The 115343-nt window shown below is 51.2% G+C and carries 97 protein-coding genes and 1 pseudogene (1 of these 98 cut by a window edge); 77 read left to right on the forward strand and 21 right to left on the reverse strand.

Translation table 11 applies throughout. The annotated features are described in order from the left end of the window. From PAEVO_RS24365 to PAEVO_RS34715, 16 genes are all read left to right on the forward strand, one after another. A protein-coding gene (locus PAEVO_RS24365) for an ABC transporter ATP-binding protein (protein ID WP_100540087.1) crosses the window boundary here: on the forward strand, nucleotides 1-804 show its 3' portion. Its footprint begins 99 nt before the window's first position; only the last 804 of its 903 coding nucleotides appear in the window; its start codon lies beyond the left edge, outside the window; its stop codon occupies nucleotides 802-804. A 22-nt stretch (nucleotides 805-826) separates the two neighbouring features. Next, nucleotides 827-1729 (forward strand): ABC transporter ATP-binding protein, encoded by a 903-nt coding sequence (locus tag PAEVO_RS24370; protein ID WP_100540088.1) that lies wholly within the window; start codon nucleotides 827-829, stop codon nucleotides 1727-1729. Next, nucleotides 1722-3026 (forward strand): ABC transporter permease, encoded by a 1305-nt coding sequence (locus PAEVO_RS24375; RefSeq protein WP_100540089.1) that lies wholly within the window; start codon nucleotides 1722-1724, stop codon nucleotides 3024-3026. The genes PAEVO_RS24370 and PAEVO_RS24375 overlap by 8 nt, the downstream gene beginning before the upstream one ends. Before the next feature lie 188 nt (nucleotides 3027-3214). Continuing rightward, complete coding sequence (locus PAEVO_RS24380; protein ID WP_100540090.1) at nucleotides 3215-4429, forward strand: TraB/GumN family protein; 1215 nt, start codon at nucleotides 3215-3217, stop codon at nucleotides 4427-4429. A 364-nt stretch (nucleotides 4430-4793) separates the two neighbouring features. Continuing rightward, entirely contained in the window at nucleotides 4794-5651 is an 858-nt protein-coding gene (locus PAEVO_RS24385; RefSeq protein WP_100540091.1) for a carbohydrate ABC transporter permease, read from the forward strand. Then, nucleotides 5648-6532, forward strand: coding sequence for a carbohydrate ABC transporter permease (locus PAEVO_RS24390; protein ID WP_100540092.1), 885 nt, complete (start codon nucleotides 5648-5650; stop codon nucleotides 6530-6532). Before PAEVO_RS24385 ends, PAEVO_RS24390 begins: the two co-directional genes overlap by 4 nt. Nucleotides 6533-6586: 54 nt before the next feature. Continuing rightward, nucleotides 6587-7972, forward strand: a complete 1386-nt coding sequence (locus PAEVO_RS24395; protein WP_100540093.1) for an ABC transporter substrate-binding protein — start codon at nucleotides 6587-6589, stop codon at nucleotides 7970-7972. A gap of 133 nt (nucleotides 7973-8105) precedes the next feature. Beyond that, complete coding sequence (locus tag PAEVO_RS24400; protein WP_100540094.1) at nucleotides 8106-9113, forward strand: LacI family DNA-binding transcriptional regulator; 1008 nt, start codon at nucleotides 8106-8108, stop codon at nucleotides 9111-9113. 329 nt (nucleotides 9114-9442) lie between these two features. Continuing rightward, entirely contained in the window at nucleotides 9443-10807 is a 1365-nt protein-coding gene (locus tag PAEVO_RS24405) for a cytochrome ubiquinol oxidase subunit I (protein ID WP_100540095.1), read from the forward strand. Beyond that, complete coding sequence (locus PAEVO_RS24410) at nucleotides 10804-11820, forward strand: cytochrome d ubiquinol oxidase subunit II (RefSeq protein ID WP_100540096.1); 1017 nt, start codon at nucleotides 10804-10806, stop codon at nucleotides 11818-11820. Before PAEVO_RS24405 ends, PAEVO_RS24410 begins: the two co-directional genes overlap by 4 nt. 69 nt (nucleotides 11821-11889) lie before the next feature. Beyond that, on the forward strand, nucleotides 11890-13710 hold the full coding sequence (gene cydD / locus PAEVO_RS24415) for a thiol reductant ABC exporter subunit CydD (RefSeq protein WP_100540097.1): 1821 nt from the start codon (nucleotides 11890-11892) through the stop codon (nucleotides 13708-13710). Beyond that, complete coding sequence (cydC, locus tag PAEVO_RS24420) at nucleotides 13707-15434, forward strand: thiol reductant ABC exporter subunit CydC (RefSeq protein ID WP_100540098.1); 1728 nt, start codon at nucleotides 13707-13709, stop codon at nucleotides 15432-15434. Before cydD ends, cydC begins: the two co-directional genes overlap by 4 nt. 83 nt (nucleotides 15435-15517) lie before the next feature. Continuing rightward, nucleotides 15518-16396 (forward strand): AraC family transcriptional regulator, encoded by an 879-nt coding sequence (locus PAEVO_RS24425; protein ID WP_100540099.1) that lies wholly within the window; start codon nucleotides 15518-15520, stop codon nucleotides 16394-16396. Nucleotides 16397-16474: 78 nt separating this feature from the next. Then, nucleotides 16475-17221 carry a phytanoyl-CoA dioxygenase family protein gene (locus PAEVO_RS24430; protein WP_100540100.1) on the forward strand — a complete coding sequence of 249 codons (747 nt, stop codon included), beginning with the start codon at nucleotides 16475-16477 and terminating at the stop codon, nucleotides 17219-17221. A 28-nt stretch (nucleotides 17222-17249) separates the two neighbouring features. Then, nucleotides 17250-17720, forward strand: coding sequence for a sugar phosphate isomerase/epimerase family protein (locus PAEVO_RS24435; RefSeq protein WP_243390918.1), 471 nt, complete (start codon nucleotides 17250-17252; stop codon nucleotides 17718-17720). Continuing rightward, the gene (locus PAEVO_RS34715; RefSeq protein WP_279300477.1) at nucleotides 17717-17848 is read left to right on the forward strand and encodes a hypothetical protein; all 132 of its coding nucleotides are present in this window, start codon (nucleotides 17717-17719) and stop codon (nucleotides 17846-17848) included. Before PAEVO_RS24435 ends, PAEVO_RS34715 begins: the two co-directional genes overlap by 4 nt. Before the next feature lie 219 nt (nucleotides 17849-18067). Here the strand turns inward: PAEVO_RS34715 and PAEVO_RS24440 are convergent, their stop codons facing one another. Genes PAEVO_RS24440 through PAEVO_RS24450 form a run of 3 tightly spaced genes read right to left on the reverse strand, consistent with a single transcriptional unit; the run spans nucleotide 18068 to nucleotide 20810 of the window. Then, on the reverse strand, nucleotides 18068-18598 hold the full coding sequence (locus PAEVO_RS24440) for a chromate transporter (protein WP_100540101.1): 531 nt from the start codon (nucleotides 18596-18598) through the stop codon (nucleotides 18068-18070). A 26-nt stretch (nucleotides 18599-18624) separates the two neighbouring features. Then, entirely contained in the window at nucleotides 18625-19272 is a 648-nt protein-coding gene (locus tag PAEVO_RS24445) for a chromate transporter (protein ID WP_100540102.1), read from the reverse strand. Then, complete coding sequence (locus PAEVO_RS24450; protein WP_100540103.1) at nucleotides 19272-20810, reverse strand: sulfatase family protein; 1539 nt, start codon at nucleotides 20808-20810, stop codon at nucleotides 19272-19274. The genes PAEVO_RS24445 and PAEVO_RS24450 overlap by 1 nt, the downstream gene beginning before the upstream one ends. Before the next feature lie 125 nt (nucleotides 20811-20935). Here PAEVO_RS24450 and PAEVO_RS24455 point away from each other — a divergent pair, with 125 nt between their 5' ends. From PAEVO_RS24455 to PAEVO_RS24500, 10 genes and pseudogenes are all read left to right on the forward strand, one after another. Further along, nucleotides 20936-21790: an AraC family transcriptional regulator gene (locus tag PAEVO_RS24455; RefSeq protein WP_100540255.1), complete on the forward strand. Its 855-nt coding sequence runs from the start codon at nucleotides 20936-20938 to the stop codon at nucleotides 21788-21790. 75 nt (nucleotides 21791-21865) lie between these two features. Continuing rightward, nucleotides 21866-23665 carry a sensor histidine kinase gene (locus PAEVO_RS24460; RefSeq protein WP_100540104.1) on the forward strand — a complete coding sequence of 600 codons (1800 nt, stop codon included), beginning with the start codon at nucleotides 21866-21868 and terminating at the stop codon, nucleotides 23663-23665. 4 nt (nucleotides 23666-23669) lie between these two features. Next, complete coding sequence (locus PAEVO_RS24465; RefSeq protein ID WP_100540105.1) at nucleotides 23670-25310, forward strand: response regulator; 1641 nt, start codon at nucleotides 23670-23672, stop codon at nucleotides 25308-25310. 196 nt (nucleotides 25311-25506) lie between these two features. Beyond that, nucleotides 25507-27078 (forward strand): extracellular solute-binding protein, encoded by a 1572-nt coding sequence (locus PAEVO_RS24470; protein ID WP_100540106.1) that lies wholly within the window; start codon nucleotides 25507-25509, stop codon nucleotides 27076-27078. A gap of 33 nt (nucleotides 27079-27111) precedes the next feature. After that, nucleotides 27112-28074, forward strand: coding sequence for an ABC transporter permease (locus tag PAEVO_RS24475; protein WP_100540107.1), 963 nt, complete (start codon nucleotides 27112-27114; stop codon nucleotides 28072-28074). Between the two features lie 14 nt (nucleotides 28075-28088). Beyond that, entirely contained in the window at nucleotides 28089-28982 is an 894-nt protein-coding gene (locus PAEVO_RS24480; RefSeq protein WP_100540108.1) for a carbohydrate ABC transporter permease, read from the forward strand. Nucleotides 28983-29033: 51 nt separating this feature from the next. Beyond that, nucleotides 29034-31049: an alpha-L-arabinofuranosidase C-terminal domain-containing protein gene (locus PAEVO_RS24485; RefSeq protein WP_100540109.1), complete on the forward strand. Its 2016-nt coding sequence runs from the start codon at nucleotides 29034-29036 to the stop codon at nucleotides 31047-31049. Nucleotides 31050-31281: 232 nt separating this feature from the next. Further along, nucleotides 31282-31779: pseudogene (locus tag PAEVO_RS24490) on the forward strand (pyridoxamine 5'-phosphate oxidase family protein). A 506-nt stretch (nucleotides 31780-32285) separates the two neighbouring features. Then, nucleotides 32286-33584, forward strand: a complete 1299-nt coding sequence (locus PAEVO_RS24495) for a hemolysin family protein (RefSeq protein WP_100540110.1) — start codon at nucleotides 32286-32288, stop codon at nucleotides 33582-33584. A 77-nt stretch (nucleotides 33585-33661) separates the two neighbouring features. After that, entirely contained in the window at nucleotides 33662-34729 is a 1068-nt protein-coding gene (locus tag PAEVO_RS24500) for a hemolysin family protein (RefSeq protein ID WP_100540111.1), read from the forward strand. 150 nt (nucleotides 34730-34879) lie between these two features. On the opposite strand, the gene lacZ is transcribed toward PAEVO_RS24500, so the two are convergent. Then, nucleotides 34880-37999 carry a beta-galactosidase, LacZ type gene (lacZ, locus tag PAEVO_RS24505; protein WP_100540112.1) on the reverse strand — a complete coding sequence of 1040 codons (3120 nt, stop codon included), beginning with the start codon at nucleotides 37997-37999 and terminating at the stop codon, nucleotides 34880-34882. Nucleotides 38000-38277: 278 nt separating this feature from the next. Between lacZ and PAEVO_RS24510 the strand changes: the two genes are divergently transcribed. The 9 genes from PAEVO_RS24510 (at nucleotide 38278) to PAEVO_RS24550 (ending at nucleotide 47735) form a co-directional block, all read left to right on the forward strand. Further along, entirely contained in the window at nucleotides 38278-38871 is a 594-nt protein-coding gene (locus PAEVO_RS24510) for a TetR/AcrR family transcriptional regulator (protein ID WP_100540113.1), read from the forward strand. Between the two features lie 26 nt (nucleotides 38872-38897). Next, nucleotides 38898-39677, forward strand: a complete 780-nt coding sequence (locus tag PAEVO_RS24515; protein WP_100540114.1) for an alpha/beta fold hydrolase — start codon at nucleotides 38898-38900, stop codon at nucleotides 39675-39677. A 519-nt stretch (nucleotides 39678-40196) separates the two neighbouring features. After that, nucleotides 40197-40700, forward strand: coding sequence for a GNAT family N-acetyltransferase (locus tag PAEVO_RS24520; RefSeq protein WP_207797532.1), 504 nt, complete (start codon nucleotides 40197-40199; stop codon nucleotides 40698-40700). A gap of 117 nt (nucleotides 40701-40817) precedes the next feature. Then, nucleotides 40818-42002, forward strand: coding sequence for an acyl-CoA dehydrogenase family protein (locus tag PAEVO_RS24525; RefSeq protein WP_207797523.1), 1185 nt, complete (start codon nucleotides 40818-40820; stop codon nucleotides 42000-42002). Nucleotides 42003-42294: 292 nt separating this feature from the next. Beyond that, entirely contained in the window at nucleotides 42295-42963 is a 669-nt protein-coding gene (locus PAEVO_RS24530; RefSeq protein ID WP_100540116.1) for a hypothetical protein, read from the forward strand. A gap of 229 nt (nucleotides 42964-43192) precedes the next feature. After that, nucleotides 43193-43966, forward strand: a complete 774-nt coding sequence (locus tag PAEVO_RS24535; RefSeq protein ID WP_100540117.1) for a hypothetical protein — start codon at nucleotides 43193-43195, stop codon at nucleotides 43964-43966. 158 nt (nucleotides 43967-44124) lie between these two features. Beyond that, nucleotides 44125-44895, forward strand: a complete 771-nt coding sequence (locus PAEVO_RS24540; protein ID WP_100540118.1) for a MerR family transcriptional regulator — start codon at nucleotides 44125-44127, stop codon at nucleotides 44893-44895. A gap of 309 nt (nucleotides 44896-45204) precedes the next feature. Beyond that, the gene (locus tag PAEVO_RS24545; RefSeq protein WP_100540119.1) at nucleotides 45205-46629 is read left to right on the forward strand and encodes an alanine/glycine:cation symporter family protein; all 1425 of its coding nucleotides are present in this window, start codon (nucleotides 45205-45207) and stop codon (nucleotides 46627-46629) included. A gap of 179 nt (nucleotides 46630-46808) precedes the next feature. Continuing rightward, a complete protein-coding gene (locus PAEVO_RS24550; protein WP_243390919.1) occupies nucleotides 46809-47735 on the forward strand; it encodes an anti sigma factor C-terminal domain-containing protein in 927 nt (308 codons plus the stop codon). Nucleotides 47736-47974: 239 nt separating this feature from the next. Here the strand turns inward: PAEVO_RS24550 and PAEVO_RS24555 are convergent, their stop codons facing one another. The 3 genes from PAEVO_RS24555 to PAEVO_RS24565 form a co-directional block, all read right to left on the reverse strand. Further along, the gene (locus PAEVO_RS24555; protein WP_100540121.1) at nucleotides 47975-48490 is read right to left on the reverse strand and encodes a DinB family protein; all 516 of its coding nucleotides are present in this window, start codon (nucleotides 48488-48490) and stop codon (nucleotides 47975-47977) included. 72 nt (nucleotides 48491-48562) lie between these two features. Continuing rightward, on the reverse strand, nucleotides 48563-49168 hold the full coding sequence (locus PAEVO_RS24560) for a class I SAM-dependent methyltransferase (protein WP_100540122.1): 606 nt from the start codon (nucleotides 49166-49168) through the stop codon (nucleotides 48563-48565). After that, nucleotides 49161-50576 carry an NAD-dependent malic enzyme gene (locus PAEVO_RS24565; protein ID WP_100540123.1) on the reverse strand — a complete coding sequence of 472 codons (1416 nt, stop codon included), beginning with the start codon at nucleotides 50574-50576 and terminating at the stop codon, nucleotides 49161-49163. The genes PAEVO_RS24560 and PAEVO_RS24565 overlap by 8 nt, the downstream gene beginning before the upstream one ends. Before the next feature lie 204 nt (nucleotides 50577-50780). Between PAEVO_RS24565 and PAEVO_RS24570 the strand changes: the two genes are divergently transcribed. Together PAEVO_RS24570 and PAEVO_RS24575 are read left to right on the forward strand one after the other, a co-directional pair. Next, entirely contained in the window at nucleotides 50781-51080 is a 300-nt protein-coding gene (locus PAEVO_RS24570) for a hypothetical protein (RefSeq protein WP_036638865.1), read from the forward strand. Between the two features lie 381 nt (nucleotides 51081-51461). After that, nucleotides 51462-52496, forward strand: a complete 1035-nt coding sequence (locus PAEVO_RS24575) for a lytic polysaccharide monooxygenase (protein WP_100540124.1) — start codon at nucleotides 51462-51464, stop codon at nucleotides 52494-52496. A gap of 781 nt (nucleotides 52497-53277) precedes the next feature. On the opposite strand, the gene PAEVO_RS24580 is transcribed toward PAEVO_RS24575, so the two are convergent. Beyond that, nucleotides 53278-54039: a DeoR/GlpR family DNA-binding transcription regulator gene (locus PAEVO_RS24580; protein WP_071221931.1), complete on the reverse strand. Its 762-nt coding sequence runs from the start codon at nucleotides 54037-54039 to the stop codon at nucleotides 53278-53280. A gap of 362 nt (nucleotides 54040-54401) precedes the next feature. Between PAEVO_RS24580 and PAEVO_RS24585 the strand changes: the two genes are divergently transcribed. The 11 genes from PAEVO_RS24585 to PAEVO_RS24635 all read left to right on the forward strand — a co-directional run bounded on the left by PAEVO_RS24585 (nucleotide 54402) and on the right by PAEVO_RS24635 (nucleotide 67359). Then, nucleotides 54402-55457 (forward strand): ABC transporter ATP-binding protein, encoded by a 1056-nt coding sequence (locus tag PAEVO_RS24585; RefSeq protein WP_100540125.1) that lies wholly within the window; start codon nucleotides 54402-54404, stop codon nucleotides 55455-55457. Beyond that, entirely contained in the window at nucleotides 55450-56328 is an 879-nt protein-coding gene (locus PAEVO_RS24590; RefSeq protein ID WP_100540126.1) for a carbohydrate ABC transporter permease, read from the forward strand. The genes PAEVO_RS24585 and PAEVO_RS24590 overlap by 8 nt, the downstream gene beginning before the upstream one ends. Before the next feature lie 30 nt (nucleotides 56329-56358). Beyond that, on the forward strand, nucleotides 56359-57192 hold the full coding sequence (locus PAEVO_RS24595) for a carbohydrate ABC transporter permease (RefSeq protein ID WP_100540127.1): 834 nt from the start codon (nucleotides 56359-56361) through the stop codon (nucleotides 57190-57192). 61 nt (nucleotides 57193-57253) lie between these two features. Further along, complete coding sequence (locus PAEVO_RS24600) at nucleotides 57254-58570, forward strand: ABC transporter substrate-binding protein (RefSeq protein ID WP_100540128.1); 1317 nt, start codon at nucleotides 57254-57256, stop codon at nucleotides 58568-58570. A gap of 26 nt (nucleotides 58571-58596) precedes the next feature. Next, nucleotides 58597-59364 carry a glycerophosphodiester phosphodiesterase family protein gene (locus PAEVO_RS24605; protein ID WP_100540129.1) on the forward strand — a complete coding sequence of 256 codons (768 nt, stop codon included), beginning with the start codon at nucleotides 58597-58599 and terminating at the stop codon, nucleotides 59362-59364. After that, complete coding sequence (locus PAEVO_RS24610; RefSeq protein ID WP_100540130.1) at nucleotides 59361-60581, forward strand: sn-glycerol-1-phosphate dehydrogenase; 1221 nt, start codon at nucleotides 59361-59363, stop codon at nucleotides 60579-60581. Before PAEVO_RS24605 ends, PAEVO_RS24610 begins: the two co-directional genes overlap by 4 nt. Before the next feature lie 457 nt (nucleotides 60582-61038). Next, entirely contained in the window at nucleotides 61039-63006 is a 1968-nt protein-coding gene (locus tag PAEVO_RS24615) for a methyl-accepting chemotaxis protein (RefSeq protein ID WP_100540131.1), read from the forward strand. 209 nt (nucleotides 63007-63215) lie between these two features. Then, entirely contained in the window at nucleotides 63216-64076 is an 861-nt protein-coding gene (locus PAEVO_RS24620) for a transporter substrate-binding domain-containing protein (protein WP_100540257.1), read from the forward strand. A 318-nt stretch (nucleotides 64077-64394) separates the two neighbouring features. Continuing rightward, the gene (locus PAEVO_RS24625) at nucleotides 64395-65615 is read left to right on the forward strand and encodes an ABC transporter substrate-binding protein (protein ID WP_100540132.1); all 1221 of its coding nucleotides are present in this window, start codon (nucleotides 64395-64397) and stop codon (nucleotides 65613-65615) included. A gap of 59 nt (nucleotides 65616-65674) precedes the next feature. Beyond that, nucleotides 65675-66541: a carbohydrate ABC transporter permease gene (locus PAEVO_RS24630; RefSeq protein WP_100540133.1), complete on the forward strand. Its 867-nt coding sequence runs from the start codon at nucleotides 65675-65677 to the stop codon at nucleotides 66539-66541. Beyond that, nucleotides 66541-67359 (forward strand): carbohydrate ABC transporter permease, encoded by an 819-nt coding sequence (locus PAEVO_RS24635; protein ID WP_071221920.1) that lies wholly within the window; start codon nucleotides 66541-66543, stop codon nucleotides 67357-67359. Before PAEVO_RS24630 ends, PAEVO_RS24635 begins: the two co-directional genes overlap by 1 nt. Before the next feature lie 236 nt (nucleotides 67360-67595). On the opposite strand, the gene PAEVO_RS24640 is transcribed toward PAEVO_RS24635, so the two are convergent. Further along, complete coding sequence (locus PAEVO_RS24640) at nucleotides 67596-69059, reverse strand: carboxylesterase/lipase family protein (RefSeq protein ID WP_100540134.1); 1464 nt, start codon at nucleotides 69057-69059, stop codon at nucleotides 67596-67598. A gap of 204 nt (nucleotides 69060-69263) precedes the next feature. On the opposite strand from PAEVO_RS24640, the gene PAEVO_RS24645 reads away from it, so the two are divergent. The 7 genes from PAEVO_RS24645 to PAEVO_RS24675 all read left to right on the forward strand — a co-directional run bounded on the left by PAEVO_RS24645 (nucleotide 69264) and on the right by PAEVO_RS24675 (nucleotide 76612). After that, complete coding sequence (locus tag PAEVO_RS24645; protein WP_100540135.1) at nucleotides 69264-70262, forward strand: Gfo/Idh/MocA family protein; 999 nt, start codon at nucleotides 69264-69266, stop codon at nucleotides 70260-70262. Then, nucleotides 70259-71254, forward strand: a complete 996-nt coding sequence (locus tag PAEVO_RS24650; RefSeq protein WP_100540136.1) for a Gfo/Idh/MocA family protein — start codon at nucleotides 70259-70261, stop codon at nucleotides 71252-71254. The genes PAEVO_RS24645 and PAEVO_RS24650 overlap by 4 nt, the downstream gene beginning before the upstream one ends. A 437-nt stretch (nucleotides 71255-71691) precedes the next feature. Then, entirely contained in the window at nucleotides 71692-72591 is a 900-nt protein-coding gene (locus PAEVO_RS24655) for a helix-turn-helix domain-containing protein (RefSeq protein WP_100540137.1), read from the forward strand. Nucleotides 72592-72885: 294 nt separating this feature from the next. Further along, entirely contained in the window at nucleotides 72886-73191 is a 306-nt protein-coding gene (locus tag PAEVO_RS24660; protein WP_100540138.1) for a hypothetical protein, read from the forward strand. A gap of 222 nt (nucleotides 73192-73413) precedes the next feature. Continuing rightward, nucleotides 73414-74226 (forward strand): MurR/RpiR family transcriptional regulator, encoded by an 813-nt coding sequence (locus tag PAEVO_RS24665; RefSeq protein WP_243390920.1) that lies wholly within the window; start codon nucleotides 73414-73416, stop codon nucleotides 74224-74226. 221 nt (nucleotides 74227-74447) lie between these two features. After that, nucleotides 74448-75938 carry a PTS transporter subunit EIIC gene (locus PAEVO_RS24670; RefSeq protein ID WP_100540140.1) on the forward strand — a complete coding sequence of 497 codons (1491 nt, stop codon included), beginning with the start codon at nucleotides 74448-74450 and terminating at the stop codon, nucleotides 75936-75938. Nucleotides 75939-75967: 29 nt separating this feature from the next. Continuing rightward, the gene (locus tag PAEVO_RS24675) at nucleotides 75968-76612 is read left to right on the forward strand and encodes an N-acetylmannosamine-6-phosphate 2-epimerase (RefSeq protein WP_243390921.1); all 645 of its coding nucleotides are present in this window, start codon (nucleotides 75968-75970) and stop codon (nucleotides 76610-76612) included. 141 nt (nucleotides 76613-76753) lie between these two features. On the opposite strand, the gene PAEVO_RS24680 is transcribed toward PAEVO_RS24675, so the two are convergent. The 8 genes from PAEVO_RS24680 to PAEVO_RS24715 form a co-directional block, all read right to left on the reverse strand. Further along, complete coding sequence (locus PAEVO_RS24680; RefSeq protein ID WP_012818974.1) at nucleotides 76754-77596, reverse strand: undecaprenyl-diphosphate phosphatase; 843 nt, start codon at nucleotides 77594-77596, stop codon at nucleotides 76754-76756. 86 nt (nucleotides 77597-77682) lie between these two features. Continuing rightward, nucleotides 77683-78294, reverse strand: coding sequence for a DedA family protein (locus PAEVO_RS24685; RefSeq protein ID WP_100540142.1), 612 nt, complete (start codon nucleotides 78292-78294; stop codon nucleotides 77683-77685). A gap of 43 nt (nucleotides 78295-78337) precedes the next feature. Then, entirely contained in the window at nucleotides 78338-80287 is a 1950-nt protein-coding gene (locus PAEVO_RS24690) for an ABC transporter permease (RefSeq protein ID WP_100540143.1), read from the reverse strand. Continuing rightward, nucleotides 80262-81032 carry an ABC transporter ATP-binding protein gene (locus PAEVO_RS24695; protein ID WP_100540144.1) on the reverse strand — a complete coding sequence of 257 codons (771 nt, stop codon included), beginning with the start codon at nucleotides 81030-81032 and terminating at the stop codon, nucleotides 80262-80264. Before PAEVO_RS24695 ends, PAEVO_RS24690 begins: the two co-directional genes overlap by 26 nt. A gap of 185 nt (nucleotides 81033-81217) precedes the next feature. Further along, on the reverse strand, nucleotides 81218-82225 hold the full coding sequence (locus PAEVO_RS24700; protein ID WP_100540145.1) for a HAMP domain-containing histidine kinase: 1008 nt from the start codon (nucleotides 82223-82225) through the stop codon (nucleotides 81218-81220). Further along, nucleotides 82222-82923, reverse strand: coding sequence for a response regulator transcription factor (locus PAEVO_RS24705; RefSeq protein ID WP_100540258.1), 702 nt, complete (start codon nucleotides 82921-82923; stop codon nucleotides 82222-82224). The genes PAEVO_RS24700 and PAEVO_RS24705 overlap by 4 nt, the downstream gene beginning before the upstream one ends. 217 nt (nucleotides 82924-83140) lie before the next feature. Continuing rightward, nucleotides 83141-84649 carry a sensor histidine kinase gene (locus tag PAEVO_RS24710; RefSeq protein ID WP_100540146.1) on the reverse strand — a complete coding sequence of 503 codons (1509 nt, stop codon included), beginning with the start codon at nucleotides 84647-84649 and terminating at the stop codon, nucleotides 83141-83143. After that, on the reverse strand, nucleotides 84646-85332 hold the full coding sequence (locus PAEVO_RS24715) for a response regulator transcription factor (protein ID WP_100540147.1): 687 nt from the start codon (nucleotides 85330-85332) through the stop codon (nucleotides 84646-84648). The genes PAEVO_RS24710 and PAEVO_RS24715 overlap by 4 nt, the downstream gene beginning before the upstream one ends. Nucleotides 85333-85581: 249 nt before the next feature. Here PAEVO_RS24715 and PAEVO_RS24720 point away from each other — a divergent pair, with 249 nt between their 5' ends. The 5 genes from PAEVO_RS24720 to PAEVO_RS34120 all read left to right on the forward strand — a co-directional run bounded on the left by PAEVO_RS24720 (nucleotide 85582) and on the right by PAEVO_RS34120 (nucleotide 89206). Further along, nucleotides 85582-86346 (forward strand): pirin family protein, encoded by a 765-nt coding sequence (locus PAEVO_RS24720; RefSeq protein WP_100540148.1) that lies wholly within the window; start codon nucleotides 85582-85584, stop codon nucleotides 86344-86346. Nucleotides 86347-86770: 424 nt separating this feature from the next. Then, nucleotides 86771-87589, forward strand: a complete 819-nt coding sequence (locus tag PAEVO_RS24725; protein WP_100540259.1) for a C40 family peptidase — start codon at nucleotides 86771-86773, stop codon at nucleotides 87587-87589. Between the two features lie 188 nt (nucleotides 87590-87777). Continuing rightward, nucleotides 87778-87975 (forward strand): YwbE family protein, encoded by a 198-nt coding sequence (locus PAEVO_RS24730; protein WP_100540149.1) that lies wholly within the window; start codon nucleotides 87778-87780, stop codon nucleotides 87973-87975. A gap of 193 nt (nucleotides 87976-88168) precedes the next feature. Continuing rightward, the gene (locus tag PAEVO_RS24735) at nucleotides 88169-88759 is read left to right on the forward strand and encodes a hypothetical protein (RefSeq protein ID WP_100540260.1); all 591 of its coding nucleotides are present in this window, start codon (nucleotides 88169-88171) and stop codon (nucleotides 88757-88759) included. A gap of 108 nt (nucleotides 88760-88867) precedes the next feature. Next, on the forward strand, nucleotides 88868-89206 hold the full coding sequence (locus PAEVO_RS34120; RefSeq protein WP_207797524.1) for a hypothetical protein: 339 nt from the start codon (nucleotides 88868-88870) through the stop codon (nucleotides 89204-89206). 57 nt (nucleotides 89207-89263) lie between these two features. Here the strand turns inward: PAEVO_RS34120 and PAEVO_RS24745 are convergent, their stop codons facing one another. Beyond that, entirely contained in the window at nucleotides 89264-89749 is a 486-nt protein-coding gene (locus PAEVO_RS24745; protein WP_100540151.1) for a GAF domain-containing protein, read from the reverse strand. Nucleotides 89750-89936: 187 nt separating this feature from the next. Here PAEVO_RS24745 and PAEVO_RS24750 point away from each other — a divergent pair, with 187 nt between their 5' ends. Next, entirely contained in the window at nucleotides 89937-90242 is a 306-nt protein-coding gene (locus PAEVO_RS24750) for a hypothetical protein (protein ID WP_071221900.1), read from the forward strand. Between the two features lie 83 nt (nucleotides 90243-90325). Here PAEVO_RS24750 and PAEVO_RS24755 read toward each other — a convergent pair whose 3' ends face one another. Continuing rightward, nucleotides 90326-91402, reverse strand: a complete 1077-nt coding sequence (locus PAEVO_RS24755) for an alpha/beta hydrolase (RefSeq protein WP_100540152.1) — start codon at nucleotides 91400-91402, stop codon at nucleotides 90326-90328. Between the two features lie 168 nt (nucleotides 91403-91570). Between PAEVO_RS24755 and PAEVO_RS24760 the strand changes: the two genes are divergently transcribed. The 12 genes from PAEVO_RS24760 to PAEVO_RS24815 all read left to right on the forward strand — a co-directional run bounded on the left by PAEVO_RS24760 (nucleotide 91571) and on the right by PAEVO_RS24815 (nucleotide 107735). Next, nucleotides 91571-92152 (forward strand): GNAT family N-acetyltransferase, encoded by a 582-nt coding sequence (locus PAEVO_RS24760; protein WP_100540153.1) that lies wholly within the window; start codon nucleotides 91571-91573, stop codon nucleotides 92150-92152. Nucleotide 92153: 1 nt separating this feature from the next. Further along, the gene (locus tag PAEVO_RS24765; RefSeq protein WP_100540154.1) at nucleotides 92154-92912 is read left to right on the forward strand and encodes an energy-coupling factor transporter transmembrane component T family protein; all 759 of its coding nucleotides are present in this window, start codon (nucleotides 92154-92156) and stop codon (nucleotides 92910-92912) included. A gap of 121 nt (nucleotides 92913-93033) precedes the next feature. Next, complete coding sequence (locus PAEVO_RS24770) at nucleotides 93034-93621, forward strand: ECF transporter S component (RefSeq protein WP_100540155.1); 588 nt, start codon at nucleotides 93034-93036, stop codon at nucleotides 93619-93621. Between the two features lie 4 nt (nucleotides 93622-93625). Then, complete coding sequence (locus PAEVO_RS24775; protein ID WP_100540156.1) at nucleotides 93626-95209, forward strand: ABC transporter ATP-binding protein; 1584 nt, start codon at nucleotides 93626-93628, stop codon at nucleotides 95207-95209. 172 nt (nucleotides 95210-95381) lie between these two features. Continuing rightward, nucleotides 95382-96902 carry an MDR family MFS transporter gene (locus tag PAEVO_RS24780; RefSeq protein ID WP_100540157.1) on the forward strand — a complete coding sequence of 507 codons (1521 nt, stop codon included), beginning with the start codon at nucleotides 95382-95384 and terminating at the stop codon, nucleotides 96900-96902. 260 nt (nucleotides 96903-97162) lie between these two features. Continuing rightward, a complete protein-coding gene (locus tag PAEVO_RS24785) occupies nucleotides 97163-98953 on the forward strand; it encodes a sensor histidine kinase (protein ID WP_100540158.1) in 1791 nt (596 codons plus the stop codon). Next, on the forward strand, nucleotides 98934-100571 hold the full coding sequence (locus PAEVO_RS24790) for a response regulator (RefSeq protein ID WP_100540159.1): 1638 nt from the start codon (nucleotides 98934-98936) through the stop codon (nucleotides 100569-100571). The genes PAEVO_RS24785 and PAEVO_RS24790 overlap by 20 nt, the downstream gene beginning before the upstream one ends. A gap of 97 nt (nucleotides 100572-100668) precedes the next feature. Continuing rightward, entirely contained in the window at nucleotides 100669-102354 is a 1686-nt protein-coding gene (locus tag PAEVO_RS24795; protein WP_100540160.1) for a type 2 periplasmic-binding domain-containing protein, read from the forward strand. A gap of 169 nt (nucleotides 102355-102523) precedes the next feature. Next, nucleotides 102524-103414 (forward strand): ABC transporter permease, encoded by an 891-nt coding sequence (locus PAEVO_RS24800; protein WP_100540161.1) that lies wholly within the window; start codon nucleotides 102524-102526, stop codon nucleotides 103412-103414. Nucleotides 103415-103435: 21 nt separating this feature from the next. Next, nucleotides 103436-104314, forward strand: a complete 879-nt coding sequence (locus PAEVO_RS24805; protein WP_100540162.1) for a carbohydrate ABC transporter permease — start codon at nucleotides 103436-103438, stop codon at nucleotides 104312-104314. Nucleotides 104315-104354: 40 nt separating this feature from the next. Continuing rightward, nucleotides 104355-106427, forward strand: coding sequence for a beta-galactosidase (locus PAEVO_RS24810; protein WP_100540163.1), 2073 nt, complete (start codon nucleotides 104355-104357; stop codon nucleotides 106425-106427). Between the two features lie 288 nt (nucleotides 106428-106715). Then, complete coding sequence (locus PAEVO_RS24815; RefSeq protein ID WP_481856505.1) at nucleotides 106716-107735, forward strand: glycoside hydrolase family 53 protein; 1020 nt, start codon at nucleotides 106716-106718, stop codon at nucleotides 107733-107735. A gap of 74 nt (nucleotides 107736-107809) precedes the next feature. On the opposite strand, the gene PAEVO_RS24820 is transcribed toward PAEVO_RS24815, so the two are convergent. Beyond that, the gene (locus tag PAEVO_RS24820) at nucleotides 107810-108280 is read right to left on the reverse strand and encodes a MarR family winged helix-turn-helix transcriptional regulator (protein WP_100540165.1); all 471 of its coding nucleotides are present in this window, start codon (nucleotides 108278-108280) and stop codon (nucleotides 107810-107812) included. Nucleotides 108281-108494: 214 nt separating this feature from the next. On the opposite strand from PAEVO_RS24820, the gene PAEVO_RS24825 reads away from it, so the two are divergent. The 3 genes from PAEVO_RS24825 to PAEVO_RS24835 all read left to right on the forward strand — a co-directional run bounded on the left by PAEVO_RS24825 (nucleotide 108495) and on the right by PAEVO_RS24835 (nucleotide 111926). Then, entirely contained in the window at nucleotides 108495-109835 is a 1341-nt protein-coding gene (locus PAEVO_RS24825) for an MFS transporter (RefSeq protein ID WP_100540166.1), read from the forward strand. Nucleotides 109836-109917: 82 nt separating this feature from the next. Then, complete coding sequence (locus PAEVO_RS24830) at nucleotides 109918-110649, forward strand: ABC transporter ATP-binding protein (RefSeq protein WP_100540167.1); 732 nt, start codon at nucleotides 109918-109920, stop codon at nucleotides 110647-110649. A gap of 14 nt (nucleotides 110650-110663) precedes the next feature. Beyond that, entirely contained in the window at nucleotides 110664-111926 is a 1263-nt protein-coding gene (locus PAEVO_RS24835; RefSeq protein ID WP_100540168.1) for an ABC transporter permease, read from the forward strand. 97 nt (nucleotides 111927-112023) lie between these two features. On the opposite strand, the gene PAEVO_RS24840 is transcribed toward PAEVO_RS24835, so the two are convergent. Then, a complete protein-coding gene (locus PAEVO_RS24840) occupies nucleotides 112024-113301 on the reverse strand; it encodes a BaiN/RdsA family NAD(P)/FAD-dependent oxidoreductase (RefSeq protein WP_100540169.1) in 1278 nt (425 codons plus the stop codon). Nucleotides 113302-113512: 211 nt separating this feature from the next. On the opposite strand from PAEVO_RS24840, the gene PAEVO_RS24845 reads away from it, so the two are divergent. Beyond that, complete coding sequence (locus tag PAEVO_RS24845) at nucleotides 113513-115237, forward strand: two-component system sensor histidine kinase NtrB (RefSeq protein WP_100540170.1); 1725 nt, start codon at nucleotides 113513-113515, stop codon at nucleotides 115235-115237. Nucleotides 115238-115343: the final 106 nt, after the last annotated feature.

Consider the following 115343-nt stretch of genomic DNA (forward strand, 5'->3'; position numbering starts at 1 on the left):
GCCCTGGTGGGACCTAATGGTTCGGGAAAAAGCACGCTGCTGAACATGATGATGCAGACCGTGTTTCCGGACGAAGGGGAGATTACCTGGTTCGGTGAATCTCACCCGAGAGAGCTTCCGATCTCCATTCGAAAACAAATGGGATTCGTACCCGAACAGCTGAGCGTAGAGGAACAGCATATGACGGCGGACGAAGCGGCCAGCTTTCGTGCATCCTGGTATGACACTTGGGACGGTTATTTTTTCGATGAGCTGCTATCCCGGTTCGATGTCCCGCGGGGCGTAAAACTTCGCAAGATGTCCAAAGGGGAACGGCGCAAGTTTGAGATCGCCGCTGCACTTGCCCCTAGGCCCAAGTTTTTGCTCCTGGATGAACCTTCTTCGGGCCTCGATCCTTTCGCTTGGAAGCTGATGATCGATCAGCTGCAGAAAGTGATGAAGTCCATGGATACAACGATTGTGCTCTCCACCCATGTGGTGGATGAAATCCGGCGTCTGGCGGACTACGTCATTCTCATCCATCATGGGAAGCTGCTGGGCATGGTGGAGAAGGATTCGCTCCTGGATAACTGGAAGGAGTGCTGGATCCAAGGGGATACCTCCATTGCCGAGGAGCTGCCGGGTATTCTGAGCTGCAAACAAGAGACAGCGACTACGATTTCTTTTATAACAACGGAATGCTTGGAAGTGGAGAAGATCCTGCAGTCTGCAGGCATCCCGTTCATTCAGACCCGTTCCCTGGAGCTGGATGAAGTGCTTCGATTATGGATTGACGGAAACATTCCTGCCAACGTGCAGAACTAGGATAGAGAGGGGTTTTTACGATATGCAACGCTTGCAATTAGACAATGTAGTTAAGATTTATGCAGACAAAACGGCGGTAAACCGGATTTCGCTTCAGGTTGAGGAAGGTGAAATCTACGGACTGCTCGGGGCGAACGGCGCCGGCAAAACAACCACCATGCGGATGGTGCTTGGGCTGATCTACCCGGATGACGGAACGATTCTGTATAACGGCAAGCCGTATAACAAAGAGCTGCGTCACATTATGGGTTATTTGCCGGAGGAGCGCGGGTTATACCCGAAAGTGAAAGTCAGCGAGCAGATTTCCTACTTGGCACAGCTGCGGGGCATGTCCGCGAAAGACGCGGATAAGAGTCTGAAATACTGGTTGGAACGGTTTGAAGTACCTGACTATTACGATAAGAAGATTGAAGAGCTCTCCAAGGGTAACCAGCAAAAAATGGGCTTTATCGCAGCGGTTGTCCATGATCCGCAAATTCTGATTCTGGACGAAGCCTTCAGCGGACTGGATCCAGTGAACGTCGAACTTCTGAAATCAACGGTAAAAGAACTTCGCGACAAGGGCACGAGCATTCTGTTCTCCACCCACCGGATGGAACATGTCGAGGAGTTGTGTAAGAACATTACTATACTGCATCGCTCCAATACGGTAGTGAAGGGGAATCTCAAGGATATCAAATCCAAGTACCCTCGTGAAGAAGTGGTGCTCGGTACGTCGGGTGAAGTCCGAGGCCTTGAAGCCCTGCCTGGCGTAACGGCTGTGGAGCGAACAGAGGACGGCTACTCCATCCGGATCAGCCAGGTTGAGGCAGCGCAAAACATTTTGAATAAAGCCATGTCGCAAAGCACGATCCATCGGTTTGAAGTGAAGGAGCCGACACTCAATCAAATCTTCATAAAGGCGGTAGGTGAATCCAATGAATAATATGTGGACCGTTATCCGATTTACATTCATGAATAAAGTAAGAACGAAGTCCTTTCTCGTTTCAACGTTGATTTTTGCACTCATTATTACGATCGGGATCAATCTTCCTTTTCTGATCCAAATGTTTACGGGAGATAAGGCAGGATCCGAAGAAACCACCCGCATCGGTCTGGTTTATGGACAGGAGCAGACGCTCGCCGAACAACTGGAGACTACTTGGAGTAACCTGCCGTCAACCTCCTATGAATTCGTCAAATACGAAGCGGCAGATGAGGCAGCTCTGAATAAGGATATTAAGGATGGCGTAATCGAAGGTTATTTGAAGTTTGAAGCACAAGAAGGCAATGCGTTCCCGACCGTGGTCTACAGTTCTGAAGACGAGGCCATGAGCCCGGAACTGCAATCCAATCTGCAAGCAGCGCTGCAAGTGGCGAAGACGCGCAGCATTGTAGAAGGATTGGATTTGTCCGAAACGCAGATCAATGAGCTGAATACGCCGGTTCAAATCGACACTCGGGGTATCGACCCTACAGAAACAGGTAACGCAGGCGGAGCTTCCGGTGAGAATGAAGGGGCTTCGGAGGTAATTAACTACATCGTCGTGTATGCACTGATTATTCTCTTCTTCTTCACTTTGATGGGAACAGGTAACATGATCGCTTCAGAAGTAACGACAGAGAAGAGCTCCCGCATTATGGAGATTTTGATTACAAGCGTATCTCCGCTGAGCCAAATGTTTGGTAAGGTTATCGGCATGTTCCTGCTGGGACTGTCACAGATCGCGGCATTTGGAGTTGTGGCCGCCGTGAACTTGATGCTGCCGCACAATATGGATACATTGAAGGACATGAATCTCGATCTGACAGCGATAGACCCGATGCTGCTGGTGTTCGGTTTGGTCTTCTACATCCTTGGCTATTTCTTGTATGCGATGCTCTACGCGGCCATTGGTTCGATTGTCAGCCGGACCGAGGATTTGGGGCAGGCGGTCATGCCGATCACGATGCTGTCGCTGGTGGCGTTCTATATCGCGATCTTTAGCCTAAGCGCTCCGAACTCGATGCTGATGAAGGTGTCTACTTACATCCCGTTCATCTCGCCGACCACGATCCTGGTACGGATCGGACTTGGTAACATTCCATTATGGGAGATCCTGCTCTCGCTGGCGATCCTGGTCGTAGCCATTCTCGTCTTCGGCTGGCTGGCTGCGAAAATCTATCGCACCGGTGTCCTGATGTACGGCAAGCGCCCTACATTCAAGGAGCTTAGAAAAGCGATGAAGGCTTATAAGATGTAAGCATAGACAGTACAAGAAGTTATGGTTGCTGAAAGCAAGAAAGTAGAAGATAAGGGTTCGCCATAACGACAATATCGGTATGGCGAACTCTCATCAATCTATGATCATAAATGAAGCCCCATGGCGGTTATTCTTTGTCACAAACTAAGTAGTTTCAAAACTACACGAGAATAAAGGAGATTACATAAATGAAAAATTGGAAAAAAATGCTCTTGTCCCTCGCGATTTCGGTTGGTTTGCTCGCTTCGGCAGTGCCTGCCATGGCAGCGCCACAGCAGCCGGCAGTAAAAGTCGATAACCAAGTTGTTCACTATTCGCTTGGTACACCGATGATAGATAAGGGCACAACGCTTGTTCCGCTCAGAACAACGCTCCAGGCTCTGGACGTGCAACTGACGGGTGCTGCAGATGACACCATTACTGCGGTGGTGGATGGTAAAACCATTACCCTGAAAGGCAAACTGAAACGAATCCATGGTGTAACCTATGCGCCCATTCGGGTTGTTGGGGACGCTGCGGGTTATAAGGTTAGCTGGGATGCGAAAACTCGCTCCGTTCTGCTGGTTTCCAAAGAAACGGAAACCGTGCAAGCGGGTGGCCGCGGCTTCATGTGGGAAGTGGAGAGCAACGGGAATACGGTGTACCTGGTAGGCTCCATGCATATCGCGGATGACAGCTTCTACCCGCTGCGTCCGGAGTTTGAAGAAGCATTTGCCGAGGCGGACTATTTGGGTGTCGAGATTGATATCAGCAAAGCGGCTGATGAGGAGCAGCAGAAACTGATCATGGATCTGGGCATGTATCAGGATGGGACAACCTTGAAGGACCATGTATCCAGTGAGACCTATGCCAAGCTGGGCGAAATTCTGAAGCAAAGCGGCATGCAGCCGAATGCACTCGATGCATTCAAGCCTTGGGTTGCCGAAACCACAATTAGTAGTCTGAAATCCGTGAAAGCCGGGTACGACGCATCAGCTGGAATCGACCTGTATTTCATCCAGAAGGCCATCGAACGCAAAGTGCCGATTCTGGAACTGGAAACTTATGAATCCCAGCTGGGCATGTTTGATAACTTCTCCAAAGAGCTGCAGGAGAAAAACCTCAATACCGCCCTCGATAACTTCGACGTGCTGGATGAGAGCGTGAACCAGATGGCCGAAATGTGGAAAACGGGCAATGATGAGCAGCTGCTCGAGTTCACAAACAGCATATCGGGTGACGAGGAATATAATAAAGCGATGCTGATCGACCGCAACATCGGCATGGCAGACAAAATCGACGGGTATTTGAAAAACGGCAAAAACGAAGAGTATTTCATTGTGGTAGGGTCAGCCCACTATCTGGGTGAGCACGGCATCGTGAAGCTGCTTAAGGATAAAGGCTATACTGTCGTTCGCAAATAAATAGCGGCAGGGTTGTAGTCTACGGGAACCAAAACCTTCCAATGATCGTCATTCGATCACTGGAAGGTTTTTTAATGGTAAGAAAGGGGCATGCCGAATCTGTATCTAAATGATTAGCAAAGCAATGCAGCGCTTTCATTTCTCCAAAAAAAGAGTTGATAATTGGGAAATCATCCTCTATGATATTGTCATCAGACCGATATGGAAAATTAAAGCACTTTAACTTTTATGTTTACATCATCCTATGAATGCCTTGAAACAGGGCAAACTTTATATTGAAAGTTAAAGCGTTATAATTTTCATAATAAAAAGAAAGGTTGGTGTTTACGTGACCCATCGCGAAAGCCGGCGGCAGACGTTATACATGTACCTCTTCATTGCTCCATGGCTTATCGGTTTCCTTGTGTTTGCCTTGTATCCGATTCTGTCATCCCTTTATTACAGCTTCACGGACTATGACATTATCCATCCGCCGAAATATGTCGGCCTGGCGAATTACATCGAAATGTTTCACAATGATCTGTTTTGGAAATCCGTTGTGGTAACGGTGCGGTATACGTTTATAAGCGTACCGATCCAACTGCTGCTGGCACTCGGATTTGCGCTCCTGCTCAATACGAAAATACCGTTCCGCGGATTTTTCCGCACCGCCATGTACTTTCCGAGCATGGTATCCGGCGTGGCGATGTCACTGCTGTGGTACTGGATCTTTAATCCATCGATCGGCCTGTTCAACTACGTTCTGTCCTGGTTCGGCATCCGTGGCCCATCTTGGCTCATGAGTCCGGATTATGCACTTTACGCTCTGATGATTATGTCCTTCTGGACAGTAGGCTCAGGCATGATTCTGTTCCTCGCGGGGCTCATGAGTGTACCTGCAAGTCTCGTGGAAGCCGCCAAGCTTGACGGTGCGGGACGCTTCCGGATTTTTCTGAATGTGACGCTTCCCATGATCTCACCGGTGCTATTGTTCCAGCTGATTATGGGGGTCATTGACTCCTTCCAGGTATTTACGCAAGCGTATGTCATGACCCAAGGCGGTCCGAACTACTCAACATGGTTCTATGTTTACAACCTGTACACCAGCGCCTTCAAAGAATACCGGGCTGGATACTCCTCCGCTCTCGCGTGGGTTCTGCTGATCGTTGTCATGCTGTTTACGGCACTTATTATGAAATTCTCGAACCGTTATGTTCATTATGAAGGAGGCGGACGCAGATGAGTAACATTCCGGCAGCCAGTCCTTCGACTTCACCTTCTACGAATAAACGCCGGCGCAAAATCGATGCAATAAGCATTGCCAGCTTTATTGCCTTAGTGGTCACTACCTTTCTCATGCTCCTGCCTTTGTTTTTCATGGTCTCGACCTCATTGAAATCGAAGAAGGAACTGCTGAAGTTTCCTCCGACCTTTTTGCCGGATTCCTGGCAGTGGAGCAACTACAAGGAAATTTTCGAAACGCTGAACTTCGGCCAAATGTACATGAACAGTCTCATTATCGGCATTCTCACCGTGGTCGGCACCCTGTTGTCGTCGTCGCTGGCAGGCTACGGCTTCGCCAGATACCGGGGCAAGGGCAGCAACCTGTGGTTCATGCTGATGCTCAGCACCATGATGCTTCCTTATCCGGCGATTATGATCCCGCAGTTCATTCTTTTTTCCAAGCTGAACTGGATCGATACGTTCTTGCCGCTGATCGTACCTGCATTTTTCGGCTCGGCATACAACATCTTTTTGCTGCGCCAGTTCTTTTCCACCCTGCCGGATGAGCTGTTTGACGCCGGACGCATGGACGGTTGCGGCGAGCTGCGGATGTGGTGGCGGATTGCCTTGCCTCTGTCTGGCCCGGCACTTGCAACCGTTGCGATTTTTGCCTTCATTTACAGCTGGAACGACTTGCTGACACCCGTGCTCTACCTAAGCTCATCGGATAAATTTACGCTTCCGGTCGGTATGTCTTCCTTCACCTCGTCGCGGTTTCGCATTCCGCCGTGGCATCTGCTCATGGTTGCCTCCGTGCTGGCCATGCTGCCAATCGTCACTTTATTTGCGATAGCCCAGAAACGATTCGTTGAAGGAATTGTACTTACAGGCATCAAGTAAAGACCCCGCCGCAGCGGCGGCAAAAAAACTTGAGTATATGGGGGACTGTAGATCATGAACAAAAGAAGGATTAAAAAGACCTATGCACTTCTGCTTGCGTTCAGCTTGCTCGTCGTATTGGCATTGTCCGGCTGCAGCGGCGGCAAATCAGCGGGAGAAGTGGCTCCCGCAGGCAAAGGCGATAGCGCTGGCTCTTCAGGCGAGCAAGTAACGATAACGCACTACACCATGGATTCGGAAGACCGCACGTTTATTGAAAAGCTGGTTCCGGACTTTGAAGCCAAGCACCCGAACATCAGGGTCAGAATAGAAAAGGCACCTTACGAGCAGTTCGACAGCAAGCTGCAGACGCTGATCGCCGGCGGTAAATCGCCTGATGTGACAAGCCACTATGGCTACGGTGGCTTTGCGGAATATTTCAACAAAGATATGCTGCTTGATATGAGCGACATGATAAAAGAAGACGGATTTAAAGCATCCGATTACAGCATCCCGGATGACCTCATGGAAATTTATACCGTCAAAGACCATGTATACGGCATTCCGGTCAATATGTATGTGACTCTCATGCTCTATAACAAAGACATGTTCGATGCTGCCAATGTTCCTTATCCTCCAAGCGATTACGAGGACAAGAGCTGGACGTTTGACAAAATGGTCGAAGATGCAAAGAAAATGACTCATGTATCCGACGATATCGCTAAAACACAGTATGGCGTCGACTTCACATGGTCCGAACGCGATATGCGCCCGCTGTATTTCGGCGTTGAGCCCTACTCCCAAGATACCTGGACCAACGGTGGCGTGCCTTCAGAGACTCATTTCGATTCTCCTGAAGTGATCGCAACCTATAACAAACTGTTTGACCTGATTTTAAAAGATAAGGTTTCCCCGACGACGGAATGGAGTAAGAGCGTAGCCGGGCAAAATGGCGATGCATTCGTAACCGGCAAGATTGGCATGACCGTCAGCGGTTCCTGGAGCCTGGCCGGCTCCAATGACTTCCCGTTCAAGGTCGGCGTGGCTGCAGTTCCTGCCGGCGGCAACGAGAAGATCCGCAGCGTGCTGTTCGTCGATCCCCTCTTTATTCTGAAAGATTCCAAGCATCCGAAGGAAGCTTTTGAATGGATCAAATATCTGGTCAGCGATGAAGTTCAGGAAAAATCCATTGACCTGAGCGGCGGCAACCCTCCTGTCAATACGAAGGCAGCCGAGGCTTATTACAAGCATTTTGAGGGCATCGATCCGGAAGATGTGAAAAAGGTTTACGAAGGCGCTGTCAAATACGGCTTTGAATCCTACAATCACCTGATCACCAACTATTCGCAGATCAACGACATGTTCATCAACGAAATGCAGCCGATCGATACCGGACATAAGACCGTTGAAGAAGTGATGCCGACGATCCAGAAAAAAGTCATGGAAATTATCAAACGTTAAAACAAACTTATCGCACCGTCCCGAAAGGGGCGGTGCTTTTGTTAAATTAGCTTCGCGGCCAGGCCTCCGTGCATGTATACTAGTGTTAAGTCAATGTAAACGTACGGAAAATCTGCCGCAAGGAGTATAAACCATGAAGGTTAGTATATTTGACGTAGCCAAAAAATCGGGACTCTCCGTCGTGACGGTTTCACGTGTCTTAAACGGTGCCGAATCGGTTCGAGAGAAAAACAGACTTAAGGTTCTGGAGGCCATCAAGGAGCTTGATTACCGTCCCAATGCGGCTGCCCGGAGTTTAGCACGCGGTAAGACAGGGATCGTCGGCTTGATTGTGACCACCCTTCAGGACTCTTTCTTCGACGCTGTGGTCAAGGAGCTGAATGAGGTGCTGGCACTTCACGGTTATTTCCTCGCCATTTCGGTCTCTACGGGCATAGGCTCCGACGAAGCCCATTATCTGATTCAGGAAGACCGCGTGGACGGACTGATTCTGCTCTCACCAATGGAAGAAGACAACTATATCGTGGAATTGAAACGGCGGAATATCCCTTATGTCCTGATAGACAACCAGAAGCCGGATAATGACGCTTATTCCGTCACTATAGACAACTACAAAGGCGGTTATGCCGCAACGAAGCACCTGCTTGATCTCGGCCATACCTCCATTGCGCATATCAGCGGGCAGGATATGTTCCGCAGCACGAGAGAACGCCGCAGCGGCTTTCTGCAGGCGCTTGAGGAAAGGAGCCTGGCGCCGTTCGAAATGATTACGGGCGATTTCGAAATCGACTTTGGCTATGATGTCTGCCGCAAATGGCTGCGGGAAGGACGACTTCCTACCGCCGTATTCGCAGGCGATGACAATATCGCGCTCGGGGTTATGAACGCTCTTCTGGAAGAAGGCATCCGGGTTCCAGAACAGGTAGCCATTGTGGGTTATGACGATCAGTATATTTCATCCAAGCTGCGCCCCCATTTGACAACGGTCCGGCAGCCTACTGACCGGATTGGGCTTGCCGCAGCGGATATGCTGCTAAAGCGCATGGATGGTACGATGAAACGAGGGGGCAATGTTCGGATTGACCCTGAGCTTATCGTAAGAGAATCTACGTTCAGACCTGCAGAAAGTGCGTCCGAATAAATAGAAAAACATAGAGTCCGTTGTTTCATTCAAAGAAGAGTGCCTGGTCCCCGTATTTACGGGGACTTTTTCTTTTTTATCGAATGTACGAGTAGATGAGTATGCAGCTTCAAATACCATACATCGGTTAATAGATCAATGACTCGATGGAGTGATTTTTTTGTTTTTCACCGAGTTGTCGGAAAGATACGATTGTTTTTTGAACGAGAGGCTTTCGTGATTCATTTGAGACATGGCTTCGTTATAATAACGTTTAAATATCGGGTATGTACTTATTAGGGTCAATTCCGATCAACGAATGAACAGGGCTTGAAAGGAGGCAGTATCTCGTGGTTATAGATACGGTGCTGTGGAGCAAATGGCTGACGGGGCTAACCTTGGCGTTTCATGTCATTTTTGCCACGGTTGGCGTGGGTGTTCCGTTAATGATTGCCATTGCCGAATTTGTCGGTATACGTAAGAAGGATCCCCATTACACGCTCATGGCCAAAAGATGGACGCGCGGGTTCGTTATTTCGGTGGCGGTTGGCGTGGTGACTGGAACGGCGATCTCCTTGCTGCTTGCGCTTGTATGGCCGAACTTTATGCAAGTGGCGGGGAATGTTATCGCGCTCCCGTTATTTATGGAGGTTTTTGCGTTCTTTTTTGAAGCCATTTTCCTGGGGATATATATGTACACGTGGGATCGGTTCCGCAACCCGTATATCCATTGGCTGCTGACGATTCCGATTGTTGCCGGGGCAGGCATGTCCGCTGTTTTTATTACGACGGTGAACGGATTCATGAATCAACCTGGAGGCTTTGTCATGGAGGCAGGCCACTTTACGGCGGTTAACCCGCTGCAGGCGATGTTGAATACGGCGACGCCTTCAAAAGTATTCCATGTTCTAACCTCGGCCTATTTGACGGGAGCTGCCCTGCTGGCAGGAATCGCAGCCTACGTGATTCTGAGAAAAGGGGCCACGGCATATTACAAGAAAGCATTGAAGCTCATGATGGCGGTTGTTCTGGTGTTCAGCTTGCTGACAACCTTAGCCGGGGATATGTCGGCCAAGTTTTTGGCGGAGCATCAACCGGAGAAACTGGCGGCCGCAGAATGGCATTTTGAAACGGAAAGCGGTGCGGATTTGATATTACTGGGCTGGCTTAATGCAGAGCGGGAGGTCATGGGAGCTATCCACATTCCGAAAGCGCTTAGCTTCCTGGCCTTTGGAGACTTTGATGCCGAGGTAAAGGGGCTGGAGGAGTTTCCGCTTGATGAAAGGCCGCCGCTGCTTGTCCACTATTTGTTTGATTTCATGGCCGGGATCGGTTTTGTTATGTTGGCCGTTGCGGTCCTGTATTTCCTGTTTTTGTTCTGGAAGAGACGCAATGAGCTCAACAAGTGGCTGCTTCGGGCCATTGTTTTTAGTGCGCCCCTTGCATTTTTGGGCGTTGAAATGGGCTGGTTCTATGCGGAGCTCGGGCGGCAGCCATGGATTATCCGCGGATATATGCGCGTAGAGGAGGCGGCTACCACTTCACCGAATGTAAGGATTCTCTTTTTCCTCTTCCTGCTATTGTATATTGTGCTAGGGACCATGTGTGTCTTTGTACTGAGACGCTTGTTCCGTAATAAACCGGCAGAAGCCGAGCTGGACGAGTTCGTGAAAGAGAAACGCGATCAATCCACGGGAAAGGGTGAGCCGGTATGATCCATTACGAGTTGATAGGCATCTCGGTTCTTTGGCTGTTTTTATACGGCTATCTAATCATTGCCTCCATTGATTACGGTGCTGGTTTTTTTGCCTTCTATGCCCGTCTGACGAAGCAGGACCACCTGATCAATCGATTGATATCGCGCTATTTATCGCCGGTCTGGGAGATTACCAATGTGTTTTTTGTCTTTTTCTTTATCGGCATCGTCGGTTTTTTTCCGGACACGGCCTATTATTATGGCTCTGCGCTGCTTATACCGGGAAGCATCGCCATAATTCTGCTGGCGATCCGCGGCTCCTTTTACGCGTTTGAAAATTACGGCTCCAAAGAAAATATCGTGTATCTGTTTTTATATGGAGCCACAGGTTTGCTGATTCCGGCTTCCTTGTCGGTAGCATTAACGCTTTCCGAAGGCGGTTTTATTGTGGAAAGAGGCGGGGCTGTTTCTTTGGAATATTGGACACTGATGACGAGTCCGTTGTCGTGGAGCATCGTTGCATTGGCCATCGTATCGGTGCTGTTTATAAGCGGATCGTTCCTGGCCTTCTACGCCTCCCGGGCGGACGATCAGCCAGCGCTAAAGCTGGTGCGCACCTATGCCCTGTTTTGGAGTACGCCCACCATTATTGCCGCGCTTACGGCATTTATTTTCCTCAGTCAGCATAATGAGCGGCATTTTCAAAACATGATGGATTTATGGTGGCTGCTGGCGCTTTCCGTCGGTTTTTTCATGATAGCCGTATGGCTGCTGTACAAAGGACGCCGCTACGGACTGGCTTTTATTTGTGTCATGCTGCAATTTTTCTGTGCGTTTTTTGCATACGGTATCGGGCAATATCCTTATATTCTGGATCCGTACATTACCATTCAAAGCGGAGCCACGCATGAGTCGATGGGCGCTGCGCTTGTGGCAGCCTTTATCGGCGGTCTATGTCTGCTGATTCCGTCTCTTATACTGGTCTTCAGGCTATTCCTGTTTGATGCGGATTATGTAAAAGGCAAAAAATAATAATCGTGTGTGGGTATCACTTCATTTGGGAGCACCTTGCAGCGGTTTGGTATAAAGGAGGGGAGTTAGTTGAGGGGGAAAACCACTCTGCTGGCTGAGCAAATGTCCGCACAAAGGAAACGGTTGATTCTCTTGGGGTTCATGTCGCTTGGGCTCGGTGCAGCCATGGCAGGCCAAGCCGCGCTGCTCGCCGAAGCGGTCCAGAGGATTTTTGTGCAGCGGGCTTCCTTTTCGACGGTTGTTGTCATACTTGGCGCCTTGCTGGCTGTGATGGCTGCGCGGACGCTGCTGTCTTATGGAAACGGGATCATCGGCTTGCACATGGCTGCCAGTGCCAAGACGGAGATGCGAGCAGCGGTGCTGCGTAAGCTGGCCCATGCTTCCGTAGCTTCCGCGTTTCGTGGACAAACGGGCGGAAAGGTCAGTGTGGCGCTGGATGCCGTAGACGAGGCCGACAGTTATTTCAGCCAGTATATCCCGCGTATGATAGAAGCCTCCATCATTCCTGTCCTGATTCTGGTCATTGTTTTTACGGAGCATATGAATTCCGGCTTGATTATGCTGTTTACCGCCCCCTTTATCCCGATTTTTATGGTGCTTGTGGGGCTGAAAACGAAGAACAAATCGGAGGAGAAATTCGCACAGCTGGCCGAGTTTTCCGGTACGTTTCTCGACTCTCTTCAAGGGCTGGTTTCGCTCAAGCTGTTTGGTCGGACGGAACATCAGCAGCAGGAAATTGAACGCAGCAGCCTTGGCTATCGGGATGCAACGATGGGCATTTTACGGATTGCGTTTACCAACACCTTCATGCTGGAATCCATCGTCATGCTTAGCATTGGCGTTGTTGCGCTTGAGCTGGCGCTGCAGCTTCTGGTTTTCAAAACGCTTTCCTTCCACACCGCCTTTTTGATCCTGCTGCTGGTGCCCGAGTTTTACAGCCTGCTAAAAAACACGGGAACTGCTTTTCACAGCGGTCGTACCAGCATGGGGGCCATCCGAAAAGTAGAGGAGATGCTCACGGAAACAAGGGAGGCAGGGGCAGTGACAGATGGGCAAGAGAGCGCCGGGAAAAAAGACAGAACAAACGGGGACAATCCGATGGATACGGCGGATAAGCCTGGGACAGCCGATCTGGGTTTGATTCGGATGCCGCCAACCATCGAACTGAGGGATGTCCGGTTTCGGTATGCGCCGGATTCGTTCGAGCTTGAAGCCGGCGCCATGTCGTTTGGACCAGGGGAGCAAATCGCCATCGTCGGTAAAAGCGGATCCGGCAAAACCACCTTGCTGCATCTCATTGCCGGACTGCTTGCGCCAACGTCGGGAGAAGTGCTGGTGAACGGACGTCCGCTTGCACAATACGATGAGGCTTCATGGTTTGATCATGTTAGCTACATTACCCAGCATCCGTATATTTTTGCCGGCACGTTTGCCGACAATATTGCGATTGGAGCGGGCAAGGACGTCTCCAGGGACGAAGTGCTGCAGGCGGCGGAGGCTGCCGGACTTGCTGCGGTTGCAGCCGAGTTGGAGCAGGGCTATGACACCTTTGTCGGCGAAGGGGGCCGGGGATTGTCAGGCGGCGAGAAGCAAAGGCTGGCGCTGGCGCGTGCTTTTTTGAAGCAGCCTGCCGTTATTTTGTTTGATGAGCCCACCGTCGGATTGGACTTGCACACCGAACGCGTCTTACAGCGGTCCATTGCCGAGCTTGCAAGCAAAGCGACCATGATTACGGTGGCGCACCGCTTGTACACGATACGGCATGCCGACCGGATATTGTTTATGGACAACGGAGCGCTGCTGGACAGCGGGCGACATGATGAGCTTCTAGCGCGTGTGCCCCAATATGCTGACATGGTGGATGCCCAGCGGAAAGGGGGACTCGTATGAATGAGCTGGCTATTTTAACCAAGGCGATGATTCAGGAACGGAAGGATATTGCCATCGCCATTATCGGAGGATTCGTTGCGGGCATCGCAGGTGTATGCCTCTTCGCCGCAAGCGGGTATGTGATCTCCCAGACTGTATTTGCCCCGCCGCTCTATACCTTGATTGTGCTGACGTCCCTGGTAAAAATACTGGGTTTGCTGCGGGCGGCAAGCCGCTACGCGGAACGCTTGTATTCCCATCGGGCGACATTCTCTCTGCTCAGCCGTTTGCGTACATCCTTTTTTGCCAAGCTGGTTCCTTTGACGCCAGGGATATTGGGTAAAAAACGGAGCGGAGAGCTGCTCGCACGGATCGTTGGGGATGTAGAGAGTTTACAGCATTACTTTCTGCGCGTCGCCTATCCGCCTGTCATTGTGGTCATGGTATTTCTGGCTACGGTTTTGTTTACTTCCGCCTTTTCATTCTGGATTGCCTGTTTGTTTGTGCTGGGGATGCTGGCAACGGCTTTTGTGGTTCCGGGACTTGTTCTCCTTGGGCAGAGGAGGATATATGGCCGCGTTCGCCAAGAACGAGCGGCGCTTTCCACTGAAGTGACCGAAATGCTTTACGGTTTCCGCGATTTGAAAGTATACGGGCAAATGAAAAAGCGCGAGCAGCAGCTGCAGCGAACCTCGGCCGCATTGGCAGCGGAACAGCAAACGGCAGCCCGGCATTTGCTGCGCGGGCAATCGCTGCATGTTTTTGTATCGTATCTGATTTCATGGGGCGTACTGATTCTTGGCGCCTATTTGATTATGGACGGCTCGCTGGCCGGCGTATTTCTCGCCATGCTGGTCATGGCTTCGCTTACGGTGTTTGAAGAAGCCGCGCCAATGGCCACACTGCCTGCTTATAAGCTGGATAGCGAACATGCGGCAGCTCGGCTTGCGGAAACGGTTCATGCCGCAGATAAGCAGCCGCCGCAGCCAAGCGGTGTCCTCCCTATCGGGAAGGCCGTTTCCATTGAGCTGAGCGGTGTTTCCTTTCAATATGAAGATGAATGGCGCCCAGCGCTGAAGGACATTTCCCTCTATCTACCGCCGGGATCTAAAACCGCCATTGTCGGGCCGAGCGGATCAGGGAAAACCACCCTCATCGAATTGCTGCTCAAGCTGCGTTTACCGACAGACGGCCAGATTCGTTTGAATGATACTTCGGTTACGGAACTGGATGAAACGAGCATTTGGCAAGCCTCAAAGGTGGTGCTGCAGCACAGTCATTTCTTTCGGGGCACCATTCGGGACAACCTGCTGCTGAATGAGGAACATCATTCCGATCAAGCGTTGTCGGTTATACTGGATAAAGTGCAGCTGACGAACAAGTCCCTGGACGATAGGGTGTATGAAAAAGGGGAGAACTTGTCGGAGGGAGAGAAGCAGCGCTTAGCCTTGGCCCGGGCGATGCTCCGAGAGGGATACTTATGGCTTCTGGACGAACCGACGTCTTCACTGGATTACGTTACGGAGCAGCGTGTTTTTCGGCATCTGCTGGCGCAAGCGGTTAACGATACGCTTGTTCTGATTTGCCATCGGCTGACCGGCTTGGAAGAGATGGACCGGATTGTAGTCATGGACCAAGGCAGGGTCATTGAAGCGGGCACGTATGCAGAGCTGATGGAGCAAAAGGGATATTTTTACGAAATGAAACAAATTGAGCTGCAAATGATCGGCGAAGACGGATCATAGGGTAACAAGCGAGTGTATGCAAGCGATTGATATGACAACATGGTGCACGTCTTTAATCATTGCGCTGAAAAGGAGTGTCTTAAGTGCAGACCAAGCAGCCTCCCAGGCTAACCAATGAAGAGTACCAATTGCAGCCCCACGCGCCTGTTCAGGTGTTTCATGGCATTCATCCGGGAACGATTCCGCTGCATTGGCATGAATTTTACGAGCTGAGTTATGTGGTTTCCGGAAAAGGCGAGCACAGGCTCAATGGTTCCTCGTATCCGCTGTCTTCCGGAACTATCTTCTTGCTGACGCCCGCTGATTTTCATGAGCTGGTTTCCTTGGAAGAGGAACCTCTTAAAATCTATAATGTCATTTTCACCGAGGCTATGATGGGTGATCACATCTACCATTGGTTATTCGGCGGGAAGCTTCTGCTGCAAGCACAGCTTGAGGAGAAGCAGCTCCCGGGGGTATTCGCCGACTATGAACGGATGAGGGAGGAAAACGGAGCCTGGCGGGAAGGCAGCGAGATCGCGATCCGGGCTACGCTTCAGCGGCTGTTGGTGGATCTGTATCGGGGCAGCGCCGCAAATCGCCTCCTGCCTACGAACGGGACGAAAGATCGGCAGCTCAACATAAACCTGCAAAAGGCTCTAATCTACATTCATCATCATTTCCGTGAGGATTTGAGATTGGAGGATGCAGCGGGCCAGGCCCAATACTCGGCTACTTATTTCAGCGAATGTTTCTCGAAATCCGTGGGGCAGTCTTTTCAACGTTATCTGCAAAATGTCCGAATGCAATTCGCCGAATCGCTGCTTCAGGCATCCTCGCTGCCCGTTACCGAAATTTGTTACGCTTCCGGCTTTAATACATTGGGGCATTTTGAAAGGGTGTTTCGTCAGCGAAAAGGAATATCTCCCCGCCAGTACCGCAACAAGGCTGAGATAACCGAAGATATGCAGCATTTATCCTAACGAATGTGCAGTATGGCTCTGACCGTCCGGGATATAATGACCACAGTTAACGAAATCCTTACTTGACTGGAGGTTATGATGATGACAACGCAAGCCCTTTCGAAACAGGAAGTTGAGTTTTATAAGGAATATGGGTACTACTTGTACAAGAAGCCGTTGTTTAGTGCCGAAAAAATGCAGGTTCTGACATCCATCTTTGAAGAGCAGCTGGAGGAGAAGGGCAGCAAATTATCCGACGAGCTGGATACGCCGCATTTCCGTGACGAAAGGCTGCTGGACTTTCTGTTATCCGATGAGGTGCTTGATCTGGTAGAACCGATCATCGGCCCGAATATCGGATTGTGGTCCAGCCACTTTATCTGTAAAGATCCGCACGTCGGACGTGCTACGCCATGGCATGAGGATTCGGCTTACTGGAACGGCAGATTAAGCAGCTTTGACAAGATTATCACCGTATGGCTGGCGATCGACCGCAGCTGGAAGGAAAACGGATGCATGCGAGTTATTCCGGGCACGCACCGTAACGGTTTCTCCGATTATGAGGAAGTGGACCGGGCGAGCCATTTGTTCGACACCCAAATCAAGAGCGGTTCCGTCGATGAGTCTCAAGCGGTTTACTTCGAGTTGGAAGCGGGAGAATGCTCGCTTCACGATTCGCGCATCATTCACGGCGCGGCGCCGAATACTAGCCCGTACCGTCGCTGCGGCTACACCATGCGGTATTTCTCAACGGAAGCGCTTGTCTATCCGGATAAGAACCCCGGCTTTAAGGTGTGGCTGGCCCGCGGAAAGAATATAGCCGGAACGAAATTCGTCAACGAATAACCTGAAGGGGAAAAGGAGAATTCGCGAATTGAATATTCAGCTGTATAAAGCCCTATGGGGCATGGAAGGAAGCTGCAGGGACCAATTGACGCGGGCTGCACAAGCCGGTTACGCGGGGATTGAAGCCCCGCTGCCTCCTCGGGATCTGGAACGCGAATTCAAAGACCTGCTTGCCGAACTGCAGCTTTACTATATTGCCCAGGTGGTCACTTCCGTTCCCCATCAAGAAACCTTCGCCGAGCAGGTACGCCGGGCTGCCGATTTCGATCCGAAGCTGATTGTGTCTCATAGTGCCCGGGATGGCATGAAGATAGAGGACCAATTGCGTTTTTTCGAAGCCGCGTTAAAGATCGAGCAAGAGGTCGGCTTTACGATCGGCCATGAAACCCACCGATCGCGGGCGATGTTCACGCCATGGACAACGCGCCGCTTGCTGAAGCATGGTGGACACGAATTGTCCAATACCGGAGCGAGCAAGGGTTCAGCTATACCAGCATGACGCCTGAATTCGGGCCTGCCCATTCCGGTTACATGCATACGCTGCCCTTCACAGGAGCTCCTGTTACGGATCTATGGGACGTAAACGAGTGGATGGCCAAACGAATTTCTGAACGGATGACACCATAACAAAAGAAACTAAAACAAGCCGGACCATGAAGGTTCCGGCTTGTTATTCGTTCGTTTGGAAAGTCAGCCTTGTCCAATCATTCACGCACGGCCGACAGCCATCCAAGCATGCCCCGGACCACGCACCGTGCGCACGGGGAGCAGGGTGCACGACGTACAAGAAGGAGGACCGTTTGGGTATGCTGTTGAGCCGTCTGTTCCCGCCCCCCCTATTACAAATTAGAATAAAACAATGCCGGCAGCGCCGGCCATGAGAAGAATCAACAACGGGTGAAGTTTGTACTTCAGCAAGAGAAATAAACAGGCTCCGCAAATCAGCAGCGTAGGAATGAGGCCCCCGATGAGCCCTTCGCCCTCATCGGGATACCCAAAATGAATAGCTGCATATACAATGAGTCCTGTCGTTACGGGACGCAGGCCGTATAAAGAAGATTTTACCCATGGATTGCCCCGCATGCGATAGAAGAGGGCGGAGAGCAGCACGATGACAACCAGCGACGGCAGGATGATGCCCGCGGTGGAGACGGCGGCTCCGATATAGCCGGCCGACTGGTAGCCAATCAGCGTAGCGGCATTGGTGGCGATCGAACCGGGCGCCATGCCGGCCAGCGCCACGGTCTGCTGGAATTCCGCCGTAGTCAGCAGCCCTTTTTCCGCTACTTCCTTCTGAATGACCGGGATTACCGCATAACCGCCGCCAAAGGACACGAGGCCTACACTTATGAACATCATGAACAAGTCCCAATACATGTTTCAATCGCCCCGATTCGTTTCGCTCAAATGTAATATTCCAGTTCCGGGCAGCTGTTGATCCTTGCCTTCTTCTCTGTATTCGCTTGAAGGCCCAGCCGTTTTTTGATCTGAATGACGGCCATTCCGCATAGTAAGCTTAGCGCAATAAGATAGAGGGGGTGCACGCCTGTAAACAGCATCACGGATACGGTGGCAAGGGTGGATATCATTGTCGTCACATCGAAGACGGCATATTTGGCCATCCGGTAAGCAGCGACGGTGATCAACGCAATAACGGCGCCATGCATCCCCTTTAAAGCAGCTTCAACCTTGGGTTGATCCCGAAAAAAAACGGCACCTACGCTGATCAGGATCACGATCAAAAACGTGGGGCATGTCACGCCAAGCACGGCCGAAACAGCCCCGGCAATACCGGCCTGCCGGTGGCCGATCATCGCGGCAGCATTTACACCGACTCCGCCGGGAGCGGAACCGGCAAGCGAGATCAGCTCACCGATTTCCTCCTCGTTTACCCACTTTTTCTTGCTCACCACTTCGCGCTCAATTATGGGCAGCATCGCATATCCGCCTCCGAAGGTGGAGGGGCCGATGCGAAAGAAGGTCCAGAACAGCCGGGCCAGCAGCGTTAACCGTTCTTTCAGACTGCTAAAGTACACGTTTATCCTTTCCATTAGGCGTGATGAATTCTCGGCATCGGCATCGGCTCCTTGCCAAGCTCGGCCCAGATATACTTAAGCAGAAGCTCTGCCTTCAGCTGCTCGTACCCCGGGTCGTCCCATAAATTGCGCAGTTCGCCGGGATCCGCTTCAAGGTCAAAGAGCTCGCCGTAGGTTTGGTTGTAATAAACGGTGATTTTATAGCGCTGCTCGATGTACGTTTTTTGATGAATCGTCGTAGGCTCATGACGGAATTCGCAGAGCGCGTGCTGCCGCGCGGCGTCCGCGTTACCGAGCCACACATCCTTTTGGTCGATGCCCGTCATCGCTGGCGGTATCGGTATATTGCAGAAGGATAGAAAGGTAGGGGCCAGATCGACCAGGGACTGCATCGCATTTGTCCTTTTTCCGGCAGGCAACCGTCCTGGATATCGTGCAATGAATGGAAGCTTGATTAAATCCTCGTAATGGAACCCGCCCTTGGCTTGAAGGCCGTGCTGGCCGAAGAAATGTCCGTGATCAGTGGTGAAGACAACGATTGTATCCTCCGACAGTCCCAGTTCATCCAGTTTATCGAGAATGCTGCCGATATATTTATCCATCATGCTGATCATGCCGTAATACACGGCGACCAGCTTCTTCTTGTCGTACTCCGTTAACCTGGATTTCGAGCCGTATTCGTAATAATGATGGGAACGGTAGCCGTGAATGCCGAACCCGGTTTCAGCGAGATGGGAAAAATCCGGATCTTCTTCCTGCGTCAAGCGGAAGTGCGGCGGATTGCGGTCATGCTCACCAGGCGTCAGGGATGGGATCGTGAGTTGTTCCGGATCATACATCGAATCCCATGGTTCCGGCACCAGGTATTCCGGGTGCGGGTCGAAGAAGCTCGCCCACATAAAGAAGGGGTCATCCGCCTTTTTATATTGCTCCAAAAGAGAGTTGGTTCGCTCGGCGATCCAGGTATTGTAGTGGTATTTTTCCGGGATGGGCCAGGTGTACGTTTGGGTAGGATCCATAGTTCCCGTAGGCGGCAGGAAGTATTCCCGCCAATGGGCACATCCTTGCTCCTCCAGCCATAGGGCATAATGTTGTCCGACATGGGCCTCATTCGTATGGTTGCGGGCCAGCTCGACGTGATCGAATCCGTAAAAAGGACCGTGAAAATTCCGCCAATACTCCAAATCCTGAAGAATCGGGTAGGCCTCCACGGATGGGTAATCTTCCGTAGATTTCAACGGCTGGAAATGCGCTTTTCCCACCAGTGCGGTTCGATAGCCCGCGTCTTGGAAGCTCTCTCCCACGGTATGGCGGTCTTCCAGCAGCTTTGTCCCCAAGGTCCAGGCTCCATGCTGGCTCGGGTACTGCCCCGTAATGATGGAAGCCCGGCTCGGCGTGCAGGTCGGATTGGGGCAATATGCCCGATCGAACGTCGTTCCTTGACGTGCGAGGCGGTCCAGGTTCGGCGTAGAGATTTCAGGCTGAAATGCGCCGATTGTATTCCAATGCTGCTGATCGCTTGTGATTAGCAAAATGTTAGGTCTTCTCGACAAGTGTAATCCCCTCCTAGTATGATGATATTGGAAATAACGGGTTATAAAAATAGCGGGGTGTTATATTTTTATTGTCATTTTGTTATTCTTGATAGAAAAAATGAAGGAAGAGGAGGGGAGCCATGATGCAGGAATACGAATACGAATATGCGGAGTTCATCTATTATACGCCGGGATATTTGGATAAAGAGGAACAGATCTGGCCTGTCCGGGCCGGGCGAAGCATAGCCAAGCCCAATTACAGGGTCGGACCGAAACGAATCGAGTGTTACAGCCTGCATTTTGTACATGAAGGCAGGGTGCGGCTGGAGTTCGAAGACAAACGAGTGGATCTGCAGAAGAATGATCTGTTCTGCCTGTTTCCGGGTCGGACCTATTATTATCACCTGCTTCCCGCGGATACACCGCTTCAGATGAGCTGGTTGGCAGTGGACGGGAACAGGGTCAAGCCATTATTGGAGCTGGCGGGCTTATTCCCGGAAAGCCCGTTCGGCAAACAGATGATATCCTCTAAGGTCAAAGAATCCTCCGAACGCGTGATTGATGCCCTGGCCGCAGTCGAGCGCTGGAAACCGGCGGTATCGCTGGAGCTGCACGGCTTGATTTATGGGCTGCTCGCCGGGATGGTCCCGGATATGGCTTCCGCACAGCCGACGGAACTTGCAGGATGGATTCACGAGTGTTTGGATTATATGGAGCTGCATGCCACCGAGGGAATTTCCGTACAGCAGGTTGCCGAATTCGCGGGGGTGCATCGGTCGTACTTCTCCAATATGTTCACCCATCAGGTAGGAATGCCGCCATTAAAATACCTTCAGCGCATACGAATGGAAAAGGCAAAACGGTTGTTACAAGAAACGGACGCAACGATTACCGAGATTGCCTTGTCTCTCGGCTATCCGAATTTGTATTCGTTCACCAGGGCTTTCAAGATCTATTATAAGGTGCCTCCCATAACCATGCGCGGAGCTCAATGCTAACCGTACGGACGGCAACACGCTTTTGTAAACGTTTACGATCGATTTCTTCTGATTTGGAAAAAGGAGACACGCGCCATGAAACTCTCTACGATTCAAAGGTGGATATCACCCAGACGAAGTATTCAGGGGAAAATTTTCATTGCGTTCAGTGCGGTTACGCTCGTGTCCATCGTCTCCATTACGGTCATCGTGTATATGAGCATGCGCGAGACGATCATGCAAAATGCGATCACCTCGGTCTCGGACAGCATCAGGCAGGCGGATGAATCGCTGAATATGATGCTGGAAGAGATCGACCGGCTGAACACCGTCGTGGTGACCAACAAAAATACGGTGATTGACACCTTGCTGAGCCCTCATGAAGAAATTAGCTTTGAATGGTTTCAAGAGCAGAAACGGATCGATGAGTTTCTATCCGTTCTGATCGATTACAAGCCGTATATTTCACGGATTGCCGTGGTCGGTTTGAACGGCAAGGTGTTTTTCTCGGGTGGCCCGTGGCTGGACAAGACGGTTTTGGGGACCGGAATGATGGATTACATGCTCCAGAATGGATCGCGTCATGCGTATTTCAAGCAGACCGGGGTGTCGGATGCCATCACGGTCGGGCGGGAGATCCGGTATAACCGTGAACCGATCGGGGTTGTCATGGTGGATTTGAATTATGATTTCATCCAAAAAACATACGGCGTAAAGCCGACCACCGATAGCATGGTCTATGTTCTGGACAAGCAGGGCGGGTTTGTCTATGAGGCCGAATCGGCGCCATCCTTTGCCCCTTCGTTCGAGAAGATCCTCAGCATCCATGGGGAGCTCGCAGGGAATGGGGATGCCATCAAGCAAACCATTGACGGCAGAGACTACATCGTCGTCAGCCGCCAATCCGGTTATACGGGATGGACCACCCTGGCTCTGATACCGATGGATTCGCTGCTTAGCGAATCGACAAGGCTCCGTAAATTGTTGGCGGAGGTATCGGTTATCGTCTTTATTGTTGTCCTGATCGGTTCGCTGCAGGTATCTTCCCGAATCACCCTCAACATCCGGAGGTTGAAATCCCTGATGATGTTCGTGAAGGAAGGGAATCTGACGTTCCCGAGAAAGGAAATCAAAGGCGAGGACGAGACAGGGGAGCTTTACCGCGTCTTTATCAGCATGGTGGAGGAATTGAAGCGGCTGCTGGAAGGGATACGGGTCAGCGAGAAGGAGAAGCGGGAGGCCGAGCTAACGGCGCTTCAGGCACAAATTCACCCCCATTTTTTATACAATTCGCTCAACACCATCAAGTATTTGGCCAAGATGAACGGCGTGCCGAATATCGAAGAGGTGTCGGGATCGCTGATTGAGCTCATGCGCGGCGTTCTGGGCAATTCGAGCGAATTTCTGACGGTGAGGGAGGAGCTGGATTATGTTGAACGCTATATCTCGATCATGAAGTACAGGTATATGGAGCCGATCCGAATGGTTACCCAGATCGAGGACGACGTTTTGCTGGAATGCCGGGTGCTGAAGCTGATGCTGCAGCCCCTTGTGGAGAATGCCATCATTCATGGAATCGGAGCAATGGAGCAGGAAGGGCTCGTGCTGATTCGCGTGTGCGATGAGGGCAGCGACCTGAAGATTGAAGTGATTGACAATGGCAAGGGCATAACGGAAGGGCAAATGGCGCACCTGCCGGGCGAGACGGGCAAGAAGGGAGAAACCTCCCGTTTTAGCGGAATGGGCGTGCGCAGCGTGCATGAGCGGATCGTTCACATGTACGGCGATTCGTACGGCGTCAAGTTGTACAGTGAACCCGGTTTATATACGAAGGCGGAGATCCGGCTTCCGAAAAAAATGGAGAGTACGGACAAATCCCGACAAGAGGTGATATAAAGCTATGTTTCAAGTGCTGCTCGTTGATGATGAGCCGCTCGTGCGGCATGATCTGCGAACGTTATTGGACTGGAATGAGCATGGATTCGAATTATGCGGCCAAGCGCATAATGGATTAATGGCCTTGGCCATGATTGAGCAGTCTCCCCCGCATATTGCGATTATTGACGTGAATATGCCCGAAATGAACGGCGTAGAGCTCAACCGGGCGATTAAAGAACGATTTCCACTTATTCAGACGATTATGCTCAGCAGCTATGATGATTATGACTACGTGCGGGAGTGTCTGAAGAACGGCTCCATCGATTATCTGTTGAAGCATCGGCTGGACGGTGCAGCGCTGGTCACCCTGTTGAACAAAGCGGTCCTGGAGTTGCGGCAGGAGGATCGGTTGGATGAACGCATGGCTCACGAGGCCGTGGCCGAGAGGCTGAATCCCGTGCTGATTCGCGATTATATCGTGTATCTCGCTAGCGGGCGGAAGGATGCAACCATGGAGGTTGAGGCTTTTTCACAAAAAAATCGCCTGTACACCCACGCGTTAAGCTATGCGGCAGCGGCTGTGCAGATTGTTCCGTTCCTGCTGCTGACGGAGTCATACAGCGACGTGCAAACGAACCGACTGGTTCAGCAGGTAGTCGATATCATGCAGCAGAGTTTGGGCGATATTCAGGAGCGGACGGCGGCTTACGTGGAGGATGGAAGGTTTATTGTCGTGTTTGCGTTCGAGGAGCGGAGCGAACATGCCATAAAGAACGAGATAGCCGGACAGATGAGAAAGCTTCAGCATGCGATTGAGCTGTTCCTTAATTTAAAATGCGTGGTCTCCGTCGGACATGTATGCACCAGCCTGTCTCAACTCGGCTCAAGTTATAGCTCCGCTGAGCGGGTGCTCGATGCTTCCACGGCGGAGTCGACCGGAAGCAGTGCCGCTCCAAGAATACCGGGCCGGGCCGGCGGACTTGCTGGCGGAAACCCTCAGCGCGTATCTTTGACGATCGAGGAACACAAACAGCTTCTGCTTTCGATTGAGAGGCTGGACGTCGAAGACGTGCACGGGTTAATCTCCTCCATCTTTGCTTCGATCCGCCATCTGCCGATCCATTCGCATACGGTCCAGATGATCGTCAGCGAGCTCATGTTAACCGGGGATAAGGCATGGAAGACATGGATGCCATCTGCGGAAAATGCGAAGGAGAAGCTTCCTTCAAGAAGCGAGCTCGGAAGAATCGGCAGTGTTGGGGAGTTAGTGTTATGGCTGCAATCCTACTATGCAGGCTTGCTTGGCCTGCTGAAGCAGCACCGTGCAGCGGGTCCGTATTCCCGGCATGTCACGCAGGCCGTTCATTTTATTCTGGAGAGGTATCCGGGTTATGTCACGCTGGAGCTTGCCGCCGGCGCAATCGGCCTGAACTCTTCTTATTTAAGCAGAATCTTCAAGGAAGAGACGCAGCGGACGTTCTCGGAGTATCTGAATCGGGTACGGATCGATGCAGGGCGGAAGCTGCTGGAGAGCGGCAAATACTCGATCAAGGAAATCAGCAATCAAGTGGGTTTTACGACCCATAACTATTTTTTCAAAGTATTCAAGGAAATAACGGGGGTAACCCCGCAGGAGTATTTGAACCGCTTGGGAAGAGGATAGGCTAAAAAACCCAGTATTCGGATCGGCAGGAGACCGTGCAGGGAACCCGCCTTTCAAGAACCGTAAAATATGTGGAGTAAATGGTCATATTTTTGTAATGGGCCGTCTTGAAGGGTGGATTATAATAATCACACACCAGGCGGTAAACGCTTACAAACGCGCTTGGTGAATGAAGAGATATGGGGGTCGCTTATTTATGCGTAAACGCTGGGGAAGAAACGCGGTCATCACGATGCTCGCTTCCAGCTTGATGCTGGCCGGATGCAGTTCCGATGGAGGTTCGAAGAAAGAAGCTGCGCCCGAAGGTACAGAGAATGTCGTTCATGCTACAGGGTTTCCGATTGTAGAGCAGCCCGTGGATCTCAAGATGTTCACCCGGATTGCACCCGTGAACGGTCCGTTCAAAGAGATGCCGGTGTTTCAGGATTACGAGAAATTAAGCAATGTGAAGGTCGAATTCATTGAAGCGCCGACGGACGGTTTCCAAGAGAAGAAAAATCTGTTGTTTGCCTCCAACGAGCTGCCGGATGCCTTGTTCCGTTCCGGCCTATCGCCGCTGGAAGCCGTTCGCTACGGATCGGCAGGCCAGTTGATTCCGCTGGAAGGCCTTATCGATGAATATGCGCCGAATTTAAAAAATTTGATGGAGCAATATCCCGAAATTCGCTCAGGCATCACGACGCCGGAGGGGCATATTTATGCGGTTCCGGGCATTGTAACGCTGGGCGCGGCGCGGACGGATAAGAAATGGATCAACCAGATGTGGCTGGAGAAGCTGAATCTGGAGGTGCCGGAGACGACGGACGAACTGTACGAGGTGCTGCTTGCCTTCCGCGACGGGGACCCGAACGGCAACGGGAAGCAGGATGAAATTCCGATGACGGCCCGAGTCGGATTGGCGGTCGTTGCCGCGATGAGCGGCTCATTCGGTCTGGATACGCAGCTCGGATACAACATCAATATCGAAAATGACAAAGTGAGCATCTGGATGGGGAGCGACAAGAATAAAGAGATGCTGATGTATTTGAACAAGCTTTACAAGGAAAAGCTTTTGGACCCTGAGATATTCTCGCACACCGAAGCGCAATATTTGGCCAAGCAGGGGTCGGGAAATGCAGGATTCTTCTTTGACCAGACCAACAATAACTTCTTGTCGATCCAGGACCAATATACCGGAATTGCGCCTCCGGCCGGCCCGAACGGAGATCGGATGCAGAGCCAGGCCTTGCCGATTGCGCGGGATTTTGGAGCCTTTGCCATCACGTCCATTAATAAATACCCGGAAGTCACGATGCGCTGGATCGACTATTTCTATAGCGACGAAGGATCGACACTTCTGAGGTTCGGCAGGGAAGGGGAACATTATGAACTCAAGGACGGGATTCCGTTCTATACAGAAGATTTCCTGAAGGATATCAGCAATCAGGCCAAAAACACGCCTTACGCCGGGGGAGGGGCACCTCATCTCATCAGTGAGCAGGTTGCTTCTTTCATCAATCCGCCGCAGGTACAGGAGGCGCAGCAGAAGCTGGATCCGTTCATGCCGAAGGTTCGTTATGCGGCTCCGATGTTTGACGAGCAAACCGCGCAGCAGGTCAACATTCTGCGCAACGACATCGACAAATATTATGAAGAGCAAAGCACGAAATTCATTGTTGGCGCGCTTAGCTTCGACAAGTGGGGAGAATTCCAATCCACGCTCAAGAAGATGAAAGTAGACGAGCTGGAGAAATTGTATCAGGATGCCTATGACAAGATGCAGAAATAATGCTGCTACATCATGGATAAGGAGTGGATGCCCATGAAGCGTGTCAAAGCTGATACATCAATGGCTCTGCCTCGAAGCGATTCGAGGCGGGGTTCCCGCCTTTTAAGGCAAATGGCCAAGCGATATGACCTGTATCTCATGCTGCTTCTGCCAGTCATCTGGTATCTGGTCTTTCATTATGGCCCGTTGTACGGGCTGCAAATCGCGTTTAAAAATTTTAATCCGGCAAAAGGTATCCTCGGCAGCAGCTGGGAGGGCTTCGGGCATTTCGAACGCTTCTTTGATTCGTATTATTTTTGGCGGCTGCTGTGGAATACGCTGTCCATCAATTTGTTTTCCTTGTTGATCGCCTTCCCGATTCCGATCTTGCTGGCGTTGATCATCAATGAAATACGCAACAAGACTTTCAGCAAATGGCTGCAGAACATTACGTACATTCCGCATTTTATTTCGGTGGTCGTGATCGTGGGCATTCTGAACGTGTTCCTCTCGCCCAATAGCGGTCCGATCAATCTGTTGATTGAGGCCGTCGGCGGTACGCCGATTCGTTTTCTTGAGGAAGCCGGCTGGTTCAAGACCATCTTTATCGGCTCTAACATATGGCAGAACATGGGGTGGCAGTCCATTATCTATATTGCGGCGCTCAGCGGGGTGAACCCGCAGCTCTACGAGGCGGCCAAGATGGACGGGGCGTCGAGGCTGCGGCGCATCTGGCATATCTCTTTGCCGGGAATCGCGCCTGTCGTTATCATTTTGCTTATTTTGGATATCGGCCATTTCATGAACATTGGCTTTGAGAAAATATTGTTGATGCAGAACAACTTGAATCTGGAATCGAGCGACGTCATTTCCACGTTTGTCTACACGACAGGCATTTTAAAGGGAGAATACAGCTACACGGCAGCAATCGGGCTGTTTAATTCGGTCATCAATCTGATCCTGCTGCTGTTCGTGAACCGGGTTGCGCGCAAGACGTCGGAGACAAGCTTATGGTAAAGGGGGGACGTGCCATGTCCAAGCCGTCGACAGTAAAAGAGGCCGCGAATGAACGGGTATTCGATGTCATCATATATGCGATCGCCGCGATCATTATCGTCATTGTGCTGTACCCGTTGATTTTTATTGTCAGCGCTTCGTTCAGTGATCCGACAAGGGTATTGAACGGCGAGGTTTGGCTGCTGCCGAAAAGCGTAACGCTGGATGCTTACACGAATATTTTGCAGAACGAAAAGATTTGGACGGGATATCGCAACACGATTTTCTATACGATCGTTGGCACAGTGATGAATATTGTGATGACGATTTTGGCGGCCTACCCGTTATCGAGGCCTGACCTTCCGGGGCGTAATGCGATCATGGTGTTTATCACGCTGACGATGTTCTTCAGCGGGGGCTTGATTCCAACGTATCTGCTGGTCAAGGATTTGGGAATGGTCGATACGATGTGGGCGCTGATTGTCCCCGGCGCCATTGCGACTTACAATCTGATCGTGATGAGGACCTATTTCCAATCGAGTATTCCCTGGGAGCTGCAGGAGGCCGCCCATATCGACGGCTGCTCCAATTGGAGGCTGCTTTTCAGTATCATTCTGCCTTTATCCAAGCCGATCCTGGCCGTCATGGTGTTGTTCTATGCGGTCGGCCACTGGAATTCGTTCTTTAATGCACTCATATACATCCGAAACGAAGATCTGCACCCGCTTCAGCTTGTGCTGCGCGAAATTCTGCTGATCAGCCAATCCGATGCCGTGGACGGCAGCGTTGGACTGGAGGATAAAATTTTGCTTGCCGAAAGCATCAAATACGCGGTCATTATCGTCTCCAGTTTACCTGTCCTGCTGATGTATCCGTTCGTGCAGCGGCATTTCGTTAAAGGCGTCATGATTGGCTCGATTAAAGGGTGATGCCGACATGATTGCACGGCTCAGCCTAAAATTCCATGGGAGGTTATATTCTTGAATACGAACGCAACGATTACCATTGATTGCAGCCGCAAGAGCGAGCATGAGATTAATCCGTATCTGTTCGGTCATTTTGTGGAGGATATCCGGGACCATATGGAGGCGATGCTCGCGTTTCCGCTGAAGGACATGGATTTTGAAAGCGATGCAGAAACGAAGACACCGGTATCGGGAAGCTGGCGCGCCTATACCAACGGGCGAAACACCGGGTACGCGATGGAAGCCCCGGCACCCCGACATTCGGGACGCGCCCAGCGCATCCGCATCCTGAGCGATGACGAAGCCTATGCCGGCATTGCGCAGAAAGCGGCATTAAAGGGTCCGATGAAGTATACGGTCCGGCTTGTTGCCCGCGCTTCCATTGAGCTTCAATACGTAACGGTCGATGCCGTGGACCGGCGCACGGAAGAAACGCTTGGACAGCTTCGCATAGAGCTGGCAAGCCACAACTGGCAGGAATACGAGGGAGAGCTCTCCATAACACGCGCTTGCAGCGATGCCGAGATCCGGGTGTATGTTCCGGCCGAGCATCCAAGGTGGATCGACCACGTATCCACCGGCATGCTCTGGATCGATCACGTGTCCCTGCTGCCGAACGATAGCATCGCCATGGTGAAGCGTGAAGTGATCGAGATGACAAGAGAGCTGAATGCGGGCATGATGAGGCTCGCAGGCAATTATATCAGCGCTTACCATTGGGAGCATGGCATCGGCCCGGTCCTGGAGAGACCGGTCATGTACAACGAGGCTTGGGGAGGATGGACCAGCAAATATTTCGGCACGGACGAATTCATCCGCTTTTGCCGCGAGCTGCAGGTGGAGCCCCTGATTTGCGTGAACGACGGATCGGGCACCCCTGAAGAAGCCGCACAGTGGATCGAATACTGCAACGGAAGCGCGGATACGCCGATGGGGGCTTTACGTGCCCAAAACGGCTTCCCTGAGCCGTATAACGTCAAGTATTGGGAAATCGGTAACGAAGTATGGGGCCAATGGCAGGTCGGCACTTGTACAGCAGAACGGTTTGGCGAGCGGACGATATCGTTTGCCAAGGCCATGAAGGAGGCGGACGCTTCCATCGTGCTGCTGGCCTGCGGTCATTACGACCAGGAATGGAACCGGACCGTGTTGGACCTGGCAGGCGAGTATATGGATTATTTGACACTGCATTTGTATCACGGCTACGGACCTTTCGGCATGAACCGCGAAACGCCGGAGGAGGAACGCTATAAGGCGATTGCCTCTTATCCCGAGTGGACCCGGCACCATATCCGTCAGACGACAGAGCTGATTGAGTCCAAGGCGAAGCACAGCCACGTGAAGCTGGCGATCACCGAATATAACACGATGTACTATCCGAATACGGTGCGAAAAGGGCTGCCGAACGAGCACACGTTAGGAGCCGCGGTGGCTAATGCCGCCAACCTGAACGAAATGATTCGCTGCAGCGACATGGTGCATATCGGCAGCTTCTCCGATCTTGTTAATGGCTGGCTCGGAGGATGCATCCGGGTCGGGGACTACTATGCGGATCAGTATTGCGGCAAGGAGCCCGGATGGAGCGGGCTTCCGCTCACGATATACGGGACGCCGACCTATGAAGTGTTAAAGCTTTACGCGAATCGGGATGTCCGGCGTATTCTCCCCGTCCAAGCGGAATGCGGAACTTTCTCCGTGGCATCAAGCAAGAAGACGCCGATGGAGCTTGATGCGCTTCCGGACCTGGACGTTGCGGCCGGGACGAATGGCGACGGCAGCAAAGTCACCGTATTTATCGTGAACCGAAGTCTGGAGGAGGTAAGGGCCGTACTGGATTTGCAGGCCTTCGAGGCTTCCGGGGAAACGATTCTTTATGAGATCACCGGCAATTCTTACGATGATATTAACTCCGTATTCCAGCCGGATCATATTGTGTGCAAAGAAAGCAGGGTGCCGGCAGAGGCATGGCGCCAAGGTTACAACTTGAGGCCTTCATCCGTTTACGCACTTGAATTCAAAGCGAGTGTATAGTGGCGGAAGGTACAGAGGAATGATGTAAGCTCCATAACAAATCGTTGCACCAAAAAAGTCGGACTGCGCTGGCAGTTTCCGGCTTTTTGTGGTGCAGGTGGATGGTTCAGGTTCTACATAAAGTCATGAGTGAATGATCCTGCAAAGAAAAACGGAGTCTTACATGATTCATCGTTTAACTTATTTTGGGGAAGTGTAAATAGAGACTAAACACAAGGATGGGGTGATTGAGATGTCAAACGAAACCGTAGTGAACCAGGAAGCGGTCGAGACCGTGAAGGATATTATCAAGGATATCGAAACGGCGATGTTCTCCACGATATCGGAGGGCGGGATCAATTCCAGACCGATGCAAACGCAGGATATCTAATTCGACGGCGATTTGTGGTTCTTAACGAAGAGGGATACCAGCAAATACCAAGAAATTATGGCCAATCCCAACGTCAATGTCGCTTATGTCGGCAAATCCTATGTATCGATTCGGGGAACGGCCGAAGTCGTGGATGACCTTGAGCGGAAAAAGGCGCTTTGGAATGCGGCATATGAGAAGTTTCTGCAAACGTCCTACGACGATCCCAACATGATTCTGATCAAGGTGGATACAGATACTGCGGAGTATTGGGAAACCGGAAACAAAACGAAAACGGTCAAAGCCTTCTTCAAGAAAATGGTGGGCCAAGAGCCGAAGGGTGACTCGGATATAAACAAAACCGTAGATCTCCATGGATAACGAAATTACGTAACAAGCTGATGGAAAAACCGCAGGATCCAGTCACGATCCTGCGGTTTTTTCCTGTAAGTTGAATCAGCCTGCACGGATCCCACCAGACGAATGCCATTATGGTTATGAATGGATGAACAATAGATGAAGCGTACATTTTAATACATAACAGGGCATATTTAGTACCACGTAGGAATATACCTCATCAAACAAGTGAGAATTATGTGAATTCGTGCTGGAACCCGCCCTCAAACCATAACGTGCAACTGGATGGTTTGAGGGCTGCCATGATATAATTTTTTCATGAATATGAAAAATAGATTCCTGGAGAGGAGGTAGTACATTGGGAAGGCGTTATTGCAAATGGATCAAATTGCGGAATTAGGCAGTAATATTTTCTTCGGCGAACTACCTCTTTTTCATGGAAATATCGTATATAGACATGACCTGTTCAGATGCATAACCTATGGCCTTTAATTCAATCTGGAGGTGAATCCCTCTGAAGAGGGAAATCATTGGACATTATTACCATCACTAATTTAATCATACTTGCCATACTGATTGCGTTGACCGCTTTTTTCGTAGCGTCCGAGTTTGCTGTCGTTAAAATCCGCATGTCGAGGATCGATCAATTGATAACGGAAGGAAACAAAAAGGCGGTTGTTGCCAAAAAGGTAGCCGGGGATCTTGATTACTATCTCTCGGCCTGCCAGCTCGGCATTACAGTGACGGCGCTCGGGCTCGGGGCCATCGGCAAGCCGGCCGTTGAACGTTTCATGTACCCGGTATTCGATTGGTTTGACGTATCGGCTTCAACGGCCTCGATTGCCTCTTACGCCATTGCGTTCATTCTCGTGACCTTTTTGCATGTCGTGGTGGGGGAGATGGCGCCCAAGACCTTGGCTATTCAATTCTCGGAAAAGATGACGCTGCTCCTTGCAGCCCCGCTGTATTGGTTCGGAAAGCTGATGTATCCGTTCATTTGGGCGTTAAATGGAGCCTCGCGCGTGCTGCTTCGTTTGTTCGGCGTGAAACCTGCGCCGCATGAGCAGGCCTACTCGGAAGAGGAACTGCGCATTGTCATGGCACAGAGCTTTCAGGGCGGCGAGATCAATGAGACCAAGCTGGCTTACATGGAAAACGTATTTTCGTTTGATGAGCGTGTGGCCAAAGACATTATGGTACCGAGAACGGATCTGATCACCCTGGATAAAGGCATGAAACACCCGGACATCGTCCGTATCCTGGATGAGCACAACTATACGCGGTATCCTGTCATCGAGGATGGCAGCAAGGATCGGGTGGTTGGCGTCGTCAACGTGAAAAAGATGCTGCCCCACATCGTGGCCGGACGAGACCGCAAGCTGGAAGAATTCGTTCGGGATCTCCCGGTCGTCCTTGAAATTACGCCGATCCAGGATGCCATGCTGAAGATGCAGCAGGAGCAGATGCATATGGCTTTGGTGATTGATGAATACGGCGGTACGGCGGGGATTCTGACCCTGGAGGATATCTTGGAAGAGATTGTCGGGGAAATTCGCGACGAATTTGATGAAGATGAAGTAGCGGATATCCGCATGATCGGTGAACGCGAATACCTGATAAGCGGACGGGTTCTCTTGGAGGAGCTTGAGAAGCGCTTCGGCTTGGTATTCGAGAATAACGAGGAGATGGATACGATCGGCGGCTGGATACAGTATCAGAAAGGCACGACGGCTCAAGACGGCGATGAGATCCAGCATGGCGAGCATGTATGGGCCGTAGCCGAAACGGACAATTTCCAGATCAAACACGTCATTCTCAGACACGGGTGATCAAGGGCATAGCGTGATCCCGTGCACATTCAGACCATAACTTTTTTGGAGGTGAATCCCTCGCCAGAGGGAAATCATTGGACGGAATAATCGTGTTAAATTTATTTTTGGTAGCCGTGTTTATAGGATTGACTGCATTTTTCGTGGGCGCCGAATTCGCCATATTGAAGGTGCGGCTGTCCCAGATCGATCAATTGATCGCAGAGGGGAATAAACGGGCGGTCACGGCCAGGAAGGTAGCCCATGAGCTGGATTACTACTTGTCCGCTTGCCAGCTTGGAATCACCATTACGGCCCTCGTGCTCGGCGCGCTGGGCGAACCGACCGTCGAAAGAATGCTGCACCCGCTGTTTGAACGATTCGACGTGCCGGCGGCGGTGGCAACGGTACTCTCTTATGCCATTGCCCTTGGGATCATTACGTTCCTGCACGTTGTCATCGGGGAACTGGCACCTAAAACACTTGCGATCCAATTTGCCGAGAAAATGACGTTACTGCTGGCACCTCCCTTGTATTGGTTTGGGAAGATCATGTATCCGTTTATCTATGCACTGAATGGAGCTTCACGTCTGCTGCTTCGATTATTCGGCGTAAAGCCCGCAGGGCATGAAACGGTCCATTCCGAAGAGGAATTGAAGTGGATCGTGGATCAGAGCTACGAGAGCGGCGAAATTAACCAAACCGAGATGGGGTATTTGACCAATATATTTGCTTTTGAGGAGCGCACCTTGCGGGAAATCATGGTCCCGAGAGATCGCATCGTCACGGTAGAACGAGGGTGGCCCCTTGCCAATATCCTGGAAGTTCTCGGGGAGTACGACTATACCCGTTACCCGGTGACGGAAGCGGGACGCACGGAGGATTTCATCGGGTTTATCCATACCAAGGAGATGCTGACGGGCATAGCGGCCGGAAGAAACTGCAGCGTGAATGACTTTATTCATGACATGCCGCGTTTTCCGGAATCGTCTTCGATCAAGGACGTCCTGATCAAGATGCAGCAAATCCGTGTGCATATGGCTGTTGTCGCGAACGAATCCGGCGCGGCGATCGGGCTGGTGACGATGGAGGATATTCTGGAGGAAATCGTGGGCGACATTCGGGACGAATCGGATCGTCACGAGCTGCAGGGTGCACAGGCCTAAGCGATGGCGAACTAGCATCGGGCACGATCTAAGAATAGGAAAATGCTCTTTAGCTACCCATCCGGTGGCGAGAGAGCATGATCTTGAATCATGGAAAGAGCAGCTTCTAATCTTAGAAGCTGCTCTTTGTATTTGTTTTATAGAGGGGTTTTAGCGTGCTGCCCCCATCGTAAAGCCGAAGCTGTACGTACGGTTGGAAGGCAGCGTAAATTCTTCGTGGATCGGCGCTCCCCAGCTGTCGTCACCGCCTACGCCCATTTGCTTATAGTTAATGCGGAGGACGGTTTTATCGCTTGGCGGGAGCTTGTACATATGGTCGCTGTCCTCGAGTTCATCCGGCGTCCACGGCAGGGCGCATACCTCCATGAGGGAGGAGCTTTCGAATCGTAGACCTTCCCCGCCGCTCCCTTCGGTGAGACTCGCGAAGCGGACATCCGTTTTGTTCCCGCATTCTTGAGGTCTTAGATAAGGAACGAACTGATCGGCTGCTTTTCCCGTGTATCGACCGATTTTGGCTCCCGACTTCCGGTCCCAATAATTATCATGCGGCCCCCGCCCATACCAGCTGAGCATATCGAGACTTTCATCCAGCAAGAACAGCATGCCGATTTCCGGAATGTCTGGCAAGCCGCTGCCCGGGACAAAGGTTTCTTGCACGCGGATGGTCCCATCCGGGAAGATTCGATACTCCAGAGTCAAGCCGGATACGGGATGGGTCTCAATCTGATAGTGACTGGAGACCACGACGGCAAGACCTTCCGTATGCCAGCGCAGAGCCAGCAGCTTCCGCTGATCATGGGCCGTTCTCCATACGCCGCAGCGTTCGGGGAGCCGGTTGCCCAGATCGTTATCGGTGACGGCCCGCCAGAAATTCGGTCTGGCCGGTGCGAGCAGGTATTCCTTGCCGGATTGCGCGTAAGATGTCAGATCGCCGGTGCCAAGGTGGAAGCGTAACGAAACGGCAGGGCCCGAGATGAGAAGCTCTTCACCTGACTCGGTAACTTCCAGAGCCTGCGCTTTTGCAAGAGTGTCTGTTTCCGGTTGGTTCGCCGCTATATAGGTCGTTAGCGCGAACTGCTCCCAAGCCTCTTCATGCCCCGCTGGTGCCCACTTGGTGCTCTCCTTCCGAACGAGGGAGACGGTGAGAATCGCTTCTTTTCCATCGTCCTTTATAGGGGAATACGGAATCTTGATTTCGGAATGGTCACCAGGCTGGAGCGAGAGCTGGAGCGTGCCGGATTGGCTTTCTTCTCCGTTCAGTTGGATCTCCCATTTTACAAGATACGAATCGAGATTGGTAAACAAGAAACGGTTGCTGACCCGAATCCGGCCTGCGGCAGGGTCCAAACATTCAAACTTGACGTTCTGGTAGCATTTTTTTACTTCGTCCAGCTTGGGGGTTTTGCTGCGGTCCGCGAAGATCAGGCCGTTTCCGCTGAAGTTGCCGTCATGCGGCGTTTCGTTGAAGTCTCCGCCATACGCTAAATATTCGATTCCGTCCGCCGTTTGGGTGCGGATCGCTTGATCGATCCAGTCCCATATAAAAGCTCCCTGCAAAATGTCGTACCTCTCAAACAGCTCCCAATACAGGTGAAGCCCGCCGCAGGAATTGCCCATCGCGTGACTGTACTCGCAAATGATATAAGGCTTGTCCGGGTTGCTGTTGGCATATTTCTCTACATCCTGCGGTTTTGCATACATGGTGGATTCCATGTCGCTGGCCGCTTCGGACGCCCTGTAATGAAAGATTCCCTCGTAATGAACCAGCCGCGACGGATCGGCCTCCTTCAGAAAATCGTGCATCGCAATGAAGTTGTCGCCTCCGAACGATTCATTGCCAAGCGACCAGATGATGACGGAGGGGTGATTCTTGTCCCGTTGAAACATCGAATTGCAGCGGTCCAATACGTTGTCGCGCCACTCGAGCTTGCTGCCGGGCACCGTTTCTTCCAGCTCCTGCTGTCCATACGTCCAGGTTCCGTGCGTCTCCAGATTCGTTTCATCGATGACATATAAACCGTATTCATCGCAGAGGTCATACCATACGGATTGATTCGGGTAATGGGAGGTCCGTACCGCATTAATGTTATGCGTCTTCATCAGCTCAATATCGGTGATCATGTCTTCACGGCTAAGCGCCCGCCCGGTATCCGGGGAGAATTCATGCCGGTTCACGCCTTTGAACAGAATGCGCTGACCGTTGATTCGCATCAGCCCGTCCTTCAGCTCGAAGCAGCGGAAACCCGTACGGCAGCTTACGGCTCCGCGGCAAACTCCGTCCGTATCCTTCAATGCCAGAACGACGGTGTACAAATAAGGTGATTCCGCGCTCCATTTTTGGGGCTCGGGAACGTCCATGCTCAGGGTGAAGCTGCCCTCATCGATAATGTAATCCGCTATGGTGAGTGCTTGTTTCTTGACCAGCTGACGGTCCTGATCGTATAGAAGCGCCTCAAGCTGAAGCTTGTCCTTTTCGATGGTTTCATTAAAGTAATTCGTAACGGTTGCATTGATCTGCAGCTCGGCATTCCGGTATTCGTCATCAAGAACCGAGCGCACGAAGAAATCGGAGATATGGATGGCAGGGACGGAATAGAGGTAGACTTCGCGGAAGATCCCGCTCAGCCTCCAGAAATCCTGGTCCTCCAGCCAGCTCGCGTCGCACCATCGGTAAACCTCAACAGCCAATTTGTTCTTGCCCTCGATCAGATAGGGTGTAATGTCGAATTCGGCCGGCGTAAACGTATCCTCGCTGTATCCGACCATCTCGCCGTTCACCCATACATAGAAAGCGGATTCAACACCTTGGAAGCTAATATAAACGGGCTGTTCCTTCCATGTGTCCGGAACCGTGAATTCACGGATGTAGGAGCCTACGGGATTGTATCTCGTTGGCGCGAAGGGGGCTTTTAATTCAGGCTCCAATTCGGACCAGGGGTATCTAACATTCGTATATTGAGGATAGTCATAGCCTTGAAGCTGCCAATGGGAAGGGACGGGCATATCGGCCCAACTGCCGGAATCATAATCGGCCTCGTAGAAATTTTGGATGCGCTTGTCAGGGGTTTCGGCAAATGCAAACTTCCATATCCCGTTCAATGACTGATACCAAGGGGACATGGAGCGGGCATGGTTCAACGCCTCAGACTCCGACGGAAACGTCATCATGTAAGCATGGGCTTTGTGACGGTTTAGCTGATAAATATTCGGATTATTATTCCATTCGGGATAACCGTTTGCAGGTGCCTGGTAAATGAATTTGGTATGCAATGGGTTCAGCTCCTCCTAGATTATGGTTTCCTTCTACTGTCAGTATAGAGGTTAATTCGGTCCAAGAGTATAAGGAAGTTGCGTTTTTCTATTAAAAACGACAGCCGGATTACACACCAGAGCGGTCAGCAGAGGTGAACAGAGCCTTTTTGCAGGAGTCAGGCCGTATCTTGATGTGCGTGTTCGCCTTCAAGCATTTCACAGTTTACATTGGAGAAGGTTTATGAAACAATGGTTAGTAAATGATCATTCACTAACTGGAGAGAGGAGATTACGTTATGGTAAGACCTCGCGAATTCCAAGATGAGGCTATCTTCTACGGTGTCTACCGGGCACTGTGCAAAAAAGGCTACGGTCAAGCAGCATTAACCGACATCACGCATGAAGTGAATATTTCGCCGGCAGCCCTAATGAAGCGATTCGGTTCGAAGAAGAATTTGTTCCTGGCCTACAGCGATTATGTTATTGAATTAACCAGGCATGCCTTTCAGGAGGCCAGCTTAACCGATCAATCCAGAATTGATGCATTAAAGGCCGTGTTTCGGGATGCGGTTTTACATATGAAAGATCCTGTTGAATTGGCTAACCATACTTCCTTCTATCTGGAAGGGACGAATGATCCGGATTTGTTGGAGAAGACCCGGTACCGGCTGCAGCTGATCGATGAGTTTACCCGGCAGATGCTGAACCAGGCGATTATGAACAAAGAAATCGCTGGATGCGACGTCGCTATGGTTAGCAGGGTACTGCAAGCCGCGATTAGCGGCGCCATGATGATCTGGATTAAAGAATCAAACCGGGCGTTGGACGAACTGTTTGATGAGTGCTTTCAGGTGATATTCGATCCGTTATTGAATGTCGGTACGTCATAATTTCAATTTAGCAAGGAGGATTCGTTATGCCGATTTTCAAAGGAAGGGAAGTCGAATTGTACTATGAAGTAAAGGGAGAAGGAAAACCGCTGGTTTTTACGCATGGGGCCTCATGGAATCATAAACAATGGCGACAGCAAGTCGATTATTTCTCCCGTCAGTATCAAACCGTGGTGTGGGATGTTCGGGGACATGGTTCGTCTTCCTTACCGGACGGAAAAGTGGATTCGGAGGATTTCAGCAGGGATCTGGCGGATTTGCTAAGCGGACTGGGCATTGAAAAAGCGATTCTTTGCGGGCTGTCCCTGGGCGGGCATATTTCGCTGCAAACTGCCGTTCGCCATCCAGACAAGGTCGCAGCCCTTGTACTGATCGGTACGCCGTTCACGAATGCGTTCAATTGGTATGAGCGAATGTTCGTGCCGCTCAATCGCTGGTCAAGCTACTTGATGCCGATGTCCTTATCGGGAAAAATGCAGGGGAAAATGCTATCCAAGTATAACAAGGGCAATCAAGCTTATATAGAGAAAGCCTTTCGTTCCATCCCGCATTCCAACTGGGTTCGGATATGGGATGCGGTGACCCGGATGGACAGCACGCAGGATCTGCATAAGATTCATTGTCCAACCTTGCTTCTTCAAGGAGAGAGCGACACGATGATCCGAAGGCAGCAGGAGTACATGCAGGAGAGAATTGCGAATTCGCGATTAAAAATCATCCGGAACGCTCACCATGCAACGAATTTGGATAACCCGGATGAAGTCCATGAAGCCATCGCTTCATTTCTGACGGAGAACGCGTTGTAGACTTATACCGGAAGAGGGGTTTAAAGCTTGACGCTTTGATCTGGGGATAGGTATAATATGTAAAACCTACTTTAAGGAGAGATTTGTTGTTCTTAACTTTGTTTGAACCATAGGTCGGAAGAACGCTTGACTTGACATAGCCGTAGACAGGCTAGGTTTCATTCAAGATGCATTCTTCGGGGAAATATGGTGGAGCTAAGAACTGCGGAGATCAAGGAAGCCTTGGGTAGACTATCCTATTTGCGTCTTGGATCCGCGTTGTTTCTGCAGCGCGGATTTTTTATTAGATTATTGAAATTGTACGTTTTCAGCGAAGCTGAACCATTCGATAATCACAAGAAAAACTTCATCTAAACGCGGTCTGTCCTCTATGAAGTGCAAATCGATGGATGTTTTTCTTATGGATGCAATTAGCACGTAGACTTCATATAGAGGCGGAGAATGACTCGAGTTCATTTTCCGTCTTTTTATGTTTTCTAATAGAAATAATCAAAATCTTGAGAAGGACAGGTGAACCACATTATGGAACTGGAAACTAAGCGTTTACTGCTTAGAACATTGGATCTGGATTTGATCGGCGCGGCGGCGCGCCGAGATCCGAAGGCATTCGAGGATTTAGGATACCATAGCAACGGCGAATGGCCGGGACCCGACTTTTATGAGGCATTGCCTTTTTTCCGGGAGTTGTTGATCAAGAATCATGGCACTCGGGGCTTTGACTCATGGATTATCGTCGACAAAGCCACGCGCGATATTGTTGGCGGCATCGGATTCCTGGGAGAGCCTGATCCGGAGGGCAGAATCGAAATCGGCTTTGCCACCAATCCAAGCCATCAGCGGCAAGGGTACTGTCATGAAGCGGCGCAAAAACTATTGGATTGGGCTTCGCGTCAGCGGGACGTCAAATCCATCATCGCCAGATGCGAACCTGGGAATGCGGCTTCTCAGCATGTTTTGCTTAAACTGGGATTCCGGAAGAGTCATGAGGATTCGGAATTCATACACTGGATATATCCGAACTAAAGCGGGGAGCGGCGATCGGTGATCGGTGATCCCCTTCATTGACACCCCAAAATAGGGTTGCTACAATTTTAAGTATATATCCATCGGAATACAAGGGTTAGCAAGGAGGGGACAAACTTGAATCGATCCGGTTCCACAGATCCATTCATACGTAATGAACGCGAAGCCATGATCGCAGCTCGGGCCGATACGCTTGGGGCAAAATTCGCAGAAAGAGCTCCACGGCACGATTTGGAGGGATCGTTTCCGTTCGAGAATTTTGATGACCTGAAGGAGTCGGGCTATCTGAAGCTGACCGTGCCGGCATCCTTTGGAGGAGAAGAAGCATCCGTATACGAAATGGTGCTTGCCCAGGAAAGACTCGCCAGAGGCGACGGCTCCACGGCGCTGGCGGTCGGTTGGCATATCGGGCAAATACTCCAGCTGCGCCTATCCGGAGCTTGGCCGGAGCCGTTATTTGAGAGACTCTGCAAGGATGTTGTGGCCGAAGGTGTGGTCATTAATGAACTGGCAAGCGAACCTGCGACAGGGAGTCCCAGCCGGGGCGGAAGGCCGGAGACCACGGCACGGCGGGTCCCTGGCGGCTGGCGCATTACCGGGCGCAAAACCTTCAGCACGTTAAGCCCGATCTTGAAGCAATTTGTGGTTACGGCTGGTATCGAGCATAGCGAGAAGGTCGGTGCATTCCTTGTGCGCAGCGGACCCGGGGTCAGGGTCGAGGAAACCTGGAATACGATGGGCATGCGGGCAACGGGAAGCCATGACGTGATCCTGGAGGACGTCTTCGTGCCGGAGACGGAAGTCATTCGGGGACTCGATTACGAGAAGCCTGAGTTTCCCGTGCCAACGGAAGGCATTCTGCTTCACATACCGGCATGTTATATGGGGATTGCTTATGCCGCGCGCAATTTTGCCATTGATTTTGCCCGTCATCATAAACCGAACTCCTTGACGGTCCCCATTGCCGAATTGCCGAATATCCAAAGACATATCGCCGAAATCGAAGTGGACCTGCTTACGGCCCGCAGCTATTTGTATCAAACCGCCGACCGCTGGGACAAGGAAGTGGAGAACCGCGCTGCGCTTAAGCCTGAGCTGGGTCTTGCCAAGTATGTTGTGACCAATGCAGCGGTCCGGATTGTTGATCATGCTATGCGGATCGTCGGAGGATTAAGTCTCTCCCGGACGCTCCCGTTGGAACGAATGTACAGGGATGTTCGGGCGGGTCTTCATAATCCGCCGATGGACGATGTCGTGCTGACGAATCTTGCCCGTCGGGCCATTTCGGAAGCGGAGGAGTAGGGGAAGCAGGCTTCTCAATCTGATTGCTCGAGAGAATGGATCACTTGTTGAACCGCAGGGATTTACGGATAGAAACCGCTGGAGAGCTGGCTCCGGCGGTTTTTTGCGCTTTACGCACCGGACATTCCTTTCGCGGCTCCATTACAAAATCCCCCGCATCTTCAGCGACCTGTTTCATATACATACACTTAGGTTAGGATGGCGGGCTAACGGGTATAAAACCTATCAGTACGTGCTGCAAGGGTCGATCAGATCCGATCATGAGGAGTTAAGATGAAAGGAGATATGAACCATGGATTCTGTGCTGTATTTCGGCTTGGCCGTTATCTATGCCGTGCTGTTTCTGTATGGTTGTGTGCTGCTGAAGCGGGATGCGTCACCGGGCCTTCGGTACTTGCTTCTGATCGTAACGGCCGGACTGGTCTGGGATAACGGCGTGATCGGGATCGGGAAATATATCGGGGAGGGAGACCTGCTGGAGAGGCTAAACGTTGCGCGTTTCTGGGTGCATGCGATGGCAACGCCGCTGCTTGTGCTCGTGTCGTTCGATCTGATACGCAAGGCCGGAAGCTCTTGGGCCAACAAGCTGGCCGCCGCATGGGGAGCCTGGCTTTTCACCGCGGCCCTCATCGTGCTCGAAGTGGTGACGGAGACGCTGCAGCTCAAGCTCCAGCCCTCTATGGAATACGGAGCGCTTCGTTACGTTTCGACCGAATCCGGGGGGCCGCCGCTCATGGTCATCCTGATTCTGATCCCGCTGCTGACGGCAGGCATTATCGTATGGCGGAGGAACAAGACGCCGCTGCTGTTCATCGGCACGGTGGTGATGGCAGCCGGGAGCGCCATCCCGATTCCGATCGAAAGCTCGGCTGCCACGAACGTATTCGAGCTGCTGCTTCTTATATCCCTGTGGCTGACGGTTCGCAAGCTGGCCTCCGCCCGCACGTTGTCTTTTCGATAGAGAATGGATGCAAGCCGCGTTTACGCTCCGAGGTGAACGCGGTATTTCGCGTCTCCAAGCATACCCCAGGCCACCCACCGTGCGCACAGGGAGCAGCGCGTCTTTTGGCATTCAGCAAACCTTCAGCTTAGCCTAAGCCAGGCATAACATTCCCTTAAGTTTACTTTCAGATTCCCTCTCTATACTTCAAATTGTAAGACAAACCCTGACCCTAAAAGGAGAGATGACGATGAATCCGATAAGTAAAAAAGTATTGGTAAGCAGCATGGCGGCAGCGATTGTGCTGGGAGGAGCCGGGTACCTTCAGAACAAGGTTTTTGCAGCAGCGAGCACGGACGCTTCAACCTCCGTATCGGAGGATGGACAGACGGGGACAGACTCATCAGCTGCGGATGCAGTGAAGAACCGAGATGGAAAGTGGATGGATTATAAGGCGGGCGGCCCTCGCGGCGGCAATATCGTCAAAGAGACGGCCGAGATCCTTGGGTTCACGGAGGCCGAAATCCGGACGGCGCTTGAAGCGGGCAGCACGTTTGCCGAAATTGCCGAAGGCAAGGGAATGACCCAATCCGTGTTTGTCCAGAAGCTGACCGAGCTGGAAACCGCCAAGATCGATGAACGTCTGAGTGAAGGCAGCATGACGGAAACCGAAGCAGCCGAGTGGAAAGAGGCTCTGAGCGCGCGCCTTACACAAATCGTGGAGAGCAGCGAAGCCGGTTTTGGAAAAGGTCATGGAAAAGGCGGCCGAGGTTTCGGCCAATTCGGGAATCCGGAGGAAATCGCAGCTTTGCTCGGATTATCGGAGAACGAGCTGAAGGCGGAAATGCAAGAAGGGAAGTCGCTAGCCGAGATAGCTGCCACGAAGGGGATTACGGAGGATCAATTGGTTCAGAAGCTGAAGGATCAAATGACCGAGCCCTTGAAGCAGTGGATTAACGAGAAGCATACGGACGCTGATAAATCCGCAGCAGCAGCGGCGAATACGACAGAGGAAGCGAAATAACATTCTGAATTGGATCGCTGGGGAGACTGGATGATATTCTGTTAAGAATACATTCAGTTTCTTTTTTTGTATTTAAGAAATTTATAATTTTTTTTGCACAAAGTGTTGACCTTAACGTTACGTGAAGGTGTACATTGATGTTGTCAGGAGGTGAAACCATGGAATACACGGTGCAAAAGCTTGGAAAGTTGGCGGGAATAAGCACACGGACGCTCCGTTATTACGATGAGATTGGCATTCTGAAGCCGGCCAGAATCAACTCGTCAGGATATCGGATCTATGGGCAGGAGGAGGTCAATCAATTGCAGCAGATCTTGTTTTACCGGGAGCTCGGTCTTCAATTGGACGGGATCAAGGAGATTCTGACCTCGCCATCCTTCAACCGGACCAAGGCGCTCCAGGAACACCATGCGCAGCTCCTAGACAAAAGAAGGCAATTGGATTTGCTGATTACCAATGTGGAGAACACGATCGCCTCCGCCGAAGGGAGAAAAACCATGAGTGACCAAGAGAAATTCGAAGGATTCAAGCAGAAGCTGATTGATGATAATGAAAAGAAATACGGTAAGGAAATTCGCGAGAAGTATGGCGAAGAGACTGTAAATAAATCCAATGCCAAGCTGAAAAACATGACGCAAGAGCAGCATGAGGAAGTAACGCGTCTGACTGATGAACTGTACAAGACGCTGGCTGAAGCGTTTAAGCAAGGCGATCCTGCCAGTGAGCTGGCTCAGAAGGCGGCCGATCTTCACAAGCGCTGGCTCACCTATTATTGGAACGATTACAGTAAAGAGGCCCACGCAGGCCTCGCTCAGATGTACGTTGACGATGAGCGTTTTACCGCCCATTACGATGAGAAGCAGCCCGGAACGGCAGTGTTCCTCCGCGATGCGATTCTGATCTACACGGGCGCGAATCCTTCATCATAGGAAGGCAAGTTGAAGCAGCCGCCTGCCATAACTGACAAGACCCTTTCCCTCCGCTAAACCCGTGGAGGGGAGGGTCTTTTTTATATGGTATCGCTTGGAGGTCCATGCTCTGCTCACCCTGCTGCCGAGTAGGGGAGTACCTAAACAATCGTCTCGACTTTCGGGTGGAGGGTCCCCGTCGAAACCATGTCCTCCAATTACCACAATTAACCTCTTGTTTCCGAAGGGGAAGTAATGGTTAGATGAAACGTGGACTATTATACACAAAACCTACACCATGGGTGATGACTTATATAGCGAGGGTAGAGTATGGATCAAATTGTACAGCATGTAGTGAATATTTTTAATGATTTTTTATGGTCTAAGCTGCTTATCGTATTGCTGATTGCCGTTGGCCTGTATTTCACGGTGGGGACCAAGTTTCTGCAGTTTCGCCTGATCGGCGAGATGTTCCGGGTGATTCGCGAACCCAAAAGCAAAGCAAAGGGCAGCATTTCGCCTTTTCAGGCATTTGCCATTAGTATGGCTGCCCGTGTCGGGACAGGGAATATAACCGGGGTTGCTCTGGCCATCTCGCTTGGGGGACCTGGTGCCGTATTCTGGATGTGGATCATTGCGCTTATCGGTTCGGCATCCAGCTTTATCGAGAGTACGCTGGCCCAGATCTATAAAGTAAAAGATGGGGCGGGTGGTTACCGCGGCGGTCCCGCTTATTACATGCAGCAAGGATTAAAGAAACGGTGGATGGGCGTGTTGTTTGCGATCCTGATCACCTTGTCCTTCGGTCTTGTCTTTAATGCGGTCCAATCCAACACGATTACGATTGCCTTCGAGAATTCATTCGGTACCGATCGTTTAACCATCGGAATTATGATGGCGGTGATCTTCGCGGTGATCATCTTTGGCGGCGTGAAGCGAATTGCCAAAATGTCGGAGCTGATCGTTGTTGTATTGGCTGTGGTGTATGTCGGTGCCGCGCTGTTTATCGTACTAGCCAACATCACCAAGCTGCCGGAGGTTTTTGCGCTCATCGTCAAAAGCGCGTTCGGCTATGAGCAGGTCGTTGGCGGATCAATCGGTGCCGCCCTCATGAACGGGATCAAAAGAGGACTGTTCTCCAACGAAGCCGGCATGGGGAGCGCGCCTAACGCGGCAGCTACCGCAACAACAAGCCATCCTGCGAAGCAAGGGCTGGTGCAGGCGCTGGGCGTACTGATCGATACGCTGGTCATATGTACAAGCACCGCCTTCATTATTCTTTTTACCGGTGCTTATCAGCAGACCGGACTTGATGGAATCGCCCTGACCCAGGCTGCGCTGGGCATGGAGATGGGGGCATGGGCTTCCGACTTCCTGGCGATTATGGTCTTCTTGTTTGCGTTCAGCACGCTGATCGGCAATTATTACTACGGGGAAACCAATATCGAATTTTTGAAGTCGAATCGGGCGTGGGTATGGGTCTATCGGGCTTCCGTGCTGGCTATGGTCATCTTCGGCTCGGTTACCAGCGTGAAGCTGGTGTGGGATTTGGCCGACCTGTTCATGGGATTGATGGTGATTGTGAATCTTGTGGCGATCACGCTGCTTTCCCGAACAGCCTTTGCCGCGCTGAATGACTACTTGAAGCAGAAGCGGGCTGGTCTTGATCCTGTCTTCACTAAAGACAGCATCAAAGGGCTTCAAGATGTGGAGTGCTGGGACGGACAAAACAACCCGTCCTCTGAAGTGCAATAATATAGAATATCATGATATGGGATCGTTACGGTAGCTGCGTGTCTTTAGCTGCTGTAACGATTTTTCTTATTTTACCGTAACATTTGCGGGATCAAACCGTTGTCTAAATGAGAAGGTGAAGAGGAGATGGATGCGGAGTGATGAATCGGATGACCTGGCGGACAAGGGTAAAGCAGCTTATGAATGCTTTGTTAGCTGCGTTGATGGTATTTTTGTTTTATGGCTTGTATTATTCAGCCGTCTACATCTATCATGAACAATCCGGCCTGAACGATAAATTTTTAAGGTCTGTCATGACAACGGTTGAATTGCATGAGAGTGGACTTATGGTAGATAAACGCGGCTTATCTTCGGTAGAAGTGACGCCGTTCTTCACCCAGAAGAAAACGCTGAAAGTGTATAAGGATGTGGGGGAATGGCAGGTGATTTTCGGAGAGCTTCATGCGAAGAAGAGGTTAGGGGGAGGATTGACCTATTCCATTGAAGAACGCGGACTTTATCTGAACGGAGATGTAAGAAATCCCTTTTACCTGCACTCTGCGGTGCTGGAGGGTGGGAAGAATACAGACTCCTCTCATCCGAATGGTGCAATGAACCAGTTAGAGAAACTTGAAGACGGCAACGTAGCGGAATTATTCTTCTCACTTCGAACGTTGAAGTCACCGGAGCAGGTCTTGGAGCTCCTGTCGGACTATGATGTTAGAGCGACCAATATGGCTGTTTATGCTGGTGAACTGAAGGAATTCAAGCTGGGTAATTATAGCTCTAGCAGCGCTGGTCACACGATTCCCCATCTTACATTGAGGCCCAGGGTTATGTTTGACGATAACCATTTCCTTTCTGCCTGGCATACTTTTTTCTCGCTGGAGGCAGGAATATCGGACGATGTGCAGCAGCTGATCGCCGACGTTGAATGGATGACCAACAATATCAAATATAACGGTGCGGATGATGACAAACACCGGCTGGCCTACTTGAAGAAAAATGGAGTTCAAGTTTATGGAGCAACCGTTACGGGACCTGTACGGGAGCTGGAGAAGCTGAAGGAGGAGTCGGAATTCTGGGGATTCCGTTTGGGCCGGATCGAGGTATGGAATTGGAGTTAAGACAGCTTGCGCTGCCTCCCTTTGTATAACCAAACAAGAAGGAGCTGGTGGGTCGCACAACGGTAGCGGAGAGGACGAAACGATTCTATACAAGCAACAGTGATGGGACGAAACGATTCGTACACGGAGCGTCTCCTAACAGAAAAAGGGGGGATCCCGTCAGATCTAAGATCTTTTTGGGCCCCCCTTTTGTTAAGAATAAGCAATACTAGACCATGCCGCTAAGTCATCTTCATAAACTAAGTTAAATATTTATCCCGTAGAATATTCAGGTGATGAAGCTCATGCCCTGCAATGACATAGGCGGCCGCCCGGGCGGAGAGCGGGTAATTGTTGAATGTGCCCTGACGCAGCAGTGCTTCCTCCGTCAAGCTTCCAACCAGCGTAATGGTAGACTGCCGGACGGCAGCATAATCCTTAAGGGCTTCCCGTAACGGAAGATGGCTGAAGGGAGAGTTCTGGACAAAAATCTCCCGGTCATACCCCGAAAATTCACGGGCATCTCCACGCGCGATGTAGAGAATGCGGTAATTCCATAAGCGCTCTACATCGGCGATGTGTCCAACCACCTGTTTTAGACTCCATTTCCCTTCCGCATAGCGAACATTCGCTTGTTCTTCCGTCAGATCGCTGAGCGATCTTAGCGTTTCATCATGCTGTCGCTGCAAAACCTCGGCAATATGGCCTTCGGGGACAAGAGAGACGTATTTTTCGGCGAGGGGTAAGTATTCATTAGAATCGGGCCTTGTATTCATAACAAGTTCCTCCAGATCAATTAATAAGAGCTTATGTTAAAAATATGCCGACAGGTCAAAATGAATGAATGATCAGGTTGCTTGCGCCCAGATCAGATGGACGATGCCGTTCCAGTAACGTTCCGTCTTCACGATATTCAGTTCCGAGGCATTCGCGATATGGATCATGTCCCTATTAAAATGACAGCCGGATATCCGCCGTCCTGCGGGGTTGATCAGGTGCTGCATGGCGCCAAGGAATTGGTTCGTGCTCATGCCATGCTCCAGTAAATAAATGCGGCCGCCAGGCTTGGCCCAGCGGTTGATTTTATTCAAAGCTTTGACCGGATCTTCATAGCCGCATAGCGACAAGGTGGATACAACGCAATCATAGGAACGTTCCGGCAGCTCCAGCGTTTCGATATCCCGTTCCAGGAAATTGGCCCGAATGCCAAGCTCGGAGGCCATACGCCGCGCACGGTTTAACATCTCGGGACTGAAATCGACAGCCGTGACGTTCACCTTGTCGCGTTGATAAAAGGGGAAGTTCGCGCCTGCGCCGACAGCTACTTCAAGCACGTTACCCTCTACATCCTGAAGCAGCCGCTGTCTCCACTCACCGAGCCTGCGCTGTCTGGTGTTTCTTTCATATATCGCTGCCTGCTTATTGAACTTCCGAATGAGGGATTCTTTATTCACGCGGGATTCTCCGGGCAACGCCGGTTTTGACCGCCGCTTTCACGACAAGCTCACGAATGGCTTTTACGACGTTCTGGTTAAATACGCTTGGAATAATATACGACGGGTTGCGTTCCTCATCCGATACAGCGGATGCAATGGCTTCGGCTGCAGCCAGCTTCATCTCCTCATTAATCGTGGTCGCTCGGCAGTCCAGGGCCGCTCGGAAAATACCAGGGAAGCAGAGGACGTTATTAATCTGGTTCGGATAATCCGAACGTCCGGTTGCAATGACGCCTACAATATCCTCAACCTCTTCCGGTTTAATCTCCGGCGTAGGGTTTGCCATTGCAAACACGATCGGATCTTTAGCCATGGCCTGTACATCCTCACGACGAAGCAGGCCGCCGGCAGAGAGGCCGATGAATACGTCGGCACCTTGGATCACTTCGCGCAAGGAACCTTCAACCTTATTCGGATTCGTATGCTCTGCGTACCATTGCCACATACTATTGTTGTAAGTTTTTCCGGCAACCAGTGCACCTTCACGGTCTACGCCAATGATGTCTTTGACACCGGCCGACAGGAGGATTTTGCTGCATGCTACGCCTGCAGCTCCGATTCCGCATACCACGATCCTAACTGTATCGATGGATTTCCCGACAATTTTCAGCGCATTGATCAGTGCCGCATACAGAACGACCGCCGTGCCGTGCTGGTCATCGTGAAACACAGGAATATCCAGCTCATCCCGCAGTCGTTGTTCGATCTCGAAGCAGCGCGGGGAGGAGATATCCTCCAGGTTAATGCCTCCAAAAGCTGGAGCCATTGCTTTGATGCAGGCAATAATCTCTTCTGTATCCTGGGTATCCAGGCAGATCGGGAAGGAGTCTACGCCCGCAAACTGTTTGAAGAGCATCGACTTTCCTTCCATGACTGGCATGGCCGCATAAGGACCGATGTTGCCCAAACCGAGCACGGCGCTTCCGTCCGAGATGACGGCCACCGTATTTCTTTTAATGGTAAGCGTAAAGGCCTTTTTCGGGTCCTCTTGGATGGCTGCACATACGCGGGCAACATCTGGTGTATAGACGCGCGACAGGTCATCGCGGTTTTGGATTGGAATTTTGGGCTGGGTTTCGATCTTGCCGCCGAGATGCAGCAGGAAGGTACGGTCCGAAACGTTGACGAGCCGGACGCCTTTTAGATTTTTTATTGAATTTGTAATTTTACCGATATCCACGCTGTCCGTGACCGTGATGGTAATATCGCGTACGGTAATGTGGCCGCTCGCCTGAATGACGTCGATGGCGACCATGTCTCCCCCGGCTTCAAATATGGCGGATGCAACTTGACCGAATTTGATTTCCTGTGTATTCATCTCTAGTCTGAGGATAATGCTTTTTCCTCCGAGTCCGTTGTTTTCCATTACTACCTCCAAATGTTTGATCGATTTCGTCCTTCTAAGTGTATGTAACTGTGCAAAATGTTAACGTTATCATAGTTCGCTGAGCAGTGGTCAATTTCCTGTTTCATTGCAAAGAAACTGTGATATATATAGGAAGAATTTATTGGAAATGCGAATGCTACGGAGTATAATCGAAAGCATCTTATTGTGAAGGAGAGAGCTGCCATGAATGCCAGAATCGAGGAGCTTGAAAAGCGTTTAACGACCCAGCATCATAAAGACCTGTTTCTTCAGATGAAACATACGTTGAAAGCCGTTGATGATTTGGCCGAACAGCACCGGGTCTACCAGGCCGTTCAGGCACTCAGTGGTACACGTATTGTGGGGACGGAGGAAAATGTTTATTTTGACACCTTGAATCAGGTCAAGGAACAAATTGTGCATACCCTGGAGCTTACGATTGAGGATTTGGAGCACAAAGGGGATAAACATTACAAGAAGCATTTTAAGGACGGCGTGGAATAGGAGTAAGCTGCACGGTCTGGACGGATAGAAAAACATGGATAAAAGCATGATTCCCCCAGGGGAGGCATGCTTTTTTTGTGATTTTTTTTCTGCAATTTCCGAGTGTTATCATAACATTTCAGGTTACATAATTATCCAATTTCATTGAAATGTGTAACAAATCGTTGATTAGTGTTATGGGATACGGCTTTCAGATGCTTTAAAATAATGATAGTACTGGTAAAGCTTGGACGATGGTTGAGCAAGATTTCCAAGTTCAGTCAAGTTTCAGTCAAGTTAAGAGGGCAGCTACTGTATCAAAGAAAGGGAGGTGGCCTGAGCAGCCGGAGGTTATGTAAACGCTTCAATTATTATCTTTTATATTAAAGGAGGATTAATTGTATGACTTTAAGTTTGCCGAACAAAGCTTGGCTCAAGCATCTAATCATTGCCGGTTCCACGATGGTAGTGATGACCTTATTCATGGTCTTATTTGCAGATAAGGCTTTTGCCCACGGATATGTCGATTCTCCAGGCAGCCGCGCCATTCTGTGTAAGCAGGGGCAAAATACCGATTGCGGCGCAATCGTGTATGAGCCTCAAAGCTTGGAAGCTCCTAAAGGCTGGCCGAACGCAGGCCCGGCCGATGGCAAAATCGCCAGTGCAGGCGGCGCGTTCCCTAAACTTGATGAGCAATCCGCAACTCGTTGGAGCAAAGTGAGCATTTCCCCGGGAACCACAACGTTCCAATGGCATTTGACAGCCAACCATGCAACGGCAAGCTGGAAATACTACATTACGAAAGACGGCTGGAATCAAAATGCTCCGCTGAGCAGAGCTTCGTTTGATCTGACGCCTTTCTGCTCCATTGACTACGGCGGTGTAAAACCTCCGACAAACTATGCTTCCACTTGTAACGTTCCTGCTAAATCCGGTTACCATGTCATTCTGGCAGTATGGGAAGTAGCTGACACAGCGAACGCTTTCTATAATGTCATCGATGTGGACTTTGGCGGCGGCGGAACTCCGAACCCAGGCGTACCGGCACCGACAGGACTTACTTCCCCATCCCAAACCAACAACAGCGTTTCCTTGGCATGGGCAGCCTCTACAGGTGCTTCCAGTTACGAAATCTACCGTAACGGATCCCTTGTGGGTACATCCACTACCACCTCCTATACCAATACGGGGTTAGCCGAAGGAACGTCTTATACGTATACTGTGGTAGCCGTAAGCAGCACGGGCAGCAAATCATCGGCATCCGCCCCGCTTACGGTGTCAACATCCGGAAGCTCAACGACCTATCCGGCATGGAGCGCAACAGCCGTTTACTTGGGTGGCAGCAAAGTCAGCTACAACGGCGTGAACTATGAAGCAAGATGGTGGACTCAAGGCGAAACTCCTGGATCTGCCGAAGTTTGGAAGGTTATCCCTTAATCGATAGTGTGAGAGGATCCGGCGTCTAATGACTGCCGGATCTTTTTTTAGCAGCCGGGCAGGGAATGAGAGAGTCGGGGAATCTTTTCTTTGGTTACTTCCATTAATAAGCGTAGAGGAAATAGCTTCCGTCGGCTACGCATCGCATTGACCCTGGTGGCTCCTGGAATTACCTATCGAAATGTTGTGGGCTCACTGACTGTAAGGTGTTCTTCATTCGATGATTTCATGGTTTCGTCAACTTTAACGGACTCTAGTTCCGTTATTTAAGATCATAACCCGATTTTTCACAATGTACCGGACTCCAGATCCGCTATTTCGAGAATTACAGGAGCAAATACCGATTAAAACAGCAAATAAGATCCGCAGGGTCCGCTAAAGTTACTAAAAGGGTTGTTTTCTATGAAATAAGGTATTCTGAGTCCGTTAGGAAGTCCTTATACCAAAGAACAAGTACATCGTGCGCACTGTGCTCCCTGTGCGCACGTTGCGTGGTCCGGGGCATGCTTGGATTGGCTGTCGACCGTTGAGTTTTGGACGTATTGAATGACATGGCGATCGTATGTATGGACGTTCAGTGAATTTCTGCTTATTGCTTTTTTGTGGTTTTAAGTGGGGATCGCGAAAAAAGAGCGAGTATGGATGGTAAACATAGCAGTGGAATATAAATAATCAAGCTGCCGGCAAGCAGCAGCTTGATCTGGGCACCCCTAGGGGTGCCTATTGTGTTTTCTGCAAGGAGTATGTCCAGGTATGCCAAGGTACGCAAGGTGTGCAAGCCTCAAACCCTGTACACGGTAATGCCCCGTTCCTGAAACGGCTTGATATCCGAGTCGGAAGCCTCCGTGCCGGTGACAAGGGTATGTATCGCGCTGTTGGGAGCAACCGTGTGCAGAGACAGCTTGCCGATTTTGCTGTGGTCGGTGACAACGACAATTTCGCCGGCGGCCTGTATCATGTTCTGCTTGGCCGGGACGAGCAGCGCTTCCGGGTGCATGAGCCCATGCTGAGGATGCAGGGCAGGGGTACCGATGAACGCTTTCTCGACGTGCAGGGATTTCAGCACATGGTCGGTAAACATGCCGTTTAGCATGTAACTCGAGGGGTACAGCTCCCCGCCGGTCAGGATGACTTTGATGCCCGGAGCATCACGAAGTTCGACGGCGACGTTCATATCGTTCGTAATGACCGTAATGTCCGAGCGGTGCACAAGATGCGTTGCAATATGAAGGGTGGTTGTTCCCGAATCAATGATGATATTCTCCCCGTCTTCCACGAGTGAAGCCGCGAGCTGACCGATGCGTATTTTCTCGTCCCGGTGAAAGTTGGTTCGCTCATTAAAGGACGGCTCGTTATGCGTCCATTGCTCCATGATGACCCCGCCATGCGTGCGTTTCAAAGCGCCTTCCTGTTCTATCTCCGCCAGATCGCGGCGGATGGTGGCTGTGTGAACACCGAATTCCGATGCCAGCGCAGCAACCGTTGCCGTTCGGTATTGTCTTACATAATCAATGATCCTTTTCTTTCGTTCATGTGCCAGCAATCAATAATTTCTCCCTTCCTAAATGGACAATGAGCTGTAGAGGTGCGTTTGTACATACAATGCGCACTTTTGCTCTTTTATGCTTAAGGACTCCATGTCTATCTAGTGTACTCCCATTATGTTAATGCCATGTTAAATCCCTTGATGCGAAGCGAATTTACAAAATCCGTACGAAGGTCTAACACTCTCCTAATATTGCACATCTACAATCGAATTAAATAAAAATGAACAAAAGTGATCATTACCTGTGCATTTAATGCGTACTTATTATCAGGTACATGTAAGGGATTTCATTTTTATGGATTCATTTATTTTTCGCTTGTCATGACAGCATCATTACACTTTCGTGAGGGGGATCGCTCTTGGCATCCATTGAATTTGTGAAAGTAAGCAAGTCGTTTGATCGTCAAACCGTCATACAGGACCTGGATCTTACCATCGAGGACGGAAAATTCACCGTGCTGGTCGGTCCGTCCGGTTGCGGAAAAACAACGCTCCTAAGGATGATCGCGGGCATTGACCCTCAAACCTCCGGTTCCGTTCTTATCGATGGCAAGGATGTTACGCGAATTGCCCCGGGTAAGCGCGGCGTGGCCATGGTATTTCAGAATTACGCGATCTACCCGACGATGTCGGTCCGCGAGAATATCGAGTTTGGACTCGTGAACAACAAGGTTCCCAAAGCCGAGCGTACACGTCTGGTGGAGACCATAGGGGCAACCGTTGGACTGAACGATTACTTGGATCGTAAGCCTTCCACCTTGTCCGGCGGGCAACGGCAGCGGGTGGCTTTGGCCCGGGCGATGGTTAAGAATCCGTCCGTATTCCTGATGGATGAGCCGTTGTCCAATCTGGATGCCAAGCTGAGGGTTCAGATGCGGATCGAGCTGATTGAACTGCACAAGAAGCTGGGAACGACCTTTGTCTATGTGACCCATGACCAAATCGAGGCGATGTCGATGGCAGACACCATCGTGCTCATGAACAAAGGCGTCATTCAGCAGGAAGCGCCGCCTGAAGTGGTATACCGCGAGCCCAGCAATCTGTTTGCGGCCCAGTTTATCGGGGTACCCCCCATGAACATTGCGCCGCTGGGCGACGATCGTACCACATTCGGTTTTCGTCCGGAGAGCGTCGTGATCGGCACAGAACCGGAATCGTTCCATTATACGGCCAAGGGTGAGGTCATCACGCGTGAAATGCTGGGCTCCGAGACGATTTATCAGGTGAGGACAACGGAGGGTCAAGCATTCATGGTGAAGTGCCAAGATGACAAATTCCATGTCGATCAGGAGGTATATCTCGGCGTACCGGCGGATAAATTGTTTTTCTTCGGGGCGGATGAGAACCGGATCGAAGAGCAGGACGTCCGCTATAGGGAGTTCATGGAGCGGCTGAGAGGGCTGGCTCATGGATAAGAAGCGGATCTGGGAAGGGATCAGGCCCTATGTGCTGATCGCGCCGGCCATGGCGGGGATCATGCTGTTTGTGATGTATCCGGTAGGTTATCTGATTTACTTAAGCCTGTTCAAATACAACCTGATGAACAAGGACAAGAGCAAGTTTGTCGGACTGGACAATTTCACCCAAATTCTGGGCCGTGGGGATTTTTACAAAGCGCTCTGGAACACCTCCGTCTATACAATCGGCGTCGTGATTCTTACCATGCTGCTGTCCCTGTTGATTGCGGTGTGGCTTAACAAAAAGGGGCGTTTCAATTCGGTCGTTCAGGCCGGGATTTTCACGCCGCACGTCGTTTCCATCGTGTCGATCTCCCTGGTCTGGCTGTGGCTGATGGAGCCGAATCAAGGACTTCTCAACTATCTGTTCAAGCTGGTTGGGCTCCCGCCGTCCGCATGGCTGCAAAGCTCCAAGACCGCATTGATATCCGTCATTATCGTATCGGTCTGGCAGGCCATCGGTTATTACACCCTGATTATCGTGGCGGCCCTGCAGAGCATATCGCCAAGCATCTATGAAGCGGCGGCGCTGGATAATGCCAGCAGGTTCAAGGTGTTTTACAAAATCACATTACCGATGATTTCGCCGCAGCTGTTTTTTATCCTGATCATCATGACGATTGGTTCCTTCAAAGTATTCGACACCGTTCAGGTGATGACGGGAGGAGGACCGAATAATGCAACGACCACGCTTGTGTATTACATATACGGCTTCCGAACGACCAATATTGGTTATTCGGCCGCGACAGGCGTTGTGCTCATGGCGATTATCGGATTGCTCACATTCATCTATTTCCGGCTGCTGTCCAAGAAGGTTCATTATCAATAAGGCTTTGGCCATGCAGAAAGGAGGCACAGTTTGAAGACCTTTGACTTAAAAATCGTATGGACGGCGCTGGGCTATTTGCTGAAGGCTGCAGTGCTCATGATTTTCATCTTCCCGTTCCTGTGGATGATCTCCACATCGCTCCAGACATTCCGGGAAACGATGACGTTTCCGCCGACGTGGTTTCCGGCCTCACCGCAGTGGGGCAACTTCGCGGAGGCGATGAATGCAGGTCCTTTTCTGACCTATTTCAGGAACTCGGTTGTTGTCACCGGATCCATCATCATTCTGCAGTTCCTGATCATGATTCCGGCCGCGTATGCATTTGCAAAGTATAAGTTTCCGGGAAAAACACTGCTGTTCGGCATGATCCTGCTGGCATTCATGATTCCGGGCCAGGTTACGTTCATACCGGTCTATCTGATGATGGCGGATTGGGGATTGGTCAAAACCCTGCTGCCGCAGATCATCCCGTTCATCTCGAATGCCTTCGGCATCTTCCTGCTGCGACAGTACTTCATGCAGATTCCGGAGGAAATCATTGAAGCGGCCCGGCTTGATAATGCGACTGAATTCAAAATCATTCGGAAAATCATGATTCCCATGTCGAAGCCGGCACTTGCTACCATCGCGCTGTTCAGCTTTGTCAGCCACTGGAATGACTATTTCTGGCCGCTCGTCATGACCGACTCCGCTGCCGTCCGGCCGTTGACCTTGGGGATCGCCATGCTAAGGGAGACCGAGGGCATCAGCAACTGGCACATCATTATGGCCGGCAATGTGATGCTGGTGGTGCCTATCCTGCTTGTGTATGTGTTCTGCTCAAAGCACATCGTGAAGGCTTTTGTTTATTCAGGCATTAAATAATTTCAGGAAACGACAGGGTTCAGCAATTCACAATCGAATGATTAATGGAGGAATGAGTCATATGAAATCCAAATGGTATACACTGCTATCCGTCATTATGCTGTTCAGTTTGCTTGCCGCGTGCGGTGGTGGGAGGACTTCCGGTAATACTGGCGAAGCGCCGGGAAGCGGGGGGACCGAAGCCCCGTCCGGAGACAAGGGGAAAACCACGGTTCAGTTCTGGCACTCGCTGGGCGGTAAGAATGGGGAATACATGGACGCACTCATCCAGCGCTTTAATGCATCCCATGAGGATATCGAAGTAGTAGGCACCTTCCAGGGAAGTTATGACGAGACGGTAACCAAGCTGCAGCAGGCGATAGCATCCGATACCGGTCCGGATGTCAGCATGCTGGAGCGAGCCTACGTTCAGATGTTCGCCGATTCGGAAGTGCTTGAGGATCTGACGCCTTATCTTGAAGGCTCTGGCATCAGCGCCGATGATTTTACGGCGGGGCTGATGGGACACTCCATCTTCAATGATCAATTGGTATCGCTGCCGCTGAACCGTTCCACCCCGATTCTGCATGTGAACAAAACCTTGCTGGATGAGCAGGGGCTTCAAATTCCGACCACATGGGAGGAGCTGAAGGAGGTCGCAAATGCGCTGGTGGTCAAGGAAGGCAGCGAGTATAAGCGATACGGCGTTACGATGCCTTATGACACTTGGTATCCGATTGCCATGATCTCGCAGGCGGGCGGAACATTCTTCAATGATGATAATACGTCAATCGGCTTCGGGGATAACGGCGCCGGCGCCAAGATGTTCACTTACCTTAAAGACCTGCAAAGCACAGGCGCCTTGTATTATCCGCCGGCTCAGGATTCCGGCAACATTGTGAACAGCATGTTTGTGGAAGGCAAGGTCGGCATGATGTATCAATCTACGGGATCGATTGGCGGGCTGTCCAGCGCGGTGGATTTCGATTACGTGACGGCATTCCTGCCTAAGGACGAAGTGTATGCGAATCCGACCGGAGGGGCGAATGTGACCATGCTGTCCTCTTCCAAAAACAAGGAAGCGGCATGGGAGTTCATCCGGTGGATGGAGATGGAAGAGGAAGGCGGTCTTGAATTTATTTTGCAATCCGGTTACCTGCCTTTCACGAAGAAGATGGTGGAGTCGGAGCAGATCCAGGAGCTGTGGGCCAAAGAACCGAATCGCAAAGTCGCCTATGATCAGCTGGAATTTGCCGTTGATACCAATAAGGACGTGGCATGGCCGGAGATTATGCATGAGTTCTTCTCGGCCATGGAAGCGATCATGTATGACAGCAAGGATATTCCGGCTACGCTGGATACCTTCAAGAAAGAGACGGAACGGATTTTGGCCCAATAACAACTGGTAAAGGAGTGGCAGGACATATGATCGAACGACTACGGGAACCATCCTGTATGATGGTGGCTGCACACCGCGGGTATAAATCAGCTTATCCGGAAAATACGCTGCTGGCCTTTCGCAAGGCGTTGGAGTTAGGGGTAGATATGCTGGAATTTGATCTCCGGCTGACCCGGGATAAGGAAGTGGTGGTTATCCATGATGCAACGGTACAGCGTACGACGAGCGGCGCTGGCGAGGTGAGGGATTTTACGCTTGCGGAACTGAAATCTCTGGATGCGGGCGGCTGGTTCGCCCGGGAGTTTGAAGGATTGAAGATCCCGACGCTTGCGGAGCTATGCGAACTGCTCCGGGAATTTCCCGAAGTTCTGTGCAACGTGGAGATTAAGCCAAGCCCCGATGCCAAAGAAACCGCAGACCTGGCGGTTGATGTGCTGAACCGATACGGGTACCTGCCGCGCTGTGTATTCACCTGCTTCGATGCAGAAGTTCTGACCCATATTCATGATACGCATGGTCTGAAGACACAGGGTTTCCCTGGTGAGAAAATGTCCCGATTTGTCTTCGGCGAGGATGGAGCCTACTCCAAGATGTGGGCAATCGGCGTGGAGATGTCGCTGCTTACGCCTGAGCTCGTTGCCCGGTTCCAGGAACAGGGGCTCCTGGTTTGGAGCTATTGCCCCGATGATGAGGAGGGTGTTCGCTATTCGCTGGAATGCGGGGTCACCGGCATGACCTGCAATGACCCGCTCCCGGCGATGGCGGTGATCGGAAAGAAGGGCACGCTGATATGACCTCCATTTTATCGAATGTCCGAAGTTTGGCTGCGGATTTACCTGCTGGGCAGCTTTCGAATCTGGACGAAGTGGAGTCTATTCAGATCCAGTCCGGAGCTCTGCGCGAGGTCGCGGGTTACCTTGAGACGAAACGGTGGACCTCGGTGGTGATGGTCGTAGACGGCAATACCTATGACATAGCGGGCCAGCCGCTTGCGAACCTGCTCACGAAATCCTCGATTCAGGTCCAAGTCACCCGGCTTCTTCCGGATTGGAAGGGAGATGTTATCGCGGATGAGGTTTCCCTGATTCAGATCATACTGGATATCCAGCAAAGCGGGCCGAAGGCGGTGCTGGCGGTAGGCGGGGGAACGATTCACGATATTAGCCGGTACGCTGCTTATACCGCGGGTATCCCGTTCATCTCGGTACCCACGGCCGCTTCGGTGGATGGATTTAATTCCAAGGGAGCGCCCATCATTATACGGGGCGAGAAGAAGACGATTCCGGCCATTGGACCGAGCGCGATTTTTGCGGATGTCGATATTCTCATGTCGGCTCCCCCGCAGCTTACCGCAGCCGGGTTCGGGGATATGCTGGGCAAGTATACGTCGCTGTTCGACTGGAAATTCGGAAGCTTGGTGGCCGGCGAACCCTATTTACAAATCTCGGCGGATATTACGCGATCCGCGCTCGACCAATGCGTGAACGGGGTTGAGCTGATTGGGAAGCGGAGTGAGGAGGGGGTGCGCATCTTAATGGGTGCGCTCATCGAATCCGGTTTAGCCATGCTGCTGTTCGGTCAATCCCATCCCGCTTCGGGCTCGGAGCATCATCTGTCCCACTATTGGGAGATGGAGTTTATCCGGCTAGGGGAGAAGCAGCTGCTGCACGGAGCCAAGGTAGGTGCCGCTTGCGTGGAAATCTCGAAGCTGTATCACCGTCTCGGGGAACAGGGGCTTGAGATGAACATAGGCGCCTCCCGAGGTGCGGATGACGTTGCACTTCGGATCACGCAGCACTGGAACGAAATCCGGTCGCATATAACGCAAATCCCGGAGCCGGAAGAACTGGGGGATCTGATGCGAATGGTCGGCGGACCGGCTGGGGTGTCGGAGCTTCCGATCCAAAGCGAGCTGCTGAAGCGGAGTCTGGGTGAAGCCCACAAGGTTCGATTCAGCCGATACACGCTGCTCCATGCCTACAATGAACAGGGATATCTATTCGTAAACTAAGGATCCACATGCAATGAAATAAGGCTGTTCCCTAAAAGCAGATCATTCTGCTTGATAGGGGACAGCCTTATTTACTTTTATCCAACTGTGCTTTTATTCCTCCGTTCCATATAAACTCAAGTAATTCCTGCAACATGTTAGTAACGACTAAAGATATATGAAAAAAATTATATATTCAAGTCTTTTGGACTAGGTAAACCCCTGAGCATTTCGCATTACCACGTCGATGTCGAATTGTGTAAAATGTCTCATCAACCTATCAAAAAATGAACATACCCTACCGATAACTAATAAAGCGGAGTCTTATTTCGCCATTTTATACCATAATTTTTTGACGTAATTTGTTCATTTTTGTTTGTAGAGAGAAAAGTCCTTACAGAAAAAAGAGCACTTGCAAAAATTTTGGACGAATGATCGGATAGGACCCAGGCACTATTTTTGGGAGGGTTTATACAGCATGCTTAAGAGTCTCAAGCAAAAAATGATTACAATGATTTGTTTGCTCTTGCTAGTCAGTCTTGGATCCGTCTTTGCCGTAACTTACAACCGGTCCTCCGATTTGCTTCAGGAGAGTTTGGACAAGGAAGCACAGCTTAGCGCGGAGAAGCTGGCGCTTCAGATCGACCAATTTCTCGACGTGGAAATTGCCAAGGTTGAAACCATTGGGAAATTCGTCACAGGGAATAAAGCGCAGGATTTGCAATTGATACAAGCGGCGCAGGAAGTGAACCCGGAATTTGAGACCTTTTTCTTCTCATACGATTTGACAGGGAAGAACGTCATCAACTTTCTGGGCGAAGTGACCGACGTGTCCGACCGCGTCCATTATCAGGAAGCCGGGAAGGGCGAAGGTAAGCTGGTTGTGTCGGAGCCGGTGCTTTCCAAGCGTACGGGCAACAACATCGTTACGATGATCATTCCGTTGATGAAAGATGGAAAACAGTACGGTTACATGGGCTCTACCCTTCCAATCAACGAGGTGCAGAAAAAAGTATCCTCCCAGACCTTCGGAGATACCGGATACGCTTTTCTTCTAAGCAAAGCGGGAACGTTCATGTGGCATCCATCAGAGGAATTCGTTCTTCAAAAGAAGGTCGAAGATGTGGAAAGCACGGAATTATCGCAAGCTTTTGACAAGGTGCGTCAAGGCGAGCTTGGAGAATTCGACTATGTACTGGATAACGTTGAGTACTCGGCGGCCTACGCACCATCCAACTTAAACTGGGGCGTGTTCGTAACGGCACCGACCCAGGAGCTGAACGCTCCGATCAAGGAAATGTCGTTTACTTTAGTCATTATCTCGGTTGCTGCTCTGTTCGTTTCCGCCGCTGCTGCGGTTTGGTTCACGGCACAGATAGTCCGGCCGATCCGCAGGCTCAACGCGGCGGTTAAAGAAGTTGCAGCGGGTGATTTGACCAAAACCATTCAGGTTAGCGGCAAGGATGAGGTTGCCGTCCTTTCCAGCGATTTTAACCAGACGGTATCGCATCTGAAGCATCTGGTCGTTGGGGTGAACGATTCCTCCCGCCAAGTCATGTCGGTCACGGATACCGTTTCGAGCGGGGTGGATACGGCCATGGACAGCGTGGACCGAATCGGTTCTTCCATTCGCCAAATTGCCAGCGGAGCACAAGCTCATGCTTCAAGCTCCAACGAAATCGCGACGTCCATGAGCGACATGGCCAGCGGAATCGTCAAAATCGCCGAGACATCCTCGATGGTGTCCGAAGCCGCGCAGGAAGCCGCTAGTCAAGCGGAGACCGGATCGGTTGTTGTTGAGCAAGCCGTGAAACAGATCGGCAACATCGGCGTGGGCACGTCCAAGGTTGGCACGGCGATTGAACGTTTGAATGAGCGTTCCTCGGAAATCGAGCAAATTTTAAGCTTTATCACGGAAGTGACCTCCCGGATCCGACTGCTGTCCCTGAACGCTTCCATCGAGGCTGCCAGAGCGGGCGAGCACGGACGCGGCTTTGCAGTCGTGGCTGAAGAAGTCAAGAAGCTGGCTGGACAGTCCGAGGTATCAACCGATCAGATTGCAAAGCTGATTACGGAAATACGCGAGGATACGATTAATGCTGTACAGGTCATGGACGTCAGCCGGAAGGATGTACAGGATGGCATCGCGCTGATTGAAGAGGTGCGCGAGAAATTCGATAACATTCTGAGTGCGACACGGAACGTGGCTGATCACATTTTGGAGGTATCGGCGGCTTCCGAGGAAATGTCGGCGGGATCCGAACAGGTCAGCGCTTCGGTTGAAGAGCTGAAATCCATTGCGGATTTGACTTCCAATGACGCACAGAATGTGACCGCCGCCGTGGAAGAGCAAATTTCAACCATCAAGGAAATTTCGAACTCCGTTAAACATCTGGAGACGGTCGCTCAGGAGCTTAGCAAAGAGCTTGCCAAATTCAGTCTGTAGCATTCCCTAAATCTTATGGACCGCACGTAAGGGGACTTGAGAGGGGGGATGCCTGGAAGCAAAGAAACTCGAATCGTAACCGTGTAAGGCAGTAAGTCAGGGGAAGTACCAGCAAGACGATGATCAGAGTGTTTCAGGCAGATCGATGCCACTGCCAACTAAAGGGCATCAGGATGTACAACTAGATGAAAACTGGAGGAAACGAAGACATGGCTAAGAATTGGAAAAAGGTATTGCTAGCAGGGGTAGTCAGCTTATCATTGGTAGCAACGGGTTTTGCTGCAAACGAGGTGCTCACATCACCGGAGGTATCCGCTAAATCGGCTTCGACCAATGCACCCGGACAGCTAAAGAAACAAGCGGCTTCCCAGCTTGACGAAATTATCGAAAGAGGCTACATCCGGGTTGGCATGACAGGGGATTACAAACCGTTTACATATTTGAATCCTGTTACAAAAGAGTATGAAGGTTATGATGTTGATGCGATGGAAGAGCTCGGTAAAGATCTTGGCGTGGAAGTTCGCTACGTCAACACCACTTGGTCCAACATGATGAAGGACTTGCAGGCTGATAAATTCGACATCGCAGTAGGCGGCGTTACCCGCAACACGGCAAGACAAAAAACGGCTTATGTGTCCCAAGGGTACATTTCCTTCGGTAAAGCACCGTTGATCCGTGCCGAAGACAAAGACAAATACCTTACAATTGAAGACATTAACAAACCTTCGGTTCGCATTGGTGTCAATCCAGGCGGAACAAACGAAGTATTCGTACGCGAGCATTTGACGAAAGCTAATGTGACCGTCGTTCCAAACAACCTGGATATCCCGCATTTGGTAGCGGACGGTACGTATGACGTGATGATTACCGATACGATCGAAGCGATTACGTATGCAAAAGCAGATTCCAGACTGTATGCTGCATTGACGGATAAGCCTTTCACGAACAGCGAAAAAGGCTACATGATTCCTCGCGGCGACTTTGAATATGCAAGCTATCTGGAAATGTGGATTGACGAAATGAAGCTGCAAGGCAAGTTTGCCGACATTCATAAAAAATGGTTGGAGTAGGTTGCATCGGGCTATGAAACGATAGCCGAACCTTGCCAGCAGATCAGGATGAAGACCCTGATCTGCTGGTTTTTTTTATGTCTATGGGAGGGTTCCGTTTCAACGGATCTAAACCATAGGATACTTTCAAAAAACTTTCTCTATACGTGATCTGTTTTCTGTGAAGGAACGTCAAATAGACGTTTTTTTCTGTTGTCTTACACGGTATCTGGAGCGCTGCCTTGGAGCCCGGAAGGTTTACCAACCAAGCAAAAAGGGTAGTAAATAGACATGGACTTTGACCAAAACTACATCAGGATATGAAATGGGGGGCAGACCATGAAGCTTGGTAAATGGATCGCGGCGTGTTTGGTGATCGTACTGATGCTGACCGCATGCGGAGCAACAGAGGAATCGGGACGCGTGCAGCTTGAATTTTTTCAGAATAAGCCTGAAGCGAAAGGTTCCTTTGATGCACTAATTGAGAAATTTAATCAATCCCAATCCGAGATCAAGGTTGTTCAGGTAAATCCGCCGGATGCGGAGACCGTACTCAAGACAAGAGTCGTCAAGAATGATATTCCTGACATTATCGGCATGGGTGCAACCGATACCTATTCATTGCTGGCGCAAAGCGGCATTTTTATGGATTTGACAAATAATCCGCTGCTGAGTCAGGTGGATGAGACCTATGTCCAGATGCTGAAAGACGTAGCGGGGATGGACGAGGTTACGGGCATTCCCTATTCAACGAACGCTAACGGCGTGATGTACAATACGGAAATTTTCAAGGAATTGGGGCTCAGCGTTCCCAAGACCTGGGACGAGCTGTTAGCTACGGCGCAGAAGGCCAAGGATGCGGGGAAAATCCCGTTCTATTTCACTTATAAAGACGATTGGCAGACGGTGCTGCCGTTTAACGCATTGGCATCCAATCTGGAAGGCATTGACTTTTACATGGATCGGCGGGAAGGCACGGTAACGTTTGCCGAGAAATACCGGGAGATTGCGGAGAAGCAGCTCGCGCTGATGGATTATGGCCATGGGGATAACTTTGGCAAGAACTACGCGGACGGCAACCGGGATTTTGCGAGAGGCCAATCCGCCATGTATATCCAAGGAACCTGGGCGATTCCGGAAATCCGGAAAGCGAATCCGGATGCACCGATCGGCTTCTTCCCTATGCCAACCGGCAATAAACCCGAGGAGAATAAACTAATATCGGGTGTCGATACGTTACTTGCCATATCCGAGGATTCGAAGCATAAAGAGGAGGCCCAGCAGTTCATTCAATTTTTGCTGGAGCCTGAGAATAGCAAGCAGTATATAACGGAGCAAACGCTGTTCTCCACCGTTGAGGGCGTAAAGCAGGAGGATCCCGCCGTCGCAGAGCTTCTGCCTTATCTGGAGCGGGGCCAGGTCATCGATTTTGCCGACCACTACATTCCCGCGGCGGTGCAGCTGAACTCGGTGATTCAATCCTTCCTTCAGAACCGGGATATCGACGGGTATCTGAAGAAGCTGGACACCGAATGGGACAAGGTAGCTGACAGGCGTTAACGGGCGGAAGGCGGTATTTTCTTCACACGATATCCAAGAAGCATTGAGGAGGACCCAACATGAACAAGCGGCTTATGCCTTATTACTTGATGACCGTGCCGGCGGTCGTGCTGTTCTTCGTATTTCTGACGCTGCCGGCTTTGCAGGGGGTGTATTACTCCTTCACGAACTGGAACGGATTCGGCGATAACTTCGATTTCATCGGATTCAAGAATTACGTCAATCTGTTTAAGGACGGCAACGTGGGCAATGCGTATTGGTTCACATTCAAATTCGCGGTCGTGGTAACCATCCTGATCAACATCTTCAGTCTGCTGATTGCCATGGGGCTGAATGCCAAAATCAAAGCGAGGAATTTCTTCAGAGGCATCTACTTTCTTCCGAATATTCTGAGTGTGCTGATTGTTGGTTACATATTCAACTACCTGTTCTCGAATGTGTTCACCATTTGGGGACAGAACCTGGGGATCGAGTGGCTGTCCACCAATATCCTGGGCAGTGAACAGCATGCCTGGATCGGGATTGTGGTGGTAGCGGTATGGCAGGGCATAGCGTATAACACGATCCTGTATCTCGCGGGGCTCCAGACCATCCCTCACACACTGTTTGAAGCGTCCAATCTCGATGGGGCGAACCGCTGGCAGGAATTTTGGAAAATAACGTTTCCGCTGATCGCGCCGTTCTTTACGATCAACATGGTGCTGGCGATGAAGAATTCCCTGATGGTCTTTGATCAGATCGTCGCCCTCACCAACGGCGGTCCGGGCCGGGCGACGCAGTCGATCTCCCACCTGATTTATACGGGCGGCTTCGAGGGAGGAGAGTTTGCTTATCAATCCGCGAACTCCGTGATCTACTTCATCCTGATTGCAACGATATCGATTGTGCAGATTCGGTTCCTGCAGAGAAGAGAGGGGGACATGTAATGCGGACGAAAACCAACTGGACGGTGATGATTCTCATCACATTGGGTACGATACTGATCTTGTTCCCGCTGTATATGACGATCACGATTGCGCTTAAAACGCCGGAGGACATGCTGGCTTCCGTATTCGGCCTGCCGAAGGAGCTTCATTTCGAGAATTTTACGAATGCCATAAAAATGACCAATTTCTTCAACGCGCTGGGCAACAGCGCCATGGTAACGACAGCAACGGTGGTGCTGACCCTGCTGACCAATTCGCTCGTCGCTTATGCGATTGCCCGCAATATGAACCGGAAGTTCTTCAAAGGCTTGTACTTTTATTTCATCAGTGCCATGTTCATTCCATTCCCGATCATTATGCTGCCGCTGGTCAAGCTGACAGCCGGGTTTAATATGACGAATCTGGTCGGGCTTACGATCCTGCATACCGTATATGCCTTGGCATTTAACGTATTTGTGTACGTGGGTTATATTAAATCCATCCCGGTTGCGCTGGAGGAGGCGGCCCGAGTGGACGGTACCTCGACTTGGGGGACCTTCTGGAGGATCATATTCCCGATTATGGCGCCGATCAATGCGACGGTGGGCATTCTGATTTGCCTCTCGACCTACAATGACTTCCTGCTGCCGCTCATCATTATCAGCGATACGGATTCCTATACGCTGCCGCTTGTGCAGTATATATTCCAAGGGCAGTTCAATACAGACTTCAATCTGGCCTTTGCTTCATACCTGATGGCGATGCTCCCGATGATCATCATCTATCTGTTCGCACAGAAGTGGATCATCAATGGCATTACGCAGGGAGCTGTGAAATAAGGCTGCTTCCTGCCTTATCCTAGGGCCCCCTTAGTCCTCACCATCCTTTCGCTGCAGCAGGCGGGGGCTGGGGAGCCCACGATCAGCGGCATGTACATGTACGGCCCATAATAACAAAAAGCTGTATTCCAGCATGATATCCATGATGTCATGCCTGGAAATACAGCTTTTTTGCTGCCATAGGATTCTATTGAATTCTATTGGCATAAGGGACTCCTTGCTTATGGCTTGCTATTTTATAATTGCAGCATTTCCCGCTTCTCCGCATCCGGGTCCTCGATGACCCTGCTGTCGTTGTTGAATATCATCGTTGAACGCGATGCCCGATCATAAGCAGGCCACGGCAGAGCCTCTGTATCCGGTGAGCCATTGCGCGCAAATGCAATCCAAGCATCCTGCATCCGGTCGGACAGGGCTTGCGTAGCGGCATCGACTTGAACACCGATGTTCTGAAACAGCGCCAGCGTGTTGAATACAAACGGGATTTCCAGGGCGTGCATCGCTTTGCCGAGAACCGGATGATTCGGCAGCGTCCAATCGAATCGGTACATCCATACCGGCGCGTGTTTGCTCTGAGCGGAAGCGAACTGCAGGGCCGAGCGCCAGAAATACAGGTCGGTCATAATCTGGGCATGTCCGTCGATGCTGTACGGGTACTCCTTGGTGATTGGGGCGGCATCCTCAATGCCGGTCATCATCTCCACGGTGCGGACAAGATCGTTCTCCTTCACAAGCGGCATGTCCGGCCGGAAGAACAAAGCCCCTTCATCGTGATTTGTTCCGATCAGGATCGGCACGTCTTTGGCCCAGCCCGATTGAACAGCCTGCAGCGGATCATGAGGCAGCGTGTCCGGTTCCAGCACCGGCTGGAAGATCATGTTGACGCCGGCTCCAATTCGTTTCTTCAGCCGTTCCCCGGCTTCAAATATTTGCTCACCTGTGAGGGATTCAAGCTGATGGGCCTTATCAGGCGTTATGTCCAGCTCCTTAAGCAAACCAGCCGTTACCATCTTTGCCTGTTCCGGAGCCATGACCTGGGCAGCACCGCTTTGCATGATGGCCCGGTGGAACAACCCTTTGGCTGCCGGCATTGCTAGTAAGGCTGCAATGCTCATGCTGCCGGCCGACTCTCCGAATACCGTCACTCGCTCTGGGTCGCCGCCGAAGGCCGCGATATGATCCCGCACCCATTGCAGGGCGGCGATCTGGTCCAATAAACCGGTATTGGAGGAATAGGTTTCACCGAATGGAGAGAGATGGAGAAAGCCGAGCGGACCCAGCCGGTAATTGAGCGTTACCACAATCACGTCTCCACGGAGAACGAAGGGCGCGCCGTTATAGCTTGGCAAGCTGCCCGAGCCTGTGACAAAAGTGCCCCCGTGAATCCATACCATGACGGGCAGCGGCTCCGCCGGCGTGTTCAGGGGTGCCCACACATTGAGATAGAGGCAATCCTCGGACACCGTTTTGGTCACTCCTCCGCCAAGCATGCTTGAGGTGGATTCAAGCGGTTGAAGGCACATGGGGCTGAAGGCGGTAGCATCTTTTATCCCGTCCCATGGATCGGGGGATACGGGAGCACGGAACCGAAGCGGACCGATCGGTGGCTTTGCATAAGGGATTCCCTTCCATACACGTACTCCGTTTTCCGAACTGCCTTGAATACGCCCGTCTTTTGTTTGAACGACAAGTTCTGACATGTTCTCGCTACACCCTTTCTCTCTACTCTATATATACACTTTACCAAGTTAGCGGCATAAGTTCAAAAAAGCACGAATTTGAGAAATATAGGCAGGAATGTCATGTCACATGAAGAATGTAACAGGGTGGAGTAATATTCGTTGACAACGGATACGGCATCACCTTTTGGTCCAAGTCATTACAGGTATACTGGAGGGATAAGCATGAACATAGCGATTTTGGGCTGTGGAACGATGGGAACGGCCTATGCGCACAACTTGGCGAAAATGCCGGGAGTAACGGTGACAGGCGTGGTTGATATTAACGCCGGGCGGGCTGAGCGGGCAGCAGCTTTGACCGGGGCGAAGGCATACACGGATGTAGAGTCGCTGTTTGAACAAAAAGATTTGGAAACGGTTGCGGTGTGTCTGCCCACCTATCTCCATAAACCGTTTGTACTGAAGTTAGCTGAAAAAGGACTGCACGTCATCTGCGAAAAGCCGGCAGCATTAACGCTGGAGGATGCGCAGGAAATGAAGGCAGCCTGTGAGAAGCACGGAGTCCGGTTGTTTATCGGACATGTCGTCCGGTTCTTCCCGAACTATCATGACGCTTATCGGCAGGCCCACTCCGGAAGCATCGGAACACCGAAGATGGCTCACTTTAAGCGGTACGGTTCGTATCCGCAGGGTATGGATGGATGGTATAACGACCCGGGCAAGAGCGGCGGTGTTATCATGGACCTCATGATTCACGATATCGATTTTGCCTGCTGGCTGTTCGGGGAAGTGGAGTCGGTATATGCTTCCATCGTTAAGCGGGATGAGCCTGAGATGGAGTATGCCCAGCTTACGCTTCATTTTAAAAATAGCGCAATCGCCAGTCTAACCGGCTATTGGGGGTATCCCGGACCGTTTACAACGCAGTTCGAGATCTCGGGAGACCAGGGAATTATAAGATTTGACAGCAATCAGGTGCAGTCTCTGGACATTAAACTGGTGAATGCGGAGGCAGGCGAGGGAGCAGCCGTACAGGTTCCTTCAAGCCCAAGCCTGTATGACCCTTATTATAACGAGGTGCAGCATTTTATCGAGTGCATCCGAAACGGCAGCGAACCGCTCGTAAGTATTAAGGATGCTTGCTACGCCGTTGAAATCGCTCAGGCAGCGGAGCAATCGGCCCGGACTGGACAGCCCGTGATGATCGGAGGGACGGTTTCATGAAGAAAGTTAAAGTAGGCTTTATCAGCTTTGCCCATATGCATGCAGCGAGCTATCTATTCGGCATGCTGAAGCGAGATGATGTCGAGGTGGTCGGCGTCGCCGATGAAGACGCGGAGCGCGTGCGCCCTTACTCCGTGGACCGGGGCATACCGTATTATGCAGACTATAATGAATTGCTGGCACAGGAACTGGATGCGGTTGTCATCTGTTCGGAGAATGCGCGTCATGCGGAATTCACCAAACTTGCCGCTGCGGCAGGTAAGCATGTGCTGTGCGAGAAGCCGTTAGGCTTGTCCGAGTCCGAAATGCTGGAGATGATTCAAGTGTGCAAGGATCATGGCGTTCAGCTCATGACGGCTTTTCCTTGCCGTTATATTACGTCCGTTCGTCAGGCGAAGGAAGCGATTGATGCAGGGCAAATCGGCGAAATTTTGGCCATGAAGGGAACCAACCGGGGAACCATGCCGGGCGGCTGGTTTATCGAACGGGAGAAATCGGGCGGCGGCGCCGTATTGGATCATACCGTCCATGTGATGGACCTGATGCATTGGTTTACGGGCAGCAAGGCAGAGGAAGTATACGCCCATGCGGAAACGCTCTTCCATGACACAGAGATTGACGATGCCGGCATGGTCCACGTCAAATTCGCGAATGGCGTTGTTGCTGTACTGGACCCAAGCTGGTCCCGTAATCGCACCTTCCCTACCTGGGGGGATGTCACGCTTGAGATCATTGGCACCAAGGGTGTGCTGAACATTGATTCCTTTGCTCAGAAGAACGATGTCTACAGCGATGTAACTGGTAAAGCGGCGTGGAGCTTCTGGGGCGATGACATGGACGCAGGTCTCGTCAACAGCTTTATCGACAGCATTCGCGATGGCAAGCCGGTCGAAATAACGGGGGAAGACGGCTACTATTCTGCCCGTGTAGCCATTGCAGCGTACGAATCCGCAAGCACCAAGCGCACCGTTCAGCTGAAGCCGCAGGGATAGTGCGGTATGCGGCTTAGCCGTACAGCAGAATGCGCTCGGCTATATAATGCGGGAGTGCCCTGGAGTTCGGGGATCCACCGAATTACAACGGGTAGAGGAAACTGTCATCAGGGATGACATACATTTTTCCTGCCCGAGACGAGGCTGCTGTGAATCACGGAGCCAGGCCTCTGTTGAGGCGCGTCTTAGCTTTCTTATGGCATGAGTTCGCTTGCAATAGGCCTCTTCGATGATCGTAATCGAAGGGGCTTTTTTTATTTCAGAAAGATTAAATTTCAGAGCTTGAGCCTCCCTGATCTCCGCAAGAAGACAGCTTCCGCTATTTGCGATTGGTTTTGCGAGAAATCACGTCGACAGACGGTTATCTTATGTTGGCAAAAAAGATCAAAAACGCTCTTCTCCCGTTTGGTATCCTAATAACAAAGGAGGGCCTGACCTTGAGTACCCAGCGTATCATCCAAAAAAGTATAGCGTACATGGAGCAGCATCTGGAGGAGCAGCTGACCCTCACGGGTATTGCATCCTATGCCGGTTTTTCGCCATATCACTTCCACCGCTTGTTTCGGAAGGAGGTTGGCATGAATATCGCGGATTACCTTAGAAAACGAAGACTCTGTTATGCAGCACAGCTCCTGCTGCACTCCGAGGCTGCGATTATCGACATTTCCCTGCACTGTCACTTCGAGAGTCAGGAGTCGTTTACGAGAGCATTTAAAAAATTGTACGGCATGCCGCCGGGGCGTTACCGCAAAATCTTTGCGGTTCACGCTCAACACTCAAGCTACCAAAAAGGAGAGGATCATATGCAGCAGCAAACGCAATCCGCATTAAAAGGCTGGTTTCTGAGCGGAAGTCATCCGCATGATTATGAAATCGGCGTCGACCGGTCCACCGTCCACCAAGGAAGCACTTCCGGTTACCTAAAAGCCCTTACCCCAATGGAAGATGGCGCTTTTGCGACCATGATGCAGCAGTTCAAAGCCGACAAGTATGCGGGCAAGCGGATGCGGTTCTCCGGCTTTGTCAAAACCGAGAACGTCAAAGAATACTGCGGGCTGTGGATGCGCGTCGATAATCGTGCGGAAGACGTGCTCCAATTCGATAATATGAATGACCGGCGCATTGTGGGCAGCACGCACTGGAATCACTATGCGATCGTGCTCGACGTACCCGAGGACAGCGCCACGATTTCGATCGGTGTCCTGCTGATGGGGACAGGCAAGGTGTGGGTGGACAGCTTCCGCTTTGAAGAGGTGGATCTCAGCGTACCTACGACGAACCTCGACTTTCACTATGAGCTGCTGGAGGAGCCCGCCAATTTATCGTTTGAAGAGTGAGGCAGAGGGGTTTCAAGCTGCTATTGAGAATGAATCCTGGCTCATCGATGGATAGGGGATTCCCCGTACAACCATTAGGCAGAAGTCCCTCCTTATCGGAGGGCTTTTTCTTCATGGATGAATGGTTGCGCTGCACCATATTTACTCCTATGATGGTCTTGAGCAATTATCCCTATCATTCTGACAATCATAGAGAGCATTTAGCGCATTAGAAACTTTTATCATCCGCATCTTTTCTTGTCCACGATATTTCTGAAGAGTACGAGTATCTATTTACCAAAAGGAAGGTGTACGATGCAGGTAATAACGCTATGCGGCTCGACCAAGTTTAAAGCACAGTTTCGGGAAGTCGAAGCTGCGCTTACGTTAAGCGGACATATCGTTCTTAGTGTCGGTTTTTTTGAGCAGAGCGACGGGATCGAGATCACGGAGGAGCAGGAGCGGAAGCTTAAAGAGCTGCACTTCCGCAAAATCGATATGTCGGACGAAATCTTTGTAATCGATGTGAATGGCTATATTGGAGACAGCACTCGGGCTGAGATTGAATACGCCAGCTGTCATGGTAAGAGGGTACGGTATTATTCAAAGGACCAACTGTAGTAGTCTGCTCCTCGAAGTACCCGCATTTATGATATTCGTTGACGGACAGAACGGACGTTGTTTACTAAAAATCGGTCTTCCGGACGAGCTCGATATCATTCTCTGTATATCCGTTTTTACGAACTAGGATTCAGGATGGGCACTAGCATTCACGCCCATAGCAATAATATTGAATCCACATGCTTTTTTTGTTATAATTCCCAAATGGCGGTGGTGGATTCAATGGATATTTATATGGTTATTCAGCAGTTATATCCGAGTTTCTCGAAGAAAGAACAGTTGGTAGCGAATTATATTCTTCAAGAAGGTCAATCAATTAATAACATGAATATATCTGTGCTGGCGAACCATGTTGGTGTCTCGAATGGGACAATCACGCATTTTTGCAAGAAGATTGGTTGCCGTAATTTTGCCGAATTGAAGGTTCAGTTGGGCAGGCTTCGTACTGCGACGGCTCCTTCGGCGGAGGACAATATTCTCATACAAGTATCTAAATTCTATCAGACGGTCATTGAGCGTTCGAATCAATTACTGGACATTACATATTTGCATCGACTTGCTGAAGCGATTAAGAGCGCAGCACGAATTTACATATACGGAATCGGGAGCTCGGGACTTTCAGCGAAGGAAATGATGCTTCGCTTGCTGCGTATGGGCTTCAATGTGCAGAGTATTACGGATTCTCATTTAATGCTGATCAATAGTTCGATCGTGAACGAGAATGATTTCGTTATTGCGATTTCCAGTTCAGGGGAAACGTCCGTCATTGTCGACGCAACCAGAATTGCAAAGAATAATGGGTGCAAAGTCATCTGTCTGACCAGCTTCTCCGAAAGTACGCTGGCGCAACAAGTGGACTCTTTTATTTTGGTCTCCAATACATTGTTTGTTGATAAAGAAAGGTTTGTAAATAGTCAATTTTCCGTCATGTATGCGATAGATATTTTATGTATGATCTTACTCGAGGATGCGGATTTAAATAGTCGGATGCAAATTACAGTAAATACGATTCTTGAACACAACCGAATGGATTAATAATAAAGCTTTCATCGTACCTGTGAACCTCAGAAGTTGACGTATTTTTCGTCTGCTGGAGGGCACAGGTTTTTTATTGTGATTGTTCATACTAAGTGTCATAGCTTATTTACCAAAAATAAAATTATTTCAGTTAAATTATATTTACTAAAATAATTTCATGATGTAGAATTGACATATCGCGATGGAATACAATGATTGATCCAATAGGAGGAAAATCCATGTTTAAACAGTTGCAAAAGCTTGGTAAGTCATTTATGTTACCGATTGCAATCCTACCTGCTGCGGGTTTGCTGCTTGGGATTGGGGGAGCCTTATCGAATGCGAATACGATTGCTGCATATCCGATTCTGAATACGCGGTTTTTACAAGCTGTTTTTCAAATTATGTCGGCAGCCGGCAATGTTGTGTTTGCCAACTTAGCGCTAATCATGTGTATTGGTCTTGCCGTGGGGCTAGCGAAAAAAGATAAAGGTACTGCTGCGCTGGCGGCAGCCGTCTCGTTCCTGGTTATGAATGCATCGATTGGTGCAATGATCACGGTATTTAATCCAAGCGTTGAATCCATTGACACCGGAGTTGTAGGGGCTATTGTCATTGGTATCCTGGTTACTTATTTGAACAATCGATACCGTGGGATTCAATTACCTTCCTTTCTAGGATTTTTTGGAGGCTCACGGTTTATTCCGATCGTCTCATCTTTTAGTGCTATTTTTGTAGGCGGGATCTTCTTCTTAATCTGGCCTACGTTTCAAGGCTGGCTGGTAGCGGCAGGGACTGCTATAGCCGGAATGGGATATTTCGGTACCTATTTATACGGATTCTTGCTTCGTCTTACAGGTGCTGTCGGTCTACACCATATGATTTATCCGATGTTCTGGTTCACAGAGCTGGGCGGTGTCGCCACGGTTGCAGGTCAGCAAGTGGTGGGTGCGCAGAAAATCTTTTTTGCCGAACTGGCTGATCCGAATCATGTTGGAATGTTCTCCGAAGGAACCCGTTTTTTTGCAGGACGTTTTGCTACGATGATGTTTGGTCTTCCTGCGGCATGTCTTGCGATGTATCATTGCGTTCCGAAGCACCGTCGCAAGCTTGTGTTTGGTTTGTTCTTTAGTGCAGCGCTGACATCGTTCCTGACAGGGATTACGGAGCCGATTGAGTTTATGTTCTTATTCGTCGCTCCTTGGTTATATGTGATTCATGCGGCTCTAGATGGTCTATCCTTTATGATCGCGGATATGTTATCCGTTCGTATCGGGAATACCTTCTCTGGCGGGGCCATCGACTTCATGCTCTTTGGGGTTCTGCAGGGGAATGCCAAAACTAATTGGATCTATGTCATTATTGTGGGGCTCTTCTGGGCTGTCATCTATTACCTTGTGTTCCGCTTCTTAATTACGAAATTCAATGTGGCGACACCGGGACGTGAAAGTGATGGGGAGAGCGTATCGGTTGAAACCAAGGACAGTATTGGAGAGACCGCGATGAAAGTGCTGAATGCGCTTGGTGGCAAGGAGAACCTGGAAGATGTCGATGCATGTATTACAAGACTTCGTGTTGCAGTCAAAGATGTATCGAAAGTAGATAAGGATACAATCAAAGAACTGGGTGCTACTGCAGTATTGGAGGTAAAAGGCGGGGTTCAGGCTGTATTTGGCGCAAAAGCCGACTTAATTAAACAAAAGATAAATGAGGCTATTGGAGAAGAATAAAAGAGGATATGGCATGGAGGGAACATATTGTGAAACGAGGATTAATTGTATCATGTCAGGCTTTGCCAGGCGAACCGTTGCATAGTTCATTTATTATGGGACGTATGGCCATTGCGGCAGCCGAATCCGGTGCGGTGGGGATCCGTGCTAATAGCGTTGAAGACATCGAGGAAATAAAGAAGCAAGTTGAGCTGCCCATTATTGGCATTATCAAAAAAGACTATCCGGGCATGCAATCGTTCATTACAGCGACCATGACCGAAGTAGATGCGCTTGTTGGTACGGGGGTTGAGATTATTGCTGTGCAAGCAACGATGGATCAGGATGAGGCATTCCTGCAATCGATCTTTACAAAATATCCTTCGCAGAAGTTCATGGCGGATATCTCCACAACGGAAGAGGGGTTGCGAGCAGAACGATTGGGGTTCCACTACATTGGAACGACACTTATTGGTTATACACCGCAGTCTCAGCATGTGGAGAAGTTCACCGTGCTGGAAGAACTGATTAAGCAGTGTAAGAAGCCAGTCATTGCAGAAGGCAACTTCAACACGCCGGAGCAGGCTGCAAGAGCGATCGAAATGGGAGCTTATTGTGTGGTTGTAGGCAGCGCCATCACAAGGCCGCAAATCATCGCGAAATGGTTCTCGAATGCGGTAAACGAAATTCTATGACAAAAGAGATACAGTTAGAACGATAGCTATCCGCGCACCTTTAATCAAAGGCGGGGCTGTCCCAAAAGTCATTGAAGATGACTTAGGGACAGCCCCGCCTTTTTTCAATCTTGTGCATTCCATATACATGAACGAACGGTTTTACAGATAAAGCACCAACGCAATAATAGCAGCGAGCACGATCCGATAGATCGCAAACGGCACCAGCTTGATCCGGTTAATCAGCTTCAGGAAGAAGCGGATGGAGATCAAAGCGAAGACGAAAGCCGCTACGAATCCGGCGATGAAGAACGGAAGAGCCTCGAGCGTGAAGTATTCCCAGTTCTTCAGCAGCGACAGGAAGCTGGCTCCGAACATGATCGGCACAGCCATAATGAAGGTAAAGTCAGCCGCTGCGCGATGACTCATGCCCAGCATGACGCCTCCGGAAATGGTGGAGCCGGAGCGGGAGAAGCCTGGCCAGAGCGACAGACATTGAATCAGTCCGACGCTGAATGCCTGCCTGTACGTAATTTGATCGACAGTGACCACTTTCGGCTCTTTTTTCGAGCTGACCTTGTCGGCAACGATCATGAAGATGGCTCCGATCACAAGCCCGATCAGTACCGTTTCGGTAGAAAATAAATGCTCGTCAATAAGGTCTTCGAACAAGACGCCCAGCACGCCCGCCGGAATCAAACCGACGATAACCTGGCTGAGTCTCAGTCTGCCCGTACCCGCCGGTACGCCGGCTTCTGGTTTTTTGCGCTTGAGTCCCAAGAGATCCAGGAAGCGGTCCTTGAACACCACGATAACGGCGAGAATGGAGCCGAGCTGAATGACGACCTTGAACGTGTTGGCTACGTATTTCGTCAGAAACTCCTCGGATTTCAGCCACATATCATCAACGATGATCATATGACCGGTAGAGGATACAGGAGCGAACTCGGTCAGTCCCTCGACGATTCCCAGAATAATTGCTTTGAGGATGGTTAAAAAATCCATGACCTATAGTCTCTCCCTTACAAAAAATATTAAATGTAATGATATGAATGATGAATGGCATGAAATGCGTGTGATCCAAAGCTGACTTAAGCTGACTTTCTCCGCTTGCGGAAGAAAAAGAACAGGAACGCAATCACGGCCACAGCTATTACAGCATAAGCGATATTGGAATAGACGTCCATGAAGGCCACGATATTTTCCCATGAATCACCGACAGCGGCTCCCACGCATACCAGAATAACGTTCCAGATCAGGGTACCGATGGTCGTGAAGAGCAGGAACATGCCGAACTTCATGTTGGACATCCCCGCCGGGATGGAGATCAGGCTCCGGATCAGTGGAATCATACGGCAGAACAGCACGGTCCAGTAGCCGTATTTATCGAACCAGGCATCCGCCTTGCGGATGTCTTCTTTTTTGACGCGGAGGATATGCCCCCAGCGATCCACGATTTTTTCAAGCCGCTCAACATCGAGCAGGCGACCAATTCCGTACAGAATAACAGCACCGGCTATAGATCCGATCGTAGCTGCAATAATGACGCCCGGGACCGTCAGTTTCGTGTAGGTGGTCATAAATCCGCCGAAGGTAAGAATGACCTCGGAGGGAATCGGCGGAAATACGTTTTCCAGCGCAATCATCAGCAGGATGCCGACATAGCCGAACTTCTCCATAATGTCCGTAATCCAGTTTTCCAAAAGTTACACCTCTTTCAAAAGATAAGGATGTCTCTGCCATCCTTTATATAAGGGTCTGCTTCAGCTTGCGCAGATACTGGCTGCGGATGAAAAAAAAGTACAGGACCTGCATCATCAGGAAGCTGATCAGCACAATGCCCATTTCAGCCGCAATGGATAAATAGAAATAGCTTTGCAGCGCGATGAAAGCAAAGATGCTGTGCACGATCGCAAGGCTGATCGGTACAAAAAACAGCAGCGCCAGCTGTCCGGTTACGATCCGCCGGAACTCCTTATCCGTCATCCCGAGCCGGGATATCGTGGCATAATGCCTGCGGTCGTAATCCAGATCGGCATAGAGGCGGAAGTACAGGAAGCTTCCTGCCGCGATAAAAAACACCGTGCCCACAAGCAATGCCGCGAAGAGCAGCATATTGTACAGGCTGTCCCGAAGGGCAAACAGCGTGCCGCTGACCGCCAGCGCGTAAGGCCGGTCCATCTCATAACGCACGGCACCGCTCGGGGCCAAGTGAGGGGCGATGCCCTCGGTCTCCGTAAAATCATCCACGTAGAAGCCGGTGTACCATTCCTGCCGGACCGGATCCGTGACAGCGGCGAAGATGTCGTCGCTGACGACCAGTCCGCCGAAACGGGAATCGTCATCTATCTCCGGCAGCAAATATTCCGGCACGCCGACATGATCGGAATAACCGATTTCACGCAGCCGGATGTCGGAATCCCGCAGCCGGTAAGAAGCGTAATCCCGGTTGCGGATATAAGCTCTGTCGTTTTGCGAAGCAATGAGGACAAGGGCCTCCTCGCCGCTCGGCGGCTGTTCGTTAAACGGCAGTCCCGCCATCACGACGGCCGCCTTATAGTCGGAGAACGAGATCAGTGTCAACGGAATCTCCGATGGACCGACCTGCGCCGATGCCAGTACGGCATCCGTATATTTAACGCGAAACGATAGCGTTTCAAACGGTATTTTTCTCGATTCAAGCTCATGCCGGATTTCGTTCAAATGCTGCTCCTCGGAGGCATCTCCCGTTTTGGCGAGATAACCGATGGCGGCTGGGAAGTCCTCGTTGAACTGCTTCGTGAGCACCGGGATGGAGGCAAATACGCCTACCGAGCAAAAAGACACGGCCAGCACGATCGTCACCATCGAGAACATCTGGGCATGATCCTTCAGCCGGTATTGCAGGCTGGATAGCGAGATCAGCTTGGTCCTTCTCCAGGCTAACCGGCGGCTTTGCTTCAACCTCCGCACGAGAGCAACTCCAAGCTGGGTATACAACAGATACGTGCCGATCATCGTCATTAAGGTAACCGGAAACATGCGCAGCGCAAGGGTCGATGCGCTTGTCGTGGCCGCCAGGCCGTAGCTGACCAACAGCAGAGCAGCCGCCAATATGGATAACCACGGCGATGTCCTGGGCGCGGTTTTCGGCCGCTGTCCGGACTGGAACAAGTCGATTAGCGCTTTGGGCCGCAGCAGCCAGGGTGTGCACAGCGAGATGATGAGGAACAGCAGCACATAACTCGCGACCGTCAGCCCCAGCGCGCGCAGGCTCAGTCGAAACGGCAGGGGCGGGACTCCGAGAAAGGCTGAGCCTGCCATCAGGAACAGCTTGCCTGTAATGATGCCGAACAGGATGCCCGTTGCAATCGCGCTTACGCCGATGATCATATTTTCAAGAAACACCATCTTGTTAAACTGGCGGTCCGTCATGCCATGCATGAACAGAATGCCGAACTCGCGCTTACGGGTCTTCAAGAAAGCCCCGACGGAATACAGCACGAAGAAAAACGAGAATACGTACATAATCAGCTCTGCGCCAACCATCGCCTGGATCACAACCTGATAGAACATCTCGTCCGTGATGGAAGGGTGAAACAGGAACAGCGCGCACACAAAGAAAATCATGACGGAGAATGCACTGCTTAAGAAATAGGCCGCATAGGTCCGCTTATTCCTCAGGACATTCCTAAAAGCGAATTGTCGAAAGGTCATGACTTCCTCCTCCCAGCAGCGCCAGCATGTCGATGATTTTCTGGAAAAAGGCTTGGCGGTTGTCACCGCAATACATTTCATTATATAGTTGACCGTCCTTGATGAACAAGACGCGGTCACAGTAGCTGGCTGCCACCGGATCATGTGTGACCATGAGAATCGTTGCGGAAGCCTCTTTGCTCGAAGCGGATAGCGTCTGCATCACTTCTTTGGAGGCTCTGGAGTCCAGGTTTCCCGTGGGCTCGTCGGCCAGAATCAGGGACGGCTCCTGAATGAGCGCCCTGGCGATGGCGGTGCGCTGCATCTGTCCGCCGGAAATCTCGTAGGTATGCTTGTGCAGAATAGACCCGATGCCGAGCCGGTCTGCGATCCGGTTCAGCCGGATGCCCATTTCGTCCAGCGGCATGCCTTCCAGCGTCAGCGGAAGAACGATGTTTTCCTCAACGGTCAGCGTATCCAGCAGATTGAAATGCTGGAAGACGAAGCCCAGCTCCCGGCGCCGAAACAGAGCGGTATCGCTCCTGCTGAGCAGATGGGGATTGCGTCCGCCTATGATCACTTCCCCGGCCGTGGGCTGATCAATGGTGGCAATCAGATTGAGGAGCGTCGTTTTTCCGCTGCCGGAAGGTCCCATAATGCCGACGAATTCGCCTTTGGCGACGTTGAAGTGAATATTGCTCAGAGCTTGGAACGCCACTTTGCCCTCGTAGATTTTGGATAGATGCTTGACGCTCAGGATGGGCATATCTTCACTCCTCTATAACGATGTTATCATTGTAAAAGATTCGTTTGCGTCCATGCCATATTCGTAACTTACAGTTACCTTACAACCTTGTAAGGTTTCTTTTACTGATGTAAGCAGATCGGGGAATAAGCCGCAGCGCTCTTAAAGAGCATGTACTGCCGTTCCCTTCCATCTGCCGGTGGAATTTATGGTGCGATGCGGCCTGCAGAATCCGCAAAAACGATGCGGACCGTCGTTCCTTCATCGACCTTGGATTCGATTTCGAAGGCATGTCCAAGCTTATCGCATATTTGTTTGACCAGAAACAGTCCCATGCCTGTCGATTCCTGGAACCGGCGACCGTTCTCTCCGGTGAAATAAGGATCGAACACCCGTGGCAGGTCGCTTTGGGGAATACCGATGCCCTCGTCCCGGATTTCAAGCACAATTTGATTCCCCCGGATGTAGCCGTTGAAAAAGAGGGTGCCTTGTTCCTTCAGCGTATATCGAACTGCGTTGGTCAGCAGCTGTGTCAGCACAAAAGAAAGCCATTTCTCGTCCGTGGCTACCGTTAATCCGGAATCGATCCGGATGGACGGGTATATTCTCCGCCGGATAAACAGACGCTTTTGCTCGGAGGTGACATTCCGGACGATTCGCTGAAGCGGCAGGTTTTCCACATGGAAATCATGCTCGAATGTATCAAGCCTGGCAGTATACAGCACCAGATCAAGCCCTTTTTTGAGCCGGTCCAGCTCGTCGCCGATCGCGGCAAAACGGGGATCATCGTCATCCTGAAGAATCAGGTGAATGACTGATATCGGCGTTTTCATCTGGTGGGCCCATTGGTTGATGAACTGTAGATGGCCTTCAATCTTATGCTTATAGTTATGCAGATCCGTGGTGTAATGCCGGAACTGGGTTTTCAGCAGCTGATGAAGCGCTTCGGCGAGCGGGGTATGGGAGGATTCTGCCGAGGATTCGCCGGTGAGGGATTCTCCCGGGAGCGGCTGCTCCAATCGTTTATAGAAGGAACGGTTGGCAATGAACCGGAAGGCCAGATAGCCGAGCAGCAGCAGTAAGCTGATGATGCCCGCGTACAGGCTGACCGTCAAATTGCGATAACCGTCCAGCCTGTAGATCAGGGTTACGACAAGGAGCTGGGCGATATAGACAATCATTAAGGGACGCTGCTCTTGCAGAAATAGCCTCATGCTTCGTCCCCCCAGCTCGGTACCAGCCGATAGCCGCGCCCGCGCACGGTTTGAAGACCGTCCTCGATTCCGAGGGCGGTGAGTTTCTTGCGGACGCGGGTGATGTACACATTCAGCGTATTATCGTCCACAAAGGCCTGATCATCCCATATTTTCTCCAGGAGCCGGTCCCTGCTGACAATCTGCTCGGGCTTCTTCATTAATTCGTCCAATATTTTGGCCTCGGTATGGCTGAGCTCCGCTTGGGTCTGTCCGAGCGAAACGGAGAGACGCTCAACGTCAAGCGTGAGTCCGGCAACGCTGAGGACACGCTCATTCTGACCGGCAGCATAGGAGCCGTAGGCCCGCCGGAGCTGGCTCTTGATTTTGGCCATGACAATCTCGTAGTCAAAGGGTTTGGTTATATAATCATCGGCGCCGTTCTCCAGCGCCATCACCTGGTCCATTTTCCCGTCGCGGGCGGAGATGAAGATGATCGGGCAGGTGGAGAGGCTGCGGAATTGTCGGCACCAATAATAGCCGTCGAATTTAGGCAAATTGATATCCAGGAGCACAAGATGAGGGTCATAAGATTCAAATTGATCGCGTACCGTCTCGAAATCATGAACGGACTGCGTCGCGTAACCGAATTTATGAAGATACTCTTTCAGTAGGCCGACCAGCCCGGCATCGTCTTCGACAATGAAAATTTTGAACATATCGATCATAGTCCCTTCATTTGACATTCTCGTACCGTCTGTATTGTACCAAATTGTCAGGATATAAGGAAAAATTACGTGAGCGAAGACAGTAGGTGGCATTAGGGAGAGTGGGGGAGTTTGCCAAACAAATAACTATGATAAATCCAATCGACCAGTCTAAGGAGATCATGAGCATTCATGATCTCCTTTTTGTTGTTTTCTGATTTCGTGTTATTTAGCCATCAAGGAGGGGATGAATGATACCCGGCCATTCCGCACGGAAAACCGTTCCATGGTTAACCGTGCTGTCCACGCTCATCTGACCGCCATGCGCGTTAATAATGGACTGGGTGATGGACAGTCCAAGACCTGCACCGCCGTGCTGTCTGGTCCGGGATTCATCGATGCGGTAGAAGCGCTCGAATAGATGGGGCAGATGCTCCTTCGGAATCCCGGCTCCATTGTCGCTGACCAGCAGTACGGCATGTTCCTTGGTTCTATCCACCGTGACGGTAATCCGCCCTGTGGCAGCATCGGTATGCTGTACCGCATTATGAAACAGATTGTAGATGATCTGCTTGATCTTGTCGGAGTCACACCGGCACAGCACGACTGCTGCTTGAATCGTTACGTTCCTGCCTTGGGCAAGCATCCTTAAATGGGGCTCCATCTCAAACAGCAGCCGATCCAGCCGGGTATCCTGCAGATGAAGCTCCGGCTTGCGGTCAAGCTTGGCTAACAGAAGCAAATCCTCGACCAGTTTCTTCATGCGCTTGGATTCCCCGTGCATGCTGGATAGTGCAGCATGCAGCTGCTCCGGGTTGTCGGCGGCCCCGCGGCCAAGCACCTCCAGAAAGCCGTGAATCGAAGTGAGCGGCGTTCGCAGCTCATGGGAAGCATCGGCAATAAACCTCCGCATCTGCTCTTTGGCTTCGCGTTCCGTTTCAAACGCATCTTCGAGCCTTTTCAGCATACCGTTAAACGATTCCGCCAAGCGGTCAATCTCCCGTTGACCCTGCACGGCAGGAATACGCTCCGCCAAGTTTCCGGCGTCGGTGCGTTCTACCGTTTCGACCATTCGGTTCAGCGGGTGGAGCGTCCGGCGCAGCAAAGGCAAGTACAATGCAACCCCCGCAGCCATGGCAAGTATAGCCAGTACGGCAAAAATCAGCAGCTGCCGCAACAGAACGGCATGCAGCGGCTGTGCATCCATTCCAAGCTGCAGTATACCGGAAGGGCTGTTTGGGCTGCCGTAAGGGCGAAAGACAACGATCTGCTCGGTGCCTTCGGTATTGTCAATCACTTCATACGCAACGGGCTGGCGCTCTTTGAATTGCTCCAGAATCGAGGTATAAGCCCCTGCTGTCAGCTGCGGTGCGGAGAGACCGGTGTCACTGGTCAGGTCGGTGTAGTTTCCGTTCGCCGCGATCTTGGCAAGCGACATATTCGGCAGAAAGAGCATAGGTCTATCTCCCTGACGGGGGTTTTCCGGAAGGGCTTCGTTATTTCGCTCAGCAGGCCGGTTGCGCGGCTCCCGATCAGGCTCCCATAGCTCCACGGGGATAGAGCGAGCCTGGAGGGAAAGCGCCTCGGCTTGATTGCGGAACAGGGCATTTTTCATCAATACATATTGCAATGCGCCGATCAGCACAAGCAGAAGCGCCAAGACGATGAGGGATCGTGACAGGAGCTGCGTACGTAGCGACGGAGGTCCGGATGAACGTGCACGGTTTCGCAAACTCATGGCAAATCGACCCGGTAGCCGGCTCCGCGAAGCGTGCGAATGACCCGGTGTTCCTTATCACCGAGCTTCTCGCGCAGGGATCGGATATAAACCTCCACGATGTTATCCTCTCCGCCAAAGTCGTAATTCCACACAATATTCAAAATGTTCGTTTTACTCAACACGCTGCCGTGTTTGGTTACAAGCAGTTTAAGCAGTTTATACTCCGTGGGCGACAGCTCAAGGGCCGCCTCCTGGTATGCAATTTCTTTCTTCCGGTCATCGATGGTGAATGGGCCCAGCCGGATTTCACCCAGCAGACTCGGGAACTGATTGCGCAGCCTTGCTTGAATTCGGGCAAGCAGCTCTTCGAAACTGAAGGGCTTGGCCATGTAATCGTCCGCTCCAATCATGAGGCCCTTCACGCGATCATCAATCTCGTCCTTCGCGGTAAGCATAATGATCGCGACATCTCGACCCTCCGCCTTCAAACGTCTGCATACCGCAAGTCCGTCCATTCCCGGCATCATCACATCCAGTACGATGATATGCGGCTCGAAGCGGCTTGCTTCCATTATCGCACGTTCCCCATCGGGGGCCGTTCGCACTTCAAACCTTTCATTTTGCAGACCAAGCGCCAGAAACTGCAGTATATGAGGCTCGTCATCCACTAGCAAAACGCGAATACGATGCATTGATTCCATAGCACAAAACTCCTCTTATCTCATTCCTTCAACTTTATCATACGTGCTCTAGCTGAATGAAGTCTGAACGTGAACTGAAAATAAACTGAAAATACACTGAAAAGTGATTCGCAAATATGCATTCTCAATAAGGGAATTTAAGGATGTTGATATATATTCTGTTATCGTTAATACTATCTTAAAGCCGAGATAATCAATGCAGCACCTGTTCAAGGTCAATCATGGATAGGTGAAAGGAGGAGACTGGACATGATAGGAAATGTATATCCACCCGAGAATCAGAGCAAGGGCTCTCTCGATGGAGGAAGGATAACGGAGCAGAAGCCGATCGGTTTCTCCGGAGAAGGGTCTGCCGTGACCCGGGTGGGACCGCTTTTCTATTGGTCCTGGTTCCGTTCGCCCGTCGAAGGTTATATCGCGCCTCATCCCCATCAGGGTTTTGAAATCGTGACTTATATGATTCAGGGAAAGGGCGTTCATAAGGATTCGCATGGCACGCACGATGAGTTGGGGCCTGGAGGCCTGCAATTGATGAGGGCCGGCTCCGGACTAACGCACGAGGAACGTCTGACTGGGCCGGATGCAGAAGGATTTCAGATTTGGTTCGAGCCGTATCTTCGCGATTCATTGAAACAGAATCCTGCCTGTCGTCAGTATCGACCGGATTCCTTTCCGGTAACCCGCATACAGGGTGGGCTGGTTAAAACGATGATTGGCGGTTCCGCACCAACCGATTTATCTGTGGATGTGAGGATGCTGGATATTCAGATTCTGGCCGGGAACGAAGCTCAGTATGAATTGAAGTCCGGCAGGAGAGCAGCTGTGCTTGCCGTAAGGGGAGCAGGCAGCTTTTGTGGCGAAGAGGAAAGCCTTCTATTTCGTCAGCGGGACTTTATGGTAATGGATACGAAGCAGGGCGAGACGCTAAGCCTTAAGGCGCAAGACAATGTGAGGGTCATCCTGATTGACGTACCGGAAAACCCTGGGTATCCGCTCTATTCCAAGAGGCCATAAGGTCAAAAGTTTACAAAATTGTAGTGGAATGAAATTTAGGATGTACGATAAACTAGAGTCTGTCAGATGGGGACACCCGTTTGGACAGGCTTTTTTAGCTTTTTTTAGCTGTAAGAAGGATCGAAATATATTCTCTCATGCAACAATAGTAAGAAAAGATACGTATATATGGTAAGCAGAAAGACCCAACAGAGAATTCCGGCGTTCGTTATACCGGGATGGTTGGGTTATTTTGGCATGTTTTATTTCTATAATAATCTATTTATACTAAATTTAAGTATAAAAAGAGACTAAAGTCCTCCTCTTTGCCAATAGTTGGCATGCGTTTTTGTGAGGATGGTAGCATGCGTCCCGAGACATGGCCTGTCTATAATGATTGCGGGATCACGAAAATGACAATTTCGTCATTCCACAATCTAACGAGATGGGGGAGATACTTATTTTCTCGAAAAAAAGCTTTAAACAATTGATGGCCGGAGCGCTTCTATCAGCAGCTGTTCTTGGTTCTTACGGATATGGGTCTGTGAATGAAGTGGCTGCTGCCAGCGTGCAGTCTGTAACAAAAGGTGTAGCAAGCTCGAACGTGTACATGCGCAATCAGCCTTCTACTTCTGGTAAAGTCTTGGATCGTGTGTATAAAGGGGATAGCGTTCAAATTCTGGGCAGCAGCTCAGGCTGGTATAAGATCAAAACTTCGGACGGCAAGCAGGGTTATGCTTCGTCTAAATATATTAACCAAAGTAATGGATCTTCTAACAATTCCGGCAGTAATTCCGGCAATTCGGGAAGTACCGCGCCCTCTGCCAGTGCCAGCGTTGAAAAAGTAATCAGTGCAGGGATGAAGTATCTGGGCACGCCATATGAATTCGGTTCTAACCGCAGCTCAACGAAAACCTTTGATTGCTCGGCCTTTGTCCGCCGCGCATTTATGGACGGCGCTAACATTACGCTCCCAAGCGATTCCCGCAAGCAAGGGCAGTACATCAAGGACAAAGGAACAGCTGTATATAACGTTAATCAATTAAAACGCGGGGACCTGGTATTCTTTATGAGTTACAGAGGTTCATCGGCATCCGCTTATGCCGGATTGGACAAGTCCAAACAGCGGATCACCCATGTAGCTATTTATTTGGGAGACAATAAGCTGCTGCATACGTACTCGAAACAATCCGGTGGTGTCCTTGTAGGTACCTTCGGTGATTCCTGGAAAAATCGCTTCGTGCATGGCGGAAGCGTCCTGTAACGCATCATTATCAATTTTTATTAAGTATATATTCTTACTTAGAATGTGATAGAAGGACTGTCCGAATAGATCTGAATGATCTTTAACGGGCAGTCCTTTGTTGTTTGGGATTTGCTTTTCACCTTTGATTTCAGTATGGTGGACAATAGAGAACGGACAGCATCAAGAAATGGACAGGAGGGACGACGATGAATGGTGGGCAGCGTTCCCATATCAAACCGGGACTTGAGGTTGATATCGTATTGAAGCAGGATCAGCGAACGGGCAAATTAACCCGCGGCGTGGTCAAGGATATTCTGACCAATTCTCCGAACCATCCGCATGGCATTAAAGTACGCCTTCAGGATGGCCAGGTGGGACGGGTAAAGAACATTTACGAGTCTTGAAATTCGACGCAGTCCTCGGGTTACAACTGGGCTGTCATTAATAGAACCGTTTGACTATAAGTCGATCCAAAACTTCGCAATTTTGAGGAGTATTGGATGCGACTTTTTTGCATTTCTGTGCAACATTGCCTTCTGACCATCCGTCTGGAAGGTTGAGGTGAAATTGAAGATGAAGATGAAAAGCTACCTTTCTATGGGGTTTATCTTGATGGTTATTATGCTAACAGGTTGTGTGAAGCAGGAGACACTAGGGGCGGGTCCGTCTGATCCTTCATTGAATAGAGCTGCCAGGGAAAATCATGCAGAAGTTTCCGACGGGGACTTCTTGTATCGCCTCGTTAGCGAGAAGGGGCAGTACGAGCATGGGGATCAGGTTCAAGTATTCGCGGAACTGGAGTATATAGGCGAGCAGGATGAGGTTACGATTGGCCATGCAGCCTCCGCCTTTTTTTTCCCGATGAAAGAGCTCACAAGAGACTATGACATCAGTTACGCCATGAATGAGCCTTATATTACGACCACGCTGAAAAAGGGGGAGCCCCTGCGCGAGTATTATAAAATGCGTAGCGGATACGGCGGTAAAGACGATAAAAAGTACAAAGATTTCATCCTTTCCCTGAAGGATGGCTTTCCGGGCGGGCGCTACGTCGTCTACGGATCCGCGGATTTCGTGATTGATTCACAGTCGAACGGCGCGGACCAGGGCGATTCGAACGGGGAAGAGCCCAAGCGCTATAAGATACAAGCCGAGATCGAATTCAGTGTAAGTGAAGAGAAGAAGTAATAAGAAATACAAAAAAAGGGGTATCTCACAGAACTTATCGACCTGCGAGATACCCCTTTAACTTTCTTATTGGAAGCCTTGGCCTTGATGTGTATTAGGAAAACCCTGTTGGCCAAACGAAGGCTGAATGTGCTGTGTTTGGTTGTGAGCTTGCACGGAATTCTCGACTTGTCTAACGATCTGAGAGATTTGCTGATACTGCTGCATCGCCTGTTGATGGCCTTGAAGGGCAGACTGGATCATCTGTGCCGCTTGGCGCTCACGCTGAGCGAGCTCCTCAAGGCGGGCAGCATTTTGCTGCTCTTGCTGTATCAGCTGCTGGTACATAGCCGAACCCTGCTGCGTTTGCTGGGTCAACTGCTGAAGAATCTGCTCGCATTGGCGAATTTGCTGCGATATTTGCGAGTTGTTGTTATTCATTTGGTACATGGTGTGTATTCCTCCTAAGAATTGTGGTTTCAAATCCTTGGTTAGTGTACGGAAGAATACGTCAAATCATCCTGATTATAATGTGAGCTGCCCTTCCAATATGTGGACAAATTCCTCCAGAAAAGCTTGATCCTGCTGGTCGAAACGGTTCTTCAGCGGACTATCGATATCGAGAACGCCATACAAAGCGCCATCCACCATCATCGGAACTACAATCTCGCTGTTCGAAGCTGCATCACAGGCAATGTGCCCGGGGAATTCATGTACATCGGCAACAAGCAGTGTCGTCTGTTCAGCAGCAGCCGTGCCGCAAACGCCGCGATTCATCGGAATCCGGATGCAAGCGGGCAGTCCTTGGAACGGCCCGAGCACCAGTTCTTTGCCATCATAGAGATAGAAGCCGACCCAATTCGTATCGGACAGAAACTGCTTAAGCAGCGCCGAGGCATTGGACAAATTGGCAATGGCATTGGGCTCATCGTGTATAAGTGCTTTTAGCTGGTTCAGGACCTGGGCGTATTGCTCGCTCCGGGTGCCCTCATAGGGTGTGTTTTGAAACATGTGGTTATCCGCCCTTCCTTTATTCGCGTTGGTTCAATCACCTTAGTATAAGTATATGATATTCGTCAAGGGACAAGCCATGGGAAGAAAAACTCCAAGTGAATCCGGCTGATTCCTCTTCCAGGCGCAAGGGTAATGTATGACATAACCAGGTATCAATTTAATCAGGTGGAGGGAGAGAACCTTAATGCGGGCAGATGTACAGAATTTGTTTATCGGTATTCATATGCTCTATCACGCCCATGAGCGGGATCTAACGATTAGCGAGATGCAGCCCGAGCTGGAGCGCCATGGATATAAGGTTGGCGACAGGGAGGTTAAGCACGAGCTCGAACGCTTGACCGAAGAGAACTTCCTGACGGCGCACGGTGAAGGATACAGCCTCACGGGAGCCGGGATCGAGGAATTTAAAGAAATTCAGAGCAGGCTTAAGGAGCTTTGCGATGAAGTGCTTAAACCGGTGAATCCGAAGAAGGCAGACTCCATGGCGTAAGTAGCTAACAGCATAACATTAAAAGAAGCCCCCGACTCACGCTTTCTTATGCGTGCAGGCGGGGGCTTTTTTGGGCTACCGGTCTAAACCGTTTCAAGCGAGCCGTCCAGCTCAAGCTGGAAAGGATGCGGGGCAGGCGCTGCCTCCGTTTCCGGCTGTGACACCCGTTCAGCTTCTGGCTGAGGTGCTCTCACGGGTTGATCTATATGTTCGCGAAGGAAAGAGTGCACGCTCTCCCGATATTGCTTGGGATCAATATGATAAGCGTTCGCATGGATAGCGCCTTCGATTAGAAGAAGTTTTTTCGGGTCCGGTTTGGCCTCAAACATCTCGATACTCATCCGGGTAGGCACGTAATTATCCTTGGTGCCATGGATGAACATAACCGGAAGCGTGCTGTTCCGAACAGCACGGATCGGGCTGACCTGATCCAGGCTGAATCCGGCTTTACGCCGAATTCTGGCGTTCACCCAGGACAGGAACGGCACAGAAGGGATTTTGTTGATGCGCGTAAGCTGATGCCGCATTAAATCCGTCAAATCGGAATACGGGCAATCCGCTATGACAAGCTTGACCTGCGGATCGGCAATGGATAAATACTCCAGCACGGTTCCCCCTCCCAGCGATTGTCCATGCAGCCCGATGGCCACATTCTCGCCGTATTTGCGGGTAATCCAGCGTACCCACGCTTGCACGTCGTGTTTCTCATAATAGCCGTAGGTGGTATAACGTCCTTCGCTTCGTCCATGCCGGCGCTGATCAATGAGGAGCACGTTGTAGCCCTCTTCCGTAAACAAATCGATGAATTGGGTGGATACGGCTCGCGAACCGGTATAGCCGTGGGCAAGAAGCATCCAATGCTTGGAGCCGGGATTGTTCTCAATGGCTGCGCCGCACAGCTTCAACCCGTCAAAACTCGTGATTGCCACTTCGTTCTTTTGAAGCGATTCATATTGCTCTCTGCTGTACAGTCCGGCTTTTTCCAGTACCGTGAACAGCTTAAGGTCATTCTTTACGCGCATCCGCGTAATCTGCAGATATCCGATTTGCGTAATGGCAGCGGCAATGACAACGACGGTGAACAGCAAGACAATCGCGATATACATACTCAGATGACTTCCTCCTTCTTCCGCACTGTACAAGGGAGCCGTTACAAGCATATTGACGGAAGCCTCCCGAATCCATCAATATATATACATCCAGCTCTAAGGTGTTGATGGGGGACCAGGATACGGATTGATTTTTCGCTATACTCTTATATACACGAACATAGTATCACCGGAAACAGCGCATACAAGTCAGTTTTTTTGCAAGGGGGTTCGAAAACCATGTACGTCTGCGAGGGAATCATTCCGGAGATAAAAGGCCGGCGATTACGGCTGCGAAGAATGGAGGCGGAAGATGCGGAAGCGATGTTCCGCTGCTGGTCCGATCCGAAGACAACCGCTTTTCTGGATTTGCCTCCTATGCATTCGGCTGAGGACGCAAAGGCATTGATTCATTGGCTGCATCTCCTTGCCGAGCAGGACGAAGCCATCCGCTGGGGCATCGAAGTCATCGAGACAAGACAATTGATCGGCAGCTGCGGATTTAATATTTGGCAGCTGGAGGGTGCGTTCAAGGGCGAGTTCGGCTGTGAGCTAATAAGCACTTACTGGGGGCAGGGCTTCATGTCGGAGGCGGCCGAAATGGCTGCAGCATTTGGGTACATATCCATGGGACTAAACCGGATCGAAGCTTTTGTTGATCCGAGAAATGAACGGGCATGCCGATGGTTTATGGAGATCGGCTATGTGCGCGAAGGCGTATTACGGGATTATCGCCATACGCCAAACGGTTATGTGGATGCCGTTGTTTTTTCAAGGCTAAGAAAAGATTGGGAAAGGCCGATAGAGAGGCAGGAGTTGTAATATGCTGATTCAATATGAGAAGGGTAACGCGCTTCTTCATCGATATGATCCATTAAGCAAGCTGGTGATATTATTTTGCACCGCCGTGATCGCCATGCTGCTTGATCAGGCCTGGCAGCAGGCGTTATTCCTCCTGCTATGCATAGGACAAGCCCGATTTGCAGGCCAGGTGTCAGGCAAACAGTTGCTGGGAGGGATCCGGCTGATTGCGATCGTTGCAGTGCCCTATTTCATTCTGACCAGCCTGACGGTCAAAGGAGAAACCGTATGGCTGCAGTGGGGACCCATCACTCTGACGGTAGAGGCTCTGGACGCTGCGGGTGCCATGTCACTCCGCATGTTTACGTTGTTTCTGACCTCGATGGCTTATATCTTGACAACGGATCCGAGAGAATTGGTAGCCGAGTTGACCAGACGCCTTCGAATCCCTTACCGGTTTGCGTTTGGCGTATCCGCTGCGCTGACCTTCATTCCGCTGTTGGAGGAGGAGGGTGCACATATTCTGGCTGCCCAGCAGGTAAGGGGCCATCGACCGCCCAAGGGTCTCGGAAGTCGCATCGGTTACGGATTGAAGTTTGTATCAGCTGTCCTGCTTAATGCGCTGCGTCGTGTTCAACAAACGGCGGGCGCAATGGAATCCAAGGGATTTGGCGCGTATCCGGACCGAACGTATCGTACGGAGGTTAACCTTCCTTCATGGGCGGTCGCATCGGCGGTTTTGTATGTACTGGCAACGGTTTTCGTGTGGTGGATTGTCTAAATTGTTAACCGTTAATGATAAAAATAAGGTTGACGTTAAGGGCGGAAGCATGCAAAATATGAAATGAAGCATCCGAAAGTGTTAGCATAGCCGCCATGGCTGGAAATAAGGAGGACTACATTTGAATTCATCATCGCAGAAAAAATGGTTTGCTTTTACGACGCAGGAAATTATTCTGATGGCGATGCTCGCTGCCGTCAATGCCGTTCTAACTGTATACATAGGGCCGGTTAACAAGCTGCTGAACAGTCTTGGCGGACCCATCGCAACCTCGACGACGACGGGCATCTACATGGTATATGGACTCTTGGCTTATTACATCATTCGAAAACCGGGAACGGCGGTTGTCACGTTTGCGATTGGCGGCACGATTCAGGCTCTGACGGGGACGGTGTACGGCATCGCTTCGTGTTTTGTTGCCGCAGGCTGCTACATGATCGTGGCAGAGACGATTTTTGCCATCTACCGCCACAAAAAGTGGAGTGCCGGCGTGCTCATGCTGGTCGGCGGTGCGATGGTACCGCTCTGGTTCCTGTTCGCGGCCAATATGTTCGGATATACGTCCTGGCCGCTTGAAGTACTTGGCATCGCGCTGGTTGTGCGCATTCTGAGCGGCGTGCTCCTCTGCGGTCTGTTAACCAAAGTGTTAGGAGAGGCGTTAGTGAAGACAGGCCTGCTTCGCCGGTTTGCCGTCGCCGTGAAGGGATAGCTCCATGTCAGGAACAACGGTAATATGCCGAGACCTTGGATTTCTCTATGATGGAGAGGAGCGCCCGGTTATACAGGATTTCCACCTGAAGATCGACCAAAACGAGTGGGTCGCTATCCTCGGGGCAAGCGGCAGTGGGAAGTCGACGCTTTGCCAACTGCTGAGCGGCCTTCTTCCGAGGAGCGGCGGAGGCGCTAGAACTGGGGAAGTGCTGCTGGATGGCATGGATCCCGCAGCGGCGCCGATTGCCGACGTGGCCGAGGCGGTAGGGGTATTGTTTCAGGATCCGGATGCGCAGCTCGTTCAGGGCATCGTAGAGGACGAGGCGGCCTTCGGGCCTGAAAATATGCGGGTTTCACCTGCCGAGATTGAAGAGCGGGTGGTTCAGTCCCTTGCGGCGGTCGGGCTGCTGGACCGCCGGACCGATCCGGTGCGCAGCCTGTCCGGCGGACAGCGGCAGCGCACGGCCTTGGCCGCGGTGCTGGCGCTGCGTCCGCGGCTCTTCGTCTTCGACGACGCCTGCGCCAGCCTGGATGCCGCGGCGCAGGCGAACTTCCTGCAGCTGTGCCATAAGCTGCAGGCGGAGGGCCGGACGCTCATCACCGCGTCCGGCCGCTTTGACGATGTTGCGCGCGCAGCGCAGCGCGTCATCGTCCTGGACGGCGGGACCGTCGTGCAGGACGGGCCGCCGGAGGAGCTGCTGCAACGCTGCGGGGAGCAGCTGGTGCAGCTGGGCTTGCTGCCTCGCCCCGCAGGCGAGGCAGCGGGTGCCGCCGCCGGGGAACAGTCTGTCCCGGCGGCAACTCTCCCGCATCCGGCTGGGCGCCATGCGGGGACACCGGTCCCAGCAGGTTCCATGCCTGCCGCGGTATCCCATGCGGAAGGCGCCAGGCTGTCTGCGGCCTCCCCGCTGCTCCAGATTGATTCGCTGACGTTTGCGTATCCCGGCGGTCGGGAGGCGCTGCGCGATATCGAGGCGGTGATTCATCCCGGCGACTGGGTGCTGCTGACCGGGGAGAACGGATCCGGAAAAACGACCCTCAGCCGCCTGATCATGGGACTGCTGCCGGCTCCGGCAGGCAGCATACGCTGGCAGGGGGAAGATACAAAGGGAATGGCCGTCTACCGAAGAGCCGAGTTAATCGGCTACGTGTTCCAGCAGCCGGAATATATGTTTACGGCTCCGAATGTTTGGGAGGAGCTGATCTACAGCCTTCATGGCGGGCTGTCCGTGAAGAAGCGCCCCGAGCTGACGGCTGGCCAGCAGCAGCGAGCCGGGTTTCTGTTGGACAAGGCGGGACTTACGGATCGTCTTCAGATGTCTCCCTATTTGCTCAGTCAGGGCGAGAAGCGTCTCTTAAGCATCATCAGCCAATTGATGCTGGAGAGATCGCTGTATATCCTGGACGAGCCGACCTCGGGAATGGACTATGCCGCCATCGAGAAGGTAACCGAGCTGTGCCGTTATGTCATCGGGGAAGGCTCGGCCATCCTGATGATCACGCACGATCCCGAGCTTATGAAGCGATATGCCACTTCCTTTATTCATCTGCGGAACGGGAAAATGTCTGTGCAACCATCGCGGTAACCTTTATAATAGAAATGTTACATGATGTGAAAGCGCTCCTGGTAATCGGGAGGCGCTTTTATGCTGTTGGCCCCGGTTTTTTATCCGTATCCATAAGGGATACATACGGGAAACATGTCGGCAGGAACAGGAATCATGCCGGGGCTGTCTAGAGTAAAGGGGACGAAGGAACGTGGGTGTATTAAAACAAGACAAACGCAGTTATATCCTGGTCGGTATTCTGTTATCCACCTTTATGGCTGCGATCGAAGGAACGGTTGTCGGTCCGGCGGGTCCGGCGATTATCAGCAGCTTCGGCAGCGTAAGCCTGATGAGCTGGATTTTTACGGCTTATCTGCTAACGATGGCCGTAACGACGCCGATCTTCGGTAAAATAAGCGATTTATATGGACGCAAGCCCGTATTTTTATACGGCTCGCTGATCTTTCTCGTAGGCTCATTGCTGTGCGGCCTGTCGCAGAACATGACGCAGCTGATCATATTCAGGGCAATCCAAGGGATCGGGGCAGGTGCCGTTATCCCGGTAACCTTTACAATTGTCGGAGACATTTACAATCTGGAGGAACGAGGGAAGATTCAGGGGATGATCAGCTCCGTATGGGGAATCTCCTCTCTGATCGGACCGCTGCTTGGCGGGTATTTCGTGGATTACCTGTCCTGGCACTGGATCTTTGTCTTTAATGTTCCGTTCGGGCTGTTATCGATATGGCTGATTTTCCGTTATTTCAAAGAGGAGCGCACCACCCGCGAAGTATCGATCGATTATGGGGGAGCGGCCCTGTTTACCGTGGGGATGACGGCGCTGCTGTTTGCGCTCGCGGTAGGCGGCGGAGAGAGCTATTCCTGGACTTCTCCATTCATGCTTGGTCTGATGATCGGTTCCGTGGTGCTGCTCGCTGCGTTCCTGGTGGTGGAGAGTAGGGTGAAGGAGCCGATGCTGCCGCTCCATTTATTCAAGATCCGGGATATTACGGTATCAACGGTAGCCAATATTCTGGTCAGTGCGCTTATCATCGGGTTGACCACGTATTTGCCGCTGTGGATTCAAGGCGTTCGTGGCGGCAACGCCACCTTGTCGGGTCTGACGCTGGCCCCGATGTCGATCGGATGGCTGATCGGCTCGATTATCAGCGGGCGCCTGATCGTTAAATCCGGTTCTCGGAAAACGGCGATGATCGGCGTCGTGCTCCTCATAATCGGAGCGGTGGGATTGGCGTTCATGCATAAGGATACGGCGCTGGGCGTGCTGCTGGTCTTTACGTTCATTTATGGCGTCGGCTTCGGTTACATCTCCACCTTGTTTCAGATCATTGCGCAATCCTCGGTCGGCTATGAGGTTCGCGGAGCTTCCACGGCGCTGAACTCCTTCATCCGGACGTTTGGTCAAACCGTGGGCGTAGCGGTGTTCGGATTATGGGTCAATGCGGGAATCGCGGGCAGGCTCGCCGCTGAGCCGGATGCGGCCGGCATTACCAGCGACGACATTAACAAATTGCTCTCTCCGCATGGAATGGCTGAACTGCCGGAAGGGTCAGGCAGCCTGCTGAGCGGAATATTGGAGGGAAGCCTCAATTCCTTGTTTGTGGTGATGGCCGTGATGGCGGTGATCTGTATGTTGATCGTGGCCGCCTTCCGCAATGCGCCCCCTGAACCGGAGGCCAGAACGGAAGAGACTCAGCTGTCAGGCCATTGATCGATGGACTCATGCAAGGCATATATTTCATATTATAAGTTTAACAGGACCCCGCTCTCTTTGAGGCCGGGGTCCTGTTTTTTTGTTTCATGCGGTTCTTGGTGGACTGCAAACGGCCATCTCGCAGCAAATCCCCTTCGAAAGTGCCCGGAATCTTGCTTTTATGCCCTACACGGCACAGGGCGAACTCCGATATAATAAACATATTTCGCTTTATAAATGAACTTCTCCCACTACATAAACCAAGGGGCTACCGATGTATGTCCAAATTTAATCTGTTTCGAAAAATCGTTCTGTTTATTTTCCTGATGTTAATTCCCATTGTCGGCCTCTATTTCTATTCGAACCAAACCACGACGAACGTGCTCAGCAAGGAGCTCAGCCAATCGAATACGAACCAGCTCGTCTTCTTTCAGAATCAGGTGAATACCAATATCGATATTTTGGCATCGTGGCCGAATTTGCTGCTGCATGACCCGGATATTTCAAGCTTTCGGGATATTTATTTGCAGGATAAGTATCTGAATCTGGACGCGATTAACCTGGTGAAGCAGATTCAGACAAAGCTTAGCATACAGGAGAGCTCTTCGAACTGGCGCAGCCATCTGGCGATTTATTCCCCGTCCCTCGGGCGGGTGGTCACCGAAAGCGACGCCGGGTTTTACTCGCCCGAGGAGCTCGCGGAGGACATGAAGCCGGGGTGGCAGGTCACTCCTTATGATGAGGGGAGCGATCGGCGTTTCCTGTTTGTCTGGTATTCGGTTGCACCGTATTCCACCCAGCATCATACGGGCAAGTCGAATACGGTGATCAAGGTTGAATTCGACAGCACCAATATCCAAGATATGCTGGACCGCTTTAAGAGCGACGGAAGGAGCGATCCGTTCTACTATAAACCGGATACGGGCGTCATCTACAATCGTACCGCGGACCAGGAACTGATTAACCACATGATTGCGGAGCTGGGCCGCGAATCCTTGCTGGACGTGGAGAACCGCGTGAAGGAAGTGGACGGCAAAACCTATTCGGTCAGCATCGTATTATCGGAAACGACCGGATGGTATTTGATCGACTATATTCCGCTATCGGACATTATGAAGCCGATCCATACGTCGAACAGGCTCTTTTATATATCGATCAGCGCACTGCTCTTGATGAGCTGCCTCGCGGCATACCTGCTGTACTCCCAAGTTCAGGTTCCGATCAAGCAGCTGGTTTATGTCTTCCGCAGGCTGCAAGCCGGGGATTACTCGGTCAGGATGAAGGTATCGGGCCGTAACGAGTTCAGTTTTCTGGCTACGAGATTCAACTCGATGGTGGAGCAGATTCAGGAGCTGTTCGAGCATGTATACATGGAGAAGATCCATGTCAGGGAAGCGAAGCTGAAGCAGCTGCAGTCCCAGATCAATCCCCATTTCTTCTACAATTGCTTCTCGTTTATCACCAGCATGGCGAAGCTTCAGAAATACGAAGCCGTCGTGGCGATGTCGCATAACCTGTCCCGGTATTTCCGCTATACCACACGCCAGGAAAGGGAGCTGGTTCCCTTGTCGGATGAGGTCGAGTTCGTTACGCATTATCTGGAAATTCAGCAGATGCGAATGAGGCGTCTTCAATATCATCTCGACTTGACGGAGGAAGCAGAAGGCATAGAGATCCCGCCGCTGGTCATTCAACCCTTGGTGGAGAACGCCGTGCTGCATGGCATTGAACCTCATTCGGCCGACGGTGAGATCAAGGTAACCTTCCGGATTCTGGACGGCGTTGCCTGCATTCAAGTGGATGATAACGGAATCGGCATGAACGGGCGGAAGCTGGCTGAGCTGGAGGCTCGGCTGAACAGGCCGATGGATCAGGAGATGGGCTGCGGCGTCTGGAATGTTCACCAGCGGATGCGGCTGCGTTATGGCGAAGAAGCCGGTCTGCGTTTTGCGGCATCTCCGCAAGGCGGCGTAAGGGCTGTGCTCTATTGGCCGCTGCCGGATCGCTTGGGGGGAATCAATCAAAGTCAGGGCAGGGGGCAAAGAGTTGATGAATATCTTATTGGTTGATGACGAGAGTTATGTCACGGAAAGTTTATATCAGACCATACCATGGCGTGAGCTGGATATTGAAGAAGTATATCAGGCTTCTTCTGCCCTGGAGGCGATCGACCTGCTGGAGGAGCAGGACATCGATGTGGTAGTTACGGATGTTCGGATGCCGGTGATGACCGGTCTGGAGCTGATGGAGACCATAACCGAGCGCTGGACGCATATCCGCTGCATTTTACTTACGGGTTATTCGGATTTTGAATATGCCAAGCAGGCGATTCGGCTGCAGGCATCCGATTACATTTTGAAGCCGGTGGACGATGGTGAATTCATGCGAAGCGTGAGCTCCGCTTTGGCATCGATCCAAGAGGAGCGGAAGGAGCTTGGGCACTACCATCAGTTGCTGTACAGCCGCAAATCGGATCTCGGCATTCTGCGGAACAGCCTCATGCATGATCTCTTGCTGGGACGCGAGATGTCGCGGCATTCACTCGATCACAAGCTTCATGAATATGAAATTCCGCTCCGAACAGACCAGCGGACAATCATGCTGCTGATTCAGCTTGGGCAGAGGTTTACGGGAATGGACGACCATTCGGTCGGCCTCATGGAATATGCCATCGGCAACATTGCTGAGGAGGTATTTGCCGAGCTGTTCCATGTGTGGTCCAGCAAAACGCCGCATCATGGTTTGATTCTGTTGGCTCAGCCCAAGAGAGAGTCGAAGGCTGGTGAAATGGAGACATTCGCGGATTCCCGTGAATTGAAACGGTATATCACCCAGTTTCAACAGGATGTGGACAGCTATCTAAAGGGAAGCATTTCGGTTCTCGTGTCAGCCTCCTTTGATTTTCCGGGGGAATTGGCATCCGTTTACCGGTCGGGATTAAGCTCGCTGTACCTCTGGGGAAACGGAGATCATGAAGCTATCCGTTTCTCCGAAGACCATGATGTCCGGCTGCGTGAGCCTGTATGGGACGTAACCCAGGCGTTTGCAAAGCCGCCGAGCCTGCTGCATCTGCTGGAGACAAGGCAGTGGGATGCCGCCCGAGATAAAATAGAACAAGTCTTTGCAGAACTTGAAACCGTATTCATTGGGCAGACGGCGTTGTATGAAATATTTTTATCAGTTGCAAATGCCTATATGTACCTTGCTCATAAGCAGGGGCACACCATTCATCAGCTGGACCAGGCGGGCTGGGACCCCTTATATATTCAGCAGGTGGTTCAGTCGGCTGCCAAGCTGCGCTCCTGGTCGCTTGAAATGCTGAACAAACTTCACGATATTTCGTCCGAACAGGAGACAACGAGCAAGAGCCATATCATCAAACAGGTCCAGGAGATGGTGACTGCCGATTCGGGTCATGACCTGTCTGTCAAGACGATTGCGGACCGGGTATTCCTGCATCCGGTGTATTTATCCAAAATTTATAAGAGCGAAACCGGAGAGGGACTCGGCGATTATATCATCCGCAAGCGAATGGAGCGGGCGTTATATCTGCTGAAGCATACGAACAAGAAGATTTATGAAATTACAGCTGAGCTTGGATACCAGAATCCGCAGTATTTCAGCAAGATGTTCCGGAAGCACTACGGAATGACCCCGAATGAATACAGAGACCAAGGATGTTGCTAAAGGTGCAGAAATCTTCGATTCGTGACATAGGATGCGGCTGCCGGCCCCTCTATAATTAAACATGTAATCCATAAGGTGGTAGAAGGGGGATTTAACGATGACCGCTAGCAGAAAGAAATGGTTCCCGATCCTGGCCGCGTCCTTGCTCCTGGCCGGATCCTTGGCCGGATGCTCCGGCGGCGAACCGAAGCCGGAAGCGGCGCAGCAGCCGGCCGAATCCAAAACTGAAAACGTCTACAAAGAGAAATACGATCCGGAAGTTACGATTACGACGGTATGGGGCGTTGATCCGACGCTGCAATTCAAGAATGGGGAAACGATCGAGAACAACGTGGCTACGAAGTGGGCAAAGGAGAAGTTCGGCATCAATATCAAATCGCTGTGGTCCATTACGGATACCAACGGCGCTTTTGCGACCAAGCTGCGGCTCGCCATGTCCTCCGGACAGGAGATGCCGGATATCGTCACGCTTGGCACCGAAAATCAGCAGCTGGCCCAGGATTTGATCGATTCCGGCATGTTTGCCGAGGTCGGCACGCTGTTTGACCAGTATGCATCGGAAACGTGGAAGAACGCAATGAATCTGGATTCCAATGTGTGGAATCAATACAGCCGGGACGGTAAGCGAATGGGGCTTCCGGTACTGGATTTTGCCTATAATCACGACTATGTATTATGGATCCGGCAGGATTGGCTGGACAAGCTGGGGATGAACGCACCGAAGACGATGGATGAGCTTGAGCAGGTGATGGATGCTTTCAAGAACCAGAACCCGTCCGGTCTTGCTCCGGATAAAGTCACGCCGCTGAGCATCGGCTTCAAAACGTCCATGAGCACCTGGATGGGCGATCCGTCATGGATATTCGGCGCTTATGGAACGCTGCCGCAGCAGTGGAACGTGGCTGAGGACGGAAGTCTGGAATACGGCTCGGTCCATGCAGGCATGAAGCAAGGCTTGGTGAAGCTGAACGAGTGGATGAATAAAGGATACATTCCGAAGGAAGCCGCACTGTGGGATGAGAACAAAACGGCGGAGCCGGCCGTAGCCGGAACGGCCGGCATCATTCCGGGGCCCTATTGGATGAGCGGCTGGCCGCTGATCGATACCGTAAAGAATGCGCCGGAAGCCGTCTGGAAGCCTGTGCAGATTCCGGCGGGCCCTGACGGCGTTGCGATGCGTCATGGAACGCAGTATACAAATGGCGTTACCCTGATCCATAAAGATATGGAGCATCCTGAAGCCTTCTTCACGTATCAAAATTACCTGTTCGATAACTTTGCCGTGTCCAAGGAAGGCGGCGAATTTGCCAACGGGCTGTTCGAAGGTTACGATTTCGAGCTCGATGCCAATGGCGAAATGGTGCCGAACGATCAGATTCAGGGCGGTTATGTCAATGTCGTCCGTTATTTGCTGGTCCGCGATGGGGCTCGGATTCCGGACGAGCAGATGAAAGCGCTGCTGAAGCTGGCGAAAGGCGGGAAGCCGGAGAGCCGCCTCGAAAAGGATGTGGCGGTCAATTATGGCAAGGATACGCCGGCCGCTGCGGAAGTGCTGCTCTCCCAAGAGGAGATCTCCAAGAAGAACATGTTTACGGGACCGGTAACCGCCACCATGAAATCGAAGTGGGATTATCTCCTGAAGATTGAGAACCAAACCCTGAACGAGATCATTTACGGCAAGCAGCCCGTTGAATCGTTTGATGCATTTGTGGAGACGTGGAAAGCCGGAGGCGGGGAACAAATCACCAAAGAGGTTAACGAATGGTACCAAAGCGTGAAGTAGTTGTGGTTACCAAGAAGGGCGGCCTGCCAAGAGGCCGTCCTTTTTGCTCCATCGGAGCGGCTGCAATTTGATTGCTATCGTGCCATGAATATTGGTTTTGTGGGCTACTGTGCTCCGTGGGACGGGTCCTATAATCAAGAGGTAGATTGATTTAACGGGAGGATCTTGGATGAAGAGGATGAAAAAAACATGGCCTTTCCACGTCATGCTGCTGCCGGCCCTTATCTGTCTGTTCTTGTTCAGTTATTTGCCGATGGGCGGCATCATTATGGCTTTTCAGGACTATAAGCCGTGGGAGGGCGTTGGCGGCTCCGCATGGGTGGGCTTGGACAATTTCCGATACTTGTTTGAAAGGCAGGACAGCATGCAGGTCATATGGAACACCTTTGTCATCGCGGTGATGAAAATCGTGTTCAATCTGCTGATTCCGTTCGTGTTTGCCATTCTGCTGAATGAAATCCGAAAAACGGCGCTTCAGCGGAGCATCCAGACGATGGTGTATTTGCCCCACTTTTTGTCATGGGTTATCCTGGGCGGAATTTTGATCGAAATGCTCGCGGTGGACGGCTTTGTCAACCGAATACTGGCCGCTGTCGGCATCGATCCGATCTTTTTTCTCGGAGACAATAACTGGTTCCGGTTCACGGTGATCGTGTCCGACGTATGGAAGGAGTTTGGCTACAATACGATTGTGTTCCTGGCTGCTCTGGCCGGCGTTAGCCCGACCCTGTACGAAGCGGCAGAGATCGATGGAGCGGGACGCCTGAAACAAACGCTACATATCACGATCCCTTCCATGATTCCCATCACGATCGTTGTCGGGACATTGGCGCTCGGCAACATCCTGAATGCCGGGTTTGACCAAATCTTCAACCTGTACAATCCGCTGGTATACGAGAAAGGCGATATCATCGATACCTTTGTATACCGTACAGCAATCCTGAATGGCGAGATGGGGTTCGGAACGGCTATCGGCCTGTTCAAATCCGTGATCAGCATGGTCCTTATTCTCGTATCCTACCGGCTGGCCTACAGGTGGGCGGGCTACCGTATATTCTAGCAGAGCGAAAGAGGGAGAGCCATGTACCATAAAACGATGGAATACCGCATATTTAACGTGTTTAATACCTGCTTGCTTGTCGCGTTGGCCATTCTCTGCATCATTCCGCTGCTTCATGTGCTGGCGATTTCGTTCAGCTCCAAAGCGGCTGCCGACGCCAGTCTGGTGGGATTATGGCCGGTCGAATTTTCACTGGAAGCTTACAAGAAAACGATCAATAACCCGGCATTTTTGCACTCGATCTGGATTTCGATTGCACGTACCGTACTGGGAACGGGTTTGACGCTCGCCGTAACCTTTCTGGCCGCATATCCGCTGTCCAAAGAGAACCGCGTCTTCCGCAGCCGCAGTGTTTATTCCTGGCTGTTTGTGTTCAGCATGGTGTTCAATGGCGGTCTGGTGCCGTTCTATATCGTGATTCAGAAGCTGGGCTTGATCAACTCCTTCTGGGTGCTGGTGATTCCCGGCACGGTGAACACCTTTCTGGTGATCCTGATGCTGAACTTCTTCAGGGGGATTCCAAAAGAACTGGAGGAAGCGGCTTTCATCGATGGAGCCGGCCATTTCAAAACGCTGTTTAAGATTTATTTGCCGATCTCGCTGCCCTCGATTGCCACGATTGCGCTGTTCAGCATGGTGTTCCACTGGAACTCCTGGTTTGACGGGCTGCTGTACCTGAACAATGCCAAGGACTTCCCGCTGGCCACCTTCCTGCAGACGGTCATTATCCAGCGGGACATGAGCTCGATGAGCATGAGCCCGAAGGAGATGGAGCTGCTGTCCCAGACGACGGTGAATGCCGCACAGATCTTTATCGGTGCGGCGCCCATCCTGCTGGTTTATCCTTTTTTGCAGCGTTTTTTCGTTAAAGGGATGACGCTGGGTTCTGTCAAAGAATAAGAGATGCGATCCTATCAGGAAACAGGAGGTTTAACTTACTATGAAACGAACGTTTAATCCGATTAGCCCGCGTGTTCCGCACATGCTGCATGGCGCCGATTATAATCCGGAGCAATGGCTCCGCTATCCCGAAGTGCTCGAAGAGGATATCCGGCTGATGAAGCTGGCGAATTGCAACGTGATGTCCGTCGGCATATTTTCATGGGTTTCATTGGAGCCCGAGGAAGGGGTATTTACGTTTGATTGGCTTGACGGCGTATTGGACCGTTTTGCCGCCAATGGAATCTATGCCTTTCTGGCTACGCCAAGCGGCGCAAGACCGGCCTGGATGTCGGAGAAGTATCCCGAGGTGCTGCGGGTGAGCGAGAAGCGCGTCCGTAACCTGCACGGTTTCCGGCATAATCACTGTTATACTTCGCCGGTCTATCGGGAGAAGGTCCATACGATCAACAGGAAGCTTGCGGAGCGGTACGGCAACCATCCAGCCGTCATCGGCTGGCATATCTCGAATGAGTTTGGCGGTGATTGCCATTGCGACTACTGTCAGGACGCATTCCGGTCTTGGCTGCAGGCGAAGTACGCCACGCTGGAAGAGCTGAATCATGCCTGGTGGACCGCATTCTGGAGCCATACGATTACGAAATGGAGCCAGGTTGAATCTCCGGCACCCCACGGGGAGACGCAGGTCCATGGAATGAACCTGGATTGGAGACGGTTTGTAACCGATCAGACGGCGGATTTCATCCGGCACGAAACGGAACCCCTCCGCAGGGTCAATCCATCCCTTCCCATTACGACCAACCTGATGGAATATTTTGAAGGACTGAATTACTGGAAGTTTGCCGATCTGCTGGACGTGGTGTCGTGGGACAGCTATCCGACCTGGCATGATCAGGGCGGAGATGATGCCGTTCAGGCAGCCCGTGTTGCCATGATGCATGATATCATCCGCTCGATCAAAGGCGGACAGCCCTGGATGCTGATGGAGAGCACGCCAAGTCTGACGAACTGGCAGCCGGTGAGCAAGCTGAAGCGTCCGGGTATGCATTTGCTGTCCTCCATGCAAGCCGTTGCCCATGGTTCGGATACGGTACAATATTTTCAATGGCGCAAGAGCAGGGGATCGAGCGAGAAGCTGCACGGCGCCGTCGTTGATCATGTCGGTCATGAACACACCCGGGTGTTCAGCGATGTGGCTGAGGTCGGGGACTATCTCAAGAAGATGGACGCCGTTGTAGGAACGGGGATTCCGGCGGAAGCGGCCGTCATTTTTGACTGGGAGAACCGTTGGGCCATCAATGATGCGCAAGGTCCGCGGAACAAGGGAGTCAAGTATGAGGAGACCGTTCAAGAGCATTACCGGGCTTTATGGAAGCAGGGAGTCCCGATCGATGTCATCGATATGGAACAGGATTTCTCCAAATATAAACTTTTGGTCGCACCCATGCTGTACATGGTGCGCCCAGGCGTGGGCGAGCGGATTCAACAATTTGTGGAAGAGGGCGGCACGTTTGTTGCAACGTATTGGTCGGGAATCGTCGATGAGTTTGACCTTTGCTTCCTCGGCGGATTTCCGGGTCCCCTCCGTAAGACGCTCGGCGTATGGTCAGAGGAAATCGATGCGCTCCATGATCACGATGTCAATGGGATCGTAACAAATGACGGAGGGGGGCTTGGCCTGGCCGAGGCTTATGAAGCCGTTGAGCTGTGCGACCTCATTCATCTGGAGACGGCGGAGGCACTGGCCGTTTACCGGTCCGATTTCTACGCGGGGCGGCCAGCCTTGACGGTCAATCAGCTCGGGAAGGGCCGAGCCTATTATATCGCCTCCCGGAACAGGGAGCCTTTTCATTCCGATTTTTACAAGAGGCTTGTTGAACAGACAGGCGTGCGCCGGGCGCTGCCGGTGGAGCTGCCTTCGGGCGTAAGCTCATCCATTCGTACGGACGGTGAGTCGGACTACATTTTTGTAATGAACTTCTCTGGCGAAGCGAAGCGGGTCACGCTGGACGGAACCCGGTACAACGATTTTATCTCGGGCGAAGCTGTGGATACGGATCTTGAGCTGGAACCTTATTGCGTGAAGGTTATCACGCGTAACGTAAGCATGTAAATGAATCCGTTAGTCCGCCAGACATATCCTCATATAAGGGCAGGTGCCAGCATGCTGGCACCTGTTTTTTTTCAGGAAGTATAAACTTCGGAGCAGGGACCCCTGATATCGCAAGAAAACCTTCTTCTGCACATTTTTATTTTGGCTTGGAAAAGGACCGGAAATGTTGGCATTATGCCCTGTGGCTTCATTTGGGTAACGCTTACAATAAGGGTGTCACTTGCGCAGTGAAGAAATGACAAAGGAGGTATCATGATGACTGAAGCTGTGAAAGGGGTTTGGTTCAAGATGTTTCTTTGCGTGTCGATGCTTGCGTTATCGTTTGGCTTTTCGTGTAACGGCTCCGCCGGGGCGGCGCCTGCTTTTGCAAAAGGGGCTGACATCAGCTGGGTCCCCGGTATGGAAGCTCAGGGGTATAAGTGGAAGGACAAGAACGGGGCTCAGCGCGATATTCTGGACATTCTGAAGAACGATTACCAGATCAATTCCGCAAGGATTCGGGTCTGGGTCAATCCCAATATGAATGATTATATGAACGGCTATCTGAATGCGGAAAAGGCGGTCGAGCTGGCTCAGCGTGCCAAGAACAAAGGCATGAGCATTATGCTTACGCTGCATTACAGCGATTCCTGGGCGGACCCGGGGCAGCAGAACAAGCCGTATGCCTGGCGTAATTTCACTTTTCAGCAGCTGATGGATGCGGTCTATTCCCATACCGTCTATGTGATGAACACCATGAAGAACGAGGGCGTTACTCCGGATTGGGTGCAGGTCGGCAACGAAACCAACAACGGGATGCTGTGGGAGGACGGCAAAGCTTCGGTGAGCATGAAGAACTACGCATGGCTCGTTAATACGGGGCATAATGCGGTGAAGTCTGTCAGCGGTTCTACCAAGACGATTGTCCATTTATCCAATGGCTACGATAATGAATTGTTCAAGTGGAACATTGGCGGCTTGATCAGCAACGGCGCGAACTTTGATATTATCGGTATGTCGCTGTACCCGGAAGTAAGCGATTGGTCATCGAAGGTCGATCAGACGATAGCCAATGCCAAAGACATGACGTCCAGGTTCGGTAAAAGCATCATGATTAGCGAAATCGGCATGGATTACAATCAGCCGGCGGCAGCCAAGGGCTTTATTCAGAGCATCAAGACCAAGGTGCGAGGTTTAGCGGGAGGTACGGGGCTGGGCGTGTTCTACTGGGAGCCTGAAGCAACGCCGGGATACAACGCGGGATACAACAAGGGGGCCTGGCAGGCGGACGGGAAGCCGACCATAGCCTTGGAAGGCTTTAAAGACTGAGCGTTTCTAACCAGTACATTCAATAAGAAGAACCCTGAATTCCGAGAAGGAGGAGGGTTCTTCTCTTTGCTTTTTCAGCTTTGCTGGCGTACGATTTGCACCTGTTCCGCATGTTTTCCCATTTTACTCAGAAGTCCAATCAGTTGGTGCTTTTCTTCCTCATCCAACCCACCGAGGGCATGCTGGATGTGACGCTCATGCAGGGGGTAAAGCTTCTGCATCAATTGTTCTCCGGGCGGGGTCAGCTCTGCGTAAATCACTCTTCTGTCCTCGGGACAGGGTTTGCGGCGCACATAACCTTTTTCGACGAGCTTATCAACCACATAGGTTACGTTTCCGCTCTGCAGGAGCAGCTGTGCCCCAATCTGCTGGATGGGCTGGCGGCCTTTATAGAACAGTACTTCCATTACGGCAAAAGAAGTTGGATTAAAGCCTTCGATTTTACTTCCATTCACGACATGCTCGTTGACGCTCTTGAATGACTTGGCAAACACCCGATACAGGTGCATAGCAAGCTGTGTATCGCATTCATGTGACACCTTCATACATTCTCCCGCCTTTGATATGGACTCATGTCCTGAATTACTTCAAATCTAAGATTACGCTGAAATGAATAAATTCAACATGTGATTTGTCACAATGCGGCCGAAACATTTTCATCCTGCGGCTCGATATCAGCTACACCTCCAGCCCGATACGCCCTCTGAACACCGATTCTATAATGAAATTATTCAAATGTGATGAAAAAGGGTGGGGAACATGAATCAAGCACAAATCGTGGAATCAGAGGGACTTCAACCGCTGCTGCGCAATCGGAACTATATGCTATTGATGGGCTCCCAGCTGGTGTCCAACATGGGAGAGTGGCTGTATATTATCGCGCTCTTAACGCTTGTCGGATTAAAATGGCAGGCCGCGCCTTGGGAAATAACGGCGATGACATTGTGCATGGCCATTCCCGTTTTGATTGGCGGCCCTGTGGCAGGATGGATCGGTGACAAGTATGACCGCAAAAAAATCATGGTGATATCGGACGTGGTCAGAGCTTTTATCTTGATTGGGGTTTTGTTTGCAGGCAATCTAATACAAATTTATATACTGCTGATCGTTAAAGGCTTGATGGATGTCCTGTTCTCTCCTGCCAAGAGCGGCAAGATCAAAGAGATCGTAGACCCGAAGCACATCGATCAGGCGGTGACGATCAGTTCATCGATCGAGCAGATGTCCAAAATCATCGGGCCTTCCTTGGGCGGACTATTGATGGCGTTATTCGGCATTCAGTTATGCTTCATCATCGATGCCGGGGCTTTCATCGTATCGGCGCTGTTTTTGCTTGGCGTTCCGGGTCGGAAGCTGCTTAAGCAGAAAGGACTGATTGGTGAGTCGCCAAATGAAGCGCGAAGCGGGCAAGACACACAGAAAAAATCCTTCTTCAAGGAGATCGGGGAAGGGCTGCAGCTGATCTATGGCATGCCGCTGCTGCTGGGCGGCGTCGTTACGATATGCGCAGTCATGCTGGTGCTGCAGATGGCCGATTCCCAGATCGTAACCTTATTCCGGCTGATCCCCGACGTATCGGATGATCTGCTTGGCTACTGTATTTCGGCCAGCGGCTTGGGCACGTTGATCGCAGCCATGTTTGTCCGCAAGCTGAGCTGGAACACGCTTGCCAAGATGGGCGTAGGCTCTGTCGCGGCAGGTTTGGTATTTGCCGTATGTGCCGTAGTGGTCGTGATCGAAATGCCACATCTGCTGCAAAGCGTAGTTTTGTTCGGTTCCTTCTTTTTGGCGGGTGCAGGCGGAGGCTTTGTGCTTGTTCCGTTCCAGATGCTGCTGATGAAGAGGACCCCTGAGCATATGACAAGCCGCGTATTCGGGACGGTCAACAGCCTTACAAGCGGTGCTGTGATCATAGGACCTACGCTCGGCGGCGCACTTGTAACAGGCATGGGACCTGTGCCGACTTATATCGTTGCAGGGCTTGGAACTGCTGCAGTGGGTGCCGCGCTCCTGTTATGCAAAAGCAGAATCGAACGGAAGGATGAGGATTTTGCCGCAAGGAGCGAAGGCCTCATGGTCCCTGAAACTTCTACGATATAATGAAAGAATGTTTCGCTAAATGCAACGAATTCCTGTCCATCTGCGTAATACTGAGAATAGGATTAACGGATGGGGTGTTAGGATGCATAAGATTCAAGAGAATGGACTTGAGCCCGAGCCGGTGCTGAAGGTGAATATTCAGCAGGCGGGTTACGAACCAGGCCGCCCGCGCATACGGGATATATCGTTTCAAGTGGTGCCCGGCGAGCTCCTGGGTTTGATCGGGCCGAATGGAGCCGGAAAAAGCACAACCATAAAGACGGTGCTGGGTCTGCTTAAGGATAGTAAAGCCGACGTCTATATTGCGGGCAATCCGCCCCGATATGCTTACGTTCCCGAGCAGCCCGTGTTTTACGAGGATTTGACGCTGTGGGAGCATCTGGATTTGGCAGCTGCCGCATTTGGAATGGATGATGAACATTTCGAGGCACAGGCCGATCAGCTTCTCCGTCAGTTTGGAATGGAGTCGGTGCGCAATGAGCTGCCGGGAGGCTTTTCCAAAGGAATGAAGCAGAAGATGATGCTGATGATTGGCTTTCTCTCCAAGCCGGACGTCTATATTGTAGATGAACCGTTTATCGGGTTGGACCCCCGGGCCACCCGAGATTTCTTGAATTTGCTGCTTGAGGAGAGAAGTCGAGGAGCCGGCGTATTGATGTCCACCCACGTGCTGGATACCGCAGAGAAAATTTGCGATCGCTTTGTGCTCATATCCGGAGGGCGGATTGCCTCGGAGGGCACGTTGGATCAAATCCAACAGGCCGCTGATCTTCCCGGCGCATCGTTGTTTGATTGCTTCGATGTGCTGACATGAAGGAGGTGATGGACATGGATCGCTCCTATCATTTTAGCCATCCTGGCGCCCTCTTTTGGCGAAGGGTGACTGCTCATTGGAAGAATCAACGCGATAATCTGGCAACCGTGGTCGACTGGATCGTGATGCTGTACATCATTGTTCCGGGTCTGCTCCTGGGAGGCGGGCTCTACCGCGAGTTATGGACGAGCCCGCTTCCCGTATGGGCACAATTCTTCCCGCTGCAGGCGGTGGTAGGCATCCTGCTCTTTATGTTCTCCGGCAGAGTGCTGCTGTTCCTGGAAGAGGCTGACGTATTGTTTCTTCGCCAGCAGCGGGGCTGGATGAAGGGGTTAATGATCAGAGGCATGGCGTACAGCCATACGGTCTCAGCGATCAAGGGATTGGTCGTCACCGTGCTTGTGCTGCCAATCCTGGTCAGGGAACACGAGATAACCGGCATTGCCCTGGTGACCTTGCTGGTGATTACGGCTGTATGCGCCTGGTGCGCGAATCTATCAACCGCTATGATTCGTTCCAGCTATAAAGGCTGGCGGAAATATATAATGACTTATCTCGTACGCTGGCTCTCATTCGGACTGCTAGCGCTGCTTGTTACATTTTGGCTTGAGTCCTATATGGTATTGTGGGCAGCTGCCTTGATTCTGCTCATGGTGTTATTGCTTCTCAGCCGTAAGCGGCTTGCCATGCAAGGGACCTTCATCGCAGATGCGCGTGAGGATGCAAAGACAAGGGTCCAGTTGACGGAGAAGCTGTTGGTTCAAGCCGTCGGCAAACCTCCAAGTGTACGAAGTAAAACCTGGTTTATGCGCAAGTCCGGCCGATTGTTCAAAGGTACACCGGAGAAGAGGCTGGCCGATGCGGGGTTAAAGGCGATTCTGCGCCACCCTGAGAGCTTGTTATTGTACATTCAGATTACGCTGGTCGGCATTCCGGCCGTCTGGCTGCCGCCGCCGATCATCAAAATCATCGTTTATCTTGCTCTGGTATTGATGATGTCGTATTGGCTGAATACAAGGTGGGCGGTGTTCGCCAAAGCGGAATTTATGCAGGTGCTCCCGTTTACGAATCAGCAGCATCGTTCGGCTGGTGTCCTCGCGGTGCGTACCTTGCTCGCTCTTCCCGCCTTTCTTTATTCGCTCGTGGCTGGACTAACGCTTTTACAAGGGACGATGGGATGGATCGCCGTGCTTGCACTGACTGTGCTGGCTGTCATGATCGCGCCATCGCTCATGTCTTGGCCGGTCTACAAGGAAGAGAGACACCCGCAGGAATAACAAAAAGCGCGCTGGATTGCTCCAATGAATGGGGCATACCAGCGCGCTTTATTTAAGATATCATAAAGTATAAACTTCGAAGCTATGGACGTTTTTCTTATGATTTGTTTATCGCTGCGGCTTCGGCTGCATGCTTGCCTGCGGTATAACCGGTCGCAAAGGCAGCCGTAATATTGTAACCGCCGGTGTATCCGTGAATATCCAGAATTTCACCGCAGAAGAAGAGGCCGGGCATCAGCTTGGATTCCATGCTTTTGGGCTGGATCTCCTTGAGGCTGACGCCACCGCCTGTCACGAAGGCCTCCTTCAGCGAACGGGTGCCCGAAGCGCGGAACGTGAACTTTTTTAGAATGGAGGCAAAGGTTGTCAGTGCTGTTTTGGATATTCCGCTGCAGATCATATCGCTATCGATGGACGACTTGGATAGCAGCAGGGGGATCATTCGTTCCGGCAGCACGCCTTTTAGCACGTTTTTGATGCTCTTTCTCGGCTCATCCTCCAGCCGCCCTTTGAGTTCGGCCTCAAGCTCTGCTTGGGAGCGATCGGGGAACATATCGATAGCCATGTCCACATTCACGATATCAAACTTCCGCTGCACCTGGCGGATGAACTGACTGCAGCGCAGCGCGATCGGACCGGACACCCCGAAATGGGTGAACAGCATGTCTCCCCGGTGGGCAATCACTTTTTTTCCTTTCGGATTCCAGACGGACAGCTCGACATCCCGCAGTGAAAGGCCTTGCAGCTCTTTAGAGGCAATAAACGGCTCGGTGGAGACGATAGGCACTTCGGTTGGATACAGCTCCGTGATGGTATGGCCTGCCGCTTCAGCCCATGGATAGCCGTCCCCCGTGGAACCGGTTTGCGGAACAGACTGCCCGCCGGTTGCAATGATCACGCAGGAAGACTTGATCGCTTCCCCGGATTTCAGCTCAATCCCGGCCGTCCTGCCGTTCTCATAGAGAACTCTCTTCACCGGACTGTTTGTCCGGATGTCGGTACCGAGCTCCTTCACTTTGCCAATCAAGGCATTCACGACGCTGGAGGCTTTATCCGTCACAGGAAACATGCGCCCGTTGTCTTCTTCTTTGAGGCGGATACCAAGCCCCTCGAAAAAAGACATGATATCCTTGTTGTTCCAATGCTGAAAAGCACTATATAAAAAACGGCCGTTTCCCGGGATGTTGGCAATCAATTCATCCTGTTCTTTGGCATTCGTCACATTGCATCTTCCGCCGCCCGATATGCCTAGTTTACGGCCTAGTTTATCTCCTTTATCGATCAGCAGAACAGAAGCTCCCCTTTCCCCTGCAGCCACGCAGGACATCAATCCGGAAGGTCCGCCGCCGACGACAATAATATCATAATCAAGCATGTTTGCTCATAGCTCCTTTGGGGGTATATCAATTAATAGATGAATCTTATTATATAGGATTTTTGCGAATTATCCCAAACCTCATGAATAGGACATAGGATGGAGTTTCCCCAGGCTTCGAAAGAGAAATTACAAGATATTGTAATATGATGTCGCCTATGCTTTAATCAGAAATATTAGATGCGTCGTCCAATTGAGGTGATCGATCACTGTGCTGAGCCTATGGAAAGATATTTTGCTGCAAGTTTTGCTGTCTGGTACACTCATCTTTCATCTGCCGCTTCTCCTCGACAGACATCTAAAGTGCCTGAACAAGAAGCATCCGGATGATCTGCTTCGATTTCGCAAACATATTGTCATCGCATGCGGGATTAGCATTATATTATGCATTTTGATCTCGGCCATGAACGATTATTACGTACCGATCAACCTTGGCGTTATCCCGTTATTTTTAGGCATATTATACGGAGGTCGTCGTTCAGGGCTATTTCTTGCAGCTATGTATATCACATGCCAAGGGCTGATTAACGGCTGGTCAACGATCGGCCTCATTCTGAATATGCTGGTTCTGGGGTACTCGCTATTACCCTGGATTACCTCTAATTTCAAGAAAGGCTCCATGACCGAAAAAATTTGTTGGCTGTGGAGCGCGCTTATTCCGGCTATGCTGATTATTGTAGCCTCCCACGCGATTGAAGGAAAGGTTAAGAATAATGATCTGAATCCGGATACGATATTGGTGACCATTCTGTATATGCTGATCGGCATTTTTTATTCAGGAATGATTGTATATTGGATCGAATTAACATGTGAGCGCCTGGGCGCTGGCCAATACGATGTGAAGAACAGAGAGTGGTTATCTTTAACGAAAATGATGGAGATGATTCCTTTAGGTATGGTCGCGGTGGATCGAAGCGGCAATATCATCGCTTTTAATCAACCGCTTATCCGCAGCTTTCGAAACGTGTTTCCTAATCTGACAACCAAGGATGTCATCGGCAGACCCTTATTTGACTTATTGGACGGCATGATTCAAAAGGAGCATCTGCGCAGCCGGTTTCAGAGAGCTATGGATGGAATCGAAAGCACCGGCGAGATTATGCGAAGCGCTACCCGCGTATATTCCACAGGCATCTACCCGCTTATACATAATGGGAACGGCGACATCTTGGGTGCGGTAGGTATTATGGAAGACATTACGGAGCTGGAGAGACTACGGACGGAATTCATTAATGTAGAACGTTTAAGTTTGGTTGGCCAAATGGCGGCAAGCATAACCCATGAGATTCGCAACCCGATGGCTGTCGTCCGCGGATTCTTGCAGCTGATGCAGGAGAAGAGTCCGGATACGCTGGACCATTATTACCGGATCGTCATGGAGGAGCTCGATCGGGCCAACGGTATCATCAGCGATTTTTTATCCCTCGCCCAGAACCGGGTTGCAGAGAAAGAAGAGTGTCACCTGCATGACATTATCCATGAGCTCAGCCCGCTCTTGTGGGCCGATGCGAATTTGCGCGGACAGAGCATTGACCTGAAACTCGGTAATGGGATTCCTCACCTGTACCTGAATGCCAAGGAGATGAAACAGCTAATTCTGAATCTGTGCCGGAATGGGATGGAGGCGATGGACGACAAGGGGACGTTGACGATCGAAACCCGGCTCGATGGGGATCAGGCCCAGCTTTATGTTGCGGATACGGGAATCGGCATCTCCGAGAATGAGCTGGAGCGTTTGTTTGAACCTTTCTTTACGACGAAGAGTAAGGGAACGGGGCTAGGACTCGCCCTGTGCATGAGCATTGTACAGCGTCATCACGGGACCATTGATGTGAAGTCGCAGCTAGGCGAGGGAACGGTTTTCATTATTTCCTTTCCTGTCCACTCGTACCAGCAAAGCTTACCGGAATCCCAGAGCGCTGCCGCTTCCGAATAAACGGGCTGATAATTACGCATCATAAGGCAGAGCTCAGGGTAAAGGAGGGATTCGGATGAGTAAAAATGATTCCAAACAACAGGAGCAGCAGGAGCGTGAAAACAAA

Source organism: Paenibacillus sp. GM2FR (genome assembly GCF_002803325.1).
Taxonomy (GTDB): Bacteria; Bacillota; Bacilli; order Paenibacillales; family Paenibacillaceae; genus Paenibacillus_AQ; species Paenibacillus_AQ lautus.

Bases quoted from the DNA above. Each gene is read 5' to 3' on its own strand.
- PAEVO_RS24800 (WP_100540161.1), top strand. From the start codon at position 102,524: ATGAAGAGGATGAAAAAAACATGGCCTTTCCACGTCATGCTGCTGCCG.
- PAEVO_RS24630 (WP_100540133.1), top strand. From the start codon at position 65,675: ATGAACAAGCGGCTTATGCCTTATTACTTGATGACCGTGCCGGCGGTC.
- PAEVO_RS24825 (WP_100540166.1), top strand. From the start codon at position 108,495: ATGAATCAAGCACAAATCGTGGAATCAGAGGGACTTCAACCGCTGCTG.
- PAEVO_RS24550 (WP_243390919.1), top strand. From the start codon at position 46,809: ATGAATGCTTTGTTAGCTGCGTTGATGGTATTTTTGTTTTATGGCTTG.
- PAEVO_RS24760 (WP_100540153.1), top strand. From the start codon at position 91,571: ATGTACGTCTGCGAGGGAATCATTCCGGAGATAAAAGGCCGGCGATTA.
- PAEVO_RS24430 (WP_100540100.1), top strand. From the start codon at position 16,475: ATGATGACAACGCAAGCCCTTTCGAAACAGGAAGTTGAGTTTTATAAG.
- cydC (WP_100540098.1), top strand. From the start codon at position 13,707: ATGAATGAGCTGGCTATTTTAACCAAGGCGATGATTCAGGAACGGAAG.
- PAEVO_RS24380 (WP_100540090.1), top strand. From the start codon at position 3,215: ATGAAAAATTGGAAAAAAATGCTCTTGTCCCTCGCGATTTCGGTTGGT.
- PAEVO_RS24670 (WP_100540140.1), top strand. From the start codon at position 74,448: ATGTTTAAACAGTTGCAAAAGCTTGGTAAGTCATTTATGTTACCGATT.
- PAEVO_RS24720 (WP_100540148.1), top strand. From the start codon at position 85,582: ATGATAGGAAATGTATATCCACCCGAGAATCAGAGCAAGGGCTCTCTC.
- PAEVO_RS24735 (WP_100540260.1), top strand. From the start codon at position 88,169: ATGGGGTTTATCTTGATGGTTATTATGCTAACAGGTTGTGTGAAGCAG.
- PAEVO_RS24650 (WP_100540136.1), top strand. From the start codon at position 70,259: ATGAAGAAAGTTAAAGTAGGCTTTATCAGCTTTGCCCATATGCATGCA.
- PAEVO_RS24840 (WP_100540169.1), bottom strand. From the start codon at position 113,301: ATGCTTGATTATGATATTATTGTCGTCGGCGGCGGACCTTCCGGATTG.
- PAEVO_RS24565 (WP_100540123.1), bottom strand. From the start codon at position 50,576: ATGGAAAACAACGGACTCGGAGGAAAAAGCATTATCCTCAGACTAGAG.
- PAEVO_RS24710 (WP_100540146.1), bottom strand. From the start codon at position 84,649: ATGAGTTTGCGAAACCGTGCACGTTCATCCGGACCTCCGTCGCTACGT.
- PAEVO_RS24745 (WP_100540151.1), bottom strand. From the start codon at position 89,749: ATGTTTCAAAACACACCCTATGAGGGCACCCGGAGCGAGCAATACGCC.
- PAEVO_RS24665 (WP_243390920.1), top strand. From the start codon at position 73,414: ATGGATATTTATATGGTTATTCAGCAGTTATATCCGAGTTTCTCGAAG.
- PAEVO_RS24815 (WP_481856505.1), top strand. From the start codon at position 106,716: ATGTTTCTTTGCGTGTCGATGCTTGCGTTATCGTTTGGCTTTTCGTGT.
- PAEVO_RS24640 (WP_100540134.1), bottom strand. From the start codon at position 69,059: ATGTCAGAACTTGTCGTTCAAACAAAAGACGGGCGTATTCAAGGCAGT.
- PAEVO_RS24515 (WP_100540114.1), top strand. From the start codon at position 38,898: ATGCCGATTTTCAAAGGAAGGGAAGTCGAATTGTACTATGAAGTAAAG.
- PAEVO_RS24555 (WP_100540121.1), bottom strand. From the start codon at position 48,490: ATGAATACAAGGCCCGATTCTAATGAATACTTACCCCTCGCCGAAAAA.
- PAEVO_RS24775 (WP_100540156.1), top strand. From the start codon at position 93,626: ATGTCAGGAACAACGGTAATATGCCGAGACCTTGGATTTCTCTATGAT.
- PAEVO_RS24455 (WP_100540255.1), top strand. From the start codon at position 20,936: ATGCAGGAATACGAATACGAATATGCGGAGTTCATCTATTATACGCCG.
- PAEVO_RS24535 (WP_100540117.1), top strand. From the start codon at position 43,193: ATGAATCCGATAAGTAAAAAAGTATTGGTAAGCAGCATGGCGGCAGCG.
- PAEVO_RS24695 (WP_100540144.1), bottom strand. From the start codon at position 81,032: ATGCCCATCCTGAGCGTCAAGCATCTATCCAAAATCTACGAGGGCAAA.
- PAEVO_RS24645 (WP_100540135.1), top strand. From the start codon at position 69,264: ATGAACATAGCGATTTTGGGCTGTGGAACGATGGGAACGGCCTATGCG.
- PAEVO_RS24475 (WP_100540107.1), top strand. From the start codon at position 27,112: ATGAAGCGTGTCAAAGCTGATACATCAATGGCTCTGCCTCGAAGCGAT.
- PAEVO_RS24605 (WP_100540129.1), top strand. From the start codon at position 58,597: ATGATCGAACGACTACGGGAACCATCCTGTATGATGGTGGCTGCACAC.
- PAEVO_RS24445 (WP_100540102.1), bottom strand. From the start codon at position 19,272: ATGGAAAGGATAAACGTGTACTTTAGCAGTCTGAAAGAACGGTTAACG.
- PAEVO_RS24410 (WP_100540096.1), top strand. From the start codon at position 10,804: ATGATCCATTACGAGTTGATAGGCATCTCGGTTCTTTGGCTGTTTTTA.
- PAEVO_RS24835 (WP_100540168.1), top strand. From the start codon at position 110,664: ATGGATCGCTCCTATCATTTTAGCCATCCTGGCGCCCTCTTTTGGCGA.
- PAEVO_RS24530 (WP_100540116.1), top strand. From the start codon at position 42,295: ATGGATTCTGTGCTGTATTTCGGCTTGGCCGTTATCTATGCCGTGCTG.
- PAEVO_RS24370 (WP_100540088.1), top strand. From the start codon at position 827: ATGCAACGCTTGCAATTAGACAATGTAGTTAAGATTTATGCAGACAAA.
- PAEVO_RS24820 (WP_100540165.1), bottom strand. From the start codon at position 108,280: ATGAAGGTGTCACATGAATGCGATACACAGCTTGCTATGCACCTGTAT.
- PAEVO_RS34715 (WP_279300477.1), top strand. From the start codon at position 17,717: ATGACGCCTGAATTCGGGCCTGCCCATTCCGGTTACATGCATACGCTG.
- PAEVO_RS24830 (WP_100540167.1), top strand. From the start codon at position 109,918: ATGCATAAGATTCAAGAGAATGGACTTGAGCCCGAGCCGGTGCTGAAG.
- PAEVO_RS24795 (WP_100540160.1), top strand. From the start codon at position 100,669: ATGACCGCTAGCAGAAAGAAATGGTTCCCGATCCTGGCCGCGTCCTTG.
- PAEVO_RS24375 (WP_100540089.1), top strand. From the start codon at position 1,722: ATGAATAATATGTGGACCGTTATCCGATTTACATTCATGAATAAAGTA.
- PAEVO_RS24625 (WP_100540132.1), top strand. From the start codon at position 64,395: ATGAAGCTTGGTAAATGGATCGCGGCGTGTTTGGTGATCGTACTGATG.
- PAEVO_RS24690 (WP_100540143.1), bottom strand. From the start codon at position 80,287: ATGACCTTTCGACAATTCGCTTTTAGGAATGTCCTGAGGAATAAGCGG.
- PAEVO_RS24395 (WP_100540093.1), top strand. From the start codon at position 6,587: ATGAACAAAAGAAGGATTAAAAAGACCTATGCACTTCTGCTTGCGTTC.
- PAEVO_RS24620 (WP_100540257.1), top strand. From the start codon at position 63,216: ATGGCTAAGAATTGGAAAAAGGTATTGCTAGCAGGGGTAGTCAGCTTA.
- PAEVO_RS24610 (WP_100540130.1), top strand. From the start codon at position 59,361: ATGACCTCCATTTTATCGAATGTCCGAAGTTTGGCTGCGGATTTACCT.
- PAEVO_RS24570 (WP_036638865.1), top strand. From the start codon at position 50,781: ATGAATGCCAGAATCGAGGAGCTTGAAAAGCGTTTAACGACCCAGCAT.
- PAEVO_RS24810 (WP_100540163.1), top strand. From the start codon at position 104,355: ATGAAACGAACGTTTAATCCGATTAGCCCGCGTGTTCCGCACATGCTG.
- PAEVO_RS24480 (WP_100540108.1), top strand. From the start codon at position 28,089: ATGTCCAAGCCGTCGACAGTAAAAGAGGCCGCGAATGAACGGGTATTC.
- PAEVO_RS24765 (WP_100540154.1), top strand. From the start codon at position 92,154: ATGCTGATTCAATATGAGAAGGGTAACGCGCTTCTTCATCGATATGAT.
- PAEVO_RS24590 (WP_100540126.1), top strand. From the start codon at position 55,450: ATGGATAAGAAGCGGATCTGGGAAGGGATCAGGCCCTATGTGCTGATC.
- PAEVO_RS24635 (WP_071221920.1), top strand. From the start codon at position 66,541: ATGCGGACGAAAACCAACTGGACGGTGATGATTCTCATCACATTGGGT.
- PAEVO_RS24470 (WP_100540106.1), top strand. From the start codon at position 25,507: ATGCGTAAACGCTGGGGAAGAAACGCGGTCATCACGATGCTCGCTTCC.
- PAEVO_RS24400 (WP_100540094.1), top strand. From the start codon at position 8,106: ATGAAGGTTAGTATATTTGACGTAGCCAAAAAATCGGGACTCTCCGTC.
- PAEVO_RS24750 (WP_071221900.1), top strand. From the start codon at position 89,937: ATGCGGGCAGATGTACAGAATTTGTTTATCGGTATTCATATGCTCTAT.
- PAEVO_RS24790 (WP_100540159.1), top strand. From the start codon at position 98,934: ATGAATATCTTATTGGTTGATGACGAGAGTTATGTCACGGAAAGTTTA.
- PAEVO_RS24545 (WP_100540119.1), top strand. From the start codon at position 45,205: ATGGATCAAATTGTACAGCATGTAGTGAATATTTTTAATGATTTTTTA.
- PAEVO_RS24725 (WP_100540259.1), top strand. From the start codon at position 86,771: ATGGGGGAGATACTTATTTTCTCGAAAAAAAGCTTTAAACAATTGATG.
- PAEVO_RS24805 (WP_100540162.1), top strand. From the start codon at position 103,436: ATGTACCATAAAACGATGGAATACCGCATATTTAACGTGTTTAATACC.
- PAEVO_RS24575 (WP_100540124.1), top strand. From the start codon at position 51,462: ATGACTTTAAGTTTGCCGAACAAAGCTTGGCTCAAGCATCTAATCATT.
- PAEVO_RS24700 (WP_100540145.1), bottom strand. From the start codon at position 82,225: ATGAGGCTATTTCTGCAAGAGCAGCGTCCCTTAATGATTGTCTATATC.
- PAEVO_RS24385 (WP_100540091.1), top strand. From the start codon at position 4,794: ATGTACCTCTTCATTGCTCCATGGCTTATCGGTTTCCTTGTGTTTGCC.
- PAEVO_RS24755 (WP_100540152.1), bottom strand. From the start codon at position 91,402: ATGCTTGTAACGGCTCCCTTGTACAGTGCGGAAGAAGGAGGAAGTCAT.
- PAEVO_RS24390 (WP_100540092.1), top strand. From the start codon at position 5,648: ATGAGTAACATTCCGGCAGCCAGTCCTTCGACTTCACCTTCTACGAAT.
- PAEVO_RS24730 (WP_100540149.1), top strand. From the start codon at position 87,778: ATGAATGGTGGGCAGCGTTCCCATATCAAACCGGGACTTGAGGTTGAT.
- PAEVO_RS24510 (WP_100540113.1), top strand. From the start codon at position 38,278: ATGGTAAGACCTCGCGAATTCCAAGATGAGGCTATCTTCTACGGTGTC.
- PAEVO_RS24660 (WP_100540138.1), top strand. From the start codon at position 72,886: ATGCAGGTAATAACGCTATGCGGCTCGACCAAGTTTAAAGCACAGTTT.
- PAEVO_RS24680 (WP_012818974.1), bottom strand. From the start codon at position 77,596: ATGGATTTTTTAACCATCCTCAAAGCAATTATTCTGGGAATCGTCGAG.
- PAEVO_RS24715 (WP_100540147.1), bottom strand. From the start codon at position 85,332: ATGGAATCAATGCATCGTATTCGCGTTTTGCTAGTGGATGACGAGCCT.
- PAEVO_RS24465 (WP_100540105.1), top strand. From the start codon at position 23,670: ATGTTTCAAGTGCTGCTCGTTGATGATGAGCCGCTCGTGCGGCATGAT.
- PAEVO_RS24440 (WP_100540101.1), bottom strand. From the start codon at position 18,598: ATGTATTGGGACTTGTTCATGATGTTCATAAGTGTAGGCCTCGTGTCC.
- PAEVO_RS24705 (WP_100540258.1), bottom strand. From the start codon at position 82,923: ATGTTCAAAATTTTCATTGTCGAAGACGATGCCGGGCTGGTCGGCCTA.
- PAEVO_RS24615 (WP_100540131.1), top strand. From the start codon at position 61,039: ATGCTTAAGAGTCTCAAGCAAAAAATGATTACAATGATTTGTTTGCTC.
- PAEVO_RS24460 (WP_100540104.1), top strand. From the start codon at position 21,866: ATGAAACTCTCTACGATTCAAAGGTGGATATCACCCAGACGAAGTATT.
- PAEVO_RS24600 (WP_100540128.1), top strand. From the start codon at position 57,254: ATGAAATCCAAATGGTATACACTGCTATCCGTCATTATGCTGTTCAGT.
- PAEVO_RS24540 (WP_100540118.1), top strand. From the start codon at position 44,125: ATGGAATACACGGTGCAAAAGCTTGGAAAGTTGGCGGGAATAAGCACA.
- PAEVO_RS24785 (WP_100540158.1), top strand. From the start codon at position 97,163: ATGTCCAAATTTAATCTGTTTCGAAAAATCGTTCTGTTTATTTTCCTG.